This window comes from Paenibacillus catalpae, assembly GCF_900112695.1.
Lineage (GTDB): Bacteria > Bacillota > Bacilli > Paenibacillales > Paenibacillaceae > Pristimantibacillus > Pristimantibacillus catalpae.
Window position 1 is genome coordinate 1,326,442 of sequence record NZ_FOMT01000001.1, and the last position, 115,343, is coordinate 1,441,784.

At 47.5% G+C, this 115,343-nt stretch carries 103 protein-coding genes and 2 pseudogenes (2 of these 105 only partly in view); 23 read left to right on the plus strand and 82 right to left on the minus strand.

Translation table 11 applies throughout. The annotated features are described in order from the left end of the window. On the plus strand, positions 1-1,661 hold the 3' portion of the coding sequence (locus BM200_RS05575) for a glycerophosphodiester phosphodiesterase (RefSeq protein WP_091182253.1). It extends 112 nt beyond the left edge of the window; only the last 1,661 of its 1,773 coding nucleotides appear in the window; its start codon lies off the left edge, out of view; the stop codon is at positions 1,659-1,661. A 66-nt stretch (positions 1,662-1,727) separates the two neighbouring features. Here the strand turns inward: BM200_RS05575 and BM200_RS29890 are convergent, their stop codons facing one another. From BM200_RS29890 to BM200_RS05620, 9 genes are all read right to left on the minus strand, one after another. Further along, the gene (locus BM200_RS29890) at positions 1,728-1,874 is read right to left on the minus strand and encodes a hypothetical protein (protein WP_175532740.1); all 147 of its coding nucleotides are present in this window, start codon (positions 1,872-1,874) and stop codon (positions 1,728-1,730) included. Positions 1,875-1,924: 50 nt separating this feature from the next. After that, entirely contained in the window at positions 1,925-3,016 is a 1,092-nt protein-coding gene (locus tag BM200_RS05585) for a GerAB/ArcD/ProY family transporter (RefSeq protein WP_175532741.1), read from the minus strand. Between the two features lie 10 nt (positions 3,017-3,026). Further along, the gene (locus BM200_RS05590) at positions 3,027-4,085 is read right to left on the minus strand and encodes a Ger(x)C family spore germination protein (RefSeq protein ID WP_175532742.1); all 1,059 of its coding nucleotides are present in this window, start codon (positions 4,083-4,085) and stop codon (positions 3,027-3,029) included. Positions 4,086-4,155: 70 nt separating this feature from the next. Then, positions 4,156-5,565, minus strand: coding sequence for a spore germination protein (locus tag BM200_RS05595; protein ID WP_091182265.1), 1,410 nt, complete (start codon positions 5,563-5,565; stop codon positions 4,156-4,158). Positions 5,566-5,693: 128 nt separating this feature from the next. Further along, positions 5,694-6,452 carry an SDR family oxidoreductase gene (locus BM200_RS05600; RefSeq protein WP_091182267.1) on the minus strand — a complete coding sequence of 253 codons (759 nt, stop codon included), beginning with the start codon at positions 6,450-6,452 and terminating at the stop codon, positions 5,694-5,696. A gap of 43 nt (positions 6,453-6,495) precedes the next feature. Next, the gene (locus tag BM200_RS05605; protein ID WP_091182270.1) at positions 6,496-6,975 is read right to left on the minus strand and encodes a carboxymuconolactone decarboxylase family protein; all 480 of its coding nucleotides are present in this window, start codon (positions 6,973-6,975) and stop codon (positions 6,496-6,498) included. Positions 6,976-7,080: 105 nt separating this feature from the next. Next, entirely contained in the window at positions 7,081-7,827 is a 747-nt protein-coding gene (locus BM200_RS05610; RefSeq protein WP_091182273.1) for an SDR family NAD(P)-dependent oxidoreductase, read from the minus strand. Between the two features lie 96 nt (positions 7,828-7,923). Further along, on the minus strand, positions 7,924-8,439 hold the full coding sequence (locus tag BM200_RS05615) for a MarR family winged helix-turn-helix transcriptional regulator (protein WP_175532743.1): 516 nt from the start codon (positions 8,437-8,439) through the stop codon (positions 7,924-7,926). 75 nt (positions 8,440-8,514) lie between these two features. Then, on the minus strand, positions 8,515-9,252 hold the full coding sequence (locus BM200_RS05620; protein WP_091182278.1) for an SDR family oxidoreductase: 738 nt from the start codon (positions 9,250-9,252) through the stop codon (positions 8,515-8,517). A gap of 165 nt (positions 9,253-9,417) precedes the next feature. On the opposite strand from BM200_RS05620, the gene BM200_RS05625 reads away from it, so the two are divergent. Next, positions 9,418-9,969: a TetR/AcrR family transcriptional regulator gene (locus BM200_RS05625; RefSeq protein WP_245772905.1), complete on the plus strand. Its 552-nt coding sequence runs from the start codon at positions 9,418-9,420 to the stop codon at positions 9,967-9,969. Between the two features lie 76 nt (positions 9,970-10,045). Here the strand turns inward: BM200_RS05625 and BM200_RS05630 are convergent, their stop codons facing one another. The 12 genes from BM200_RS05630 to BM200_RS05685 all read right to left on the minus strand — a co-directional run bounded on the left by BM200_RS05630 (position 10,046) and on the right by BM200_RS05685 (position 23,197). Then, positions 10,046-10,450 (minus strand): cupredoxin domain-containing protein, encoded by a 405-nt coding sequence (locus BM200_RS05630; RefSeq protein WP_091182280.1) that lies wholly within the window; start codon positions 10,448-10,450, stop codon positions 10,046-10,048. A 142-nt stretch (positions 10,451-10,592) separates the two neighbouring features. Next, complete coding sequence (locus BM200_RS05635; protein ID WP_091182282.1) at positions 10,593-11,123, minus strand: hypothetical protein; 531 nt, start codon at positions 11,121-11,123, stop codon at positions 10,593-10,595. Between the two features lie 52 nt (positions 11,124-11,175). Beyond that, entirely contained in the window at positions 11,176-11,616 is a 441-nt protein-coding gene (locus tag BM200_RS05640) for a DUF6376 family protein (protein ID WP_091182284.1), read from the minus strand. 172 nt (positions 11,617-11,788) lie between these two features. Next, positions 11,789-13,729, minus strand: coding sequence for an AraC family transcriptional regulator (locus BM200_RS05645; RefSeq protein ID WP_091182286.1), 1,941 nt, complete (start codon positions 13,727-13,729; stop codon positions 11,789-11,791). 130 nt (positions 13,730-13,859) lie between these two features. After that, the gene (locus BM200_RS05650) at positions 13,860-15,002 is read right to left on the minus strand and encodes an efflux RND transporter periplasmic adaptor subunit (protein ID WP_091182289.1); all 1,143 of its coding nucleotides are present in this window, start codon (positions 15,000-15,002) and stop codon (positions 13,860-13,862) included. A gap of 17 nt (positions 15,003-15,019) precedes the next feature. Beyond that, a complete protein-coding gene (locus BM200_RS05655) occupies positions 15,020-15,898 on the minus strand; it encodes a carbohydrate ABC transporter permease (RefSeq protein WP_091183541.1) in 879 nt (292 codons plus the stop codon). 19 nt (positions 15,899-15,917) lie between these two features. Next, positions 15,918-16,796 (minus strand): carbohydrate ABC transporter permease, encoded by an 879-nt coding sequence (locus tag BM200_RS05660; protein ID WP_245772906.1) that lies wholly within the window; start codon positions 16,794-16,796, stop codon positions 15,918-15,920. After that, positions 16,789-18,201, minus strand: a complete 1,413-nt coding sequence (locus BM200_RS05665) for an ABC transporter substrate-binding protein (RefSeq protein WP_175532744.1) — start codon at positions 18,199-18,201, stop codon at positions 16,789-16,791. The genes BM200_RS05660 and BM200_RS05665 overlap by 8 nt, the downstream gene beginning before the upstream one ends. A gap of 23 nt (positions 18,202-18,224) precedes the next feature. After that, positions 18,225-19,640: an ABC transporter substrate-binding protein gene (locus BM200_RS05670; RefSeq protein ID WP_091182295.1), complete on the minus strand. Its 1,416-nt coding sequence runs from the start codon at positions 19,638-19,640 to the stop codon at positions 18,225-18,227. A gap of 213 nt (positions 19,641-19,853) precedes the next feature. Beyond that, positions 19,854-21,032 carry a Hint domain-containing protein gene (locus tag BM200_RS05675; RefSeq protein WP_091182300.1) on the minus strand — a complete coding sequence of 393 codons (1,179 nt, stop codon included), beginning with the start codon at positions 21,030-21,032 and terminating at the stop codon, positions 19,854-19,856. Continuing rightward, a complete protein-coding gene (locus BM200_RS05680) occupies positions 21,025-22,497 on the minus strand; it encodes a sensor histidine kinase (protein WP_091182302.1) in 1,473 nt (490 codons plus the stop codon). Before BM200_RS05680 ends, BM200_RS05675 begins: the two co-directional genes overlap by 8 nt. A gap of 4 nt (positions 22,498-22,501) precedes the next feature. Further along, on the minus strand, positions 22,502-23,197 hold the full coding sequence (locus BM200_RS05685; RefSeq protein ID WP_091182305.1) for a response regulator transcription factor: 696 nt from the start codon (positions 23,195-23,197) through the stop codon (positions 22,502-22,504). Positions 23,198-23,460: 263 nt separating this feature from the next. Between BM200_RS05685 and BM200_RS05690 the strand changes: the two genes are divergently transcribed. After that, positions 23,461-24,093 (plus strand): sigma factor-like helix-turn-helix DNA-binding protein, encoded by a 633-nt coding sequence (locus tag BM200_RS05690; RefSeq protein ID WP_245772940.1) that lies wholly within the window; start codon positions 23,461-23,463, stop codon positions 24,091-24,093. A 79-nt stretch (positions 24,094-24,172) separates the two neighbouring features. Here the strand turns inward: BM200_RS05690 and BM200_RS05695 are convergent, their stop codons facing one another. Then, positions 24,173-25,384, minus strand: coding sequence for a winged helix-turn-helix domain-containing protein (locus BM200_RS05695; protein ID WP_091182310.1), 1,212 nt, complete (start codon positions 25,382-25,384; stop codon positions 24,173-24,175). An 85-nt stretch (positions 25,385-25,469) separates the two neighbouring features. On the opposite strand from BM200_RS05695, the gene BM200_RS05700 reads away from it, so the two are divergent. Next, on the plus strand, positions 25,470-26,570 hold the full coding sequence (locus BM200_RS05700) for a GerAB/ArcD/ProY family transporter (protein WP_175532745.1): 1,101 nt from the start codon (positions 25,470-25,472) through the stop codon (positions 26,568-26,570). Between the two features lie 3 nt (positions 26,571-26,573). Here the strand turns inward: BM200_RS05700 and BM200_RS05705 are convergent, their stop codons facing one another. The 5 genes from BM200_RS05705 to BM200_RS05725 form a co-directional block, all read right to left on the minus strand. Further along, entirely contained in the window at positions 26,574-26,807 is a 234-nt protein-coding gene (locus tag BM200_RS05705) for a hypothetical protein (protein WP_091182314.1), read from the minus strand. 11 nt (positions 26,808-26,818) lie between these two features. Further along, the gene (locus BM200_RS05710) at positions 26,819-27,979 is read right to left on the minus strand and encodes a Ger(x)C family spore germination protein (protein ID WP_091182316.1); all 1,161 of its coding nucleotides are present in this window, start codon (positions 27,977-27,979) and stop codon (positions 26,819-26,821) included. Further along, positions 27,980-29,509: a spore germination protein gene (locus tag BM200_RS05715; protein WP_091182319.1), complete on the minus strand. Its 1,530-nt coding sequence runs from the start codon at positions 29,507-29,509 to the stop codon at positions 27,980-27,982. It abuts the gene before it with no gap. 130 nt (positions 29,510-29,639) lie between these two features. Beyond that, complete coding sequence (locus tag BM200_RS05720; protein WP_091182453.1) at positions 29,640-30,209, minus strand: TetR/AcrR family transcriptional regulator; 570 nt, start codon at positions 30,207-30,209, stop codon at positions 29,640-29,642. Positions 30,210-30,244: 35 nt separating this feature from the next. Continuing rightward, positions 30,245-31,417: a YbfB/YjiJ family MFS transporter gene (locus tag BM200_RS05725; RefSeq protein WP_175532746.1), complete on the minus strand. Its 1,173-nt coding sequence runs from the start codon at positions 31,415-31,417 to the stop codon at positions 30,245-30,247. 143 nt (positions 31,418-31,560) lie between these two features. Here BM200_RS05725 and BM200_RS05730 point away from each other — a divergent pair, with 143 nt between their 5' ends. Beyond that, positions 31,561-32,436, plus strand: a complete 876-nt coding sequence (locus tag BM200_RS05730) for a LysR family transcriptional regulator (RefSeq protein ID WP_091182462.1) — start codon at positions 31,561-31,563, stop codon at positions 32,434-32,436. Between the two features lie 11 nt (positions 32,437-32,447). On the opposite strand, the gene BM200_RS05735 is transcribed toward BM200_RS05730, so the two are convergent. The 6 genes from BM200_RS05735 to BM200_RS05760 all read right to left on the minus strand — a co-directional run bounded on the left by BM200_RS05735 (position 32,448) and on the right by BM200_RS05760 (position 36,913). Then, positions 32,448-33,524 (minus strand): NAD(P)H-dependent flavin oxidoreductase, encoded by a 1,077-nt coding sequence (locus tag BM200_RS05735; protein WP_091182464.1) that lies wholly within the window; start codon positions 33,522-33,524, stop codon positions 32,448-32,450. A 176-nt stretch (positions 33,525-33,700) separates the two neighbouring features. Next, complete coding sequence (locus BM200_RS05740; RefSeq protein WP_091182466.1) at positions 33,701-34,024, minus strand: NIPSNAP family protein; 324 nt, start codon at positions 34,022-34,024, stop codon at positions 33,701-33,703. Between the two features lie 97 nt (positions 34,025-34,121). After that, a complete protein-coding gene (locus tag BM200_RS05745) occupies positions 34,122-34,865 on the minus strand; it encodes an SDR family NAD(P)-dependent oxidoreductase (RefSeq protein ID WP_091182468.1) in 744 nt (247 codons plus the stop codon). A 60-nt stretch (positions 34,866-34,925) separates the two neighbouring features. Next, positions 34,926-35,465, minus strand: coding sequence for an NAD(P)H-dependent oxidoreductase (locus tag BM200_RS05750; protein ID WP_091182469.1), 540 nt, complete (start codon positions 35,463-35,465; stop codon positions 34,926-34,928). Between the two features lie 22 nt (positions 35,466-35,487). Then, complete coding sequence (locus BM200_RS05755) at positions 35,488-35,817, minus strand: NIPSNAP family protein (protein ID WP_091182472.1); 330 nt, start codon at positions 35,815-35,817, stop codon at positions 35,488-35,490. Between the two features lie 277 nt (positions 35,818-36,094). Then, the gene (locus BM200_RS05760; protein ID WP_091183543.1) at positions 36,095-36,913 is read right to left on the minus strand and encodes an EcsC family protein; all 819 of its coding nucleotides are present in this window, start codon (positions 36,911-36,913) and stop codon (positions 36,095-36,097) included. A gap of 187 nt (positions 36,914-37,100) precedes the next feature. Here BM200_RS05760 and BM200_RS29635 point away from each other — a divergent pair, with 187 nt between their 5' ends. The 4 genes and pseudogenes from BM200_RS29635 to BM200_RS05780 all read left to right on the plus strand — a co-directional run bounded on the left by BM200_RS29635 (position 37,101) and on the right by BM200_RS05780 (position 39,854). Continuing rightward, positions 37,101-37,400 (plus strand): hypothetical protein, encoded by a 300-nt coding sequence (locus tag BM200_RS29635; RefSeq protein WP_139230754.1) that lies wholly within the window; start codon positions 37,101-37,103, stop codon positions 37,398-37,400. After that, positions 37,355-38,277: pseudogene (locus BM200_RS05765) on the plus strand (spore germination protein); the annotation flags it as partial. The gene BM200_RS29635 and the pseudogene BM200_RS05765, both read left to right, overlap by 46 nt. A gap of 251 nt (positions 38,278-38,528) precedes the next feature. After that, complete coding sequence (locus BM200_RS05775) at positions 38,529-39,116, plus strand: Ger(x)C family spore germination protein (RefSeq protein ID WP_483869915.1); 588 nt, start codon at positions 38,529-38,531, stop codon at positions 39,114-39,116. 87 nt (positions 39,117-39,203) lie between these two features. Further along, on the plus strand, positions 39,204-39,854 hold the full coding sequence (locus BM200_RS05780; protein ID WP_091182479.1) for a GerAB/ArcD/ProY family transporter: 651 nt from the start codon (positions 39,204-39,206) through the stop codon (positions 39,852-39,854). A 55-nt stretch (positions 39,855-39,909) separates the two neighbouring features. On the opposite strand, the gene BM200_RS05785 is transcribed toward BM200_RS05780, so the two are convergent. The 4 genes from BM200_RS05785 to BM200_RS05800 form a co-directional block, all read right to left on the minus strand. Next, complete coding sequence (locus BM200_RS05785) at positions 39,910-41,124, minus strand: MFS transporter (protein ID WP_091182482.1); 1,215 nt, start codon at positions 41,122-41,124, stop codon at positions 39,910-39,912. A gap of 240 nt (positions 41,125-41,364) precedes the next feature. Further along, positions 41,365-41,949: a TetR/AcrR family transcriptional regulator gene (locus tag BM200_RS05790; protein ID WP_091182484.1), complete on the minus strand. Its 585-nt coding sequence runs from the start codon at positions 41,947-41,949 to the stop codon at positions 41,365-41,367. 77 nt (positions 41,950-42,026) lie between these two features. Further along, positions 42,027-42,809 (minus strand): SDR family NAD(P)-dependent oxidoreductase, encoded by a 783-nt coding sequence (locus tag BM200_RS05795; protein ID WP_091182487.1) that lies wholly within the window; start codon positions 42,807-42,809, stop codon positions 42,027-42,029. 143 nt (positions 42,810-42,952) lie between these two features. Beyond that, complete coding sequence (locus BM200_RS05800) at positions 42,953-43,333, minus strand: iron chaperone (protein WP_091182489.1); 381 nt, start codon at positions 43,331-43,333, stop codon at positions 42,953-42,955. Between the two features lie 166 nt (positions 43,334-43,499). On the opposite strand from BM200_RS05800, the gene BM200_RS30780 reads away from it, so the two are divergent. The 4 genes and pseudogenes from BM200_RS30780 to BM200_RS05820 all read left to right on the plus strand — a co-directional run bounded on the left by BM200_RS30780 (position 43,500) and on the right by BM200_RS05820 (position 47,215). Further along, a complete protein-coding gene (locus BM200_RS30780) occupies positions 43,500-43,745 on the plus strand; it encodes a spore germination protein (RefSeq protein WP_091182492.1) in 246 nt (81 codons plus the stop codon). A gap of 15 nt (positions 43,746-43,760) precedes the next feature. Further along, positions 43,761-44,945, plus strand: a pseudogene (locus BM200_RS05810) (spore germination protein); the annotation flags it as partial. Continuing rightward, entirely contained in the window at positions 44,942-46,102 is a 1,161-nt protein-coding gene (locus BM200_RS05815) for a Ger(x)C family spore germination protein (RefSeq protein ID WP_091182497.1), read from the plus strand. The pseudogene BM200_RS05810 and the gene BM200_RS05815, both read left to right, overlap by 4 nt. Before the next feature lie 24 nt (positions 46,103-46,126). Beyond that, entirely contained in the window at positions 46,127-47,215 is a 1,089-nt protein-coding gene (locus BM200_RS05820; RefSeq protein WP_091182500.1) for a GerAB/ArcD/ProY family transporter, read from the plus strand. A 48-nt stretch (positions 47,216-47,263) separates the two neighbouring features. Here the strand turns inward: BM200_RS05820 and BM200_RS05825 are convergent, their stop codons facing one another. From BM200_RS05825 to BM200_RS05855, 7 genes are all read right to left on the minus strand, one after another. After that, entirely contained in the window at positions 47,264-49,519 is a 2,256-nt protein-coding gene (locus BM200_RS05825; protein ID WP_091182503.1) for an ATP-binding cassette domain-containing protein, read from the minus strand. A 124-nt stretch (positions 49,520-49,643) separates the two neighbouring features. Continuing rightward, the gene (locus BM200_RS05830) at positions 49,644-50,045 is read right to left on the minus strand and encodes an SRPBCC family protein (protein WP_091182505.1); all 402 of its coding nucleotides are present in this window, start codon (positions 50,043-50,045) and stop codon (positions 49,644-49,646) included. Beyond that, positions 50,042-50,374, minus strand: coding sequence for an ArsR/SmtB family transcription factor (locus BM200_RS05835; RefSeq protein ID WP_091182507.1), 333 nt, complete (start codon positions 50,372-50,374; stop codon positions 50,042-50,044). Before BM200_RS05835 ends, BM200_RS05830 begins: the two co-directional genes overlap by 4 nt. Before the next feature lie 306 nt (positions 50,375-50,680). Then, entirely contained in the window at positions 50,681-51,238 is a 558-nt protein-coding gene (locus BM200_RS05840; RefSeq protein WP_091182509.1) for a hypothetical protein, read from the minus strand. After that, the gene (locus BM200_RS05845; protein ID WP_091182511.1) at positions 51,231-52,997 is read right to left on the minus strand and encodes a sensor histidine kinase; all 1,767 of its coding nucleotides are present in this window, start codon (positions 52,995-52,997) and stop codon (positions 51,231-51,233) included. Before BM200_RS05845 ends, BM200_RS05840 begins: the two co-directional genes overlap by 8 nt. Then, entirely contained in the window at positions 52,994-53,674 is a 681-nt protein-coding gene (locus BM200_RS05850) for a response regulator transcription factor (protein ID WP_091182513.1), read from the minus strand. Before BM200_RS05850 ends, BM200_RS05845 begins: the two co-directional genes overlap by 4 nt. A gap of 254 nt (positions 53,675-53,928) precedes the next feature. After that, on the minus strand, positions 53,929-54,867 hold the full coding sequence (locus BM200_RS05855) for an alpha-L-arabinofuranosidase C-terminal domain-containing protein (protein ID WP_245772907.1): 939 nt from the start codon (positions 54,865-54,867) through the stop codon (positions 53,929-53,931). A 44-nt stretch (positions 54,868-54,911) separates the two neighbouring features. On the opposite strand from BM200_RS05855, the gene BM200_RS05860 reads away from it, so the two are divergent. Further along, positions 54,912-55,427, plus strand: a complete 516-nt coding sequence (locus tag BM200_RS05860) for a helix-turn-helix transcriptional regulator (protein WP_091182516.1) — start codon at positions 54,912-54,914, stop codon at positions 55,425-55,427. On the opposite strand, the gene BM200_RS05865 is transcribed toward BM200_RS05860, so the two are convergent. From BM200_RS05865 to BM200_RS05875, 3 genes are all read right to left on the minus strand, one after another. After that, the gene (locus BM200_RS05865) at positions 55,424-55,810 is read right to left on the minus strand and encodes a reverse transcriptase-like protein (protein ID WP_091182518.1); all 387 of its coding nucleotides are present in this window, start codon (positions 55,808-55,810) and stop codon (positions 55,424-55,426) included. The two genes, BM200_RS05860 and BM200_RS05865, sit on opposite strands and share 4 nt — an antisense overlap. Positions 55,811-55,876: 66 nt before the next feature. Then, entirely contained in the window at positions 55,877-56,347 is a 471-nt protein-coding gene (locus BM200_RS05870; protein WP_091182520.1) for a DinB family protein, read from the minus strand. A 36-nt stretch (positions 56,348-56,383) separates the two neighbouring features. Next, the gene (locus tag BM200_RS05875) at positions 56,384-57,271 is read right to left on the minus strand and encodes a LysR family transcriptional regulator (RefSeq protein WP_091182523.1); all 888 of its coding nucleotides are present in this window, start codon (positions 57,269-57,271) and stop codon (positions 56,384-56,386) included. A gap of 119 nt (positions 57,272-57,390) precedes the next feature. On the opposite strand from BM200_RS05875, the gene BM200_RS05880 reads away from it, so the two are divergent. Next, on the plus strand, positions 57,391-58,782 hold the full coding sequence (locus BM200_RS05880) for an MFS transporter (RefSeq protein WP_091182526.1): 1,392 nt from the start codon (positions 57,391-57,393) through the stop codon (positions 58,780-58,782). A gap of 21 nt (positions 58,783-58,803) precedes the next feature. Here BM200_RS05880 and BM200_RS05885 read toward each other — a convergent pair whose 3' ends face one another. From BM200_RS05885 to BM200_RS30730, 9 genes are all read right to left on the minus strand, one after another. After that, the gene (locus BM200_RS05885) at positions 58,804-60,288 is read right to left on the minus strand and encodes an amidase family protein (protein ID WP_091182528.1); all 1,485 of its coding nucleotides are present in this window, start codon (positions 60,286-60,288) and stop codon (positions 58,804-58,806) included. A 263-nt stretch (positions 60,289-60,551) separates the two neighbouring features. After that, positions 60,552-61,028, minus strand: coding sequence for a GNAT family N-acetyltransferase (locus BM200_RS05890; protein WP_091182531.1), 477 nt, complete (start codon positions 61,026-61,028; stop codon positions 60,552-60,554). A 183-nt stretch (positions 61,029-61,211) separates the two neighbouring features. Next, positions 61,212-61,856: a uridine kinase family protein gene (locus tag BM200_RS05895; RefSeq protein ID WP_091182534.1), complete on the minus strand. Its 645-nt coding sequence runs from the start codon at positions 61,854-61,856 to the stop codon at positions 61,212-61,214. A gap of 151 nt (positions 61,857-62,007) precedes the next feature. Further along, positions 62,008-62,337 carry a hypothetical protein gene (locus BM200_RS05900; RefSeq protein WP_091182536.1) on the minus strand — a complete coding sequence of 110 codons (330 nt, stop codon included), beginning with the start codon at positions 62,335-62,337 and terminating at the stop codon, positions 62,008-62,010. A 2-nt stretch (positions 62,338-62,339) separates the two neighbouring features. Further along, positions 62,340-64,442 (minus strand): PrsW family glutamic-type intramembrane protease, encoded by a 2,103-nt coding sequence (locus BM200_RS05905; RefSeq protein ID WP_091182539.1) that lies wholly within the window; start codon positions 64,440-64,442, stop codon positions 62,340-62,342. Positions 64,443-64,705: 263 nt separating this feature from the next. After that, positions 64,706-67,510 carry a glycoside hydrolase family 2 TIM barrel-domain containing protein gene (locus BM200_RS05910; protein WP_091182542.1) on the minus strand — a complete coding sequence of 935 codons (2,805 nt, stop codon included), beginning with the start codon at positions 67,508-67,510 and terminating at the stop codon, positions 64,706-64,708. 185 nt (positions 67,511-67,695) lie between these two features. Further along, positions 67,696-69,627, minus strand: a complete 1,932-nt coding sequence (locus tag BM200_RS05915) for a PAS domain S-box protein (RefSeq protein WP_245772908.1) — start codon at positions 69,625-69,627, stop codon at positions 67,696-67,698. Positions 69,628-69,770: 143 nt separating this feature from the next. Continuing rightward, positions 69,771-70,652 carry a hypothetical protein gene (locus tag BM200_RS05920; protein ID WP_091182547.1) on the minus strand — a complete coding sequence of 294 codons (882 nt, stop codon included), beginning with the start codon at positions 70,650-70,652 and terminating at the stop codon, positions 69,771-69,773. Between the two features lie 405 nt (positions 70,653-71,057). Continuing rightward, positions 71,058-75,173 carry a fibronectin type III domain-containing protein gene (locus tag BM200_RS30730; protein ID WP_342716263.1) on the minus strand — a complete coding sequence of 1,372 codons (4,116 nt, stop codon included), beginning with the start codon at positions 75,171-75,173 and terminating at the stop codon, positions 71,058-71,060. A 543-nt stretch (positions 75,174-75,716) separates the two neighbouring features. Here BM200_RS30730 and BM200_RS05940 point away from each other — a divergent pair. Then, a complete protein-coding gene (locus BM200_RS05940; protein ID WP_091182550.1) occupies positions 75,717-75,965 on the plus strand; it encodes a hypothetical protein in 249 nt (82 codons plus the stop codon). Between the two features lie 71 nt (positions 75,966-76,036). Here the strand turns inward: BM200_RS05940 and BM200_RS05945 are convergent, their stop codons facing one another. Further along, the gene (locus BM200_RS05945; RefSeq protein ID WP_091182553.1) at positions 76,037-76,831 is read right to left on the minus strand and encodes an SDR family NAD(P)-dependent oxidoreductase; all 795 of its coding nucleotides are present in this window, start codon (positions 76,829-76,831) and stop codon (positions 76,037-76,039) included. A 96-nt stretch (positions 76,832-76,927) separates the two neighbouring features. Continuing rightward, positions 76,928-77,947 (minus strand): AraC family transcriptional regulator, encoded by a 1,020-nt coding sequence (locus BM200_RS05950; protein ID WP_091182557.1) that lies wholly within the window; start codon positions 77,945-77,947, stop codon positions 76,928-76,930. A 318-nt stretch (positions 77,948-78,265) separates the two neighbouring features. Between BM200_RS05950 and BM200_RS05955 the strand changes: the two genes are divergently transcribed. Together BM200_RS05955 and BM200_RS05960 are read left to right on the plus strand one after the other, a co-directional pair. Continuing rightward, complete coding sequence (locus tag BM200_RS05955) at positions 78,266-80,023, plus strand: sensor histidine kinase (protein WP_175532747.1); 1,758 nt, start codon at positions 78,266-78,268, stop codon at positions 80,021-80,023. Continuing rightward, positions 79,995-81,620, plus strand: a complete 1,626-nt coding sequence (locus BM200_RS05960) for a response regulator transcription factor (protein WP_091182562.1) — start codon at positions 79,995-79,997, stop codon at positions 81,618-81,620. Before BM200_RS05955 ends, BM200_RS05960 begins: the two co-directional genes overlap by 29 nt. Positions 81,621-81,663: 43 nt before the next feature. On the opposite strand, the gene BM200_RS05965 is transcribed toward BM200_RS05960, so the two are convergent. From BM200_RS05965 to BM200_RS06025, 13 genes are all read right to left on the minus strand, one after another. Further along, a complete protein-coding gene (locus BM200_RS05965; RefSeq protein ID WP_091182564.1) occupies positions 81,664-83,799 on the minus strand; it encodes a galactose-binding domain-containing protein in 2,136 nt (711 codons plus the stop codon). Positions 83,800-83,947: 148 nt separating this feature from the next. Continuing rightward, the gene (locus BM200_RS05970; RefSeq protein ID WP_091182567.1) at positions 83,948-86,071 is read right to left on the minus strand and encodes a GH92 family glycosyl hydrolase; all 2,124 of its coding nucleotides are present in this window, start codon (positions 86,069-86,071) and stop codon (positions 83,948-83,950) included. Continuing rightward, on the minus strand, positions 86,061-87,119 hold the full coding sequence (locus tag BM200_RS05975; RefSeq protein ID WP_091182568.1) for a glycoside hydrolase family protein: 1,059 nt from the start codon (positions 87,117-87,119) through the stop codon (positions 86,061-86,063). Before BM200_RS05975 ends, BM200_RS05970 begins: the two co-directional genes overlap by 11 nt. A gap of 23 nt (positions 87,120-87,142) precedes the next feature. After that, entirely contained in the window at positions 87,143-88,018 is an 876-nt protein-coding gene (locus BM200_RS05980) for a carbohydrate ABC transporter permease (RefSeq protein ID WP_091182570.1), read from the minus strand. A 17-nt stretch (positions 88,019-88,035) separates the two neighbouring features. Further along, a complete protein-coding gene (locus BM200_RS05985) occupies positions 88,036-88,935 on the minus strand; it encodes an ABC transporter permease (protein ID WP_091182572.1) in 900 nt (299 codons plus the stop codon). A 90-nt stretch (positions 88,936-89,025) separates the two neighbouring features. Further along, positions 89,026-90,732, minus strand: a complete 1,707-nt coding sequence (locus BM200_RS05990) for an extracellular solute-binding protein (protein WP_091182574.1) — start codon at positions 90,730-90,732, stop codon at positions 89,026-89,028. A gap of 118 nt (positions 90,733-90,850) precedes the next feature. Continuing rightward, on the minus strand, positions 90,851-94,585 hold the full coding sequence (locus tag BM200_RS05995) for an S-layer homology domain-containing protein (protein ID WP_091182576.1): 3,735 nt from the start codon (positions 94,583-94,585) through the stop codon (positions 90,851-90,853). Positions 94,586-94,789: 204 nt separating this feature from the next. After that, positions 94,790-95,299: a GNAT family N-acetyltransferase gene (locus BM200_RS06000; protein WP_091182577.1), complete on the minus strand. Its 510-nt coding sequence runs from the start codon at positions 95,297-95,299 to the stop codon at positions 94,790-94,792. Between the two features lie 134 nt (positions 95,300-95,433). Beyond that, the gene (locus tag BM200_RS06005; RefSeq protein ID WP_091182578.1) at positions 95,434-96,630 is read right to left on the minus strand and encodes a GTP-binding protein; all 1,197 of its coding nucleotides are present in this window, start codon (positions 96,628-96,630) and stop codon (positions 95,434-95,436) included. A gap of 90 nt (positions 96,631-96,720) precedes the next feature. After that, the gene (locus BM200_RS06010) at positions 96,721-97,692 is read right to left on the minus strand and encodes a metal ABC transporter substrate-binding protein (RefSeq protein WP_091182580.1); all 972 of its coding nucleotides are present in this window, start codon (positions 97,690-97,692) and stop codon (positions 96,721-96,723) included. 27 nt (positions 97,693-97,719) lie between these two features. Beyond that, positions 97,720-98,628, minus strand: coding sequence for a metal ABC transporter permease (locus BM200_RS06015; RefSeq protein ID WP_091182582.1), 909 nt, complete (start codon positions 98,626-98,628; stop codon positions 97,720-97,722). Beyond that, positions 98,565-99,284 carry a metal ABC transporter ATP-binding protein gene (locus BM200_RS06020; RefSeq protein ID WP_175532792.1) on the minus strand — a complete coding sequence of 240 codons (720 nt, stop codon included), beginning with the start codon at positions 99,282-99,284 and terminating at the stop codon, positions 98,565-98,567. The genes BM200_RS06015 and BM200_RS06020 overlap by 64 nt, the downstream gene beginning before the upstream one ends. Before the next feature lie 170 nt (positions 99,285-99,454). After that, positions 99,455-100,714 (minus strand): NAD(P)/FAD-dependent oxidoreductase, encoded by a 1,260-nt coding sequence (locus tag BM200_RS06025; RefSeq protein WP_091182585.1) that lies wholly within the window; start codon positions 100,712-100,714, stop codon positions 99,455-99,457. 161 nt (positions 100,715-100,875) lie between these two features. Here BM200_RS06025 and BM200_RS06030 point away from each other — a divergent pair, with 161 nt between their 5' ends. After that, the gene (locus tag BM200_RS06030) at positions 100,876-101,514 is read left to right on the plus strand and encodes a cysteine hydrolase family protein (protein ID WP_091182586.1); all 639 of its coding nucleotides are present in this window, start codon (positions 100,876-100,878) and stop codon (positions 101,512-101,514) included. On the opposite strand, the gene BM200_RS06035 is transcribed toward BM200_RS06030, so the two are convergent. The 5 genes from BM200_RS06035 to BM200_RS06050 form a co-directional block, all read right to left on the minus strand. Further along, positions 101,511-102,428 (minus strand): tyrosine-type recombinase/integrase, encoded by a 918-nt coding sequence (locus BM200_RS06035; protein WP_091182588.1) that lies wholly within the window; start codon positions 102,426-102,428, stop codon positions 101,511-101,513. The two genes, BM200_RS06030 and BM200_RS06035, sit on opposite strands and share 4 nt — an antisense overlap. A gap of 154 nt (positions 102,429-102,582) precedes the next feature. Beyond that, positions 102,583-103,005, minus strand: coding sequence for a peptide-methionine (R)-S-oxide reductase MsrB (msrB, locus tag BM200_RS06040; RefSeq protein WP_091182589.1), 423 nt, complete (start codon positions 103,003-103,005; stop codon positions 102,583-102,585). A gap of 21 nt (positions 103,006-103,026) precedes the next feature. Continuing rightward, on the minus strand, positions 103,027-103,164 hold the full coding sequence (locus BM200_RS29895) for a hypothetical protein (protein WP_175532748.1): 138 nt from the start codon (positions 103,162-103,164) through the stop codon (positions 103,027-103,029). Then, entirely contained in the window at positions 103,148-103,345 is a 198-nt protein-coding gene (locus BM200_RS06045) for a hypothetical protein (protein WP_091182591.1), read from the minus strand. The genes BM200_RS29895 and BM200_RS06045 overlap by 17 nt, the downstream gene beginning before the upstream one ends. A gap of 281 nt (positions 103,346-103,626) precedes the next feature. After that, positions 103,627-105,165 carry an MDR family MFS transporter gene (locus BM200_RS06050; RefSeq protein WP_091182593.1) on the minus strand — a complete coding sequence of 513 codons (1,539 nt, stop codon included), beginning with the start codon at positions 105,163-105,165 and terminating at the stop codon, positions 103,627-103,629. Positions 105,166-105,592: 427 nt separating this feature from the next. Between BM200_RS06050 and BM200_RS06055 the strand changes: the two genes are divergently transcribed. Then, positions 105,593-106,684 carry a GerAB/ArcD/ProY family transporter gene (locus tag BM200_RS06055; protein ID WP_175532749.1) on the plus strand — a complete coding sequence of 364 codons (1,092 nt, stop codon included), beginning with the start codon at positions 105,593-105,595 and terminating at the stop codon, positions 106,682-106,684. Here BM200_RS06055 and BM200_RS06060 read toward each other — a convergent pair. The 5 genes from BM200_RS06060 to BM200_RS06080 form a co-directional block, all read right to left on the minus strand. After that, positions 106,681-107,820, minus strand: a complete 1,140-nt coding sequence (locus BM200_RS06060) for a Ger(x)C family spore germination protein (RefSeq protein WP_281248342.1) — start codon at positions 107,818-107,820, stop codon at positions 106,681-106,683. The two genes, BM200_RS06055 and BM200_RS06060, sit on opposite strands and share 4 nt — an antisense overlap. A gap of 23 nt (positions 107,821-107,843) precedes the next feature. After that, positions 107,844-109,277 carry a spore germination protein gene (locus tag BM200_RS06065; protein WP_091182599.1) on the minus strand — a complete coding sequence of 478 codons (1,434 nt, stop codon included), beginning with the start codon at positions 109,275-109,277 and terminating at the stop codon, positions 107,844-107,846. A 161-nt stretch (positions 109,278-109,438) separates the two neighbouring features. Continuing rightward, positions 109,439-109,768 carry an antibiotic biosynthesis monooxygenase family protein gene (locus BM200_RS06070; RefSeq protein WP_091182601.1) on the minus strand — a complete coding sequence of 110 codons (330 nt, stop codon included), beginning with the start codon at positions 109,766-109,768 and terminating at the stop codon, positions 109,439-109,441. 67 nt (positions 109,769-109,835) lie between these two features. Beyond that, positions 109,836-110,717, minus strand: a complete 882-nt coding sequence (locus tag BM200_RS06075) for an oxidoreductase (protein WP_091182602.1) — start codon at positions 110,715-110,717, stop codon at positions 109,836-109,838. Positions 110,718-110,993: 276 nt separating this feature from the next. After that, positions 110,994-111,557, minus strand: a complete 564-nt coding sequence (locus BM200_RS06080; RefSeq protein ID WP_091182604.1) for a TetR/AcrR family transcriptional regulator — start codon at positions 111,555-111,557, stop codon at positions 110,994-110,996. Between the two features lie 132 nt (positions 111,558-111,689). Between BM200_RS06080 and BM200_RS06085 the strand changes: the two genes are divergently transcribed. From BM200_RS06085 to BM200_RS06095, 3 genes are read left to right on the plus strand one after another with little or no spacing between them, the layout of a single operon-like run. Continuing rightward, a complete protein-coding gene (locus BM200_RS06085; RefSeq protein WP_175532751.1) occupies positions 111,690-113,009 on the plus strand; it encodes a spore germination protein in 1,320 nt (439 codons plus the stop codon). Between the two features lies 1 nt (position 113,010). Then, a complete protein-coding gene (locus BM200_RS06090) occupies positions 113,011-114,105 on the plus strand; it encodes a GerAB/ArcD/ProY family transporter (protein WP_091182608.1) in 1,095 nt (364 codons plus the stop codon). Continuing rightward, a complete protein-coding gene (locus tag BM200_RS06095) occupies positions 114,102-115,160 on the plus strand; it encodes a Ger(x)C family spore germination protein (protein WP_091182610.1) in 1,059 nt (352 codons plus the stop codon). The genes BM200_RS06090 and BM200_RS06095 overlap by 4 nt, the downstream gene beginning before the upstream one ends. 34 nt (positions 115,161-115,194) lie before the next feature. On the opposite strand, the gene BM200_RS06100 is transcribed toward BM200_RS06095, so the two are convergent. Beyond that, a protein-coding gene (locus BM200_RS06100; RefSeq protein WP_091182611.1) for a hypothetical protein crosses the window boundary here: on the minus strand, positions 115,195-115,343 show its final stretch. 472 nt of this gene lie beyond the right edge of the window; only the last 149 of its 621 coding nucleotides appear in the window; its start codon lies beyond the right edge, outside the window — the gene reads right to left on this strand; its stop codon occupies positions 115,195-115,197.

Genomic DNA, 115,343 nt, shown 5'->3' on the forward strand with positions numbered 1-115,343 from the left:
TCACTCTTATTTTCAGCCGTGTTATGACGGTAATCGGTTCCGGTTCGCTTATGAATGACGATATTGTTCAGCTAGGGTTAAACTGGCAAAGCATGCTCGGACTTACTGTAATTGCTTTGGTAGCATCGTTTGCGGTGTTCATCGAACTGTGCGTGCTCATCATCCTCGTGCAGCAGCGATATTTCGGCAACCGAATCGCTATCGCGGACGCATTATTGACCGCTCTGCGTCAAGCGCCCAGTTTATTGGGCTTCGGCACCATACAGCTGCTTGTCATGCTGCTCGTACTGATCCCGTTTGTTGACTCGCCAATGTCGGAATCTTTCTACGCCTTGTTTAACGTACCGATTGTTCTAGAGCGCAGCGTCATGCACCTCTCGATCGTCATGTCCGGTGTTTATTTGCTTATATTGGCATCAGCGATCTACTTGGTGCTGCGGTGGATCTTTGTGCTTCATTATATTGTTCTGGAAGGCAAGACCATTGGCTCTGCCATCCGAAGCAGTCTTGCGTTGACACGAGGCAAGTACCTGAAGGTTCTTTTCTCCCTGTTCCTGATTAACGCTTTAGTCATCGGCACGGGTTTTGCGGCCCTCTCGTCATTGTCCTTCTTCCCCTACTGGCTTAATCATAACGTGCTGAAGGCGTTCACCGAGCACTATTCCTTGACGCTATCCACTATTCTTACATACATGCTGACGCTTGCGATCATGCCGCTTAACATCATCGTGCTGACTCGGTTGTTCTATGTGCTGAAACGGGAAAAAGGACAGCAGCTTCAGGATCACTTGCTCCTGCACCGCAGTGCCCTGGGACGTTTGGAAGACAGGTTGTCGGATGTTGTAAAAAGGTTCTCGCATAAACGGGCGTTATTCGCCGCATTAGCGATTGTGTATGTAAGCCTGGCGTTATTCGTCGGTTTAAAAGCGAGCAGCCATCTGGTCTACGCCAAATGGAGCGTGCTCATCTCGGCGCATCGCGGCGATACGGAGAACGCCCCTGAAAATTCGCTGCCATCTATACTGGGGGCAATCGACAAGGGCATCCAATCCGTCGAGATTGATGTTCAATTGACCAAAGACAATGTAGCCATACTGAATCACGATGCTACGCTTAAACGAATGGCCGGCATGAATTCTCCTGTTACTGACTTGACTTATGCTCAAGTAAGCAAGCTTTTGATAGGGCATGACGCAGCCGGAGCACCGATACCCTTCGCGACGCTCGAAGAAGTATTAGCCGAGGCAAAGGGACGGATCAAGCTGCTGATCGATCTGAAGCCGCACGGACCGAGCGGACCGCTCGTACGGGAAGTTGTTCGATTGATCGAATCTTTCGAAATGGAAGATGAAGTGTATATTCAATCGTTTGACAGCAACACGCTGCGGCAAATTCGCGAGTTGTCCCCGGATATCCGAATCGGTCAGATCATGTATTTCGCTGTTGGCAATTTATCATCGCTGGACGTAGACTTCTATACGGTCGAGCAGGTCATGGTGACGAAGCAGCTCGTAGACCGGGCACATGCCTCCGGACGGGAAGTATGGGTGTGGACGGTGAACGGGCGGCACGATTTGAAGGAAATGCTTAAATACCAAGTCGACGGCCTGATTACCGATACTCCGGTTCTGGCGCAATCCATGATTGGACTCGATTTGTAACCTGTTGCAACAACAAAGCCGGCAATGTCTCCGCCTCATGGCATGCGACATTGCCGTCTTTTCTGATTAAAATATGCTCTCAATCATCCAGCTGATTGCTTTGTTCAGATCAAGCGGATGATCGACTTCGATGCTTACCCATAGCACGAAGCCCGTACAAGTGATGATGGCGAAAGTCCAAACCTCTCTCCGGTGCAATCGCAGTTCTCGCATGATTATGAATCCTGCAGCTAAGAAGACAATAAACGCCCCCAAGAGTCCAATCACGTTGTCCTTTCCCCTCTTTCTTTACGAAACCAAGTGAACACAAGCAGCAGAACAGGGAACCCTACCCCGAAAGGCACGTAATAGATAAACAAATTATCATGAATCCACTTCGCATTCTCTGAAATGTTGGAGAAAAGCAGCGAATAAGCCGATATGACCCATATCAAGGGGATAGCTACAACCGCGCGGCTACGAATGGAGAATACCTGACAAATCGCTGTTACGGCAAAATAATAGATGGAGCTTAACTTTACAAACACAACGAGCAGCATGTTTATGGAAATGATGGATTCCAGGTGCTCCATGAAGCTGGAAAACTCCATTTCTCGGAATATCGTATACTCCGGATACAGAAGATGGGAAGATCTGTATACCCCTAGAATTCCAATCGCGAAAAAAACGGACAGCGCAATTTGAAAGCCCGCGAAGGCGGTTCCGCCCAGAACGGCCGTCTTCAGCTTCACTCGTACCAATGGGAAAATCATCATACAAGCAATGGTCTCCAGGAAAGGAAACCCGAGGGCGTATTTCGTCTCGGATACCGCGTGCCAAAAATGAAAATCAGCGGGAATGTTAAAATTCCGCCAATCCCACTCGTTTAGCATAATGGTATACGGAATCCAGAAGGAAATGAAAATATAAGGTACGATAAAGATGCTGACAAGTGATATCGATCGGATCCCTTTCACTGCCGCATATGCGCAAACCACAAGGGTCATTAGGTGAAAAACCGTTGGAGGCGTCCTTGGCATCATCGTAACATGCATATAATCACTTACATTTCTTGTTACCCAGGCGGCAATTTGGAGAAAAAAGATGATATAACAGACAGAAATGAAACCGCCTGCGTATTTGCCGAATACTTTGCTGAATATTTGAACAAGCGAAAGACCGGGATGCTTCCCGGATATGTAAATCCATACCGACCCAATGAGAACTCCGAATACCGCACTCCATAGATGAACAAGCCACCCAAATTGCTTTGCATCTGCGATCGTGGCATTTGGAAGCATGATAAAGGTTGTTCCCACGATAAAACAAGTTATGACACAAAACATTTGGAAGGGGCTTAACGTAGTTTGTTCCAACGTAACTCTCCTATTCATACGGTGTAATCGTGTTTCCTATATGGTTCAGCTTCGAATGAATTTCAAATTTCACACGAATGTCTCTCCATCTGTTCCTGCCTTGCTTCATATCTCCGATGCCAAGCATATCCCAGTTTTTCTGAACAGAGAAGCTTAAGAACTCTTCGCACTTCTCTTTGTAAGTACGGTTAAAGGCCTGTTCCATTTCTCCGATATTCTGTACAGTTAATTTCTGCCTTTGCTCATTGTTGATGATGCCCATATGCGCATCCATTCGAATTCGAAGCACATCTTTAGATTCCCAAGTCCGCTTGATGCGGATGCCGGTTATTTCGATATCAACCGTTTCGCCTTTTACCTTAAACGTTTCTGGTTTGCGGCTTGCATATCCGTTCAAGACATAATAAGTGTTTTTAATCTCATCGTTAACCTTCCCGACCATCTTGGCCTTGATAAATACAGCTCCCCCATTGATTTTCAAGCTCTGCTTTGTAGCATTTATATCTTCCAGCCGGTCCGAAACGGATGCCGATCCACCTCCCGAATATTGAACAATCGGCAATATCGTTGGTCTGCTAAATGGAACTCCCTCTACGATGTCCTTCATTCTAGTCGGTAGTTTGTTTATTCCAAATTTTCTTGCATGCCAATCCATTAATAAACGAATGTTTCTCCCCGGTACCCGATCTAGCAGGGTAAACGTACTTATTACTTCAGAAACGGGATCTTCCGACACGATTGTATATACATTCGTTCGGCGTTCCTTATAGTTCTCCAAATAATTGATCATTCTCAATAAACCTGCTCTTGCTGTGCGCTCTGATATGACATAACACTGCAGATGGGAAGTATACAAATTTCTGGACATGACAGTCCCGGTTTGTTCCATCAAGCGCCCCATGGTCGTGGATTTAACATCAAATGTATATACCGCCGCTTTAGAAGGGCCAGATCTTCGGGCTTCAATGCTGGGCGGATTAAGAATTTGATAATAAGCGTGGAACATCCCGTCATCATCCCGGTCTACGGCTATCATGTCGACGATAGCGAGCTGGTTAATTTCTTTCATGTCCCAACATCCCGAACAAAGCACTAACAACAGTAAAATAATAGTTATTTTTTTGATCATAACGTATCTCCTAACCCTTGCTTCGATTCAATGGCCGGTTAATACGGATAAAGGTATCCCTCCATTTCGAAAGCCTTAACGGTGCGAGCGGAGCAAAATACGGAACGCCCAAGGAGCGAAGCGATACGAGATGAATCAGTAACACAAAAACGCCGCACATCACGCCAAAAAAACCTAATATGCCGGCTAAAAACATAAACCCAAATTGAATAAGCCTCTGGGCGATGCCAAACCCGTAATTAGGAGCAACAAAGTTTGCGATTGCGGTTAACGATACGACAATGACCATTGCGGCCGACACCACGCCTGCTTCTACCGCAGCTTGGCCGAGTACCAATGCCCCTACAATGGATATGGCTTGACCGGATAACCTCGGCATGCGCAGCCCGGCTTCGCGAAGCACCTCAAATATAACCATCATCCCGAAGGCTTCTACTACACCCGGGAAAGGCACTCCCTCCCTCTGCGAGGCAAGGTTAGCAAGCATGGATGAAGGGAGCATTTCCTGATGATAGCTTGCGATGGAAATGTATAAGGAAGGAGTAAACACGGAAATAACGAAAGACAGCATGCGAAGCCAGCGCAGTAACGTAGCAATGTCAGCTCTCTGGTAATAGTCTTCCGAAGTCGAAAATGACTGGAAAAAGGTAATAGGACCAGCCAGTACGATAGGTGTCCCGTCTGTAATGACGGCTGCTTGGCCTTCCAGCAATTTTGCAACGATGGCATCGGGTCTTTCCGAAGACATGAACTGAGGAAAAGGAGTCAGGGTTTTATCCTGGATATATTCTTCAATATAGGCGCTCTCAAGAATGCTGTCCGTTTGAATGGCCTTAAGTCTTTTTTGGAATTCGTTAATCATGCTTGGATCAGCGATTCCGTTCATGTATACCAAGAGTACGGTTGTATGGCTTTCCGAGCCAATTACCATTTCCTCGATTGTCAATTTCTCGCTCTTTAACCGTTTGCGAATGAGCGATAAATTACGCGAGCTATCCTCTACGAAGCCTTCGCGCGGACCCCGGACGACAGATTCTGTTTCAGGCTCGGCTATGCTGCGTTGTTCTTGTTTGCGGACATTAATGGAAACCGCCTTTTGTCCAGACGGGGCAACGATACATTGCCCTTCCAATAGTTCTTTAACGTAGGAATCCACCCCGCTCACTTCTTTGATTTCTGCTTGTTTAAAGGCAGTCATTAACCAATGAACAGGGTCTTGACTGTCCTCCAGCGGAGAATGAGGCGTCAACAGGCCGGATATGATCAATTCATCCACCAGCTTTTGATCCGTTATCGTACACAAATACATGCAGGTTAGTTTGGTTTGCTCTTGCACGTTATATGATTTGATAATAAGATCAGGCGCATGGTTTAATTTCTTCTGAATGACTGCCGACATATCTTGTATTTGCTGATCCATCCGGACCCCCCCTTATTTTCCAGAGGATTCCCTTGCGCTGCTTCTTTCATTCATCAATCCCATCTCCTTCCGATAAAAAGAAAGGAGCACCGCATGTTAGCGGTGCTCCTGTATCAATCCATTTAAAATTATACTTGAACCGCGATTTGTTTGAGCCAATCCTCATAATGTGCCGAGCTGATACGTGCTGAGCTGCCTGCAGGGACAAGAGATGACTGCGTCACATGTACCCCATAGTAAGGAGCCTCTTCATCTGTAATCACCTGACGAGGATCTTGAGTGACTTCCAGATATTGACGAACGAAATCGTCGAGGCCAAATTTATCAGGCCCTGCGATATCTCGAAGACCATTAACAGGCGCCCCTAATGTGAAGTCAACTAAAAGTTCAGCCACGTCTTCCGCAGCGATCGGCTGTACGAAAGCCGATGGCAAGCGCACAGTCTGACCTTCTGTGGAGACATAGGCAATGCCGCTAACGAACTCGAAAAATTGCGTCGCACGAACGATGGTATACGCAACGCCGGAAGCTTTGATCAGATTTTCTTGAGCCATCTTCGCTCGGAAATAACCGCTCCCCAGCAGACCATCCGTACCAACAACCGACAATGCAACGTGGTGTTTCACTCCAGCCGCTTCTTCAGCAGCAAGGAGATTACGGGTAGAATTTTCGAAAAATTCGAGTACAGCCTTATCTTCAAAAGAAGGAGAATTGGTAACGTCGACAACAACCTCGGCGCCGTGTAACGCATCAGCCAATCCTTCACCAGTTACACTGTTGATACCTAATGATGGAGATGCTGCTACTACTTCGTGGCCTAATTGACGAAGGTTGCCCACAAGTTTTTTGCCAATAAGCCCAGTACCGCCAATAACTACAATTTTCATGTATATTCCTCCCTGTTCTTATCCTAATAGTTTATTTATTTATTTAGTTCAAGCCAGCTTTCGACAAACCAAATGCAGCGTCGGCCGAGCCAGGCACCTGTTTGAAGGCCACATTAACTCGGTTCCAAGCATTAATCGCCATAACCGAGAAAGTCAGGTCAGAAATTTCTTTCTCCGTAAAGTATTCGCGAACACGATTATAGACATCGTCCGGCACGCCATGTTCAGGCAGATGAGTCAGAATCTCGGTCCAAGCCAGCGCGGCACGTTCACGCGGTTCAAACAGAGTTGACTCTCTCCAAATCGAAGTGTGATAGAGACGAAGCTCGCTCTCGCCATTAATCTTTGCCTGCTTCACATGCATATCTAAACAGAATCCGCATCCGTTCATTTGCGAAGCTCTAATGTGAACGAGATCAAGGATCTTCTCTTCAATGGCGCTTCCCTTCTCTGCATTGCTGAATTCCATCATTTTCTTGAAAAGCTCGGGGGATTGCTGCATATAATTTAAACGCTGTGTCATTAGGTTTACCTCCTAGTTTTGTTTTACACTATCTAAGACAATTGAGGGTCTGAATCTGTGACACCAAATCAAAAGTATTTTTCAATTCCTTCTCAAGCATGCCTGTTAAGTAATCACAAGCCCGCCATCAACCCCGATAACTTGACCGGTTACCCAGCTCATGTCCGGGTTAGCCAGGTTCACGATCCAAGCCGCTACATCCTTAGGCTCTCCGCGGCGCCCAAGCGGAATGCTCTGGCGTTCATGTTCCTTAACCGCTTCGATTTGCTCCTCAGTCAGTCCCATGCGATCGCGAAGGAATGGAGTCTCAACCGGTCCGGAGGCAATGGCATTCACGCGAATGCCTTTTGGAGCGAGCTCCAGTGCCCAAGCACGGGTCATATACTCCATCGCTGCTTTGCTCGAACCATAAAGAGAAAGGTTAGCCCCTGCTTTGCTGCCAAAAGTGCTCGACATATTGATAATAAGTCCTTTTGTTTTCTCCAGGTGAGGAATGGCAGCTGAAGCAAGCAGTGTGGGTCCAGTGACATTCACGGCAAATACGTCCGAGATGGACTGGGCATTCACCTGCTCAAGCGGCATAATAACGCCGGCGCCGGCATTGTTTACGAGGATATCAAGTCGTCCCCACCGCTTTATTGCCGCCGCTACTGTAAGTGCAGCCGATTCAGGATTACTTGCATCCGCGACGAAGCCCTTAATTTGAGGATGGCTTGCCGTGATTTCTTCCAGCACTTCTTTGCGACGTCCGGTAATGAGCACATGAGCTCCCTTTGCTGCAAACATTTGGGCAGCAGCAAATCCAATACCTGAGCCGCCGCCAGTAATAATAACAACCTTGTTGTTTAACATGAGTGTAGTCTCCCTTTATTTTCATTTAATTATCTAATAATTAATTAATTAACTATAATACAGAATCCGCCCTCTTTCCGGGCGGCCATCGAGCCATTAGAATAATACGTTCAGCAACTGCTTCAACTGTGTCTGAGCTTCCGGAGAAAGTTTCCCTCCAACATGTTCGGCGATCGTCTTTTCATAAACGGGCCATACTTCTGTAATCAGGTCTTCACCTTCAGCGGTTAAACGAACAAGTATTCTTCTCCTGTTGGAGGGATCAAAATCTCTCTGGATCCTTCCAGCCTTCTCTAAAGCATTTAACAAATTGCTTATATTCGCCCTCGTCACGGAGAGATCATCGCTGAGCTCGGACGGAAGCATTGGCCTGCCTCCTGTCTTGAGCGCTACGAGCAGGCACCAACGACCCAGCGTTAAATCGAATGTCCCCAGCTGCTCCTCCAGCTTCTGAACCAAATGATGACTGGTTTTATAAATCGTCAGAAAAACATCAATGGGGAGAATCGGTTGTTCAAACGGATCCCATTTCTCTATAAGCTTAACCTCCCTAATGATTAATTCATTAACTGTTTGCGAATTAACAATAACGCTGACATAAAAGTTTGTCAAGTTTTCCGCCGCTTCTCCGGTTCGGAAAAAAAGGAGAACCCGAAAATAACGGGTTCTCCTTTTTGATTGTATGAATTACAACGCTGTTGGCCTGATCATAATCTCGCTTATTAAAGTGTCGTCCGGTTCATTAATGGCAAATGCGATGGCTCTAGCTATACGGTCTGGTGAAATTCCCAAGTCGCTTATTTGATTAGCAACCGCCTGCACCTCCGGACTGGTAATACTGTCGAATAGCTCAGTCTTCGTCAATCCCGGAGCTATCACAGTAGACTTAATCCCCGAAGTTGAAGACTCCTCCAGGCGCAGACCCTCCGAAATAGCTCGGACGGCGAATTTGGTAGCCGCATATACAGCGGATGTCGGGGATACCTGATAGCCGGAGGTCGATGACAGGTTAATAATATGTCCGGACTTCTGCTCCCTCATGACAGGTAATACCGCTGCGATCCCGTATAAGACACCTTTGATGTTCACATCGATCATCTGCTCCCACTCCTCAACTCGCAGCTCACTCAGCCTGGAATTTGGCATAACCCCTGCGTTATTGATTAGAACATCGATGCGGCCGTACTTACTTAAGGCAAACTTGGCTAAATTCTGCATATCCTCAGCAGATACCACGTCTGCTTTTATAGAAACGGCTTCCCCGCCCAACTGTTTAACATCATTAACAATCGCTTGCAAACGATCCTCTCTTCTGGCAGCCAATACGACTTTTGCGCCATTTTCAGCCAATAATTTCGCCGTTGCTTCACCTATTCCGCTCGATGCACCCGTAATAATGACCACTTTGTTCTTTATATTTTCCATTATAATTCGCTCCTTTAATTTAACGTGTGTTGAATATATAACGGCCGTTGATTAATATTATGGTCAGAAGTCCTGATTACTCAATGGTTGATTGATGCGTTATTGTTTTATATACAACAAAACCGTCAGAATTGTTGATTATCTGAAGGAGAGGAATCATATACAATGGCACCTACTATGAGGACGGACCGCCGTATTCTCCGCACGAAGCAATCCATAAAGAAGTCTTTTCTGGAGCTTTTTACCGAAAAAGACTTTGAACAGATCACCATAAACGAAATAGCAGAGCGTGCGAATGTTAACCGCGGCACGATTTATTTGCATTACGAGGATAAATATGACTTATTGGACAAATGCATTGAGGATCACGTTAACGAATTGATCTCCTTGTGCAAGAAACGAGAGGATCATACCGTCAGCTCCAATGGGGTCAAACCGGTGTTTGATTATCTACATGACCATTTCCCGTTTTTCTCTGCGATGTTCTCGAATCAAAGAGTTTTTCTGTTCCGGGACCGATTGTTAAATTTCTTCGCCGTTAATCTTATGGGGAAGATGGAAAGTGCAGATCACAAGATCGATAACGAGTTAAAAGCCCAGTTTATGGCCTCTGCATTTATTGGCATTGTGGAATGGTGGATCCGTCTACAAATGCCGCATTCTACGTCATTTATGGCGGATCAGGTTAGAGATTTATTTGAAAAGAATTTGCAATAAACAAGACCATCCGAATTCGGAGAAAATATCGCCGAAATGCAGATGGTCTCATTTATTATTCATTATAAGCATAGATTCACGCTTTTACAGTAATTGTCCCATGATACATGAGCATGTCGCAGTCAAATTGATACGTACCCGGTTTTAAATTTCCTAACGTGATGAAATTATCCCCTTTTTTCAAATAAGTATCAATTCCAAGATCCTTCGAGAGTACGCTTCGGATGCAGGTAATGCCGGTGTTTTTATTAAAGTTCAGCTTTACTGGAACCCCTGCCTGCACTTCAATATTCGCAGGGTAAAAGCCGTCCTGCTTGACCTGAATCGTTGCAACCTGAAAACCGTCCTGCCGCGTAATGACGGGTTCTTCTGCTGATGACTGATTAGGAGACGAGGAAAAAAATGCGAGAAACACAACGCAAACAATAATGATCAAAGCAATAAGCCACATGGTTGTAGATTTGAATATACTTATCTTCATAGGTTATACCCCTTGCTGTGTTAATAATACTGTATATAAATAACCTACACCAATATGTGCTGAAATATTGATTATACTTGTGGCTGTTCATTGAAGGATTAGTGAATATTTAATAACAAGTAAAAAAGAACAGCTGATTCAGTCAGCTGTTCTCCTCGACATCCCATCGATGTCTATACTTTGTGAGATTCGGGTGCGCGTCCGGCGGCGGTTCGCTAATAATCAGACGAATCTTTCCAATCCACTCTTCGAATGAGCTGAACGATGCAAATGCATTTGCCGTTTCCGGTGTAACATAGAGGAACATCGGCTGCGGATACACGTCTGCCAAATGACGGAGCGCCGCCTCGATGGGCGTATACTTCTTCCTCTTCCCTTCCCAGTTCTCCACGGTTATCGCGCCGTCATCCTCACTCTCCCGACGCCAATCAAACAAACGGTTCTCCCGCACGTAGTAAGGCTCAATCGGGCGCTTCCACATGCGCCGTGCCGTTTCCTCGTGCAAAGGGTAGAGTACGAGCTTTTTAAACGATCGTGTCTTCGCAAGTTCCGCCGCGTGTCTCAGCTGCTGGTCCGTTACGTCCTGGAACGTATCGTAATAGACAAGCGTTCCTTTAAGGGTATCCGTCTCTTCAACGTGACCAAACGGTACTTTGCGGATGCCTCGATTCAAAACATCCCTCCCTGTCTATATTCGCATCGTAGTATACCCTATCCTACACCGGTTACAATCCTAAATTCTGAATTCGATTCATTAAGCTCGATATATCGCTGATCGTAGAAATAATAGGTGAGTTTTGAAGTTGATCCAGCGCCAGATTCCCATTAACCAGCACTTTGTTGATCTCTTGCAGCAATACTTGATTTTTCTCTATTAATTGTTGGTGGAGATCCTTTGCAAGCGAAGGAGCGTCGATCAGATTAAATTGCTCGATTTCCTTCTTTAAGGAGACTAACTGGTCTTCCAGCTGTTGCTTGGTTTCCGGATTAGTTGCCGCGTCCTTAATCATTTGTGGTGCTTGTTCTGCAAAATCAGTTAATTTGTTTATATGCTGAGTCGCTTGATCAACATATTGCAAGGAATTATTGGCTTGTTCAAACAAAGAACAGGCACCTAACAACAACGAAGTTGAAAGAATTACGATTAGGATCAACCATTTCCTCATACGGCTATCTCTTCCTTCCTGCTAGCTTGAATTTTTTTACTTTTTACGTAACTCGAGAAAAAGGGTTTCATACACCTGCTAATCTGGTCTGGTATTTCCGACCTTGGCAATGCTCTCCAGTGTACATCAAAAAAGAGCTGCCTATACGGCAACTCCCCATTTGTTAACTGCATTATTTCACTGCGTTCTCCAATACATCGTCTATCATTTGACCATTTGCAATCGCACCGGTATACAACCAGCTGCCACTTTTGTCGAATTCATAGACTTGTCCGGCTTTTACTGCAGGAACGCTTGCCCAAATCGGATCCTTGAGCAGCTCTTCCTTCGATACGCCCTTTGCGTTCACGATAAAGAGATAGTCAGCATCAAGCTCTGCCAGCTTCTCCATCGAGAGAGTACTCCAGTTCGCCTCTGATGAAGCGGAGATTTCCTGAACAACTGCCGGTACCGTAAAGCCGAGGTCGTTATACAAGACATCACCGCTGGAGAGTTTCTGATTCACAACGTAGATGCTCTTGGCAGTTACCCATAGAGCTGCTGCAGATTTCGTGCCAATCGCTTGTTGCAGCTTCTCTTTTGCATCCTTCGCTTTCTGTTCATAAGCCGCCAGCGCCTTCTCGGCTTCTGCGCGCTTGTTCAGAATGTCGCCGACGGTCAGCAATTCCTGCCGCCAGTCATTATTTTTTCCGTTACCGACGGTAAAAGTTGGTGCAATCGCGGAATATTTATCGTACTTATCGCCTTCAACCATCTCGGCATTGTCTATAATAATGAGATCCGGATCAAAGCTCATGACCGTTTCGAACGGAAGCTCCGATGGAATAGCTGGAATATCCTTAAGCTTCTCTTGCAAATACTGCTGTACGCTCCCTTCGCCTACCGACCATTGGGCGACCGGCATAACGCCAAGCGTGACCAGATGATCTTCGAGGTACGAGGCAAGAACCCTCTGCGGATTAGCCGGCACCTTCACTTCGTGGCCTAATCCGTCTGTCAGCACTCGCTCCGTCGCCTGCTCCTGTTGAGCGGTGTTGTTTGCTGCTGCGGCATTTCCGCTTCCCGTATTGGAATTGTTTACGCCGCCGCATGCGGACATAAGCAACGTCAGGCTAAGCAGTAGAATAAGTGCAGTTGCATGTTTTGTCCCTTTTCTCATTTGATATCCTCCCATACGTTGATAATGATTATTATCGTCATTACCAGTATGTCCACCGCGGCGTCTCGCGGCAATGGGATATCGGGACTTCCCTAATGGATTATTCGGACGCAGCATCTCTTCTTCTTTGTACTTAATAGGAGATTGGCCTGTGATTTTCTTAAACATGCGGCTGAAAAAGTATACGTCCGGATAGCCCACACTAGCTGCTATTTGCTGCAAGGATGCATCGGTGCTGGTCAGCAGCCCCTTCGCCTTCTCCATTCGATAACGGACCAGATAGTCGATCGGACTGAAGCCGGTCTGCTGCTTGAACAGACGGGTCAGGTGCCGCTGACTGAAGGCCAGCAAGCCAGCCAGATGCTCCAGATTAATTGGCTCTGCATAATGCACATGCATATAGCGAAGAACCTTCCCGGCGAGATCTCCGCCGGTTAGCGGCACGTTCTGCTCTTGCAGCTGCTTTAACGCTTCCGTCACGAAGGCGAAGAAAGTTGCTTTCGTCTGAATTCTGGCAAGCAGGTCCGATTCATGCCATTGCTTGCCCAGAAGCTCCGCTTTTGCCAATAAGGAAAGCGGATCCCCCGGTTCAAAACCAAACGTCTGTCCGAACACGCTTCCGCTCGTCACTGACTTCTTCTCTTTCTGCTCCGGCAGCGTTAACGCTGCTTTGTACAGGATTAAATAATAAACGAACAAGTCTTCTGCGGCAGCAACGTCGAGTGTACTGCCCTTAACGCCATGAAGCAGACGGAATGACTTCGTGATAAACGGCTGGCCGTCAAGCTCCACGAGCGCGCTGCCTCGGTAAGCAAACAGAAAGCTGTTAGCCGGCAGACGGTAGTTTTGCAGCTGCTCCCGGGGCTTCAAACACACATGTCGGACATCCAATATGGTAAAAGCTGCGCTATACCACGCACTTAATAGTTCTTCTACTTGTTGTTGTTGATCCATTGCCCTCTCCTCTTGCCTATCTTTCTAAAAAATATACGAATATATGTAATTCGATAACGTACTGCACGATCCTTCCCTGAACGTGTAAAAAAACGACAACCCACACATGCTGGCTGCCGTTTCAATACGTTTATCTTCTCACACGCGTCCCATCGATCAGGAAGCCAGTGCTATTTACGATTACTTCCTGCTGTTCGAACAACCCTTCGGCAACGGACGTAACGTATTCGTTGGATTCAGCAATTCTGATCTGCGTCTCTATGGCATAATAGGCATTTCCTAGCGGGCCTTCCTTGCTCTCCAGCGTAAATACATATGCACCATGATCCGTATGATGAACGGCTTCATTTGGCACCGTCACCATCTGTTCATCGCTGGACTTCGCGATCTTCACCTGCACACGCTCGCCACCTTTCAGCCTATCGTCCTTGAGCGAGACGGTCACGCTGCTTGGCTGGCCAGCAGAATCATTCGTGCCAGAAGATTCGCCTGCCGGCGCAAGCAACTCTCCGCCAAGCACCTCATCGTCAATAGTCGTAATTGTACCCGAAAGCTGGAGATTTTCCTTGTCGGCAACCGTGATTTGATCCAGCGTGTCACCTATCTTAAGCACGCCGGCGACATCTCCCGGAATTAACAACCGGATTTCATAACCTTTAGCGGAGTTTGCTAATACAATATCCGGCGATCCTCCCGGCAGGGCGCCGGCTATTGCATTTACCTGGATCACGACACCGGAGAACGGCGCCAGGACCGATTGACTTTGGGCAATATTCTTCTGGATACTCTTAATGTGCTGCTCCTGTGACGCAATATCGAGCTTGGCCGATTCCATTGCCAGCTTCGCATCGGCTAGTGTACTTTCATCGCCGTTCGTTACCGCTGCAATGTAATCCGTCTGCAGCTGAGTCATAGACAACTGCTGCTTCTTCAGATTCGTCTTCATGTCTTCAAGCTGCAGCAACGCCTCGCTGACATCGTATTCGATCAGCTTCTGGCCGCTAGATACCTTGTCGCCCTGTTTGACAAGCACCTTTTTCACCTTCCAGCCTGCCGGATTTGTGATATCCTGCGTTTGACCCGGCTGCACGGTCGCATTCCCCTCGTACTCGTGCGTTACCGATCCTTTTGCTGCAAGCTGCGTATAGACTTTCGGCAGCGACAAGCTCCGAAGCGTATTTCCCGCCAATGTGCATATTGCGAGCACAGCCAGGAACAGAACAGCCAAGAGGCGTAACTTCCGTTTGCTGAACCCGGGTTTCCGTTCTTCCATTACAATCACTCCTGAGTTTATCCCTTAATGCCCGAGTGCTGGATACCTTCCACGAAATAGGACTCCGCGTATAGGAATAACAGCACCATAGGGGTCATATACAACGTGGAAGCGGCAAAGCCGACACCTCGTGCCGATTGATTAATTTGCGCCAAATAGAGCGATAGCGGTTGTTTGACCGCATCCTGCAGGAAAATAAGCGGCTGCTCGATCATATTCCAGTAATCGACAAACAGCAGTACAGCCAGTGCTGCAAGTCCCGGCTTGGCCAGCGGAAGAATAACCCGCATGAATATCGTAAACTGCCCGGCACCGTCGATTTTGGCAGCCTCTGTCAGCGCATATGGAATATGAGCCATGAACTGTCGCATCATGAAAACACCGAAGGCACCGAAAATGCCAGGCAACACAATCGCCGATGAGCGGTTCATAAGGCCCAGCATATCGATGACAAGATAGTTTGGGACAAGCGTGACCTGAAACGGCATGAGCATCGTCATTAGATAAACGAAGAACAGCTTGTCCCGTCCGGGAAACCGCAGCTTGGCGAATGCATAAGCCGCCAGTGAACCGACAAGCGTCTGACCGATAACAATCGGTAAGACAAGGCCGGCCGAATTCCAGAACATGCTCAAAAATTTCGGGCTTAGGATCAGTACTTGCGCATATTGCTCGAACGTCAGCCAGTCCGGCAGCAGCTTCAGGTTAAGGAACGCATCCTTGCCGCCGTTTGCGGTGTCCACCATTTTTCCGATCAGGTCGTAATTCTGGCTAATTTCCGCTTCCGACATCATGGAGCTTACAAGTGTGAGGCCGATCGGAAACAACATGACGGCTGCAAACACGCTGAACGTTACCGACAGCGCAAGGCCGGACAAGCGTTGATAATTGTTCATCATCATTCCCCTCCTTTCTTCACTCCGTATATTCCCTGAACTTACGTTCAGCGCGGAGCAATCCGGAGGTCATTACCACGATGCAGACTACCATTAGTGTCGCAGCGGCCGTTAACTTCTGGACATCCAGCTCGAAGAACATATTGTTCATGTAATGCTGGAGCATGTAAAGCCGGTCATACGGATAATCTCCGGCCAGCAAGTACGTTTCCCGAAATACCTTGAACGAGTTGATAATGGAGATAAGCAATACGAAGAACATGGTTGGCGTCAAATAAACAAGCGTAATATGTCTGAATTGATGAAAGCGGCCAGCTCCTTCGAGTGAAGCCGTCTCGTAATAATCCTTCGGAATCGACTGAAGGCCGGCCAATAACAGAATCATGTCGTATCCTATGTTTTTCCAAATGTACATCACAACGACGATCGTCATGGACCAATTCGACTGCATCCAATCCACGCGGGCCAACCCCAGCTCGTTCAGCCATGCGTTCAAAGTCCCGTTCCAATCGAAAAAAATTTGCCATACCGTTACTACGGAAGCGACAGGTACGACAAGTGGCAGCATGAACGACGTCCGCAGCCAGCTGCGAAGAAAGAGCGGCCGATTCAGCAGGACGGCAAGCGTCAGCGACAGCCCGATAAGCAGCGGTACACCGATTGCCGTAAACAGCATCGTATTGCCCGCAGCCTTACGGAACGAGGCGCTGTGGAGCAGATCCGTATAATTATTTATACCGACAAACCGTCCCCCGAGTGCGCCGTCAGTGAACGACTCATAGAAGCCAAGTACAAATGGAATGAGATAAAACAAGGAAAATCCGATCAGGCTTGGCCCAAGGAACAGCCAGACCGCCATACCGTCTCCCCGCAGCCGCCGTAACCACCAGCTACTCATTTAGGACGGTCATTGCTTTGTTCTGAATCAACCTCGCAACGTCCTCCGCAGATTTCTGACCGGTGAAGAAGGCATCCGTATTGGCGGCTACAATGTCGAGCACCTTCCCGGATTCGTTCCTCTTGCGGGCGGCGGCGTCCGCAAAGCCTTCGAGCTGGTCAAGCTGAGCACCGTCCACATTGAATGGCTTACTATGCTGCGAATCAATGGATGGAGGTGTGATCGTACCCTGCTCCTTTAACAGTTGAATAGCGTCATGGAAGCGTTCCTTGTTGATTGGAAGACCTATTGACGTGTGATCCATCAAGTATTTCAAGAAATCCCAAGCTGCGTCCTTCACTTTTGAATTGGCATTTATCCCGATGTCTGCTCGCGTTTCGAAGGAAGTGCCGGCAGCCTCTTCATCCGCATGCGGCTTCACGTAAAAGGCGGTCTCATCGCCAAAAGCGTGCAAGCTGGTCAAATAGTCCTCCGGGGATAAGATCGAAACATTGATAAAATAACCGCGTCCGTTAGAACCCGCAACGCCATCGTTGTACATACTCTTGATTTGCTTCAGCAAGCCGGCGAAGGCAGGTGAATCAAAGCTCGCCTTTCGGCTTGTTTCATCCACGAATCTGCCATAATTGTCCGCGACGATGCTGCGCACAAAATAATCCGTACCGCCTACTTGATATCCTTCACCGCTAACGACAGCCGCATCGTATTTACCCTTTGCCGCGACAAGCTCCCTTCCTGTTGTCATGAAGTCATCCCATGTCCATGCCCGGTCATCAAACTTCACGCCGGTCGCGGCGATAGCAGCTTTGTCGCCAACCATACCACTTAGGCTAAAGGATAATGGAAGGCTGAATTGGCCTGTTTCCGAGTTCCCTCCGTCCAGCACGTTCGCGAAGTAGTTCATCTTATTAAACGTTTTGTCTCCGGCCATTCTTGATTGCAGATCCTCCAGCAAATGATGTCTTTCATAATCGTCTGCGGCCAAATATCGAAGGTCTAGCAGGTCTGGCCCTTTGCCCGCCAGCATGGCCGCGTTTGTGGAAGCAGTAAACTTCTCAATGTCCGAATCCGTCTGCTTCCCTCCCCCATCATCGCTATATTCTTCGCTCAGCCCATATTGAAGCTTGATCGAGATATCCGGGTGAGCCGCCTCGTAAGCTTTAGCGGCCTGCTCGTATTGCTCGTTCGGCCAGAACGAAGAGAAGATAATTGTCTTCTTTCCGCTGGAAGACGTTGCTTCTTCTTCACCGGGATTTGCGCCTGTTGTTGTTCCGGGTTGACCATTCACCAACCCTGTTTCCTCAGCCGTGTCGCCGCTCCCGGAGGTGCTTCTATTATTACTGCAAGCTGCCAACGTCAGCACGATAAGGGCAACGGAAAGTAGAATAAGTCCCATTTTATTCATCTCAATCATTCCTATACTTTTTATTATTCGTTAAGGTAAGTCATCGCTTTATTCTGAACCAGGCTAGCAACCGCTTCAGCTGACTTCTGCCCGGCGAAATAGGCTTTAGATTCTGTTACGATCAACTCCCGCATCTTATCGGAATCATCATCCTGTGAAGGGTGTACGGCACCGTTGACATAGGCATCGAGTCCGCTTAGCATCGTGCCGTCCGCTTCAATCATCGCGCCATGAAGAGGCCCTTCTTGGGCCGACTTGAATGACCCTTGCTTCTTCAGTTCCTCGATCTGCTTGGCATACGCTGCCTTATTAATTGGAAAGCCCGTTGTCGTTGACGGGGACTGTATGGCTTCAGACATCATAAATTTCACGAATTCCCACGCTTCCGGCTTTACTTTTGATTTAGCATTGACTGCGACATTCCGATAGGTCTTGAAGTACCCGCCTGCTGACGTGTCCTGCGCGTGCGGCTTCGCATACAACTTCATGTGATCACCGCCCTCCTTATCAAACATCTTCTGCCCGAGACCGGAGACCTTCATCGTTTCCAAATAATCCTTCGGCGAATTGATCTGAACACTTCGGAAGTAAGCGTTCGCCCCGCGGCCAATCTTGGAGACGAGACCTTCGTCAAACATCGCCTTTACCTGCTTCATAAGGCCTGTAAAGGATGCCGAATCAAAATGCGCTTTGCGTTCGTCTGGATTAACGAACAAAGAGTAATTGTCGCTGACCATCTCGCCTAGCAAATACTCAGGTCCTTCGTAGGACAAAGCGGATGGTAGTCCGCCGCTTGCCGTCATTGACTTTGCCGTCTTCGTGAACTCGCTCCACGACCAAGAATGGTCATCAAATTTGACACCTGTCTTGGCAATGGCACCTTCGTCCCCGGCAAAGCCCATGAGGAAGAAGGAGAGCGGCATTGCGTACAGCGAATCGCCCATCCGCACGTTGTCAAGAACGTTTGTGAAATAATCGCTCTGCTTGAATTGATGATCTTGCGCCATCATCGGACCCAGATCGGCCAATAGACCATGCTTGACGTAGTTGTCCGATGGCAGAATATCCATTGCAAGCAAATCAGGTCCCTTACCAGCCAGCATAGCCGCGTTCATGGTCGATACGTACTTTTCCATGTCCGATTCCAGCGTTGCGTCTGTATAATCGACATTTTCCAGCTTAATATCGACATCCGGATGGAGCGACTCGTACTCCTTAATTGCCGTCTCGTATTTGGCATCATGCCAAAAGCTTGAGAAAACGATCGTCTTCTTGCCGCCGCCATGCGATGCCCCTCCATCGTTAACAGCGGTGGTAGACGATCCTGCAGCATTATTCTCTGGGTTTTCAACCGCATTGCTTCCTCCGCCTCCATTACAAGCAGTCAATGTTAGGGCGAGCAGGCAGCTCGCCACGATACCGGATCCGTATTTTTTCATGGCCTTATTCTCCTTTTGTTATCGCATTCTATCCTTCTGCCCGCCTCACCGGGCTCTTGTCACATTATAAAAAAGAGATATCTCCAAACCTTCATCGTCATGTGAACAAAATGTCTCCAAAATTCAAATAAAAAACAGCAGGATAGACGATAATTCGTCCAACCTGCTGTTATGAGGGATATCTTGCTATTTCTTAACGCCATCACACAGCTATTATTGAAACTGGATGACAAATGTCCGCAATCGTTCCTGGTCCGCCGCTGGTGCCGGAGCAATCTCCTGTGCCGTAGCGGCTTGTGATTTACTCCCGTCGACCAGAAGAGCCCCATCGCTAAGACTCCACATCATTTGATACGGGACAATGCCCTGGTAAACAGCCGTTTGGTACAGCACGTTGTTGCCCTGCAGCTTCCCGGCATACACCGCCTCTTCATTATTTCGTGTATATGCGATCAACTTCCGGTCTGGTGACACGCTGAAGCTGCCAACCTTCTCCAGCAGAACGGACAGCTCGCCGTTACGGTGATCGTACTGGAACAACGTACCGTCCGCGCCAAGAAACATGAAGCGGTCATCGTCTATCCATGTACTTCCGCCATTACCCGACGGATGGTCATAATGGACGACAAAGCTCCCGTCTCCGTTCCGCTTTGCCATTGCAACCAGGTTCCCGTCTTCTATGAGAACGCTGCTTCCATCGTTTGACAGCATGACAGAGGTGCTGCGATCAGCAAGGGAAAAGCCAAGCAGAGGGTATTGTTTTGCCGCCCCCTCCACCACATCGTAAACGACAACGTTCAGTTGTCCCCGGCTATTTCCTGTCACAAGGTAAGAGATGAACCGGCTGTTGTTCGACCAGTGCAGGATACGCGAATGCAGCGACCTCTGTTTATCAATAGACGAATCAGGGATCGGCTTAATCTGACTGCCATCCAAGTTCACGAGGGTCAAAGAAGTGCCTTTCCCGGAATCCGATAGCCCGGCAATCATCTTCCCGTCTGGTGACAGGCCGAGTATCTTCATATCGTTGTTCGTTGTACTTGCAAGCTGCTTGGACTGTTCATACGGAGGAACGAACAGCTGCAGGCCGTTAGAGGCAGCGACTGAAGGGACATTATCCGCTAAGTAGCCGATGACGGCTTCCCCGCTAGTCCAGCCGAGCAGTTGCAGTTCGGATGCTGAGGATACAGGCAGCGGATAAATCGTATTTACCTGAAACTCTTTTCCGAGGCTTGCTTCATTTGCCGGCTTCTCGCTTTCTGTCTCCGGAATAACGATCGTCTCGGAACGGGGATTACCCATGCAGCCGGTTGTCATTAGAAGCAGCAGGACAGCCATGAGCGAAACAGCAATAGCTCGGAGCCGCTTCCACTTCTTAATCTTATTACGCATCGTTAATCCCCCCCTTCTTTCCGGCAGCGGGAAGCTCAACGCAAACGGTCGTACACCCTTCGTTGCTTTCTAAACGTATCATCCCGCCGTGATCGTCAACAATGGATTTTACAATACTGAGACCAAGGCCAACGCTCCCTTCTTCCTTAAACGTCCTGTCGCCGGAATGGAAGGGCTCGAACACGCTCGCGATCTGTTCAGGCGACAACGTCTCGCTCGGATTACGGAATGTGAACCGGATAGTTTCCGCTTTCGTGGTTCTATCTCCAATAACCAAGATTTCCGCCATTTGTGAGCTGTACTTGATTGCGTTGTCGAGCAGATTGATGAACAACTGACGCAGCCTATCGGCTTGGCCGAATACAACCAGTCCATTCTCCAATTCTAGGACGATACGTTTCTTGTAGCGCTTGGCGCGAATTTCCATCGAATCACAGACGTCGCGAAGGAGCGTCCCTGTATCGACAAGCGCGGCTTCATCCATAACGGCATTGCGGTGCGACACTTCAAGCAAGTTCAGTACCATGCCATGCAGCCGCCGACTTTCATCCACGATATGTGTCATTCCTTTGTCGAAGAAAACGCGGTCCGATTCTCCGTTCTCCCGGATAATCTCAGCATACCCAAGAATGGACGTGAGCGGCGTCTTCAGCTCGTGCGTGACGTTATCGAAAAATCGTTTTTCCTGCTCGTTAAGTGCCTTCAACCTGTCGCGGTCACGAGCAATCATTGCAATCTGACTGTCGATCCGCCCAATCATGTCATTAAAGTTTTCCGCCAACCGCCCAATTTCGTCCTTACGCCTAAACTTTAAGCGGATGTTCAGATTGCCCCTTATAACCTCCGTGGAAGCGTCAGTCATCTTGACGAGAGGAATCGTAATATGCCGGGACAGCATGTACGAGAACAGGAATGCGGTTAGGAAAATCGCTAGCGCGAGATAAAAGAGGATGTTGAGAATTCGTTCCGTCTGCTCATAGAGAGATGAGAAGTCTTTAGCAAATCTCAGAATACCTACCTTTACCCCGTCGATGACGACAGGATAAGAATAGAGAACGGAGCCGGTGCTGCCTTCATACGTAATCGTATAAGCTGTCTTTCCGCCCAGTGCCAGCTGGAGGTCTTCGTTCGAACGTCCGGCAAACATTGTCTCGTCAGTCGAATTCAGTAAAATGCCATCGACCGTGTAGGCGCTGACGTCACTTGAAGTGGCGCGGTGAAGGTCCCCAACCATCTCCTCGGCCATTTGACCGAAATAGAGGTCGTTGTTCGTGAAGTGATTAATGAGAAAAGCTTGCAGGACATAAACGTTGCTGTTATTTTTCAGCTCGACAAGGTCTGAGGTAATCATGTCCCGGTTGCTGGATCGTATATATTCTTTCAGCGTGACGTTCAGAACAAGGAACGACAGGCAAAAGATCAGGAAAAAGCCTATGACGAATTTTGCCCGTAGTGTGCGCAGCATACTGTCAGTCCGTCCTTTTCTCGAACTTGTAGCCGATGCCAAACACGGTTGTAATCAGATCCGCTGCATCCAGCTTCTTGCGCAGCCGCTGAATGTGGGTGTCAACCGTCCGCATGTCTCCCGGGAAATCATAGCCCCAGATGAATTGAAGCAGTTCCGCCCGCGTGAAAATTTTCCCCCGGGCTCCAAGCAGCGCCATAAGCAGATCGAACTCTTTCGGCGTGAGGTCAACCGTCTCGCCATGCTTGGTCACAAGCCGCTCGGCTGGCGAAATGATGATGTCCCTGAAGCCGATCACCGAAGGCGAAGCCTCCTCCACAGCCTGTTGGGCTTGTGCCAGCCGGCGGAGTATCGTACGGATACGAGCCACGACCTCCCGCAGATCAAACGGCTTCGTAATATAATCATCTGCTCCTACTTCAAGGCCGAGGATTTTGTCCGTAATATCCGATCTCGCCGTAAGCATGAGTATAGGAATATTATATTGGGCAGTTACCTGCCTGCAGATATCGAGGCCGCTTCGGTCCGGCAGCATCCAATCCAGTACCAGCAGATCAGGCTCGAATTGCTGCAGTTCCCGAAGCCCGTCTGTGCCGCTTCCCGCTATACGGGTCTCGAAGCCTTCGCGTCCGAGGCCGTAGGCCAGCAGATCAGCGATTGCCTCTTCGTCCTCGATGATGAGTATTTTCGTTCTATTCATTATGAGGCTCCAATCTGTACACGTCCAAATCGCGCTTGCGTGAATGAGTCGATAATACCATAACTCGTCTATTGAAATAAAACTTCTCTACTAACCTAAAGTGTAACGTTCAATTGTTGCGAGAATGTCTGGAAGTTGTGTTCAACTTGTCTAGAAGATGTCAACAAAATGTGTCCAAGCAGCATCCGCATTAATATATGGGGGGATGGCTGACGACAATCGTCTCCAGGGTTTGTCGGCGGGAAGAGCTGACTTTGGTGAATATGCCGGAGCCGGTGAATAATGAGCAGGACGGCAGCGATCCGGAACACGAGATGTTGTTAGCTGATTCCGTTAGGCTCGCCATGCTAATGGTTCTTGGAAACTTAAATCCCGCCGAACGTATTGCATTCGTATTGCACGATATTTTTGCCTTGTCTTATTCGGAAATTGCACCGATTATCGGACGTAATGAGATGGCTGCAAGACAGCTCGCGAGCCGTGCGTGCCGCCGTGTTCAGGGGGCCAAAGCGACTGCGGATTCCGAGGAGTTCAGGCGACAACAGGAGCTTGTAGATGCTTTTTTGTCTGCCTCGCGCACGGGGGATTTTGAGAAGCTTCTCACGGTATTAGACCCGGATGTCGTATTACGACAGGATCCTGCATTTCCTCCAGTTGCAGCATGGCCGATTGTTCGTGGTGCAGAAACTGTGGCAAAAGGCTTCGCAGGTCGAGCTCAGGGTGCACGTCCTGTACTAATAAACGGTTCCGTCGGCGCAGTTGTAGCTCCCCGCGGTCGTTTGCTTTTTGTGCTTGAAATCAAAATGGCAGCGGGCAAAATCACCGAGATTGAGATGATTGCCGAACAATCGCGGATTCGTCAGCTCGACTTAGCGGAAATGAAGGATGAAAATTGAAGGATGGAATAATATACAAAAAGCCGCGTTGCCTGTATCAACGCGGTTTTTTGTATGTTATTTTGCGAGATTAACGGCATTAATTATATTGTACGTTATCCGCTCCATTCGCCTTTGCAAACGATTTAATTGCCTTCTTTATTTTTTTGCGCAGCTGAGCGGAGACCTTAACCTCAGGTTCAAAATGCAGCAGTTCTACCTTAAGCAGATTTTCTTTCCGGTCCAATCGCGGGTCCATTCTGCCGATCAGTTTGTCTCCGGCTAGAATGGGCATCGCGTAATAGCCGTACTTTCTTTTGTTCGCTGGCGTATAGATCTCCCAACGGTATTCGAAATGGAATAAATCTTCGAGCCGTTTACGGCTCCAAAGCATATTATCCAGCGGTGGCAAAAAAGTAATCTCCTCAGCATCCGCTTCCATAAGGTTGTCCTCTCTCTCAGCAGCTGCATCCTGGTGTGCCAGTACCTTCTCCACATCGGAAGATAGAACGTAATAGGAATGCTTAAGATCTTCTACCTCAACCTCCGTGACGATGCCGGATTGAATGAACTGTTGGATGGCATCACGGCGCCGTGCGGCACTCATCCTCAGCCACCCGAATCGAGCATCGGACGGTTCGAACACGCGGTACGCGCGGAAATATTTAAGCAGCATCATCCGCTCCGCTTCTTCCGCGTCCAATTGCTCAGCGGCCATGAGCAGCTCGCCAGGAACGCTGCGGCTTACCAGATCAAATAATCTCTGATTGCCTTCCCTGCCGACAATGCGGATTTGTGCTGAATCGGTCAATAAATTTATCGCATGCGATGTAGCTTTAGTTTTTGCTTTCGCATTTGTATTCTCCCAATATCCGTGTACCCGCAGCTCCGATTCAAATGCTCTGGCAGGCAACGGACCCTCATGCTGCAGCTTGTCCATTACCTGCTCCGGCACTGGCTGCAAAGCTTCAATAGCAGATAACATATGCTCGCGGATTCGTGTCCGGGTAGGCTGGAAGATAGGATAATGCTCCATTGGGATGATACATGCCGCATTTGCAAAGTACTCAAACACCTTATGATCCCTGAGCAGATCATTCAGCAAGCTTGGTTCATAATTTGCCATCCGGGCTGACAATACCAGATGCTGATTAGCCCGAACAGCAGCCACCGGATCGATTTGCACACACTCGAGCAGGCGTATCATCTCCAGCACCTGCTCCCTGCCCGCCACTTCGATCTTGCGCGGTTGCAGCAGATGTTGTTTATCCAATAGAAAACGTCTGAGAGTACGTTTTGACGTTTGGATCATAAACCGTTTTCCCCCTTAAATCCGTATGATAGATCTTAACTTGGGAATACTTGGTGATAGTAATTTGCATAGAAGGAGACCAAGAATGGAGTCCGCAGAAAAAATTTCGGGAAGACAATTTAGTTTATTGATTTTTTCCTTTATAGCTCCCACCGTCATTCTAGTCATTCCAGGTTTGATGTCAAACATATCCAAGCAGGACGCGTGGATGACCATTTTTCCTTCCGTCTTGATCGGAGCCTTAAATATCTGGATCATGATTAAATTGTCGAAACGCTATCCGGGAATGACTATCGTACAGTACAGCTCTGAAATCTTAGGCAAGTGGCTTGGAAAAGTTCTAGGATGTTATCTTATTTATGTCTGGATTAATTTCGATTTTATCATCCTTAATCAACACATTCAGTTTATTAATACGGTATTCCTTATGAGAACTCCTTCTGTCATTATCAGTTTAACGCTGGCAATCTTGTGCGGAATAGCTGTCTATATGGGAATTGAAGCTATCGCAAGATGTAATGAGTATCTTGCTTTGCTTAATTTTGTGTTCCTTATCCCGCTCCTGCTCCTCATGCTCGCAGAATCGGATCCGGAGAGGCTCCGACCGGTGCTGGGAAATGGAATATTCCCTGTTCTTCAGGCGAGCGTGTTCCCTATCGCTTATATTAGTCAATTTTTTATTTTGGGATGGCTGCTTCCATTTTTGAATCAACCAAAGAAAGCATCTAAAGTCTCGTTTATTTCCTTGTTTATTATTTCCGGTCTACTATGTATTACGCTATTGCCTCTCATCATGGTCTTTGGACCATTAACGGAGAAGCTGGTTTTCCCGGTGTTAAGTGTTATCCAATATATTGGTATAGAAGGAAGCTTCGAAAGATTGGAAGCTTTAGCGGTAGCCATATGGGTAATGGGCTGTTTTATCAAAATATCTACAACGCTCTTTATTATTTGTCTAAGTATTGGCCAAATTTTTAACATCAGGAATTACAAGGACCTTGTCATTCCGATTACGATTTTGTCGGTCATTGGATCGGTTACAGTGTTTAGAAATTATTCTACCGATTTGGGTAATTATCTTAATTCTACTTATCCAAGCTATGCCTTTTTTACGCACTTCGTTCTCCCTCTTACCCTTCTAATCATTGATTCGGTTAAGAGGAGCTGGAGAAAGTCCGTGCATTAACGATTATTGTTGTAAGATCATTTCCCCGAAGGGCTCAAAAATAATTCTCAACGGAGTTGTTGTGCTTGGCAGTGGAACATGCGCAATGAGGAGAGAGCCAGAGATTGCGCATATTCCCATCAAGCAGCTATACAACACAGCTGCATTCGGCTGGTTTAGAGACCGAAATTTCTGAACGCGGATAATAGACCAGCCCAGCATCACCATTACAAAAGCCGAAATTTCAATTACGATCATGATTAGATCTCCTATTCTTGTTTTTCGAGGATCGAATGAACCATTCCAGCTCCATTGATGGTCAGGTTGACATCAACGGATATACTTGCCTCCTGGAACTGCGTATCCCATTGATTTCTCAGCTGCCTCCACTTCCCCGGATTGTTCTTATAAATTTCTTGGCCAAACCCCACGCTATCCACCTTGTATTTCTTCTGGAATTTAAACAATAGTTGTTGAACACGGTCTTCAACCGTTTCCTCCAACGCTTTTTTAATGATTTTCAATTGTTCCGGATCGTCGATATCGAGGGTGGAGTTATTTTCTTCTATAACCCCGGTACCCTCCAGAAGGATCTTGAATTTTATAGAATTACGCTCAATCTTAGTTTTTATTTTACTGTCCGTATGGTTCAACATCATTCCAACTTCCCCATTATCCTTGGGTAGTTTTGTCGTAATCCGACCAAACTTCAGCTTGTCTGTTACCCACATCATCGCTAGCGTTTCATTTTCATCCAGTATGCCGGCTAATTTGAGATCTTTTAATACACCGGTTCCCGCAAATTTGAATATTTGCTCATTCGGATCTTTGAGATGGTCTCCCAATTCAACTGCGCCTAAAACAGGCTGGATGCCTTCACTTTGATTCATAATAAAAAAGTCCCTCAAGGTTACGGCTAAATCGTCTCCAGAAATTTGCATTTCATTAACTGCCTCTATCGGTACTTGCTTTAATGGGTATTTCAATTCAAGAATATTCCGCGCTTCGCCACCCTTAACCAACACAAGATAAGTCTTTAGGCGGTTTCTCGGGTCATGAGTAAAGACATCGAGCAGTGCATCATGAATACCCTGCTTGGCCAAACGCTCACTTATAAGCACAACACTGCGATGAGAGAAAAATAGTCGACGAGAGCTTTTTTTCTGAAGCGATCGATGAATTTCCGTTCCGTTTTTCCCCGTTGCCGTTATGACATAAAAATTGCCCATGTGACCGCTCCCTCCACTGCTGCCTCCTCCTTCTTTTGGTCCAGGTATGGCGATTTGCAGAGTACAGAGAAGCTTGCCATCCTCCGTCAGGTCTAAGGCAGTACCGGTCACAAAGGCAAGATCATTAATTTCCATGCGATCCCAACATCCGCTCACGATGAACATAACAAGGAAGAGAAAAGTACATTTCAGCGTTCTCAATTAATCTCCCTCCTCATGTTCAGGTGTTATCTTATAGCGAGACTTCATGCGAATGGGCAGCCTGATAAGAACATCCTTAAAGGCAGACATCTTAAGCGGAGTGACCGGAGAAAAGTAAAGAGCTCCGAAGGAACGCAGCGAAGTCACATGCAGCATAATTCCTAGAAAACCTAAAACAATGCCATAAAGGCCTAATGTACCCGCCAATATTAACACGGGAAAACGAAGCAGCCGGATCCCGTTTCTTAAACTGTATCGCGGAGTCGTAAACGTTGAAATCCCGGTGATAGACACGATTATGACGACCGGAGCAGATATTAAACCGGCCTGAACAGCTGCCTGTCCGATGACGAGACCCCCAACGATCCCAATCGTAGGACCGATCTGTTTAGGCATGCGGAGTCCGGCTTCCACCAGGGCCTCAAACATGATTTCCATTAATAGCGCTTCGATCATCGCTGGAAATGGAACGGCTTCCCTTGAGGCGGCAATACTCAGGACCAGATTAGTGGGAATCATCTCTTGATGAAAGGTCGTTATGGCTACATACAGCGCAGGAGCAAATATGGCAAAATGGATAAACAGGAACCGAACCCATCGGACAAAAGTAGCGATTGGCCAACGAATATAGTAATCTTCACTGGACTGAAGTCCCGTCCAGAACGTCATTGGAACAATAAGCACGTAAGGACTCGTATCAACAAGAATAGCTACTTTTCCTTCGAGTAATTCAGCGGCCACCACATCCGGACGTTCCGTACTATGGACTTGGGGAAATGGTGAATACGGCTGATCCTCAATAAACTCCTCGATATAGCCGGAATCGAGTACTCCTTCTACTTGAATGGAGTTCAATCTCGCTCTCACTTGTTCAACGACCGATTCCTGGGCGATTCCTTTGAGGTAGGTCATGACGAGACAGGTCTGAGAATAATCTCCCAACGTAATACTCTCCGTCTTTAACTTTGGAGTTTTGATTCTGGCGCGGATCAGCCCCAGGTTTGTTGAGAGATGTTCAATGAAACCCTCTTTAGGGCCGCGAATGACCGGCTCGGAGGAAGGCTCTTCAATACTTCTTTTGGCTAATCCCGGAATACAGACGGTTACCACTTTGCTGCTTCCTGCCGTCAGTATCGCCGCGTGACCTTGAAAAAGCTTCGAAACGGTTTCGGATATATGATCAGAGACGCTCGTAGTTCCAACAGAGATGAGTTCACTTGTAAGCTCTTCTGCATTTACATGGCATTCATCCTGCGCTGAACTCGTCACCAGCGGCTTTAATACATGCTCTTCAAGCAATTGGTTATCGATCAAGCTATCTATGTAAATAATAAGCCATTTACGGTTATGGTTGACGTCGATCCTGCGGTATTCGATATCAAAACAATCCTCGAACATTTCTTTGATACAGCTTTCGTTCTGCTCAATATCCGAAGTAAACGTTTTATCCATATCTTCCTGCAGGATGGAGCTTTTGTTTTTGAGAATTTGTTTGTATCTGGTGGTTGTTCCTCTTTTAAACCTCCTCATGAAAGCTCCTCCCCGTTGGCCAGATCACCCATTTATAATCCATTCCCATAGTATGGATAGGGAATCTCAAATTATTCAGATTGGAAGTGCTGCGATCAGGTTATAAAACAAAAAATCCGCCTTACCCTTCTCAGGATAAAGCGGATATTAAATCCTCGGCAATTCTATTAAACCTGCTTGCGTCCCGGAAGCTTCTTGCAAGCAATTGCCCACCTTGCAGGGTGGCAAGGAATTGATGGGCTCGCACATCTGCGGTACCTTTGAACTGTAGATGACCTTCACTCCGCCCTTGCTCTAATACCTGTTCCAGCCATGATAAATTAGCGGTGAAGAACTGGGCTAACGCTTCACGAACTTTCTCCGGTAAGGTGGACAGGTCGCTAGACAGCATGACACTGAGACAGGTGCAGTAATCTTGTACAGGCGCTTGATAAATCAGAATGTATTTGCGCAATTTGTCCAAATAATTCGGAGTCTCCGAATCGATCTGGGCAGCGGTAGCGTGAAACTGCTTGAGATACCGTACAATGAGCGCTTCTCCCAAATCCTCCTTATTGGGAAAATGGTAATGAATACTTGCCGTACGTATCCCTACTTTTTCTGCGATATGCGCATAGCTGAAACCGTTAAACCCGAATTCCTGTACATACGACTGAGCCGTATCCAGAATAACTTCTGAAGTATTTTTTGATTTCGTCATATGGTTATTCTACCTTTTAGTAGATTGTTTTTCGATTATTCCGCAAGGGTGAGCAGCTTCCGCTCGGCACTGCCGATACCCAGAGGCAGACTCAATGCCCCCAATAAGACGATAAATGCCGCCCCGATTAAAGCCATGAGATAGCTGCCATTACCCGAGATCAAATGACCTGCAATGAGCGGTCCGATGATTTGCCCCAAGCCGAAGAAAGTGGTTAATAACCCTATCGTTTTTCGATTGTTCTCTGGATATAGATCCTTGGCAAAAGCGACAAACAACATCGTGATGCCCATAAAGGTTGCTCCAAACAAGAGAGCGCCAATGAGTATGGAGGCTTTAGAAGGCAATAGCACCGGAATGGCAATACCGATGGATTGCATGAGCATCGCGACCGTCAAAGTCCATTTCTTCCCCCATCGGGAGGCAAGCATCGACCATAGGATGCAAGAAGGCGCTGCAGCGAGACCAACCAGCATCCAGCTAAGCGACGCCATATTCGGTATGCTCGAAACGGTCTTTGCGTACGCTACGAGATAGGTGCCCGTTACAATGTAGCCCAAGCCTTCCAGGCCATAAGCAATCATCAGACAGATCAATATCCGTCGAACAGCGGAAGATGGATATTGCGGAGGATAGGTCACCGTCTTTGTACCGGAATGTCTACCTCCTAACGAATACCAGGCTGCCAGACCCAAGATCAGACTGATCAAACCTAGGCCTTTCCATACGTCGATCCAATCGCCATTTCCATTTCCGGAAAGCAGCGGGACCGAAAATCCGGTCAGTAGGATGCCTGCCCCTACCCCTCCGTAAAATATGCCGGCTTGTATCCCGGATAAACGATCCATGACTATGCTGGAGGCGATGACAAATACAGCCGCGCTTGCAAGACCAGATAAAAACCGAAGCCATAACCAAGCATCCAGACTGTTGAATTCCCCCATTCCCCAGGTAGTCGCAATACTGATCATTAACCCGGCGAACAACAGTATGGAACGGTTTTTAACTTGGACAAGCGTCAAAACAAATGCGCCGATTAAATATCCCAAATAATTGCTGGAAGCCAGATAGCCCGCACCGGCCGCAGAGAACAGATGATGCTCCATCATAATCGGAAGAATCGGAGTGAAAGCGAACCTTCCGATTCCCATAGCGACCATCATGGCTGCTATGCCTCCGAGGAGAACCATCCATGTGTGACTTCTCATATGCATTCCTCCTTTCTTTTCGATTCGATGGACAAGCCTATTCAAGTTACTGCGAGTTTGTTATCATATATAATTAAATAATAATGAATTTCATATCTCATTTTTTGATACCTAGGACATTCATTACTACATAGGAGGCTATTATGGACATTCAGTTGCTCAAAGTATTTTCCACCACCGCCAAGGAAGGGAGTATCTCAAAGGCGGCTCAAAAATTAAACTTTGCCCAATCCAACGTCACTCATAAGATTCAGCAGTTGGAGGCCGATTTACAAACCCTGTTATTTTACCGCCACAATCGAGGGATCACGCTAACCCCTTCCGGGCAAATCCTGGTTTCCTACGCGGAGAAGATCCTGCATGTCATTCAAGAAGCCAGATCGGCTGTTGGAGACTCTTCCGTTCCAACGGGCCCGCTCTATATCGGGTCATTGGAAACCACTGCCGCCGTTCGGCTACCCGTTCTGCTCACCAAATATCATGCCGATTATCCGGCCGTCGATTTCAATCTCATTACCGGTCCTACGGAGCGGCACCTTCATGCCGTTCTTCGTTATGAGCTGAATGGAGCATTCGTGGCCGGCCCGGTAGAGCATCCTGAATTGGTTCAGGAGAATGTGGTTGATGAGGAACTGGTGCTTGTCACTTCAGCCTCCCACCCTCCCGTTCAGACCGTTCATGATGTGCAGTCACGAACGCTGCTCGTATTTCCAAGCGGATGTTCCTACCGGGCAAAATTAAATCAAATGCTACACGACGAAGGTATATTGCCCGTTAAGCTGATGGAATTCGGATCGCTTGAAACCATCCTCGGTTGTGTTGGGGCCGGCCTTGGCATTTCTCTGCTGCCGCATTCCATCGTATCCGAGCAGGAACAGCAAGGCCAAATCCGCTGCCATAAGATCGCGGGCATGCATGCCATCGTCACAACCGTCTTTATCAGACGCAAAGACGCTTTAATAACACCTGCCTTGTCCACCTTCCTGTCGGAGATGCGAGCCCATTTCAATAAGGATTGACGGCTGGTGCATTAATGGATTATAGCTGCCGCCTGATTCATAATGTCGTCAACGATTTGTTTGGCTGTTAGATCAGCCGTCAGCATCCTCGTTCCCTGCCCCGCCCATAAGGACAAATACTCCGCCTGCTGCTTCTTGCCTGCCGCATTACGGATATCGCGTGTGACGGTATTTTGTGTAGGAAAGGCAAGAGGAGCGATGCCGCTTGCTTCCCATTGCTGAATAAAGGCATTTTTGATTCCGCGGGCCGGTCTTCCCGAGAATGCTTTGGTGAGCACCGTACTTTCTTCGTCACTCTCAAGCAAAGCCTTTCGATATGCCTCATTCGTTCCGGCTTCAACGGCCGTCAGGAAGCGGGTTCCCATCTGCACCCCTTGAGCACCAAGTACCAAAGCGGCCGCGACACCTCGACCGTCCATAATACCGCCTGCCGCGATTACGGGAATCGTCACGCGGTCTACAATCTGAGGGACAAGAGCCATCGTTCCGATATTCGCTCCCATGGGATGTACATCAATGGCAAACGTACCGCGATGGCCGCCTGCCTCGCTGCCTTGAGCAACGATGGCATCACAGCCATTCTCCTGCGCAAGCAGTGCTTCCCGTACGGTCGTGACCATGGACACGACCTTCAGTCCAGACGATTTGGCCGCCTGCATGAGTGGAGCAGGCAATACACCGAACGCCGTGCTGATTACCGGCACCCTCTCTTCCAGCAGCACTTCAAACTGCTCCTCGAACCAATTAGGAGTATGCACGTCATTTACCGCTGAGATTGGAATATCCAGTTGATTACGAAATTTGTTCAGCTCGCTCTGAACCTCTTGCATTCGCGAATGGTCATCACCGGGTCGAGTGACAAACAAATTGACTCCAAAAGGTGCCGCGGTTAACTCCCTAATGCGGCGGATAGCCGTTCGGATATCTTCCGGCTCCATGTAGGCCGCCCCCAGAGTGCCAAGTCCGCCCGCCTCTGATACGGCTGCCGTCAGTTCAGGTGTAGAAGGACCGCCTGCCATACCGGCAAGAAAGAGTGGATATCTGATTCCAAATTGTTCGCACAGAGCGGTCTGCAGCGAGATGTGCATAAGGGTTCACTCCTTTATCATCGAATCCGCATCCTGTTGCCGTGTATCTTCCTACAAGAAGTATACCTCCAAACTGCAATCGTGAATAATATAGAAACATGCTATCTGATATCCCAAATTGAGATATCAGATAGCATGCTAATCATTCGATAAGGGTAAGCGAAATTCCTACAGCCTTATACGGTTTGGAAAAATGGAGCCTTATTCATATAGATAACTTCAATTTTTTCATACAGAGGACCGTTTGCCTCCGTTTTCTCCACAAGGGCCAACCATTCGGGATCACCCAAAAAGGCCTGGAAATTTCGTTCGCGCGAAGCCATGTCCGGATGCTCAAGAATGTAATACAAACGGTTTTTCGAATCGTCCGCGTCCACCCAAAACTCCGTTACTTTCATATCGTGCTCCGTAAAAAGTCTTATCGTATTGTACTGGAATCGATCCAGTAACGTCTGCATTTGACCCGGTACCACGTCATAGATCCGAAGCTCATACAGCATGATTCCTCATCTCCTCTTCTCCATTTTGGTTACCCGAATAAGTTTCACCTGTTTGATGCAGGTTAAACCTGTCCGGCGCTTGTGATCTGCTTCACTCTTACCATTGACCGGCGTTTTGACCGCCATCAACATGAATAACCGCTCCTGTTACGAATTGGGCCGATTCCAGGTAAACGATAGCGTCAACAATTTCCTGAGCTTCGCCCATTCGTCCCATTGGGTGTAATTTTGACAAGAAGTCATGGGTTTCTACCGCATGCATTGGCGTCTTGATTACACCTGGTGCTACTGCATTTACGCGAATACCCTTGTCCGCATATTCAATTGCCAGCGACTTCGTTGCTGTCGTCAAGCCCCCTTTGGTCAATGCGGCTAGTACCGATGGAACGGATTTAATCGGCTGTTCCGAGGCTCCGCTTGCTGTGATATTGACGATGTGTCCGGAACCCGATTTCAGCATCTCCGTTACCGCACGCTGTGTAATATGGAAGAACCCGGCCACATTGGTGGACAATACGGATTCAAACTCTGCTTCCGTGTAGTCGTGGAATGGTTTCGCCAGAAAAATGCCCGCATTGTTCACCAATGTGTCGATACGGCCAAAACGCGAAAGTCCTTCGTCGATTAAACGTTGCGCGATTTGGGGATTTGAGATGTCGCCGGCAACATAGGCAACGTGTACGCCTGTAGGATTGATTTCCTTGGCAGCATCAACCAGTGCCTGCTCGCGACGGCCATTAAGGACAACATTAGCTCCTTGCTTTACCAGTTCGACGGCTACAGCTTTACCAATCCCGCTGCTCGCACCTGTAATGACGGCTACTTTACCTTGAAATGTCATATTTTTCATTCTCCTTTTTTAATACCTATTAATAGGTAGGTAATTAACTGAAGTCTTCCCTTAAGCGTACACGACCGGCTTAACTGTTTTTAAATAATGAACATAGTCGATTCTGCTCTGTGCCAAACGTTCATCAGAAAGGTTAGATACATCGTTCAGCGTAAAGTGAGGCAGATAAGAAGCACTGATAAAATGAGCGGTAGCTTCAATTGGACGCAATATTTCTTGTACGGTAAAACGATTAAACCCGGCCCGTTGATACGATTCTTCGGAGCCATATGTCGAGACCGCTACGCCAATTTCTTTGCCTTTTGTTTTATCGCCATCCGGTCCAAATGCCCAGCCATATTGCAAGACGGAATCAAACCATTTTTTGAGCAAGGCAGGCGTGCTGTACCAGAACAACGGGAATTGGAAAATAATCCGGTCATGCGCTTCCACCAGCTGCTGCTCTTTTGCTACATCGATATTTTCATCCGGGTAAGCTTTATATAGTTCGTGAACGGTAACGTCACCTTGATTTTTCAGTTCTTCTACCCAAGCTTTATTTACGCGGGATGCTTCCATATTCGGGTGAGTTACGATTACGAGTGTTTTCATTGTTAGTTGCTCCTTTTGATTGTTATTTGTTTTTGTTTTCGAAAAAAGATACATCTTTCATATAAATACTCTCTTGCTTGGCCACCAAGGGTCCGTCAAGCTCTGTCACCCGTCTCAATTCGATCCATTCAGGATCATTGCGGAAACGGTCATAATTCAAATTGCGCAATTCCATATTGGCGTGCTCGACAATATAATAGAGACGATTATATGTCTCATCGAAATCTTCCCAGAACAGTGTCACCTTCATGCCATGCTTCATAAATAAGTCAATAACATGATTCTTGAACCTGTCTTGAATGACCTGCATCTTGCCCGGATGTATATGATAGATGCGCAACTCGTACAGCATCGCTTCACCTCCTTCTGATTTTATACCTATCAATAGGTAGATAAATGAGATCGTATAGCTTGTTTTGATGGGATCATCTTGCCCGCTCCTTTATATTACTGCATCCGACGTATCGTGCATAATACAGAATAGAGATGATGCCCATCTGAAAACTTAATACCTGAAAGGAGGAATGAACATTCAGCCGCGAATAAAGCCGCTTACAGGTTTGGATTAGACCTATTTAGCGGCTTTATTTCAAGTTGCAGAAGACGAGAAGTACAGTCCCTCCTCTTCCCTATTCGTTTTCTTCAGCAGCTTTCATTTTCTCGAGAATTCTGCGTTTCCGGTACATGATTTTGCCCGTTTCAGTGACATCCTGCAGGGTTGAACGGTTCAGATAGGCACCGAACAGGATACCCGCAATCGGAATCATCTGAAACATCTTCTTCCATCCAAAGTTATCCCGGTAAGATAGCATGACCTCACGCCAGCCCTGCAGCTGTGACAATACCTGCCCGCTTTGCTCACCAGAATGGAAAGCAGCCAGATCATCAAGAATGGCTTTCTTCCCGACGATATCGGAGGAGGAAAACTGCAGGCACTTTACAATAAAGATCCGTTCGGATTTCTCGGTCGGGTCATAGCCGTAGCTGATGGCGATCTCCTGCAGTGCTTTAATGGAGATGCCGAGCAGAAGAGGAATATCGATGGCGAGCGTGAAGATACCTCCGATTCCGGTAGATGCCCCCTGCAAAGTAGCTGTATGGCTGCTTGTTTTGCTAATTCTCTCGGCCATCTCATCCATTCTGCTTAATGGCAGCTGTCCAATGCGGTCCAAAGCCGTTGATGTATCCTGTTCTTCATTCGGGAAAAACTTGCGTGCCATCTGCTCCTTGCTGATCAAATAACGTCCGCCGCTCTGAACATAGCTTCCGAGCTCATCCAGAGCTGTTCCTATTTTCTCCTGGATGAACTTCGGAGTTAGCCGGTCCAGGATGGCAAAAGGCAGTCTGCCGATTTTTTCCCAAAAAAACAGATCCTTCTGCTCCTTCTCCCATTGTTCAATTCGTTTTAATTCCAATTTCAAATATTGTATGTCTTCTGTACTTATCATCATGTAATGGACCCCTCGCTCATAATTTTCCTTTTGCCTTACATACTGTAGAAAGCGCTGGGACGTTTCATAAAATTACGGCTAGCCCCGTCCTGCCTAGTTCCATTTGTTAAATTAAGGGTATAACTTCAATGGCAGCACCTCATAATAAGACAAGTTATTTTCTTATAGACAGGTGGTGCGCCTAATGACTCAAAACTTGCATAAAGCCTTAAGTGAGATCTCCAAATCGGTGGATTATATGCAAACAACCATAAAAGTTAACGATGCATGCATTCACTTCTCTTACTTTAGTTCACTTATCAGCCATGAGCAATTTCACCATGATTTGCTCTCTTTTATTCAAATATCAGAATGTGAAATCAAGAGCTTACATGATTTAGAAGCCCTGATCCCCATGGAAACCATCAAAACTTCCACTAACTTTGAGGAAATATCGCAAAGTTTGGCTCGGGCTCCGTTTTTATTCAGCTGGAACCCCATCTAAACGAAGGACTTATCGTGGTTATCGCGGAATTAAAACTCGGTCTTCGGGGGTATAACGATACCGAGAATGAGTTCTCGGTTATCGGACCAAAAGTTGGTTTTGTTGAAAATTTAGGGACAAATTTGACTTTACTCCGAAGAGGGCTTGTTACCGATAAACTCATATATTCAGCCTTATCATTTCTCCTGAAGATTACTATTTACCATGGATCTTGGGTTCGTTTTTTCGGCTTATTCGTTATTTTGGGCTTGTATTCTCAACGCTGGCTACTTCTTACTATGTAGCCATTCTTTCTTTTCATTACACCATTATCCCCAGAGATCTTTTAGGCCCAATTATTGAATCTAGGGTAAACGTTCCCTTCCCTCCTTTGCTGGAAGTTCTGTTTTTGGAAATCGTAGTTGAGTTACTCCGTGAAGCAGGGTCTAGACTGCCTTCAAAAGTCAGTCAGACATTAGGTATTGTAGGAGGTATCATACTTGGGCAAGCGGCCGTGCAAGCCGGTTTAACAAGCAATATTTTGCTCATTATTGTTTCTCTATCAGCTTTGGCTTCCTTTACCACACCTACATTTAAAATGTCCAATACGATACGGTTTTTGCGTTTTCCATTAATCGTTTTAGCATCCTTATGAGGTGGGTTAGGGATAATGATAGGGATTATGTTTATTCTAGGGCATTTACTGCGTTTGAAATCGTTAGGTGCACCGTATCTCGTTCCTTTGTTCCCTTTCCGTTACAAAAGTTTCAGCGACAGCTTTATCCGCTCTTCCTTTTCATTTAGTTCGGACAGAGCTTTATTTAAGCGTCCGCTCTCAAAGAAGAGATACTCTTTACAAAAAAATAAGGATATTGAAGATGATTATAATAACGAATAATGTTGCGCAGATTGGAGAAAGAAATTCATGAAAAGGTACATACTCGCTCTTTTCTGTTGTCTCTTATTATGCGGATGCTCACAAGAACGAATTGTCGACCGGATTAATATTATTCAGAGCATGGGCGTCGATATCGAAGGGGAAACCTATAAGATAAGCGCTTCTTTTCCTGCCTATATTAAAGCTACCCGGGAACAATCCATGTCGCCCATGACCGCTGAGTCGAAAGTTACTTACGGGATTTTATTGCTCTGACTTCCGAGTCGTCTCAACCTATCGAGAGCGGTCAAATGCGTACGCTCGTCATAAGCGAAAAATTCGCAAGTGAATCTATTGCTGAGCTTGCTAACATCATTAATCGAGAATCGATCAAAAGCAGCAATGCTCATATTGTTATAACCAAACAAAAGGCCAGCCAAATCATCTCCGAAACTTTAAAGTCACCGCCATTTTACTTATCGGAGCTAATCGAAAACAACATGTATCACGGGAATACCCCCGTTGCCAATTATCATTCCTTCGTTAATCAATATTATGGAGGAGGCCAGGACGTTTATTTGCCCGTTATCAATATGGATCATGGCAAATTGCATATGGATGGTGTCGCCGTCTATAAAGGGAACGAATTAAAGCTATGGTTAACGAACCAAGAAGGATTGTATTTAAAATTTCTTAGGGACAAATCACTGACCGGCGAATATGATTTCAAAACAAGTTCAGAGGATATGTATTCCTTTCTTATTCTGCATGGCAAGAAAAAATTGAGTATCGCTCAAAACGGAAAAACATCGATAAATTTAAAATTATATTTGCTCTTAGAGAAATTCCAGCGAAAATAAACATTCAGAACGCTCAAGATTTACATGAATTAAAAAAGCTCATTGGAGAAAAATTATCCGCGGAAATGAAAGCAGTGCTTATCCGGTATGATTACTATTCCTTTATTTTTTCTGTTTTACATCCCGTTTCAACAGGGCGATATTCATCATTTAATGCCTGTGATTAACCATACTTTTCTGGATTTGCTTCGAGGGGCTGGATCTTCCAGTTTCATTTTTTTCGGACTTGAGTCTTTGCTTATTTACTTTCCTTTCTTAACATTACCTGAAAAAACCAGAAAATGGGCACATATCGCCTTACTCTACACCACCTTGAAATATGCGGTAATCATCATTGTAACCCTCATGTATTTCAGCCAGGGTTTACTGAAGCATACCCTGTGGCCATCCTTGGCCATGACGAAATTCCTTGAGTTATCCTTTATTGCCAGGTTTGAGTTTCTATATATTTTCATGTGGATTCTGGTTATCATCCCCACGGTTTGCATCCCTATTTGGTGTTGTACGAGAATTATAAAAAGAGTAACGACACTCAAGCCTCGACTGTCCTTGCCTGTTGTTTTAACAGCCCTTTTCATCATTGCCCTTACGTTTAAAGAACGAACAGAGATTGACTCATTAGAGAAATTCGTGAATGTCAAGGGATTGTTATTCATCTTTGCCTATATCCCGTTACTATTTATAATTACTATCGTTTTTTTAAGGTCTAAGTCCACTCAGCAAAAAGATTCACCTTAAACTACTTGCTTCAACAAAGGGATGCCCAAATTGGACATCCCTTTGTCATTCTCTATTAGACTTTAGCAGGTTTTGCTGGAATGGCTTCCGCTTCGCTGGTTTTTCTTATGGTAAACAACAGCGTACCAAGAGCAAGGATGCCAATGATCACGGCCATTAGCCAGATCGCGGGGCTGAAGCCTAGCGTGCTGGAAGCAACTCCTCCCCCATAAGCGCTGGAGCCTTGAAATAAATAGGCGGCGACTAATACGGCTGACAAAAACTGAACGCGATTCTGGACTGGTGAGTTGATTGCGGCAAGCCCGATTGCTCCAGATGCTGAGAAACCATACGCAAGTCCGCCCAGTATAGACGAGCTCATAAATAGCAGGAAAGAATGGGACGCTGCCGCAGAAATGAGCAGAACCATTGCCACTGCAATGGAAGCCATGCCTATACGAATGGAGGTTACAGGCTTTAATCGTCCGGCAATGATTGCACTTACCGAAGCCAGCAAATAGGAAATGGACAATACCGTTCCGATAACAAGTATGTCCTGCGTACCAATGACATCACGGGCAATCTGTGCTCCAAGCGATAATAATACAGCTCCGTTTGCAAACCCCGTACCAATGGCTAAGGCAGCCAGTAGATATACTCTCCAAAGTCCCTTCGGTACTTTTACACCCTGCAGTTTGAATGCAGGTTTTCCGGTTGATTGTGCTGCTGTTTTCTTAGGTAGAAACAAGCAAAGAACGATGCTTACAAGAACAAGTACAGCTAGTACCCAGTAGCTGAAATATAGCGGCGAAGGCGCATATTTAATGAGCGTCGCTCCGACAATTGTAGCAAGGAACAGCCCCACTGCCTGCGTAATGGTGTTTATGGATCCAGGCAGCTTTTTGTTGGAGTAAGGATTATACTCCACAAGCGCTGCTGCTCCCGATCCAGCCGTTAATCCTACCCCAAAGCCTTGTAACACTCGGCCTACAAACAGCCATATTACGTTTTGAGCTGTTGCGAAGACCACTGCCCCGATTAGAAGAAAAATAAGTCCGGTAATTAATGTATTCCTGCGCCCAATGTAGTCGGAAATATTCCCCAATAAGAACAGGACCAAGATGAGGACGATCGGGTAGATCGAGAATATGCCGGTCGTTACAGCTTTGGAAAGATGCCACTGTAAAGCATAGACCGGAAACTCAATAGAAGGTGCTGTACTGGACCACAAGCTGATGGTAAGTACCCATGCGACAATCCAAAAGGATGTTCTTGAAGATATTGTTGTCATGATAGAGCCTCTCTCTCCGTTATCTTTATTTTGACCAAAACTTTAGATGTTATTAAAGAATGAACATTCTTTAAATATTCAAAAAAAAGCTCATTGGCGTCTCGACAACATCATACAAAAACAGCCAATGAACGATATAATTTAAAGAATGTTCGTTCTTAAAATCATTTAAAGACATGATTTCCACATGTCTAAGTATATGAATTTAAGAACGATTAGTCAACTATAATTTTATTCGTATTAGACAAGGATTGACATCGCCACTTTAGCAGCATCCTCCAGTACTTTGCGGTCCGTAGCGATTTTCGCAAGCACATAAAGCCCGTTTCTTGTGTTTAAAAGAAATCTGGCCGCCTCTTGTACGGTGTGTTTTGTTTTCAATTCCCCTCGCTGCTTGGCACGCATCAGAAATTTGTGAAAGTTCATTTCCATATCCAGGGTATACGCCTCAATTCGGAAAGAAACAACGGGATCTACTTTCCCCATCTCCATAGCCGTGTTTGCAATCAGACAGCCTCTTCGTCCGTTGTCATCGCTCATCGCGATATCGATTAATCTTTCAAAGTAGCGCCCCAATACATCTTTTGCAGGTCCATCCTCTTCCAAGATGGTATGCGCACGGTTCTTGGTTGTATCCCGGAACCTGTCCAGGCAAGTCAGAAACAGCTGATTCTTATCACCAAACGTATCGTACAAGCTGCCTCTGTGAACGCCGGTATGTTCGACCAAGTCTTGTATCGAGGTACGTTCATAGCCTTTCTGCCAGAATAGTTCCATTGCCTTCTGCAGGACAGCATCTTGATCAAATTCTCTTGGTCTGGCCATTTCGAATACCTCCTTTTCTCCATCATATCCGTTTAAGAACGATCAGTAAATAATTATTGTGTTCCATTTCTTTCCTGCTAAAGAACGGCCGCCTTACCGCCGTCAATATTAACCGATGTACCGGTTACGTAGGAAGCTGCTTCGGATACGAGGAATGCGATAACATTAGCCGCTTCCTCCGTACGACCGATCCGCCTGAGCGGAATATCATGGCGTGGATCCGCCGCGAATTCGTCCCAAGTCAATTGCGGCGCGGTTGCCTGCCACATCCGCTCGATCTGATCGCTTCTGATCAAACCGATGCAAACCGCGTTTACGCGGATGCCATCAGCGGCTAAGTCCTTACTCATCGCTTTTGTCAGAGCAAGCCCGGCTGCCCGGCTAACAGAAGTAGGAAGCGACGAGCCGGATGGTGTTTTGCCGCCGATAGCAGTGACGTTAACGACTGCACCTCCGCCGTCCTGACGCAAATAAGGCAGTGCTGACCGGGTGAAATGGATTGCACCAAACAGCTTTAAATCCAGATCTGCCGACCAGGCTGCAGCATCCACCGCTTCAAAAGGCTTTGCCGCTGAAGTGCCCGCATTATTGACCAGAATATCAATCCCCCCAAAGCGCTCGGCAGCTGCTGCTACTGCACGCTCTACATCTGCTTCAACAGATACATCGGCCGAGATAATGAATGGCTCTGTACCCGTCTTAGCCGCGATTTTTTCTGCGGCTTCTTTCAGAGAGTTCTCGCTGCGTGCGACAATAGCTACCTGTGCGCCTTCGGATGCCAGCAGCAGAGCCGTTGCAAAGCCGATTCCTTTGCTGCCTCCCGTTATGATGGCTCGTTTTCCTTTAAGTCCTAGCTCCATCCTATATCAAACTCCTTCGTCATGATTTTGTAGTTACACGAACAACCATCTGCCAATCAAGATATTCTTATAATTCCACTTGGGTTTTTTACTTTCCTGCACATCCGACGAAATGATCCTTGCTGGTGACAGAAAACACAACATTAATTATTCGATTTTCGCCAAAAAGTTGTGCAGTCCGCCTTGTCCATCCTGTTAAACTCAATCATCTTCTCGAGCAAGTCGTAATCCACCTGCTTATCCCACCGGATACGAAGCAATAAGTTGGTCTGATCATAACCAGCCTTCTTGATGTCTTCCTCGAACCGAATCATCCCCGCTCTCTCCGGAGCAATCGCCAAATGCTGTTTGGCAACGCTAAAACCGATAATATAGGTGTCATGATCGGTAAACATAGGCTGATTCCAGCCGATTTTCGGAACTAGCTGAGGAAACTTATTGGCTACCCACGTCAACACTTCTTCGGTTCGTTCCCGATGATCCGGATGATCAATACCCGCTAAAAACTCCGTAAAAACTTCCATCATGGTCCCCCTAAACTAGTATTCTATATATTTGTCACTCTGAAGTGGTATCTATTCGTGATGAGGTGACGTTTTTCCTCTCAAATCCTTCGCCTGCATAGGTATTTTGCGAATTGGTTATAATACCCATTTGAATCGGCTGTGAATACAATCGAGGTGATTTTCTATGAATCTGAGTACTAATATTGAGCAGAATGAGGCCTTTTTAAGAGAACAATTTCATCATTGCTCGGACTTCATGATCCGCTCCTTTAAGCTAAAGGATGACACCTTGCTGTTTATCGCTTATTTAGACGGTATGATCCGGGTACAGAGCGTTGAGGAGAATATTCTAAAGCCTCTTATTCTTGGCGAACCGCCGTTAGGCATGGATCGGTTACAATCCCTCACGGAAATGATCAGGAGCAATTAGCTTCCCTTAACGAACGTTCAAACGGATGACAGCACGGAGAAGCTTGTGCAGCATATCCTGCAAGGCAGCCTGGCCGTGCTGGTAGAGGGCGAAGCATCTGCGTTAATTGCCCAGGTTCAGGACTTTGAAACCCGAAGCATACAAGAGCCAAAGAAGGAAGCGGCACTTCGCGGTTCCAAGGAGGGCTTTGTCGAGAGTCTGCGAACGAATACGACGATGATCAGGCGCCGGATTATTCACAAGGATTTAAAGCTTGAATCGTTTACGACAGGCAAATACACACAAACGGACGTTGCACTTGTCTATGTGCAAGGCCTTGCGGATGAGAAAGTACTGGACCAGGTTAGAGAAAAGCTGAGTGGCATTGAGACAGATAGTGTTATCGACTCCGCCTATATCGAGGAATGGATTGAAGGCAACTCCTTCTCCCTATTTTCACAGATTCAAAATACGGAACGTCCGGACATCGTAACGGCCAGTTTATTGGAAGGAAAAGTCGCGATTATAACAAACGGATCACCGTTTGCTCTAATTCTTCCCATCACGTTCTGGTCGGGGCTTCAATCCGTGGATGACTATTTCGAGAGGTTTATCTTTGTGCTTCTTACTCGTACGATCCGTTACATCATGACCTTCATTTCATTCGCTTTGCCCGCCATATACGTTGCGCTATCGACCTTTCATCCGGAGATGGTGCCGAGTTATCTGATGATTGGGATCTCAACGGCAAGGGAAAGCTCTCCGTTCCCGACCGTTATCGAGGTATTCCTTATGCTGTTTGTGTTTGATGCCCTGCAGGAAGCCGGCGTTCATCTTCCCAATCAGTTGGGTCCTGTTGTAAGCATTCTTGGAGCGCTGGTTATCGGACAAGCTGCTGTAGAAGCCGGCATCATTTCAACGCCAATCATTATCGTGGTTTCTTTAACAGGTGTTGCGGCGTATTCGATTCCGAGATACAGTGCCAGTCTCCCCTTTCGCATCATTCGTTATCTGTTTCTGTTCATTACCGGTCTGCTTGGGTTTGTTGGCTTTGCATTCGGCATTATCTTCTTGATGATTCATATGGTGATGCTCGAATCTTTCGGAAGACCATACTTGTATCCGATCGCTCCTTTTGACGGCAAAAGGATCAAAGACATCGTTATCCGCTATCCCATCTGGACTCGGAACGGCCGCAACAAGAAAGGACGGCAGAAATGAGACGTTTTTTTCAAATGGCTTGTCTATCGTTTATTCTGCTCTCCACCTCTGCCGGCTGTACGGATTTTGTAGAACCGAATCAATTAGCTTTTGTTATCGGTACCGGAATTGATGATGCTGGGAAGGACATGCTTGAGATTAGCCATCAGATCGCTCTTCCTTCCCAATTAAGCGGTTCCTCCAAGGGGGGGAGCTCGGGTGATTCGGAGAGCTTTATCGTCATATCTGCCAAGGGTAAGAATGTGTTTGAGGCAAATGAACGAGTCCAAAGAAAGCTGTCCCGCAGACTGATGACAAGCCATCGTACGCTAATCGCAATCAGCCAAGAGTATATTGAGCATAATAATACCAACAAGCTATTTGATAAGCTGAACAGAGACCCTGCAAACAATCAAAGGGATAATATTGTTCTCGTGAAAGGCAGCGCCAAGGATTTCATGAAGATCAAGCATCCCTTGGAGCAGCTCTCCAGCATTGCCTCAAATAAAGAGCTGCAAATCAACGGAATGAACAATTACTCCATAAGACAATTTATCATTGAACATGCTTCAGAAGGAGCAAGAGTTCTTGTCCCCCTCCTGCAGATCGAGAATAATGACGGAAAAGGTAATGAAAAGGGTAATTTAGTCCAATTTGCCGGTCATGCGGTTCTAAATAACGAACTTAAGATAAAAGGAATTCTAGATGATAATGATGGCTTGGAAGCGATTTGGATGCTTGGAAAAGGAACGTTTCAAGGCTTAACGATTCCGTGGAAGAATGGCAACGGCACTCTTTCCTTTCGATTAACTCATCTCGAGCGCCGAATTCATTCGGTTAACGGTAATGATCCCAAGCAAATTCTATTAACCGTTAAAGCCCAAGCCTATCTTCTTGATAATACAACTCCGCTTGATATGTCTGATGTAGACAATATGATTGAACTCAAGAAGTACCTTGATGAGAAAATTCAAACAGACCTGCAGGACACACTGAACAAAGTCCAGCAGTGGGGGCCGGATATCTTTGGTATCGGCGAGTATCTGCATCGCAAGCATCCCTACTGGTGGAAATCGCAAAGAGACGATTGGGATGAGAATTTCAAAAAAATCAATGTTTCTGTCAAGGCAGACATTCAATTAAGATCAACCGGCACAAGTGCCGGCCAGGTGGAGTGATTAACGAATGGGAGGAAACAAAGCATGAAGGTCAGCAGCTACCAATTGTATTGGCTCGTTACGATATCCTCCATCGTTACGACTTCCTACCTTCCCATCCATTTAGCCGTGGAGCAGGCACGCCAGGATAGCTGGATATCCATGCTGCTTGGAGGACTAACTATGCTCTTCGTCACCTGGGTCATTCTTCGGGTGTGCAAACAGCATGAGGATAAAACCCTGGTTACGTTTACGAAGGAGCTCTTGGGCACTGTACTTGGAAAAATACTTGTTCTCGTGTACTTCCTGTTATGGTTCAGGCAGATGACCATGATTGCAAAAGGTACGGTCGACTTTCAAAATTTGGTTATGCTTCACAATACACCGATGGTTTTCATCTTGCTCTGTATGTTAGCTCTAGTCGTATATGCCGTCTACAAAGGGGGGATAACGGCCGTAAGCCGCTGTGCGGAGATTATCGGCCCTATTCTTGTTCTTATGTTCTTTGTTCAGCTATTCCTTAATCCTGAGGATATGAATGTGAAGAGAATTCTGCCTGTCTACGCGGATACCGGTTGGCTGGCCATCCTGACAGGTGCGTTTAACTCTTACAGTTACCTCACAGATCCCACTATTGCGCTTATGCTGTTCTTTTTTGCTGAGAATAAACGAACAGCTTCGCGGGCGGTCATTTGGGGAACTATGACGACGATTGTTTGGGGTGTGCTGGCTACGATAGTTTTGATGTTTGTTACCGGACCTCAAATTGCCTCTCAATTAGTTGTCCCGGTCTATTCGCTGACAAAATATATCTCCATTCTTAACTTTATTCAGAATATCGATGCTTTTTATATTCCTTTATGGCTGCTTGCCGCGTTCATTAAATTATCCCTTTGCTTGTTTATCTTGAGTTACGGATTATCCGAATGGACCGGCTTCCGGAATTGGAAGCTGATCGCTTGGATAGTTACAAGTGTCTGGTTCGTATTTTACATCTACAGTAACCACAATATTCGCCTTTCCTTCACCCTAAAGAGCATGTACCTCAACGGTGTGCTCTACCCTTTTGTTTACCTTGTGATCCCCCTGATTTTATGGATGATCGGAACCATAAAGCAACGGAGTAAAGCATAAGAGGCAGCCGATCAAATGATCGGCCGCCCCCTTCACAACTTCTTTGGCTTACTTCAAGAATCTTCCGGTAATAGACTGCTCTACGTTAGTGATTTGCAGCGGTGTGCCCTCGAACACAACTTGGCCGCCCCTGCTGCCTCCATCCGGACCCATATCGATGATCCAATCCGCTTGGCTGATCACTTCGAGGTTATGCTCGATAACGATGACCGTATTGCCTGCATCAACAAGGCGGTTCATGATCCCCAGCAGGTGGCCGATATCCGACATATGCAGACCGGTTGTCGGCTCGTCCATCACGTAGATGCTGCCTTTCTTATGCAGCTCGCTCGCCAACTTGATACGCTGGCATTCCCCGCCGGATAGCGTGCTGAGCGGCTGGCCAAGCGTAATGTAGTTCAGCCCCACATCACTCATCGCCTGGAGCTTGCGTACCACTTCTTTCAGCTCGAAAAATTCCAGTGCCTGCTCCACAGTCATCTCCAGCACTTCGGCAATGTTTTTGCCATTCAGCTTATATTCGAGAACCTCTTCCTTAAACCGTTTGCCCTCGCATACTTCGCATGGGAGTTTTACGCTGTCGAAGAATGACAGGTCCGTGTATACAACACCAAGCCCTTGACAGTTCTCGCAGGCTCCTTTGGAGTTGAAGCTGAACAAACCTTGATTTACCTTGTTCGCGGAAGCAAAGGCTTTCCGCACATCATCCATAATCCCCGTATAGGTTGCGGGATTCGAGCGGGTTGACACGCCTACCGCCGATTGGTCAATGACGACCGCATCCGAATGCTGGCTTAGGAATACATCGTTAATCAGCGAGCTTTTTCCCGACCCGGCAACTCCCGTAACTACGTTCAGCACACCGGTTGGAATATCTACGCTTACGTTCTGCAGGTTATGAAGGTTGGCCCCTTCGATCGACAGCTTGCCGGAAGGCTTCCTGCAATCTTTCTTCAGCTCAAGCGGCCGCTTCATATGGTTTCCGGTCAGTGTACCCGACTCCAACAGGCCATTATAGCTTCCTTCAAATACAATATTGCCGCCGCGGCTGCCGGCGTGAGGCCCAACGTCAACGATATGATCCGCTACCTTGATGACATCGGGATCATGCTCGACCACGATGACCGTGTTGCCCTTGTCGCGGAGCTTCACAAGCAGATCATTTAACCGGTGTACATCACGGGGATGCAAGCCAACGCTAGGCTCATCGAAGATATAGGTGACATCAACGAGACTGCCGCTCAAGTGCTTGACCATCTTGACACGCTGCGACTCGCCGCCGGACAGGGTATCCGTCTCACGGTCGAGCGTCAAATAGTCAAGTCCGATATCCACCAGATGCTGTAGGCGCTCTGACAACGATTTGATGATTGGCGCAGCTTTGGCGTCGTCAATTTCCTGAATGACGCGAATGAGATGTCCCACTTCCATGGAGGACAGCTCTGCAATGTTTCTCCCATTAATTCGGCAGTTCAGAGCAGCCTGACTCAATCTGGACCCGCGGCAGCTGGAGCATTGACCTTCGGTGATGAATGGCATTACCGATTTTTGCGTGCGTTCGGACTTCAGCTTCACGTCTTGTTTGATATATTTGTTGGTGAATTTCTCAATGACGCCTTCTACCGTAATATTCGTTGCTTTTCCGGCGAAATCCATTTGAACCTTTCTTGCCTTGGCATGCAGCAGCTGATCCAGCTCCTCAGCCGAGTAATCTTTCAGCTTCTTGTCCAGATCGAAGTCGCCAGATTGTACAATCATATTAAATTCCCATCCGCCGACTGAGTAGTCAGGCAGCATGATTGCGCCTTCATTTAACGACTTGGACATGTCCAGCGCCCTACTCATATCCACGCCAAGCTTACGGCCAATGCCGTTGCACTCAGGACACATCCCTTGCGGATCGTTAAAGGAGAACATGTTAGCCGATCCAACATGCGGCTGCCCCACTCGGGAGAAAAGAACTCGGAGAATAGGAGAAATATCGGTAATCGTGCCCATTGTGGAATGGGAGCCGCCGCCCAGCCTCTTCTGGTCTACCACAACGGCCATGCTGAGGTTCTCGATTCCGTCCGTATCCGGCTGTGGAAAGCTGGGCAAAAATGTACGAACGAACGTGCTGAAGTTCTCGTTCAGCAAACGGGTGGATTCTGCTGCAATCGTATCGAAAACGATTGATGACTTGCCGGATCCGGACACTCCTGTGAAAATCGTGATCTTACGTTTGGGGATGCGTAGGGATACGTTCTTGAGATTGTTCTCTCTCGCACCGGAGATTACGATATACTCCTGATTAACTTCGCTCATGCCTGTCATCCTTCCGATCGTGTTTATTTCAAATCCTAGTATTGTACGAACCATGCATAAACCGGTTGCAACGAAATGCAACCGGTTTATGTGGATTCGAGTCATCTTCGGCTCAATTATGCGATTATTGTGCCAGCATTTTCGCCAGCTCGCCATGCCAGTTCGTCCAGCCGTATCTAGCGCCTTCAAGAGCCGGCACATTCGAGAAGCCGGTTTGCTCGAGATGAAGGTTAACCTTGCCTTCCCCTAATTCCTGCACCGTCCAGGTGACGGTGTGCTTCTCTTCTCCAACCGCCCATGAGTAAGACAACAAGCGGCTTGCTTCGTCTACAACGAGCACTTCACCGTTAATAACTCCATCCCAGTACTGATTCGGCTCAGCGCGGAATTGAAAACGGTGCCCCACCTCCGGCTTGAAATCATTGGGCAAAACCCACTTTGCCAGCATATTGGAATCGGTTAATGCGGACCATGCCTTTACAATTGAAGTGTTATACTGGAAATCCAGCTCTAATTTCAAACTCATTCCTCTTCTTCCTCCTCTAAAAGTTGTTGTAAGCGAAACATATTTGTCATCCAGAATTTTCTGTAGTAAGAAACCCAATCCTGGATTTCTTTAAGCGGATTGGCATTCAGCCTGAAACGCGTTTCTCTGCCGACCTTCCTGTCGGTTACCAATCCGGCTTCTTTAAGGATGGTCAGATGCTTGGATACAGCTGTACGGCCCATATCGAATTGTACCGTTAACTCATGAAGCGGAACTTCGTCTACTTCAGATAATAGCTGAATCAGCCGGCGTCTTGTCGGATCCGCAATCGCGTCAAAGACATCCCGTGACGGATTATTATCGCTCACAGCACCCCCTCCTAAAAATCTTCTTCACAAAGTTATTCGAATACATAGGTTGCAACTGCTCCATTCCATTCATTACAATAGAAAGCAGGGTAATGAAGTTTCACGCTTGGATTCATGTATGCGACACCATTTGGTGTCTGTTTAAATTATAAGACACTAGAAGGTGTCGTGTCAATAAGGGATTTCCGTATTGGGGCCGTTTTCCAACGCAACTTCCGTATCGTTTCCGTTCTGAAGATCAGATATACCCTCATCATATACAGGAAAATAAAAAGCCGCGAAGAGTCTTCGCGGCTTTTCCATTGCTTACTTCAATGTGATTGTTTTCTCCCAGCTAATCTCTTTTCCTTGATCATTAGCGAACGTAATTTTAACGTCACCCTTCTCGCCTTTCAATTCATCCGGATAGAAGAAGCCCATGAACTGTCCATCCCCGCTGATGTAGAATCCATCTCCACCGCTTCCGCCGTGCTCCATCGCTTCCTGTAAAGTGTTAGTAATATGGTTTTTATCGGAGATCCATTCCATTTTAGACAGCATGTAGCCTTCCGGACGCTTGTTGACAACAAAATCAAAGCTGTTTCCCTCGATTGGTTTTTGCGTCTGGTCGATGATAATCAGAAGTTCCTCATTTGAGGGATCTGCTGATGCTGACGAATCCGGCGCTTCAGATTGCTCGGCAGGATCGGCGGGCGGGCTGTTTTCCGGAGTATTGGACGCTCCCGTATTTCCTGAAGGCTGCTCCGCAGCAGTTCCTTCATTTGCCGCGTTTGTGTTTCCTCCGTCTGCCTTATTTCCACATGCGCTGATGACAACCAAAACGAGTAACGATGCGACAAACAATCCAAAATATTTTTTATTCATTATTATTCTCTCCTCTGTTTTCTTGTAATGTGAATGAAAAGGCAACACCATGTTTCGTATTCGCCGCTTCATAATGACTCCCGTGCAGCTCCAAAATATGCTTGACGATAGCAAGCCCAAGCCCGGTTCCTCCGGACTTGCGATCCCTGGAACGCTCTGCCCGGTAGAACTGCTCCCATATCCGGTTCAGATCTTCCTCCGCGATTGGAGGTCCGGTATTCTCGATGATGGTCCTGATGGCCGTGCCTTTGGTCCGCACCATGTCTATCGTAACGACACTGTCCTCTTCCGCATGACGAATGGCATTGCTGAACAGATTCAGAAGGACCTGCTCAATCCGCCTGCGATCCGCTTGGACGTATAACTCCTGCTCTCCGTCCTGTCGAACTCTCAAGCGAAGGTTCTTGCTTTCCAGCTGCTGCATGAACGAATTGGCTACTTCCCGAACAAGGTCGGTCAGGGAGAAGCGGTCTATTTGCAGCCGGACTGCCTTTACCTCGTATTTGGACAGCTCCAGCATATCCATAATGAGAGCGTTCATCCGGTCTGTTTCGTTCACGATTAAGCCGAGGTAACGTTCTCTCTTATCAGCTGCTACCCCGTCCTGCAGCCCTTCCGCAAATCCTTTTACGATGCCGAGCGGGGTTTTGAGCTCGTGAGAGATGTTTGCCACAAGTTCTTTGCGAAGCTGCTCGGAGCGCTGCTTCTCCCTCACTTCTTCCTGCAATTGCTCATTTGCCACCGTTAGTTTCTGCAACGCAGAATCCAGATTCCGCGATAACAGGTTCATATTCCGGGAGAGCTCTCCAAATTCATCCTTTGACCGAATCTCGGGATGATTGGTGAAATCCAGCTTGGCAAGCCGTGCCGCTGAGCGGTTAAGGGTGAGCAGCGGACGTGAGATTATTCTCGAATAGATCAGCGACAGAGCGAGAACCAGCGCAAGGATAACAGGTGCCAAATAAATAACATATTTCTTCAACGTTTCTACGGCTTCACCAACCGGTTGGAGCGAAGACATAACGAACATGTAATTTTTAATGCCTTCCGATGAACCTTGAAGTGATTTTACCAATATGGCATATTCAACACCGCTCCAAGGATCCTTCCATGCGCTCCTTATGGTCTCCCCTTCATGCAAGCGGGACAGGTGTGACTCCACTCCGTTCGTCCATTCCCGAAGTGCTTCATCAAGAAGTGCGTCTTGATAAAGAGGGTTGAACGACCGCTGCTCCGGCAGCATGTACTCCGTAACTTTACCCTCTACCCGTACTAAACCGTCTTCAAGAGGAGCGGTATCGTCTGGCCAAAAAGCAATCGGATGAAGGACGGTATCCTTCTCATCCATGAATATACCGTCTATGATTATACTGTCTCCCTGTGAAATGCCTCGCGGGATTGAGTTGACTGTCGCGCCTGCGGTCGGAATGGGCACTGTGATGACTTTATTGGCCGATTGCAGTCTCACATAGTAAGGATTGATATTGGCACGAACGAAGCTTTTATCTAACACCGCGATGCTCGTATCGTTCCGATTCATGAATGTCCCAAGCAGTCTTGAAAGCTCCCTTTCGTTCCCAGATACTTCGTTGTACTGCTCGGTGAACCGGCTCATGGCCGATTCCAGTTCATCAATCTGGGACATCCGGTAAAACCGTTCAAAGAACAGCCCTTCTGCAAGCATCACCAGGCTAAATATAAACAAAATCAAGGCGGACGTGATGATGAACAGCTTAAGAACGACGCCATGCCTTCTCATGCTTCTGACTCGAATCTATAGCCGGAACGGATGACGGTTGCGATATACTTGCCGGCGTCTCCCAGCTTGGCTCTTAATTTCTTGACGTGTGTATCCACCGTGCGCAGGTCTCCCAAGTAATCGTATCCCCAAACCGCATTCAAAATATATTCACGGGCCAGCACTTTGCCCTCATGCTTGATCATGAACAACAGCAAATCGTATTCCTTTGGTGTCAGATTAACCAGTTGTCCTGCCACAGTTACTGTATGAGCTTCCCTGTTCACCGACAAGTCTCCATATTGCAGCATCTCCGCTTCCCGCCCGACTGTTCTCTCTGTCCTCTTCATCAAGGCGGTTGCCCTAGCAACCAGCACTCTAGGGCTAAGCGGCTTCGTTACGTATTCGTCAGCACCAAGCTCAAAGCCCATTAACTGATCATCATCTTCGGCTCTTGCCGTAATCATGATAATTGGAACATCCGATTTTTCCCGGATACGTCTGCACACCGACCAACCATCCATCTCCGGCATCATAATGTCCAGGACGACCAGATCAACAGTGAATCGCTCGAACAGCTCAAGCGCAACCCTTCCGTTCTCTGCCTCGTGTACGTCCCACTGCTCTTTTTTGAAATAATCCGTTATAAATTCCCGCATCAGCATATCGTCATCAACTAATAAGATACTTCGTTTCATCCGGCACACTCCGCCTCTTTCCGGGTATACACCGGAATCGTATTCGTATTAACCCCTATGCTAACACAGGATTACCCGAAATAAGGTATTCTTATCATGCTCTTGCACCTCCATTTGTTCTACACATCGAAGTATAGGAGGTTCTTGTGTCCAACGTGTGTATTCTAAATGGATATCATGAGAAACATAAGGACTAATCAACGAGAAAATAAAAAGAACCTCCGGAATAACCAGAGATTCGGAAATATTGCATGCTAGTTTGATTTTCGCACCTCAACGACACATACCGAGTGCGGCTTCATCGCCAGCACAGGTTTTCGACTGCCGAATTCCAGCTTGCTTTCAACAGCTGTTACAGCCTCCGGCTTGAAGACATCGTTAATTGTCTCATAAGTTTCACCTGCAAGCTCCCATACCTTCGCTATACCTGCATCCGCGAACGAACCAATGGACAGTTCTGCCTCAACCGGCGAGAGGCCGCGGTTAACGACAAACAGCGTCAGCACGCTGCCGGATTCATCCAGCGCCGCCGCCACATCAAGTACTGGCAGCGGTCCTGGAGCAAGATCAAAGCGCTTCGAGCCGGACGGCCATTCAAAGGTTGCACAATCCGTTTGAGTCGGCAATATCCGGGAAATGTCGCGATTCGCATAAGCCTGCATGATATGGAAAGTTGGCGAACCGTACACGACGCTGTTGCGTCCGCTCCATCCCGTCTCTTTGCCGCGGTATTGATCGGCGTAGCAGTCGCCGATGCGGATGCAGCCGCCAAGCCAGCCGTTAACAAGGTCGGAGAAGCTGCCGATCTCGATCAGATGGGACTGCCGGATGAATTCGTTCAAGTTAGCCGCATTAGCGATTGCCGCCTCCAGCGTGTGCTCCATCGGACGTCCTTCTCGGATCGTGTTCAGATAATACATCGTGTTGTACTCCGTTATCGCCAGCTTCACATGTGAGTATGCCGGATTTCCCGTGATAACCTCTTCCGTCATGCGAATGGCGGCTCGACTCACCTCAGGGAACGACATAACCGCCGGATACCGCTCCTCCTTCGGCGTATTAGGCGTGATGCCAACCGTACCGAAGCCATGATAAATATGCAAGGTGAGCATATCCATCTTCTCCGCCGAAATACCAAGCACCGTGCGGTTCCATTCGGGATCGCAGTCGCCGCAGGCGAGCAAGTAATCCATGGTCCTATTACTGGTACAATCTGCATGGCAACAGCCTGCCGTTTATGGAAACCTTCCATCTGCTGCATACCTCGTATATACCAAACGCGGGCATTGGTCATTTGTTTCTAAAAGGCCTCGAGGCGGTAAAGCATCGAAGCGACGGCGTGGACATGCAGACGATGTCTATTCTAACCTGCGCGGAGATTATGATGGCCCTTCAGCATTCAGTGAAGCAGGCTGCTGACTATTACTCCCCCGTCATGAGCCGAATGAAGCTCTATCTGGATCAGCTTGTCGGGGAGACTTTCCGTTCGGAAGATTTCGCCGGGCATATGGGTCTCTCATTCAAGCAATTAAACCGTATTTTCAAGCAGCATACGGCGATTACCATTTATCAGTATGTGTTGAACAGAAAGCTGGATATCGCCAAAATGATGCTGCAGGATACCGAAATGCCTGTCGGCGATATCGCCGCCCATCTTGGTTACGACGACCCGCAGTATTTCTCGAATCTCTTCAAGCAAAAGGCGGGTATGTCCCCAACATTGTACCGGCAACGCGCCAAGGGAATGATTTAGTTCCTTCGAATCGCAGCACGGGACAACTCATCCGCTGTTTTGTTATCAGAGCTTGGAATCCACTTCATAAAAAACAAATCGAATTGCTTCGTAAGTTTGAGCGCTTCTTGCAGCAGCGGAGTATATTTTTTGTTTTTCACAAATTCGATCTCTACTGCCCGATTGACAACCTGCGAATCCGTTCGAAAGGATACGGTTTTGTATGCCTTGTCAACGCATATCTCTAATGCAAGGATAAAAGTACGAAACTCAGCTTCATGGTTGTCCATTTCACCTAATGGCACGGAGTAACGTTCTACTTCCCCATTATTTTTAATAAAGATACCCGCGCCGCTAAGCCCTGGATTGCCAGCGCTTGCAGCATCAATATAAACCTCAATCATTGCAAATGCCTCCTGGACGCAAGCCAATCTTTATGACCTTTATGAACTTCGTGATTTGATTTATGGTTAGAACAATCCTCTGCGAATCAGATTAGCGGTTACCGGGGCTTTGCCTGCTTCCCTCGACCAAACGGACAATTGACCAACATGGTGAATTTCATGGGCAATGACATGCCGCATAATCTCTCCATGTTTGAAGGTGACCGGCTCCCCCTTTGGTGAAATATCTGTTAAGACCTTCATTTCCATCTCATCGGTCCACGACATGACAAAAGATCGAACCTCCTCGTGAAACCTCTCGGATAGTTCCATTACTTGCTGCAGGCTGGCATAGGCTTCGAACGGTTCTGTGAATTCCGGCTTCCCTTGCAGGACGCAAAGCCAGCTGTATTCCACATCCACAATATGAAATAAAGTATGTAAAATGCCACCGATTCCGCCTGTCCGCTTCTTCATCAGCTCTTCCTGCGATACCTCCTGGCACCAATTGAACCAATCTTGTCGGACTTGCCAGTTATATTCGAACAATTTCAACATTTATTTAACCTCCTTAAATATCGTTCATTAATGTCGTTAAGTATTTTGTTTAGATAGCGTCTCAAAGTAATCGACTACAACCTCGCGAAAGGCCATAGCTGCCCGTGACATGTACCTGCTCTTATGCCATAACAAAGCGATCTCCCGAACCAGCTCCATATTGTCAACCTGGAGATAAACTACCTGTTCACGCGAGTGCCTTGCCGTTCCAGGTATAAAGGCTATGCCGATTTCAGCTTCCACAAGCGAAAGGATTCTTGCGGGCTCATCCCCTTCGTACACAAACTTCGGTTCAAAGCCGGCTGATTTACATATCGAGTCTACCAGATCACGGGTACCGTAGCCTTTCTTCACTCCAACAAACCATTCACCCTTCAGCTCGGTTAAGGATACACAGCTTCGTTCTGCCAGACGATGCCCTTTTGGTACGGCTACAAGGATGGGATCGATGTACATGATCTGACACGCAATGTCTCCCCCTTCAATCGGGGGTGAGGACAAACAGAAATCAATCTCTCCTCGATGGAGATGCGCAATCATCTCTTCCGTGGTCAACATTTGTACATGAAATTGAATATTCGGTTTCTTCTTTCGAAACTCGCGAAGAATATTGGGCAACATGCTTGCGGTATTCACCGCCATTTCGATTGTGCCATACTCCGGGCTGGATTCATCACTCAGCTCTTGCTTGCCCTGTTCCAGCTCGAACAAAGCCCGCTCAGCGCGGAGAAGGAATCTGCTGCCGGAATCATTCAAACGCAGCTTTCTCCCTACCCGGTCAAATAAAGGGACACCTAAATCCTCCTCCAGACGTTGAATCGTCTTGCTTAGCGAAGATTGCGTCACATGTAAGCTGCGCGCCGCTTCGGTCACATGCTCTAAGCGGGCTACTGTCAGAAAATATTGCAATTGAAGAAGCTCCATATTCCTGCACCATCCGTTTCATTCCTTCAAGTCAATGAAATTATAACATGAAATGCGTTGGAATAAATGACGGACTTCCCGTACGATGGGTTCAAGATTTATATAGGGAGTGACCAATAATGAGTGCTCGTAACAGATGGCTGATGATTGCCGTTGGACTCGGGATCCTGCTGAACCCGTTAAATTCTTCCATGATTTCTGTAGCTTTGGCAAAGCTGCAAACGGAATACCAGCTTGACTACACAGGTGTATCCTGGATTATTTTTTCCTTCTACATAGCGAGCGCAATTGCTCAACCTGTCATGGGAAGAGCCAGTGACTTGTTTGGCCGAAGAAAAATATTTCTATCCGGGCTGGTTGTCGCATTTATTGCTTCCTTATTAGCCCCACTGTCACCAAGCTTTGGATGGCTGATTGTGTTCCGCATTGTACAATCGATTGGAACAAGCATGATGGTTGCGGTAGGCATGGCCATTGTCCGGATTTATATTACTGACAAACAGGCAGCCGCCTTGTCCATGTTGTCCATCTTTCTATCCGGTGCTGCTGCCATTGGCCCTTTTATCGGAGGCGTGCTCATACACTGGTGGGATTGGCCGGCAATTTTCTTCGTCAACATTCCGTTTGCAGTGGCAAGCTTTCTATTGGCTTGGAAAACCATTCCCAAGGAGCAGCCGCATCCTTCCCATACAAGCAGCCTTTCCATTCGTAATTGGCTTAACCTAATTGATGCATCAGGAATTATGCTCTTTACAGTGGGTCTGGTTGCCTTGCTTGTTGGGTTAATGTCGTTGGATTCATCCGGACAGATCTCAATAAGCTATTGTATGGTCGGAATCGTCGGCCTTGTTGTGCTTGGTGCTTTCGTAAGACATGAGCTAAAAGCAGATTCACCTTTTATCCCCTTGCGAACCTTTGCCCAATATCCTGCGATGACCTGGGTTAATATTCAATTCCTCCTCGTTAATATCCTGTTTTATTCGCTCTTCTTCGGATTGCCGTCCTACTTGCAAATCGTTCGGCATGTCAGCGAGTTCCATACCGGCATTCTTATGCTCAGCTTAGGCTTATGCTCGCTGGTTGCTTCGCCCGTAGCAGGAAGATGGATTGATAAATCGGGACCTCGGCCAGCCTTGTTCTTATCCGCCATTCTGATGGTGCTAGGCTCCGTATGGATCGTGACCTTAAATGAATCTTCACCCGTCATCAGCGTGAGTCTTGCGTTAACTGCTTTTGGAATTAGCAACGGGCTAAACAGCGTAGGCATGCAAACGGCTTTGTTCAACAGCTCTCCCAAAGAAATGATAGGCGTCGCATCCGGCTTATTTAATACATCAAGATACCTCGGCACGATCATCTCATCTTTACTAACAGGTGTCATAATGGGAGGAGAATTCAGCTTCGCAGGATTTCGGCTGCTGGGCATTATCCTGACGGTCATCGCCTTAACGCTGGTCTTCATGAGCTGGCGGAGGGTACAGTCCGTCCAATTACAGGAGTCGAAGGTTTAAAGGGTTACTATTCGAACAACATTAGACCGGATCAGCCGGTGCATATCGGCATTTGCTCGCTTGTTCAAAGGCATAGGCTATCCGGAAAAGAGTAGGCTCGCTGTAGGCGGTACCCACGAAAGTAATCCCTTGCGGACCTTTTGTCGTATAGCCTCCTTCAGCGATGATGCCTGTCTCTGCATAACCTCCCGGTACGGTAATGGCAGGATATCCTGCACGAGCGGAAATATCCATCCCTTCCTCGTTGCCTAAGAAGAGCAAGGCGTCCAGCTTATATTCGCGGACGGCATAGTCAATCCCTTGATTCCGGGCTATCTCACGGTTAGACCGCAGACTCTCGAGATACTCCTGTTCCGTTAAAGCACCGCTTGTTTCATTCGACCAGATTAGCGTGCCCTGTCCATATTGCAGCGCAACATCTCGATTCGCTTCGTTATAAGCGATAAGTTCATCTAACGTCCGGACAGATGCACCGGTGCCAGCTTTGGCCAAATAATCGTTAAGCCCTTTTTTGAACTCGAACCGCATGACGTCCCAGTCCCACTTGGCATTCTCGCAAGGGAGCGACACCGGATCTACGATAATGGCGCCTCGCTCAGCGCATAAGCTGATCGCCCGCTTGATAATATCGGCCCTGGCTTCATCGAGTGCTTGATAATAATGCCGCGGAATGCCTATTCTCGCACCTTTTAAACCGTTTATTTCCAAGAAGGCAGTGTAATCCGTATAGGCTGCTCTCCCTTCCCCATCCATAGCCGCGTCAGCGCGATCAACCGCCGTCATGGCACCAAGCAATATTGCCGCGTCCCTCACCGTTCTTGTCATGGGACCGGCGGAATCTTGGGCTTGCGAGATAGGAATAATCCCTGAACGACTAACTAATCCTATCGTCGGCTTAATGCCAACGATGTTGTTTTGGGACGACGGACTGATGATGGAGCCTGATGTTTCGGTCCCGATAGCAGCAGCACATAAATTCGCGGCAACCGCTGCGCCTGAGCCTGAACTCGAGCCGCCCACGAACAACTCGCCCGGACCATATGGATTAAGGGTCAATCCACCTCTGGAGCTATACCCCGCCAACATCGTATTTGACATAAAGTTCGCCCATTCCGTCATATTTGCCTTGCCTAGGAAAATAGCTCCACCAGCTCTTAATTGCTCTGCTACGGCCGAATCCGAAGGAGCAAAATGCTCTGCCAAAGCGACAGAACCGGCGCTGGTATGCATGTTGTCTCCAGTATCGATATTGTCCTTAAGCAAAATCGGAATGCCGTGCAGCGGCCCGCGAGCTCCGCGTTCCCGCCGCTCCTCGTCAAGTGCCTTCGCAATTGCGATTGCATCAGGGTTAACTTCGAGTACCGCTTTCACAATTGGATTGATTCGGTCGATCCGCTCCAAATACCAGCAGACACATTCCTCCGAAGTCAGCTGTCGCGCTTCCATCGCAGCTTGCAAGTAAGCAATGTCTGCTTCTAATAATCGTTCTTTAATTGTTTGGTCCATAGCTAACAGCCTCCTATTATTGCTTTATCCCTATCATCCGTTCAATTTGCATACTCTCATTAAGTTTACCATTTAACACCAGTTCATAGCTGATAAAAAACATATTTAGTTATCTTAGCTAGAGGTAAATAAATAAAAAGCTGCCGAATCTGCCGACAGCTTTTCTCCCTTGCTCAAATATGATAAAAAAACCATTCGATTGCTCAAAGCTTTCTCCACAATCTTCGTGTAATCCATGTTTGCCTCCTGCCTATCCTTGCACATTAGAGCCGCAATACGGTTATTTGCTCGTCATGGACGATTTCACCGCAGTCACGGAAGCCAAAGCTCTCATACAGCTTGCTGGCGACTATATTATCGTCCTTATAAGGAATCCAGCAATATTGCGCAGGTCCTGCAGGGAAGGAGCGGATAAATTCCAGGATTTTCGCCATAGCTTCCCGGCCATATCCTCTGTTCTGGTATTGCGAGGCAATCATCAAACGCAAGATGCAGTAGGCGTCATCCGCCATAGTCGGGAGATCATAGCTAGTAAGTTTATAGGTGATCATCACAAAACCAACCGGCTGCTCATCCGCATAAATGGCAAAAGGAAAAGGATGTCCCCCATTAGTGGCAAGGACATAACAAGAAGCTACACTAGACAGGTTGGATGCAACAAACTGCCTTTGATCTTCAGAAACCTCCAGGTTAAAAATGGCGCGTCGGTTATCCAGCGTAATCTTTCGAAGCGTAATCATTCAGGACTACTCCCTTCCGTTTGTGTTGCGGCCGCTTATTCACAATACAATTAATGCCAAAAAAGGTATAGACTTATGTTGAAATTTTTTGTAGAGTATTATGTATCCATGGCATTTTTAAGCAATATGAACAACAGCAGCTCGTCTTCTGACAGCTGCTGTTGTTCTGCTATTCTGTACATTTTATTTAATTGTGCCCTTTTCTAGAATAGAACCTTCCTGGGAGGTTCTAATGACGAAATCGAAATTACAATGATAAGGGTGCATGAACAAATCATACTGAGCTCTCCGCTGCTTGTGAGATTTCCTTAATGCATCTATGTCTGTTCCTCTTTCCGTTACATCACGAACGCTTCTCCTCAATAGTTCGGTTTCCCCATCCGTATATAAATAAATTTTAAGATCATACAAATCGGGATCCGTAAAAGCAACGGTCATGCCTTCCACGATCGTTATATGTTTCTTCGAAGAAACCAAGACGCTTTTTGAAAATCCCGTGTCTATGGTATAGAAATCCAGACCCTCTCTCAGCATATGTAAGTCTCTCTCTAAAGCGGCAGCATGATGAGCAACGGGATGACATGCAGTCATCTTCTCCTGATGCTGTTCATTGTTATATTCATAGTTGATCAAGGTGTATTTTCTGAGCGCAGAACCAATTATATAGGGATCTGTATTTATACAATTTACAGAGTCATGTCCCGCAAGTTTAATAAGATGACGCGCAAAAGTAGTCTTCCCGGAAGCGCCATGACCCGAAATTCCAATGATGAATCTATTATCCACTCTGCTGATTAGATCGGCCATTTCACGTATCAGCTTGTCCATGTGTACCTCCTCGTTTAAAGAATTCATTCTTCCAGCCTGAAGCGCAGACTTCTATTTTTACCATAGTTACTTATTTGCGTCCAGCTATACTATGTTCAACAACAACAAGAGCTGATCGATGATCAGCTCTTGTTGTTGTTAAGCTTCTTATTTACCCGATATAAACAACCGCTCCACCGCGCTTAAACGCACCCGGCAGCTCGGTCTCCAGCAGATTCAATCTGCGCAGCATATGTTCCGCAGCATCACCGCTCATCTTGGATGTCACCCATTCCTTCAGCTTGGAGATTTCTTCGAGAATGACGGGAACATCCTCTCTCTCCACATCCGTGCCCCCTTGGAACAAGGCTGCCCATTCCAGCCCCAGCTCTTCGACTGCCGGCTCCCAATACTGTTTGTAAAATGCCTCCGTTGCAACCGGCAGATTAAACGAACGTTCGAATTCATCCTCAGGATCAATGATAAAGGCGCTAATCGACATGTTTATTTCACTCCAAATCTAATCGTAAATGTGTAATCCGGGAATTCCTGGCGCAGGCGGTTCAGACTGTTCTCCGCTGCGGCACGCAGTTCAGGCGAATCACCGTCAAGCTGGAACTGGAAATTGCGGATGCTCTTGATATCTTCCAGGTTTGGAATTTCGGAAGTTCCATCAGGCGTTGTCCGCGTTCCAACCGCTTTTTCCATCAGATTGTTAATCCTGGTCCTTGTTTTCTGGTAGAGCTGTTTATCTGTAAACTGCTGCGGAGTCTGCTGCGGCTTGCCGGTTTTGGGGTGAATGCGATTCAGACCTTCGGCGGATTTGGCTTCATAGAATATGCCGTTCTCAACGTCGATGCCGTCGAACTCTCCCAACGGGCCATTACGGCTGTCATACAGCTCAACTCCTTTATATTTCGCTTTACTCCAGTGCACATAATCATCCGAGTCCTTCGGAGGTACTTGCTCCTCGGGTTCATCGGCATCGGTTTTTTCTTTTGGTCCATCTTCATCTGGCTTGCGAGGCACTTCCGGTTCAGGCTTATGCGGGATATCCGGTTCAGGCTTGTTACGGCGTTTGAGCAGCTTTTCCATCCAATCCTTAAGACGCTCTCCGCCTTTCTTGGCCAGACGGCCAAACGGTACACGGCTGAGTGCAAGGGCCAGCAAAGTTGCGGCAGCATTCTCAGGTGTGAGCAGCCGCTTCGGATCCCGGATATTTTTCGCGATTTCGTGGCCGCTGCCAGGGATGCTTACCGCGGTCAAGGCGAAGCCAAGCGCCGGCCAGAAGCCAACGAACATAAAAGCGAGAGCGAAAGCGCCAAGCAAGATGGCTCCCTTTTCCCTGTAGCTGAGGCGGTCCCACCAGTTTTGCAGCGAGTCGAACATGCAGGAGAAGCAGGCTGAAGCATCAAGCTGCACATGCCCCTGCCAATAGACGGCGAACCCTGCAAGCAGGCTGGCTCCGATCAACAGTATCGCAAGACCTGCCGCCATCCGGTAATGCTGCTGCATCCGGCTGCGCAAACCTTCTTGAAGGGCTACGGCCTCTGTATTCCCGTACAGCAACGAAAATCCCATTTCCCGGCGTTCTCTCGTCCAGGCCAAGACACTTGCGAAGCTCTCCCTTCTCTGGAAGAATGCCCCCCACATCTGAATGAGCTCACTAAGCGGGTCTACGAACCGTTCACTGCTCATCATCGGAAGCTGGCTCCTTACCCGATTTAGCGCTATGTAATCCATAACGATTCCCAGGAGCAGCATCAGCAGGAAAACGTCTTTCGTATGATAGCCGCTGCCGGTCCACTCGTTGATTTTCATTACCCAATCCGGCAAGGAATTTTGTCCGTTGTATGCCGCATGATCAAGGATGGACCAAGCGAGCAGCAGCACGGGCAGAGCAAAGATCCAGTTCGTCAGCCGTTTACGGAATCGCACAGCCATCCCGACTCCAAGAGCTACCATCGCCGTATGCACAGGGTGGCTGACCGTCATAAGTGTCGGGAAAAAGCTTTCCTCGAATCGGCCAGGAAACAGCGTCCAGAAATCCCAGTGAATCGTCTCTCCCCCGAGCATCGTCGTACTATACCCATATGTTCGGCCTATAATCCCAGAGTTGAGCCATCTGCGGCTCAGCTCCTCCATCAGCTGGAATCCAACCCCCGCAGCCGCTCCCGCAAGGGTATAATCGCTCAAACTCATCGATGACGCCCGGCGCGAGAATAATAGATACAGGCCGAGAGGAAGCAGCTTCCATGCCTCTTCCACGATGGGAGTGACGACAGCTATCGACCAGGTGTCCGATGTCCGGCCGCCTATCAAGCCGTGTGCCCCCATCAGTGTCCACGCCGTAACCGGGATGACAAGGACAATACCAAGCAGCATGAACATGGCTGTTTGCTTCCACGTAAAGGTCTTGCTCCGGCATAACAGCCAGAACTGCAGCATGACATAGAATGACCATAGGTACTGTACCAGCATCGTACGCGAATCGCGATACATGAACAAGCCTGCTATGAATAACAGCAACGATATCCAGCACCAGATCGCATAGATGGTTGTCAGCCAAGGATAACGCTTCGGTATTTCCCTTACGAATTGGTACATCCCTTCCGCATAGTCTCTTATTACACCTCGGATCCGCCATATCGTATCCGTATCGATCCCTCCTTACCCAGCTTTCCGCAAGAAAGCCGGCAGATCCTCTCTCCAAATCATACTCGATAATCTGGTCCAAGAATCATAAATAAGGAGAGTTTCATAAAAACTGGACTTTATTCCCAATCCAAATGAACCATGATCATCCCGGAGAAAACAACAAGACGCCTGCATCGGATTAACCGAGCAGACGTTTTGCTTTTACTAATCCTTTATCGCAGCAGCTCTTGCAGTCTGGATAGCTCAAGGCTTGCTTGCGGTCTGAAATCTTCCGATCTCACATAATGGAACAAGCTGTGCAGGAATTGCCGTCCTTCCAATGTTTCTCCGGCTAGTTCAGCATCCACGGCACAGACAAGCAGGCTGCCGGCTCCAACGCGGCATTCGAACACCATCCCCAGCTTGTGGTTGCGCTCGAAATTATCGATAGTCTGCACGATTGGCTGTAGAGCCCGTTCGGTTCCGTCAAGAATAACGGAGCGCGAGTTCTCCACAATCTGCCGCCATGGCTCGGTGGAGTACATCTCGGATGGGAACAGCTTAAACAACGGATGCTCCTGTTCGATCAAGAGTCCCATTGTGCCTACAGGTACCGGCTTGTTCATGCTCTCCGAGATCGACCGGAACATCGGATAACACCAAAAATCGACGCAGTACGTCCCTTCAATCGCGTTCGCGAGCCGGTCGGGTTTAGGCATTAGCACGACGCGCTCGCCTTTCTTAAGCAGCGCGGCTGCCTCGCCGGTCAGCTCCTCGAACAGGAATACACCACTCTTGTCGATGGCAACCTGGTTCGGGTAAATCCATAAATCATACGATTTCCGAATATCCGTTCCGGCGATACGCAAATGCAGAGTTGTCTTCGTCATTGCTTGTACGGCAGGCAAGGTGAACGTAATCTGGCCAATCTCGACAAAATCACCCGGCCCGTCAGCCGATGCGACAGCTTCCCCGCTAACAAGCCATTCATCTCCGGCAGTCAATTCCCACTGCAGCGTGAATCCGCTCAGCGGCTCCGGCCTCAAATAACGGAGCTGGATAGCGGCTTCGAAGCATTCTTCCGCTTTGTAATTGTACTTCGGAAACCTTGCCAGAAGCACCGCGTCCGAACAGAAAGTCCGCCATTCCTCAGGCGAGATAAGCCCTTTTGATTCCATAAAAGCGTCAAGAACGCCAACGAGTGCCGTCCCCTGCCCGCTGAAATCCTGGAGATCAAGCAGCTGGAATCCGGCCAGCCGCTTCGAACGGAATGCGGCTTCAAGCTCTTCCTTATAGCTTTCGACGGCCAGATGACCGGAGCTGACATGATATTTTTCTGCCAGATGGTCAAGCCCGTTCTCTTCAAGCCGCTGCTTAAACAACTCAAAGTTGCGTGCCTTAAGAGGGCCCGTATATTTAGCAATCTCGTTAAAGTCAGGATAAGTCTGGAACTGTCCAATCTCATGTGAGATAACGGGAATATGAGGAACCAGCTCCCCTTCAGCTGCATCTGCCTTCACGGTCTTTGCTTCCGTGCCGTATTGGATCTGAATCGTACCGCCTTGTTCCAGACCATCATTCGACGTTTCCCCGTTAGCCGGCGGTACAATCGCATCATCATAATCTATTAAAGTCCCTTGCGGGCCAAGCTGCACATGGCCCTGTGGAGCATCGCACATGGCATACGAGCCCCGAATCAAGCGGTCACGCGAGAACCGGACGCCGCAATAGAAATCCTCATGCTCCAGAATGACGGGAACAAATTGAAAGTTATTGGAGCCCTGGGTATACAAGGGACGATTATCGAATGCTTTATAATCTCTCAAAATATCATCTATACGTTCCTTGCTGCCCCACAGCTCATTTCCGAGCGACATCATGACAAAGGACGGATGGTTGCCGAAGGCCTTCAGAATCCGATAGCCTTCTTCAATCAAATATTGCTGCTCTTCCGCATGATGATTGTCATATGTCTCGTCTGTTACCGTGCCCCAGAACGGCAGCTCCGGCTCCATGTAAATGCCAAGCCGATCAGCGGCTTCAAAGGCCGCATCGGGCGGACAGCAGGTGTGAAACCGATAATGGTTAATCCCATAAGACTTTGCCGTTTCGAGCACTTGAAGCCACTCTTCTACAGTTGTTGGAGCAAAACCCGTCAGCGGGAAAATCAGGCCGTCATGCTTGCCCCGCAGAAAAGTCTTAGCACCGTTAATGGTGAAGTGACCCTCCTCCGCTTTAAAATTCCGCAGGCCAAACGTCGATTCGTGCACATCCATTGTGCCATCTTTCTGATTCAACGCGAGCTGCAGGGTATATAAGTTAGGCTCCCATTCGCTCCAGAGCAGCGCATCTTCTCCAAGCGAATAATGCAGCTCCAACTCGCCTCCGGAGACCTGGTACGAATTTGTTGCTGCTACATGCCGGATTGTGCCATTCACGCTTGCAGCCGAAACGTTAAGCGTTCCTTCCCATGCACCAACCAGCTTTGCCTTAATGTTAACCGATCGGTCTGTGAAGTTCGGTATAGTTCGCACGTCTTCCAAATAGGCCGCACCAAAAAATTGCAGCTCCATCCGGCCTGTGATGCCATTCCAGTTCGTCTGCGTGTCACGCGACGTCATATGTCCGCCTTTGGTCGGATAATTCGTATTATCCACGCGGATCGTAATCGTATGGTTACCTGTCGTCAATCGGTCCGTTACGTTGTAGAGATGCGGCGCGCAAAGACTGTTTTGCGTACCCAGCTCAATTCCGTCAATCCAGACAGTCGTTACCCTTGTCCGCTCAAGATACAACATGATAGTTGATCCTGCGTGCTCTGCCGGGATATCGACTGTGCGGGAATACCAAGCCCAGCCTTCGAATGCATACTCATCGGTGAGAGAATCAGCGAGAGCGGCTTGGTTGCGCTTTCCTTTTCTTGCATACGAAGTCGTGCCGGGTAATGCAATTGTATCGTTCAACTGCTCTTTCAAGCCTCTTTTATCCTCATCTAATTGGAACTGCCAAGTGCCTTCCAGGCTTATCTTTGCGATCATGGTATCACGTCCTCTATAGGATTTCAGTTCGAATGCGACAACTATAGCATAACCGGGCAGCCCAAAGTACCGCTAAAATTAGTAACGTTTTCATACGATATTTGCATCGCTCAAAATAAACTTCAAATATGAAAAAACCGCGCAGCAGCGCGGTCCATTCAAAGTGATAATTTTTGCAGCACAACTTATCTTGGTGTCTTTTCCTTCATGTCCTTGTTTTCGAGACATTTCTGTATGACCGCCAAGACCGCGGAGCTCTGCAACGGCTTGCTTATATATTCATTCATCCCATCTTTCATATACCGTTCCCGGTCACCAATCAGTGCGTTCGCCGTTACGGCAACGATGTATGGAAGATCATCGGGATCAAGGGTCTGACGCATTAGTCTCGTCGCTTCAAGACCGTTCATAACAGGCATTTGAATATCCATAAACACGATATCGTATTTTTTGTTACGAACTTCCTCAAGCACTTCAACGCCGTTACCAACGGCATCGGGACGATAGCCAAGCTTCTCCATCATTCGAATCAGCACCAGCCGGTTGATATCATTGTCCTCAGCGATAAGGATGGACAGCGAATCATCCGGTTCGGGCATCTTCTCCATATTCGTTTCGGGTAATGAGATTGACGACATCGATTCTGCACGAATAAGCACATGGAAATGAAAGATTGTTCCGCCTCCAGGATTTGGCTCGCAATAAATCTCGCCATCCATCAACTGAACGAGCTTTCGCGTTATAGCGAGGCCAAGACCGGTACCTCCGGCTTGTCTCACCATAAAGTGATCCGCTTGATAGAACGGTTCAAACAAATAAGGCAGCTTATCTTCCGAAATTCCGATCCCCGTGTCCTTCACAGCGACGTGTAAACGCAATCGATCGCCTTCATAAGTAGCTCTATCGACCAAAACGGCAATAGAGCCTTTCGGCGTGAATTTGATCGCGTTACCGATCAGGTTCATCATAATTTGGCGGATCTTGAGCGGGTCACCGATGACGTTTTGCGGAATGCCGGACTTGAACGACAAGTTCAGCGAGAGGTTCTTTTCCATCGCCTTTGGCATCAGGGTATCAAACGTCTCCATGATCGCCTCGTTCAGATTGAACGGTTCTTCCGACAATTCCGCATTACCCGACTCCACCTTGGAGAAATCGAGAATATCATTAATGATACCAAGCAGCGTTTCACCGCTCTTGCGGATAATGGAGACGTATTCTCTCTGCTCCTCATTAAGAGGCGTATCCAGCAGTAAATCTGTCATCCCTATTACTCCGTTCATCGGGGTGCGGATTTCATGGCTCATCATAGCCATAAATTCGCTTTTTACTTCGTTTGTTCTCTCCGCCGTTTCCTTCTCAATCAGCAGCTTCTTCTGCTCGGTAATATCCTTGATCAACAGATAAAAGCCGATACTTCTATTATTAATAATAATGGGGGCAATCGTAACCAGTACCTCTACTTGGCTGCCGTCACTATGAAGGACATGATTGATTGAGCCTTCAATCTCGGTATAGGGTTCGTTATCGGCCAAGATGCGCGCCAGCTTGTCTTCCCCGATGACGGCTGCAATGCTTGTACCAATCAAGTCTGACACCTGCTGTCCGGTCAGCTTCTCTGCCATGATGTTGCCGCCTATGATCTTGCCTTGAAGATCAAAGGAGATGATTGTGTCATGGTTATACTTTTTGAGCGAAGTGTATCTCTCTACCGATTCCTGAAGCTTCTGCTCCGTCATCTTGGTCGACGTAATATCGACAATCTGAGCGATATAGTACATAGGCTTGCCATTTGCAACATCCCTCACGAGCGAAATATGCAAGGATGTCCATACTATGTCGGTTTTCTTATGTGCATACTTTTTTTCCAGTTTAAACGCCGAGATTTCTCCTGCGAGCAATTGTTTGAACTTAACGCTGAGCTTAATGTCCTTGGAGGAGAAAATCAGATCTTTCGGATTACGTTTGATAAGCTCGTCCCGCTCATATCCGAGAATTTGGCATGCGGCCGGATTTACGTCGATCCATGCATGATCTAGTGAGATAAGTGCAATTCCGATCGGAGCAAAATTAAATACATGAGCAAACATGTTTTGTTGGTTCACTTCATCCATCATTAGCAGCCTCCTTAGTCCGACAGTTGTGATGACTACACAAAAGACCCGCAAGCTGCGGGTCCAGTCTATTTTCTATTCAGCCTCAGAAACGAGGATTGCGCTATTAAGGAATATAATGTGCCACCAGTATAACATTATTTATCTCATCCGTGTAGCCCGGTATTACGTCCTCCCGGCTTCCGGTCAAGAACAGCCTTGCGCAAAGTCAGCGCTCCAGCCGCCAGTGAGATCAGGAAACAGAAAACGGCAGTAATGGGAAGAATGGACCATTCCATAATGGTGTTACCGTTAAACGTCTGCCAGCCGGTCGCGATAAGACCAAGCAGATACGCAAGGCCTGTGATATGAATCAGCTTGTTCCGCACGGACATTTTCGCGTAGGTCCGCTCCGCAAGTAAAGCGACAACAGGCACCGCCTGAAGAGCATGAAAGCCAAGTCCGTGCAGCCAGATGATATTTCCGTCAGCTCCTGTATACCTGCCTTGGTTAGCGGAAATCCATATGCCTGCTGCAAAAGAAATGATAACGGCAATCATGGCATAACGAACACTCAGCGCGATAGCCGGGCGGATCTTGTAGGCTTTTGCCCTGAAAAATTGCACTCCCAGGTATACATAAAACAGCACTAGAAATAAGGCGACAAAGGTAAATATATTTCCTACCGTCTGATCAAAGATTGAGTCGCTTTCTACAAATCTCGGATTGACGCCCCTGAAATTTTGAATCGTCTCTGCTCCGTAGGAGTAAAGGGCGAGGCCGATGTAGACTCTCCGGAAAATAACCCGGCTTCTCGCTCCCAATCCCGAGAACGGTGCAATTGCTGCGGTCGACAGCAGAAAAATCCCCAGTGCTGCGTTAAAGGAGAATGCCTTGGAGACATCTCCCCCAGGAGCAACCTCACCGCCATTGATTAACGTCCAGATTCCGCAGAAAGCAGCAAGTATAAATCCGAGCAGACCAGTCAGGACGAGTCCTCGCTCTCCCTCGAACAATCTTTGTTGTCGTACAACTCCTTGATTAAGCATAGCCACGCTTCCCTTCCATTTGTTTGTATCTTCACTTTACTGGAAAGGACTGTAAGTCCGAATCGGTCCCGTGACTATACTTCTGCTTGACTTTAGGAGGTTAATCCGCTCCATCGGAGGTCTTATCGGCATCCGCCTTACGAAGGAGTTACATTCCAAATCGAACGCCATTTTTGACGTATAAATCCAAGGCCATAGAGCAGAACCGGAACAATTAGCAAATAGAAGAATTCCCCCACACCTTTTGGATGATCTCGCCTACCTCCCATATACATGACCGAGATGCATGCCAAGCGTAATAAATCAGACCGCAGCTTAAGCCATATGCAAATTTTTCTAATATTGGTTAGATTAAGAACAACAAAAAAAGCGGCCCCGTATGGGACCGCTTTACTTTCTACCGTATTAGTTGCTTGTCAACGAATAATCGTCGAAGAAGAATGTACCGCGCATGTCTTTGAAATACGTATAAATGCGGACTTTAGCCGTATTGGCTGGAGCCGTATACGTACCATGTACATTCTCAAACCCGGAGGTCGTGCCGCTGTAGGTAGTAATCGTATTGTCGGTCAGAATGCTTCCGGATGCATCGAGGAACTGCATCTTGAACTGAAGCGTGCTGCCATTGTTAGACGTGATATTCACGTAACCGTCGAAGGTATAGGATGTGCCGGCCGTAGCGTTTACGTCCTGATACCAACCGAACCACGGGCCGGAATCGCCGTTGATCCGAATCGATGCAGAGCCCGATCGATAAGTCGAAGTGCTGCGTGAAACGTAATAATCCTGTTCATAGGTCCAGGAGGCGGGGCGATTGCTGCCGTTATCCGTCTCGAAGCCGGCGTTTGTCAGAAGATTACCGCCGCCTGAAGCCGCATCCGTCGTTACGTTAAGTGCAGAGCTTGCCGCAGAGACGTTGCCTGCCGCATCCTTCGCTTTGACGGTAAAGCTGTAAGCAGTAGAAGCCGTTAGACCTGTAGCTTGGTAGGTTGTTGCTCCTGTTGTAGAACCGATCAATGTCGTACCCCGGAAGATATCATAGCCGGTTACCCCCACATTGTCTGTCGATGCCGTCCAGGACAGGTTGACTGTAGTAGCTGTTTTCGACGGTGAAGTTAAGCCTGTTGGGGCTGAAGGTGCTGTGGTGTCCGCTGCTGCATTTGTTGTCACGCTTAGCGCGTTGCTGGCTGCGGATACATTGCCTGCGGCATCCTTCGCTTTAACCGTGAAGCTGTAAGCGGTGTTTGCCGTCAGACCTGTTGCCTGGTACGTTGTTGCTCCCGTTGTGGAGCCGATCAGTGTTGTGCCCCGGTAGACGTCATAGCCGGTTACCCCTACATTGTCTGTCGATGCTGTCCAGGACAGATTCACCGTAGTTGTTGTTTTTGATTGTGACGTTAATCCGGTTGGCGCTGAAGGTGCCGTGGTGTCCGCGGCAGCATTCGTCGTCACGCTAAGCGCGCTGCTGGCTGCGGATACATTGCCTGCGGCATCCTTCGCTTTAACCGTGAAGCTGTAAGCGGTGTTTGCCGTAAGGCCTGTTGCCTGATACATTGTTGCCCCTGTTGTCGAACCAATCAGCGTTGTACCCTGGTAGATATCATAGCCAGTAACCCCTACATTATCTGTCGATGCCGTCCACGACAGGTTAACCGTAGTGGCTGTTTTCGATGGCGAAGCAAGGCCAGTTGGTGCGGTTGGCGCTGATGTGTCTACCGTACCGCCGCTTCCGTCAGTCAGCGAGAAATCATCGAAGTACAGCGAGCCGCGCAGATCCTTCATGTAGACGTATACGCGGGCTTTGGCGGTGTTCGCCGGCGCTGTCCGGGAACCGTTCACATTTGCAAACCCGCTATTTGTACCCGTATGCGTATACAGCAGGTTATCTTGCAAGATGTTGTTCGAAGCATCCAGGAACCGCAGTTTGAATTCGATAGTCGTACCGTTATTGGCTGCAGCGTTATAGTAACCGTCGAAGGTATAGGATGTGCCGGCCGCAGCGTTCACGTCCTGATAGAATGCGAGCCACGGTCCCGTATCCCCTGACATCTTCATTGAAGCTGTGCCGCTGCGTTTAACAGCCGTGTCACGATAGCAGAAGTAATCGTTCTCGCAAGTCCAGGCATCTGGTTTATTGTTGCTGTTGCTCGTATCGAAGCCCGGGTTCTGCAGTTTGTTGACCGGAATCGGTGCGAGAGTGGTTACGCTAATCGTATTGCTCGCCGCCGATGTGTTGTTGCGCGCATCCCTTGCTTTTACATAATACGAATAGGATGTCAGAGCCGTCAGTCCGGTATCGGTATAAGTCGTCGATGTGCCGCTGACCGTTCCCGCCAGATTGCCGTTCCGGTAAATATCATAAGCCGTTACACCAACATTGTCAGTTGAAGCTGTCCAAGCAAGATTCACCGAGATGTCCAGCTTGGAAGGCGAGTTTAATCCCGAAGGCGCCGTAGGAGCAACCGTATCCAGCGGATTGGTTGTCACGCTTAACGCGCTGCTTGCTGCAGATTGGTTGCCCGCATTGTCCTTCGCTCTTACTGTAAAGCTGTAAGCCGTGTTTGCTGTCAAGCCAGTTGCTGTATAGGTAGTAGCCCCGCCTGTTGAACCGATCTTCGTTGTGCCGCGATAGACATCGTAATCCGTAACGCGTACATTATCTGTCGACGGTGACCAGGAAAGATTCACCGTTGTATCCGTCTTGGATGGCGAAGTCAGGTTTGTTGGTGCTGTTGGAGCTGTTGTATCCGGCGCATTGCAGCCTTCGCATTCGATTTTCACCGCAATGTCGCGGCTGAACGATGGCACATTGCTCAGTACCAGATTACCGCCAGTTGCCTGAACGCTGCTTGTTGAGCCATAAGTGCCCGTATACGTGTTGTAGTAGGAAACGTTGTAATAGTTGTTCGGCATTGGAATCGTAAAGCTCATGCCGCTAACCGTTCTCGGATTCGTTACCGTATGATTGGCTTGCGTATCATTAATCCAGAGGTACGCACGGGAGTTATCCTTGTATCCGCCAATCTTCGTGCTATTCGACTGCAGGCCATAGTCGACGAACGGCATATTGATCAGATGATCTTCTTCGGGCTGAATGAAGTTTGCAAGCCGCGTATAGATGCCTTTGAAGCTCGAAGGCAGCGCGAAACCGCTTTCAAATATCCACCACAAGCTGCCGCCTGCCGCCCCTGCCCGGAATATTGGTCCCCATAATGAATTATGCATGTATTCATCGATGGTCGGATCCGTTGTCTGATCGGTGTGCTCTTTCCCCACTTCCCCGATAAAAGCCGGTTTGCCCGGCGCGAGTGTATGAAGGTTGTCGATCTGCTGTTCCCACACATCTACAACATTTGCGCTGGTATCATAGCGGTGAACGTTCGTAGCGCTAAGCGTTGTCAGCGTCTCCCATGTTTGCTGTCCCGAGCCGGCATGGTCTTTCCATGCATAGCTTGTTGTTGTCGGGTGATGATAGAAGTCCAGACTCTTCCAGTAATTGTCCATAGCCGCATGCCAGCTGGCGCGGTTCGCGGCTGTAGTATCTACGCGGTTGTCGGACTCGTTCCAGTATTCCAGCATGCCGAGTGCTCTGCTGTAGCCGAAGCGGGCAAACATATAGCGGAGCAATTTTTTCTGGTACGAAATCGCCGTTGGATTGGTCCAGAAGTCGGTGTTGTTCTCGGAATAAGTGGATGGTCCGCCGTTAGCCTGGTTATAGGCATTGACATTCCATTGGTAATACATATCGCCGAAGCTGTTCATCGTCAGCATGATATACACACCGTTGGCGGATGCGGTATCGAGCATCTGGTCCATACGGGCCTGATTATCCAGCTGGTACTTGCCAATACCGGCATAATTGATGCTCAGACCGGCTTCATTAGCCGTGATTGGACCCCATTCTGGCGCGAAGCTGCTCCACCAGCAGGAGTACCAGACGCGGAGGAAGTTCATTTTGGCCGGCAACAAATTTGGAATCTCTGTTGTGACCGCGGTTGAGTCCGTTGTATTATTCCATGCAAAGTTTGTGCCGAGCAGTGTCAGCTGGGAGCCGTAGCTGTCCACAAACCGGTCGCCCTGCGCTGTCATGAAGCCGCGGTTGCTGCCTGCTCCGCCTGCCGTGAAAGCATACGACGACGACGTTCCTGTCCCGCTAGCATCGGTTACGCTAAGCACAACGCTATGTACGCCTGCCTGCCGAGGAGAATAACGGACAGCCCATTTGGGCGAAGAGTCGGACCTGTAGAAGCCCGGTACGGACTCAACAGCTCCAGAGGGCGTTGTAAAGGTTGCGGTCACGTTGACCTCGTCAGGATTAAACGGATTCGTATACGTGGAACTTAAATTAAAGGTCATCTCGAATTTGTCGTACATGGCTGGCGTCGTAGTGTTCATCGATACATTGCTGAACGACGTCGCGGCCGAAACCGAACGGTTCGCCAGCGGCATGCTGCCAATTGCCAGCAAGAAGCTCATGAAGAGGATAAATAGCGGCTTGCTCATCTTTCCCGTAGCGCGCATGAATGTTCACTTCTCCTTCTCGATTGGGTGCGTGATTGAAGTGGGATTCTGGGATGTCTGATTAAGCATTTTTTATTGCCGACCTAAGCGATTACAATTAACCTCCCTTCTTGGCTTGTGGTTCCCATTCTCATCGATCCGGCAAGGAATGACAACCTAATAAAGCAAAGATTTTCACCCCTTGAATTAGTGATGCGAGGCTCCCTAATCCAATTCATAGGATTACATACCGAATTAGGAAACAAGAAGCGCGGCTGCCTGACTGCAGCGACGCATCGCATTTCCTTATCCTGTAAAATGGATATCCGACACTCGCAATTCATACATAAAGAGGAAATAGATAATGGGCTTAATGGTAGGTTTATATCCTCTCTCCCTCCCTGTCTCCATCAAGCAAGCGTCGATTTACAGCATCCTATCGCAGGGAGAGTGAAAAGATAAGTTTGATTTATTTAGTGCTTTCATTGACTTATGGTATGATCTGTATTAGTATGGGCATCCTAGTAACTCTGTTGCTGCAATACAATTATGGAGGTTTAAGATATGAATGAGACACTCTCGCACGGAAGAGAGTTAAAAACGGATACGGAAATCCGTCAAGCGATGAATGCGAAAGAACCTATTTTGGTTTTCCAGGATCGAATGCGTTTAAGACCAGCTTTGCCCATCATTGGATACAATGATGATATCGTCAAAATCGCTGATGGCACCACTTTTCTCCGGACAGCAACCAGCTTCTTTACTCTAAGCGACGAAGAGAAGGTTACTTATAACGTGAGTTCATCAAAATAAAAGCCATCTATTAAAAGAGGCAGCCCAGGGCATTAACTCCCCCGGGCTGCCTCTTTTTTTGTGCAAGTTGGTTAGAAAATCGTTGGCACCATACCGCCGTCCATACGGATGGGCGAGCCTCTGAACGCGGAAGCATCCGGGCTGCATACAAACGCAGCTAATCTGCCGATCTCGCTTGGCCGGATAAACCGCTGGAGCTCGGATTGAGGCAGGTTTGTCGCCATGAATCTCTTCTCTTTTTCCTCAAAAGGCATGTCCTCATCCGCATAAAGATGATCGATGATCTGATAGACGTTCTCGGAGAGCGTGGGTCCCGGCATAATCGAATTGACAGTCGCATTTGATCCTGCCGTTAATTTAGATAAGCTCTTGGATAAGGATAACAGCATCGATTTGGTCATGGCATATTGCGGCATTTGACCGGATGGCATGAGCGCTTCCTCACTCGCAATGAAAAGGATTCGACCAAAACCATTCTCCAGCATCTTCGGGAGATAAAATTTACTTAATGCGTTCGCAGCCAGTACATTCGTTTGGAAATATCTCTCCCACACTTCATCAGTGATATCTTCATAAGGCATGATTTCGTATATCCCGGTATTGTTCACCAAAATATCTACATGGGGGAATTTCTTCAATAAGGCTTCCCTCTGCTTCTTATCTGCGATATCGGCTGCCGCATTCTGAGGAGTGGTAGCCGGGAATAAAGCCTTGATCTCCTGCACGGTTTGTTCTGCCTCTTCCGAATTCCGCCCATTTATGAATACATGAACGCCTTCTCGGGCTAGTTCGACGGCGATGGCCTTGCCAATCCCTCTCGTTGATCCTGTCACAAGTGCCGTTTTGTCAGCTAATCTCATATCCATATCCTCTATCTCCTTTGTCGCGTGCTTCTTGGGATAGAGAATATACTACCTTGTCCGGATCGATTGGTAACTAGCCCTTAGCGCCATTCTTCTAACTTAACGCGCCAGCCCGCGATGTTGGGATCTCCAAGCCGATGGCGTAGTCCCTTCCCATAAACGGAAAGCACGATAGAACGAATTCTGATCCTCATATCCAATAAGAAAAGCGACTTCTTTTATATCAAGCATGGAATCTGCCAAGTACGAAAGTGCCTGTTCATGTCTGACTTGCGTCAACAATTGTTTAAAACTCGTCTTTTCCTCCGTTAATCGCCGCTGCAAGGTTCGTTCGCTCATCCCCAGATCCCTGGCGACGGAGAGCATGTCGGAACGACCGCCTGCCAGGCTGCGCTTCAAGATCCATTTTACCGTCTGAATGATGGACTTATTGCCTTGGTGCTCATCCAATGCGCGATCAAGCGCAGGAGTCAGAATCTCAAGCAATTCTTCATTATACGTGACAAATGGGAGATCCAGATCCCTACGATACAGCGTCATCCTGTTGCATTCCGCACCAACGCGGATCCGGCAGCCAAAGTATGCCTCAAGCGATTCTACATCTCCCATTGGGTGTGAAAATTCAACCAGCTTTGCATGTATAGGTTGTCCTGTACCCCGGCGTCCGAGCTCCAAAAGGGTAGCCAAGGTGATTCCGACGAGCATCGCCGGGCCGGATTGCTTGACGGAATCCCAGTTCAGTTCAATTTGGCAGCTTTCTCCCTCTTCGGTTATTTGCAGATTCTCGGGAGGACACAGCTGCTTGTACATCGCCATCCGGTTTAGAGCATCGCGATAGTCCCGGGCATGATAAGTTGCAAGTACAGAAGGCGGATAATGGGCGGTGTCAAAGGCAGTTGAGAGCTTTATGATGCCTTGGGAGACATCGCCTATAAGATCCGAGTACGCCTGCCAGATCGCGAAATATTGGGCAGTCGTGACTCCAGCAGGCTCTTCTATCGTGCTAAGCGGCAGTTGCGCTTGACGAGCAATATCTTGAGCGGTAAAGCCTAACTCGCGTAAACCAGACCAGAGCCCTTGAGGAATCTTGATTAGGTCAGAAACATGAGACGTCATCATCATTTACCCCCTTTCAGTATCTAGCCGTATATAGAGGTATTTCATTATATCATCTTCCCCCATGCCAAGCTTTCATATTGGAAAATTATGTGACTCGCTATTTATGCTTTAGTGAATTTCAAATTAGTTTACATAATATATATACTGTTAACTAAATTTCGTTTCCAACTTTACTCGCGCGTTTTCCAATTATTATCCAGTCATCATCCGTTCTCTACTTCTTATCTGCTATTCTCAACTTTCTGCCGGATATGCATTGAAAGAATGCGCTTACAAGTTATACTTAAGAGTAACTCTGCTACAGAAGAAGGTGCCCCGGTGAACATCCTGCGTCGGCTGACTCTTTATCCCAAGCTCGTTTTGACCTTTCTGGTCATCATTATTCCGTTCGTTACGATCAGCCTCCTCATGAATATTCGCAGCGAACGCCTCGTAAGGAATGAAATTACCGGTTCCATGCAAGCGAAGGTTAATTATTATATGAACGCGCTCGAGGACGACTTTGGTCCGCTCGTGACGCTTCAGCAGCAATATACGCTTGATGATGACATCTTTAACCTCTCCTACTCTTCGATTATCATGTCTGACGAACAATACACGCGGTCGATCATGAATACTCAGAAAAAGCTGCTCATTCTTAAAAACATGAGTCCTTACGTGGAGGACGCATTCGTGAACATCCCTGCTCTTGATCGCAAAATATCAGCTTCATCCTTTAATGAGCTGAATGCGGAAGAAGCAGCTGCCCTGAACAAAATGGCGAACACGTTCGAATCGCCTTTTCTTATCTACCGGGATCACTTATGGATGAGTCTCCCTTATCCGAACAGCCCTCCAATCGGCAAAGGATTCACCCTCGCGCTTGAAATTTCAAGCCTCGCGATCAGAAATTCGCTATCCGGCTTCCTTATTGAGGGGAACGGCGGCGCGATGCTAATGAGTGACGATTTCACCTGGAACACAACAAGCGGCAACGTCCCTTCGAATAGGGAGAACGTCAAGACTGTCATTCGAGATCAATTAGCGGCCGGGCACAAGAGCGGGTATAAAGTGATTAAAGAGGAGAATGCAACCTATTACGGCTTCTATGAAAAGTCCGCAAAATTAGGTCTTACACTTGCGATATTCGTTGATGAGAGCAGCTTCATTGGTCCATTAAAGCAATATTCTTACTGGTTATGGGGCATTTGCGTTGCTGCTCCGCTGTTGATTCTGCTGTTCTCCTATCAGCTCTACCAGGTTATCCATACGCCTCTCAAACGGCTGGTTGGAGCGTTCAAAGGCCTTGAGAAAGGGGATTTGTCCGTCCGGCTGAACTACCGTTCCAGAGATGAATTCAATTATTTATATCTTCAGTACAATCGGACGGTGTCAAGACTGCAGGAGCTGATTAATGAAGCTTACGTACATCAATATCAAATCAAGGTTGCGGAGCTTAAACAGCTGCAATCGCAAATTAATCCTCATTTTTTGTACAACAGCTTCTTCAACTTGTACCGGCTTGCCAAGCTGCATGAGAATGACAAAGTAATCGCCTTCTCCAAGCATCTGGGTGAATACTTCAAATACGTGACCAAAAATGCGGATTTTGTTCCACTGGAACAAGAAATCAAGTTCTGCCGCTCCTATACCGCAATCCAAGGCATCCGGTTCGATGATCATGTCCGAGTCGAATTTGGAGAAGTTCCCGAGCGGGTAAGTCTATTAAAGGTGCCAAAGCTCTTTCTTCAACCTTTAGTCGAGAACGCCTACCAGCATGGTCTGGAAGATCAGATTGCAGAAGGACTTGTTGTCATAACATTCGAGGATTGCGGCGATCGCGCCGAGATCTCCGTCGAAGATAACGGAACGTTAACCGAAGAGGAACTAAACCATATCGTTTCCTTGCTGAACGAGCCTGCCTATAAATCGGATAGCGAGGGCTTGCGAAACGTTCAAATGCGCATACGGCTCAATTTCGGCGAAGACGCCGGTTTGCGGGCAGAACGCGGAAGAATCGGGGGCTTACGAATGACCATTATAATACCATTCAAGGAGGGGCTTACCGATGCATCGACTAATGATCGTAGACAATGAGCCTATTATCGTCAGAGGCTTGCAGCAGCTTTTAACGGATGAAGCGCCATTCGAGCTGGACGTTTACGGCGTGCATACTGCCGAAGAAGCACTCAGGCTGCTCGGCATGATTAGAATCGATATTGCCCTGCTGGATATTCGCATGCCAGGCATGAACGGGCTTGAGCTGCAAGCGCGAATAACGGAGCAATGGCCGCATTGCAAGGTTGTCTTTCTCTCCGGCTACGACGATTTCAACTACATCCAAACGGCATTCCGTAATGGCGGAGTGGATTACGTGCTGAAGATGGACGGAGATGAAGCGATTCTCGATGCCATCCAGAAGGCGATTGACGAGCTGTCGCGATCCGGCGAGATGAACCGGCTGATCGATCAAGCCAAAGACAAGCTTCAGCAATCACTGGCTCCATTGCAGCGGGAATACGTTACGCAAGTCATTCATGGCCTTGCCGCCGTTAAGCAAGAGAGGCTGAATGAACTTCAAATCAAACTGGACGCCTCCTCCCCTTCTCTTCTGCTGCTCTCCCGGGTCGATAGTTGGAGTCCCTCGCATTCTGATTCCGACAAAGCACTGATGTATTACGCGCTTCAGAATATCGCCGGCGAGCTTTGGTCTGGCTGTCAGTCTTTTAGCGTAATGCTTGATTCAAGTGCTATGGTCACCTTTATTCAACCTATTCCAGACGATCGTTGGCATCGCGGAAGTCCACAATGGATCCGGTTCGCGGTTGGTCAGCTGGAGACGATTCAAGCCGCGTGCAGACAATATTTGAAGCTGCCCGTGTCGCTAGTCGCAAGTGCCGAACCGGTAGATTGGCCTATCGTTCACTTGAAGTATTCCGAACTGAAGCAAATGATGTTTTACGGTTTTGGCCAGCGTACGGAAATGCTGCTCACGGATGTCGTCAACCGCAACTTTACTAATGGCAGCCATCTGGCAAGCGAAACGATTATTAAAGCTCAAAGCCGCCTAAAGCAGCTCCTGTCTGCCGAGATGAGCATGGAGAACCGGTTGCTTCATGATTTCGATGAGCTCGCCACACTCTCGCGCAAGCTTACAGGTGATCACCCCTTCCTGTATGAAATGTATAACGGCGTTGCTTATATGCTGCTGTCGGCCCTTAATCAGCATTCGCGGAAGGAAGAATTTCCGGATGATTGGCCAAAAAAACTCATCTCCCTGGAGGCACACTCTTCCTGGGAAGATGCGCTCGATTACTTGAGGACCATCGTCAGCCGCTTGCTTCAAATTCGCAATGAACAAAGCGAAGCTGGAGCGCATTTGCTGGTTGCCAAGCTTAAGGCATTTATCGAGATGCATTTGGATGAGGACTTGTCGCTTGTCCGGCTCGCCGAAACCGTCTATCTGAATCCCACGTATCTATCCCGTCTATTCAAGCAGCAAACCGGCCAAGGCATCTCCGAATACATTGCCGAGCTTCGGCTCTCGAAATCCTGTGATCTGCTCAAATATTCGAGGCTCAAAATTCAAGAGATCGCATTGAAGGTCGGATTCGACTCAGCCACCTCCTTCGGCAGATTTTTCAAAAGAGAAATGAACGCGACCCCTCAGGAGTATCGGGATTCCGCTTCATGAGAGATAGAAAGCCGCCTGCGAAATGCCGGCGGCTTTTTTGTGCCTATTGGAACACCCTGACGTAATCGACAAACATATCGACTTGATTGTTGTACCTTGACAGATCGATCGGCCAGCCGCCGCCAAGCGCCAGATTAAGCATGAAGTACATCGGTGTTTTCGCCTGCTCGAATGTGGAATGCCGCCACACTTCAACGTTATCAATGTAGTAAATCGTATCGGTTGGCGTAATCTTCGTGCCATAGATATGCCAGATTGACGCATTGTCGCCGAAAGCAAAATTAGAAGAGGAACAATGCGTATCGTGCATCTCCGGATTGCCCGACCACCAGTGCTTCGCTTGACAAGCGCCGCTTGGATCCTGCCCGTATGCTTCCACGGTATCGATCTCTGCTGTCGACGGAACGCCTTGCGAGATGCTGTTCTGCGACATCAGCCAGAAGGCAGGCCAAGTGCCTTTCCCCGCCGGCATCAGAATCCGCGCTTCGAAGTAGCCATAAGTGGCGGCAACTCCGGTACCATCTGTACGTACGGATGACAGCAAGCCGCCGGTATACGTACGGTTCCAGCCCATTGGGTCTACGGTGCCGGCAGGCGCTTTGCTTGCCCGTATGCGCAAATATTGATTGCCCAGTATAGCAAACGGATTGTTCGCGCTGCCATAATCGGCGAATATGGCCTCGCCGAATTCCGTACCGTTAGGGGCATCCGGTTTAGCTGTTGCGTAAGTAGCACCTGCGCCGGTTCGGGATGCAGAGAGCGGCCCCGTGAAGTCATCCTGGAACAACACGCTCATGCCGGATGCTTGTGATGGTGCGGAAGGAATTCCTTGCTTCCAGGTGACTCCTCCCTCGTTGTACAGCTGCAAATAACAATTGTCGGAACGGGTATAGTTTGGGTTGCCCTCAGGTGAATCCCAAGAACTCAATACGACCGTGACTGGCCCATGAGGAAATTGATTGGCTGGAAACGTCACTTCCCCATATCCATCTGCATCCGGAGTCACCCTTGCAAACCAAGAATCATAGCCGTTTGGATTCGGATTCGCGGTATCCGGCTGATGCCATGACCTTGCCCATACGTTCTGCATGCCAGGCGCATAAAACTTGATGGTCACAGTTCCATTAATTGATGCCCCATAAGAAGGGGAAACTACGCTAAGCTGGTACTCCGGATAATTACCCGGCGGCGTGGTCGTGTCTGTGCTGCCGTAATATTTGATCTCCGTCACTCCGGACGAAGCACCAGCCTGTGGCGTGAACACAATTCGGAGCTTGGAAGTCGTAACCGGCGTGAAGGTTACGGTATTCATCTGGCTGCCTGTCGGTGCAGCCGGCGACTTGGATTGGTTACTCGCGTTTGTCCAAGAGGACCCGTTCCAATATTGCACATTATACGAGGATGGAGCCTTTACCCCGCCGCCATCATCATACAGATAGATCTCCGCTTTGGAGACGGACGCGCTCGCATTCAGGTCCGTCTGCAGCCAATCGGTAGCGTTTGGCGATTGGTAGCTGGTCCAGCGGTTGCGTGGTGAGTCATTATAGGAAATAATTCCGTCATTTGCTTGAGCTGCACTATCGGAAGCAAACGTGTAAGATGCAGAAGCCGTTCCCGCTAACGCTGACGCAGGAGGATCCGTAGGCGGAACGGAGGAATCCGATCCATAGCTGATTTCCGTTACACCTGATTTCGACCCGCTTTGATGTGTAAAGACAACTCTGAACTTGGAGGCGGAGACGGGGGTAAAAGTTACCTTGTTCAGTTGGTTGCCGGCCGGAGCAGCTGGTGTTTTCGATTGTCCGGCGGCATTGGTCCATGCTGTGCCGTTCCAATATTGCACGTTATAACTGCTTGGTACCTTGACGCCTCCCCCATCGTCGTACAAATAAATGTCGGTACTGCTTCTTGTCATCATTGAACCAAAATCCGTCTGTACCCAATCTGTCGCGTTCGGCGACTCGTAGGCCGTCCATCGGTTATGCGGTGTATCGTCGTATGACAATACACCATCGTTGACATCATCCGCCTGATCCATAAAGTACGTGTAGGACGCTGTGACGGTTGCCGTCGTGTCAAACGCATAAATCGGATAGCCCGAAAAAAGAATAGCTGTGAATACGCTTACAATTACGGCTGGCAATAACATTTTTTTAGCCCAAAAGCCCTTGCTTCTCATTAATCCTCCCTGCCTTTCTATCGTATAGTTGCAAGGTTATTATATCTAAGACACGCACCGTCGCCATCATCCATTCGCTACTTTCTCTCTACCGAAATCAACTTCTTGCTTCTAACAGACAAAAAAAAAAGCTGAAGCGAGACGGATTTTAACCCGCCGCACCCCAGCTTTTATTAGGTCTTGGTCCCATCTGCAGGACAAGCGTGCCACCACTTGTAATGGCTTCGTGATCAAGCCACGGGCGGTGATACGGATGATCGTTCAGCTCGGCACTTTGGATATATTTGTTGACTTCCGATACGTTAACCGCTTGAATCGTGAAGGTCTGCCCATTCGGTTGCCGGATTCGAATCTCGTTAAAGATCGGGCTGCCAATCTCGTAAACCGGCTTGCCGGGGCATACCGGATAGAACCCCATTGCCGAGAAAACGTACCAGGCGGACATCGCACCGTTATCCTCATCCCCGCAAATTCCGAGAGGCCCGTCGCCAAACCACAGCTTCATGATTTCCCGCACTTTGCGCTGCGTTTTCCAAGGTGTGCCGGCATGATTGTACAGGTAGGGAATGTGGAACGCCGGTTCATTGCCCATACAGTATTGTCCGATTAAACCTGTCGAGTCGGGAAATTGATTCAGGAATTCGTACTTTAATCCGCTATACTGCTCGACGAACAAATCATCCAGCTTCTTCTCGAATTTGCCGCATCCACCAAATAAGCGGATCAGGCCCTCCACATCATGCTGGACATGGAACGTATAGATCCAGGCGTTGCATTCCGCGAAGAAGTCACGCCCTCCTTGCCCTCCTCCGCGCTTTGGATCGTAGCCAGCCACCCACTCTCCATCCGCTGACTTTGGAGCCATGAATCCGATACGCTCATCGAACAGGTTCCTGTAATTAGCCGCTCTTTTCATGAAAAACGAATAGTCCTCTTCCTTGTTGAGGGCTTTGGCGAGCTGCCCGGCACACCAATCATCATAAGCGTGTTCCAATGTAACGGATACGGCCTGCCGTCTCTCAAATCCGTGTACCTCCGGCACCGATTCGATCTCGTCTTTCGCTAAAGCAGGAAAAAAGCCTTTGTCCGCATAAATTTGGTCCAGCTCTGTCATTGGGGCGTTGTCTGTCCAAGGCAGCATCGTCGCCTTTGTCGCATTATGACGGATCGCTTCGTAGGCTTTTTCCAGATCGAAATTCCTTTCGCCCTTGAGATAGGTATCCGCGAAGAAGGCAGCTGCGTGATTACCCGTCATATAGGGCCGGTCCCCATGAAGACCCGGGAATTGCGGCAGCCATCCGCTCTGCTCGAACATTCGAATATAGGAGGCAATCATGTCAGATTGTCTGCTTGGTTCAACTATCAACTGCAGCGGATGCAGGCAGCGGTAGCTATCCCAGAGGTTGTCCATGGTATAGAAATCGTGGTCACCAGCCTCTTGCTCGGAGCGATTGAAGCCACTGAAATATCGACCATCTTCGGTAATATTCATCATTGGAAGCAAAGATCGGTAAAATGCCGTATAAAAAATCGTCCGCTGCGATTCCGATCCGCCATCCACCTCGATTCGTCCGAGAGCCTCGTTCCAAATTGCACGGGCTTCGCCTTTCGCTTCCTCGAATGCTTTATCTCCTATCTCCCGCTTCATGTTCGCAAGTGCCTGATCATATCCAAGATGAGAGATACCAACCTTAAGCTCGATTACGGTTTCATCCGCGAGCTTCCCAAAGCTTATCGCCAATCCGGAATCTGTCACTTTCGACCAGGAGCTACCCGCAGAAAACGGATTTGATATTTCGATATAAACAAAATGAGGAACGCCATCTATTATCGTCTGACCGATGACCGTCTGTTCGTTTTGCGCCGTGATCTCCGATTCCTCCGGCAATCGAACGAGAAGCCGGGAATCCGTATGTTCCGGATACACGATTCGGAAATACGCGCTATGGTGTAATGCCGTATATGCCGTCGAAATCTCGGAATCTTCCAGCAATACCGAGTAAAAGCAAGGTGCAGCTGACTCCAGGTCATGGTCATATGCCGAACTATAGCTGCTCTCTTCACTATCGCTGTATGGCATCAAGCTGGCACATCCGATTCGAAAGCCGTGAATCCGGTCTGCTAAATAACGATCCGCTGCTCCGGGATTTGTCACGGGAACGACTTGCGCCATCCCGTGCGGCAGGGATACAACCGGTGATGTCGAGGTCAGCAAATGACCGATCGAACCGATATAAGGATTCACGTAATCAACGGGATCTTTATGGGGCATGGTATCCGCTCCTTTTATCAAGAGGTGCGCTGGTCGCAAGTGCGATGCAGCGGAATTCACCGTTTCCACTCTCTATAGATGCCGGATCACCTGATCGTGAAGGCCGGCAAGCGCAATAGAAATGGTAGAAACGATCCTTCCAATAGATAACGGAGGATTTATGCGCATGAGTCGCATCGAGCTGTCCCGGCTCTCCGTTCCGAATCCATGGTTCTGGATCTATCATCCATTCGGTTAGATTATGCGACACCGCCAATAATCCTTGTGCATTTTCCCCGTCATAGCCAAAGGCGAAGTTCACCCAGAAGCCCGTACGGCTATCAAACCGGATATAGGGATCACTAACATACTGCCTGTAAAAAGTATTCTCTTGAGTCATCAACACAGGTTTATCGGATAATCGGTTCCAGTTCCGCATATCGTCTGATACTGCGATACCTGTTTCTTCCTTCCATAGCCATTCCGGATTGTCTTTGGCATTGTAGAACATCCAGTAACGCCCTGCGGATTCAAGGAAGCAGCATTTGTATAACCCGGCTTTCTCCCACTCTCCGCCATTCTCATAGGAGAAGATGGGTTCATCCAGTCGATGCCATTCGAGCAGACTCTCGTCCTCGCACCATGCGAGCCCCATCTTGGCCCCCCCTGCCTCGTAGCCATATTCGGGATAGGAATGATAGATCATCCAGTATTTGTTGTCTATTTTCTTCAACCGTGGCAGCTCATAGAGATCGTTGCTTTCCAGCAGAATCCATGAGCCGGCCGCACCAACATGATCCCATCGCAAAGCATCCTTGCCCCGGTCCAGAATCACTGCCTCGCGCTTCCATTCAACCAGATCATCGCTTGTAGCCAATGCCGTTCTATATCCTAAGCCGTCGAAGCCGATGTGCATCATGTAAAACTTATCCTTATGGTAAAATACGAACGGACAATCAACCGCCCAGGCATCATACGCTCCTGCCTCGCCTGATCCGGCAAGAACGGGGATCTCCCGCTTATAATCGGTACGCAGATGCTCATAAAAGTCCCTATTAATCGTTGCCATCTTCTCTTTTCCCTCCCGGGTGCTTACTCCTTGACGCTGCCTACGACGACCCCTTTAATAAAGAAGCGCTGCAAGAATGGATATACGCAGATGATCGGCAAGGCAGCCAGGAAGATCTGTGCGCTCTTCAGCGTCCGGTCGGATATATCTCCGAGCGAATTAGCGTCTGCCATCGACACAAGACTTAAATCCCTATTAATAACGACCGTTTGCATATAACTCTGCAGTGGATACTTCTCCGGTGAGTTCATAAGAATGAGGCCGTCAAACCAGGAATTCCAATGTCCAACCATCGAGAACAGAATTAGCGTTGCGATTGCCGGCATTGACAGAGGAACGTAGATACTCCATAAAATTTTCCAGTGCCCCGCCCCGTCTACGAAAGCAGCCTCTTCGATCTCCCGTGGCAATCCCCGGTAGAAGTTCAAGAGCAGCACAGCATTAAATACATTCACCGCTCCGGGCAGGATGAGAGCCCAGATCGTACCCAGCAAATGAAGCTTCTGAATGACGATATACCAAGGAATAAGGCCGCCGCTCACTAACATCGTCAACACGAAAAACCAAACGTAAAACAACCTTCCCGAGAATGAAGCCGACTCCTTCGACAACGGGTAGGCAAGTGTAATTGTTAGAATCATATTAAGCATTGTGCCTAATAATACCCTTTCTACACTGATTCCGAGCGATCTCAAAAACTCCGGCTTTTGGATGACGAAATCATAGGATTCCCACGTGAAATCGACCGGCCATAACGAAACTTCTCCTGCGCTTGCTGCCGTGCTAGAGCTTAGAGATACGGCAAGAATGTTAATGAGGGGAAACAAGCATAGAAAAGCCAGCAAGATAAGAATGACAGTATTGCTGATATTAAAAATCCGACCGGACAATGTCTTCATATTTTCCCCGCTCCCTGCTAGAAGATTCTGTAGTTGGCTGCGCGATACGCCAAATAATAGGATCCGGAGATCAAGACGATCGAGACCACCGATTTAATAAGTCCAACGGCCGTCGCAAGACTATACTGTGCCTGCTCTAGTCCCAGCCTGTATACGAGTGTGTCAATGATGTCCCCGCTTTCGTAGACAACCGGACTATACAAGTTAAAAATTTGATCAAACCCGGCATTCAGAACATTACCTAAGCTCAAGGTTACGAGAAGGATAATAATCGGAATCATGCCTGGAAGAGTAATATGCAGCGTCTGCTTCCAACGGTTCGCTCCATCTATCACAGCTGCTTCATAGAGAGCCGGATTGATTCCAGCCAGCGCAGCCAGATAAACAATGGTGCTGAACCCGAATTCCTTCCACACATCCGAGATGACAACAACAACAGGGAACCAATGCGCGTTTCCAAGGAAGAAGATCGGTTCGATACCGAATAAACCGAGAAATTGGTTCACGATACCCGATGTCGGCGACAAAATATCAATTAAGACTCCACCCAAAATTATCCATGACAGAAAATGCGGAAGGTAAATCATCGTTTGTATCCATCGTTTGAACGCTTGCTTACGGACCTCATTAAGCAGGAGCGCTACAAGGATCGGAACCACTAATCCGGCTGCAATCTTCATTATCGAGATCCCTACCGTATTGCGAATGACTTGCCAGATCTCCGGCAGCTTAAACATGTAGTCGAAATTATCCCAGCCAACAAACGGCGAGCCAAACATGCCTTTGACTATCGAAAATTTCTGGAAGGCAATCATAAGTCCAACGATCGGACCGTAGCTGAAGATTAGGACAAGAATAAATGAGGGGGCTACCATCAGATGCAATGGCAGCTGGCGACGTATTTTCGGTTTGATCATCTACGGACACCACCTTTCTATCGAAAAAGTCAGGAAGGCCGGAAGCAAGTCCCGGCCTTCCGAATACATTTATGAATCATGCCAACAAGATTAAGATTTCTTGGCGTACCAATCATTGACTTCCTGGGTGACCTTCTCGCCGCCCAGTTTATTCCAGTCGCTGACGAATTTATCGAAATCCGAGATTGGAGCACCCAAAATAATTTTGGTAAAGGTCTCCAGAACCAACTTATCCAGAATCGCTTGTTTTGCCGTCATTTCCGGTGTAGGGGCACCAAAGAATTCACTCTTCATCAAGAGGTTCTGATCTACGTAATTCGCTCCGATAACCGCCCACGAACCGCCTTCTCCGAATACTTTGTTCGTTCCCCAGTTCGTTCTGTCTCCGCCTTTGAACAATTGAATCTTGTCAAAATAGCTCTTCTCTTCCGGATTCAGCTTAGAGCCATCCTCTCCTGCCTGCAGCGCGGCTACAACGTTCTTATGCACGCTGAGCAGGCCTTGCGGTGTGCCAAATCCGCCTTGCATAAGCGCATACTTGAAGAACTCGATACCGTCCGCGCTGTGGAACCTGGCCGGTTCGGCTTTTTCACTAATAATTTTCTCATTATAGAGGTTGAACAGCTTTACGATCGCTTCCGGATGTGCGGCACCCTTCTTGACTACCCAGAAGGCGTTAAAGTCAGCTTTGGATTGTGCCTTAGCAGGCGTGCTGTCTACGGAAGGGATCGGGTATACTTCCCATTCGGCGTTAGGATCCTTGGTTACGCCATCTTGCAGCGGCCATAGCGGGTTCCACATGGCGCCAAAGCTCATCCCTACTTTCCCTGCGGTTTGCAGCTCAGCCGCTTTGCCGCCATCCTTAACTCCGAATTCCTTATCGATAACCCCTGCTTTATAAAGCTCTTGCAGTTTGGCCAGCGCGTTCTTCATTTCCGGCTGGATGCTGCCGTTGACGAGCTTGCCTGAGGCGTCTTTGATCCAGATATTCGCGTACGCGTGGAAGCCATTCATCAGACCAGAAAAGTCAGGATACCCGCCAAACAGATCCTTTGACGCGGCTAAGCCATACGTATCGTTCTTCCCGTTGCCGTCTGGATCTTGCGTCGTGAACGCTTCAGCAATCTTAATGAAATCGTCCATCGTCTTCGGCTCGGGCAGGTTCAGCTTCTGAAGCCAATCTGTTCGGACAAAGAGCAGCGGCGCTCCGCCAAGGTAGTCTTCTGCCGGCGGAATAGCAAGCAGCTTTCCGTCGTAAGTCGCAGCGGACTTGGCGTTCGTTCCGCGGTCGATCATCTCTTTCGTAAGATCAGAACCGTAGTCCTGCACCACCTGGGTGAGATCCTCGAGCTGTCCCGCCTCTGCCAATTGACGGAATTGCAAGGAGTCGACCTGGAAAATATCCGGTAAGGAATCCGATGTAATCGTCAGGTTCATCTTCTGCCCATACTGGTCTCCGTTCACTATCCAGTTGTACTTAATCTTGATGCCGAGCTCTTCTTCATAAGCTCTCGTCCATACGTTGTTCTCGATCGTGTCGCCATCCTTGAACTTGTAAGTGGGATCCGTGTAACGAACGGATGTAACCTCGATTGGCGGATCGTACTTGGCGTTTGGATCAATGCTTGGAGCAGCCGATTCGGCCGGCGACGCGGATGCTGTCTCTGTTGCAGGCGTCGAGGATGATTCCGCATTATTGCCGTTATTCCCGTTATTATTGTTGCCGCATGCGGTTGTAACCGCTAGCAAAATAGCGAATGATGCTGCTAAACTTCTGTTCCGTAACTTCTTGTTCATACTTTGCCTCCCCCGATTCTGTTTGTTTGGTAATAAGGCTTCGTTCCTTATGAGCTTAATGATATAGCAGGATAATCCCGAAGCCTATCGTCCGTTGTTTACATCGGATCGACTGATTTCAACTTTTTCCAAGCAGTTGGTAGAGTAGCAACGCCGTCTCTGCTCTCGTAGGCATCGGAGAGAACTGGCCCAGCTGACTGGCATCCATCGAAGGCAAGCTGATCTTCGCCGCAGCTAATGCTCTCTGCGTCATAACGATCATTTCTTCTCTCGTGATCGCTTCGCCCGGCAGAAATAGATTTTTTCCGTTTCCTTTGACCACGCCCAGCGTTCTCGCTTTGTATAAAGCTTCACTGTAATAGGAAGTGTCTGGTACATCTGAGAACGCTTTGCCTGGTTGTGCCTGCCATTCAAAGACCCGCGATAATAACAGGACGAAATCCGCCCGGCTGATTTTTTTGAACGGGCTGAATTGCTGCTGCGAAGTCCCCTTAACAATGCCTTTAGACGCAAGTACTTCAATTGCTTTCTTCGCTGCAGACCCTAAAGAGCTGATATCATCAAACGTCTTATACACATACGCAGCCGCATACGTGCTGAAATGAGTGGCCTTAAAGACGACGGATTGCATGTCGGGATCATAATGACCATTCGGAACGGCAATGATGTTGCCCTCTCCGTCGATATACCACACGACGATATGCTCAGGATTGAACAATTCTTCTGCTGTTGGCTTATAGGGGATATGAATGGTCACCGGTGCATTCGGATTGTTCCAGGAGATGCTTTGTCCTCCTGCAAATGCCGTTATCTCTATGACGGGATGATGGCCAACCTGAAGCTGCAGCTCCTTGCTCAGGGTATCAGTGTCTTTGCTGCTGATTTGAATCGAAATCACGTCTAAAGATAGCGATTGGTCCGCAAACCTATCATTAGACAGCACAACCGATGCAAGCGGCGTTCTTACTTCAATAGACAAATCTGACGTACCGTTAAGAGCCGCAACAGGCAGATTCACCATAACAGAAGATATATCCTTAGTAGCCGGAGGCGTCTCCAGAATGATTTTATGAACATGATTTAATGCCGCAAAAGCTTGAACTTGCTTCCAAGCCGCAGCACTTAATGTTAAGGTGTTGATTCCCTTAATGGAATCGACTGACGACTCTGGTAGTGCTGCGATGACCGCGTCACCTTCAAGCTTAAGCTCCTGTTTGGTCGGCACCGGACTTGGATTTGGATTTGGAGTTGGCGTTGATGTTGTGGCGTCCGGCTCGAACACTCTTACATAATCGACATACATATCGATTTGATCCCCGTATTTCGCCAGATCGATCGGCCAGCCTCCGCCAAGCGCAAGGTTAAGCATGAAGTACATCGGCGTGTTGGCCTGCTCAAAGGACACATGTCTCCAGACCTCAACGTTATCAATGTAATAGATAACTTCGGTTGGAGTGATTTTTGTACCGTACGTGTGCCATGTTGAAGCATTATCCCCGTAAGCAAAATTACTGGAGGAACAATTCGTTTGATGCGATTCCGGACTTCCCGCCCACCAGTGCTTGGCTTGGCATGCACCGCTAGGATCATGGCCGTAAGCTTCGACAGTATCGAGCTCGGCTGTAGAGGCCAAATGGTTGGCGCCGGTGCTGTTTTGAGACATTAACCAGAATGCAGGCCATGCGCCTTTGCCTGCGGGCATCTGAATTCTCGCCTCGAAATAGCCATTCGTCGCGGCGATGCCCGTCCCGTCAAGCCGGACGGAAGACAACAAGCCTCCGATATACTTGCGGTTCCATCCTTGTGGATCCACATATCCTTCCGGTGCTTTGCTTACCCGGATTCTCAGATGGTCGTCTCCTAGTATGGAGAACGGATTAACGGAATCCGTCGGATCTGCAAAGATCGCTTCTCCGAATTCGGCGCCGTTAGGCCAATCCGGCTTTAGTGAGGCATACCTTGTGCCTGCTCCTGTCTTGGATATGGATAACGGACCGGAGAAATCGTCCTCAAACAGCACATGCATGCCTTCCGTTTGTAGAGGTGCTGCTGCAGGAATTCCGCTGTTCCACTCCACTCCGCCATTGTTATACAGCTGCAAATAACTGGTCGTCGATTCCGTGAAGTTCGGGTCACCTTCCGCAGAGTTCCATGCGTTCAAGATAACGGTGAGCGGACCATGCGGCAACTGTTCCGCATCAATCGTTACTGATCCATAACCTTCCTCATCCGGTGCAACATTTTGGAGCCAGGCGTCATAACCATTCGGATCGGGATTGGCATCATCCGGTTGATGCCATGCTCTCGCCCACACATTTTTCATGCCTGGCGCTTTGAAATCAATCTTTACTGAACCCGATACGGATGAACCGATTGCGGGAGATAAAATCTCAATAGCAGGCTCTATTTCTACCACTGGCGGTTCGACGGGAACCGGCTCTTTGTTCGAATCGACGTAAATGATCTCGGACACTCCCGACCTGGCATCTCCCTTATGCGTAAATACAATTCGATAGCGTTCGGAGATTACCGTATCGAAGGAGACTACATTCATTTCTCCGCCTGCCGGTGCAGCTGGCGTTCTGACCTGATTCGGAGCGCTAGCCCAATCACTACCGCTCCAGTACTGAACATCGTACGCAGATGGAGCCTGAACACCTCCACCATCGTCAAAGAGATAGATACCCACCATGTTCTTGGATACGGCGTGATCATATTCGGCCTGGACCCAATCCGTCGCGTTCGGGGATCCATAGGACGTCCAACGGTTTCTCGGAAAATCATTATAAGAAATGATCCCGTCGGCGACATAATCAGGTGAATCGCCATTGTTGGAATAAGAGGCACTCGCAACAGCCGTTGAAGACTCCGTCGGCAGCGATTGCGTATCGGAATCGACGTATTGGATCTCCGTAACGCCGGTCTTCGCGTCGCTATGCGTGAACAGAACACGGAATTTCTGGGCGAAAACCGAATCAAACCGGACTAAGTTCAGCGCGTTGCCGGTTGGAGCTTCAGGTGATTTGACCTGATTGTCCGCGCTCACCCATTCATTGTCCGCATTCAAATATTGAACATCATACGAGGCAGGGGCTTTTATGCCTCCCCCATCGGCATAGAGATAAATGCCAACCGCGTCCTTGCGTTTCGCTTCTCCAAAGTTCGTCTGCACCCAGTCGGTTGCATTTGGCGACTCGTAAGAAGTCCACCGGTTTGCGGGCGTACTCGTGTAAGACACAATGCCGTCATTCACTTGGCTAACCTGATCCAGGCGGAACGTAAAAGATGCCGATGCGGTACCAAGAGGAGGTACTGCTGCACCTGGTACGGGCTCGGTGTTCGAATCGGCAATTACGATCTCCGAGACACCGCTCTTTGATCCGGAATGCGTGAACAGAACGCGGAATTTTGTTGAAGCTACGGAATCAAATGTTACGAGATTTAATTCATTGCCTACTGGTTCTGAAGGGGATTTCACCTGATTTGGCACATTCACCCATTCGGTTTCATTCCAATACTGTATGTCATAAGAGCTTGGAGCCTTTATCCCTCCGCCGTCGTCAAATAAATAGACGCCCGCTGTATTTTTCGAGCTGGCGCTGGCGTATTCGAACTGTACCCAATCTTGTGCATGTGGAGATTCGTAAGATGTCCAGCGGTTCTTTGGCGTATCGTCGTAAGAGACAATTCCGTCATTCACCTGTTCCAAGCGATCCCCGTGGTAGGTATAGGATGCGGTTAGTGTGACGAGCTGCTCCTCCGCGGCGACCGCCGCCTGGATAGGAAAGCAGGTTACGAGAAGCCCCAGGGTCAGTATTAGTGATAAACATTTGTGCAAGGAATGCCTTTTCATAGCTGTTAGACCACTCCATTCTCATTGGTATGTATCGACGACTCTGTGATCGGAATGCCGATAACCTTACAATAAGGGAGCGCCGCATCAGGTGAAATCATCCTTTGCCAACTTCGCATCTACAATTATTTACTTCTTGCCGTTTTCAGGCCTATTTCTAAAAGAAAAAAAGACATCCCTATGGATGTCTTGTATAACCTCACTTCATGTCTGAGCCGTAATTTCCTTCTCCATAATAAAGTCATCCATGACATATCCGTTCCCGATGTCCGCGACTTGTTCCCGTACGTTAAGGAAACCTTTCTTCTCATATACCGCGATACTGGATTCGTTATCCCGATTGACCGTCAGCCAAATATGGCTTAGGCCGCGGTCTTTGCACAGATGTTCGATGAAAGCCATAGCCTCGCTGGCATAGCCGTGCCCGCGGTGCTCCTTGGCCACATAGAACTTGCTAAGGAAGAGCTTCCCGTTGTCTTCTCTAACCGATAGATAGCCTACTGCCGTTCCATCATGCCGGAGCAAGTAATATTCATAGCCCTGATGCTCAATCTGATCCGTAATCGCTGCGATCGATTGGAATTTATCAACCATATAATCTATCTGCTCGATTGTTATAATCGAAACATAATACTCGCGCCAAATTTGCCCCGCTAAGCGTGCCGCTTCTTCTATTTCATCTGCTGTATTTACAAGCGTGATCGTTACCTTCATTTGAGTACCTGCCTTTTCTGATGAATAATATCCTGACTATTAATAAAAATCATTAACTAATTCGTCAGTTAAAGTTAGGATCCTTCCCTATTCTATAAAAAAGCAGCCGTTCACCAAATAACGGCTGCCTTCCCCTACTGATGCAATTCTTCAATCACATTTGGCAATGTATCTTTAAAGCGCGTCCAGTCTTCCTTCATCTCCGTTTCTGTCAGAAGACAGCTGTCGAGTGTAGCATGAATGGCGTCACGGTCCATCCCGATTCCGATAAACACAACTTTATTGATCCGGTCACCATACAGGGGAGACCAATTAGCTTGCAATTCCGGATATTCGTTCAGGTACATGTCTTGTTCTTCGCGCGGTAATGCTGCAATCCAGTACCCGGAAGGGCCAAATTGAATGGATGGACCAGCCTGACTAATATTTTGGCCGATATTGTTCCGTGAAGCCACCCACATAACCCCTTTAGCCCGAACAACCTCTTCCGGCCAATTTCTCAGCCATTTCTTAAGTCTACCCGGATGAAACGGCTTAACCCGCTCATAAACAAAGGAAGAAATTCCATACTCCTCGGTTTCAGGCGTATGCTCCGGCTTCTCCATCTCCCTCACCCAACCTGCAGACTGACTGGCCTCATCGAAATCGAACAACCCTGTATTTAATATTTCTGAAGGATCTACGTTCCCGTTTACCGTTCTGATCAGCTTGGCGCGCGGCTGAAGTTTCTTAAGCATAACTTCCAATTGAACAAGCTCGGCTTCTTCGATCATGTCGCATTTGTTAAGCAGCAGAACGTCGCAAAATTCAATCTGATCGATGAGCAGATCAACAACCTCCCGGTTGTCATCTTCTCCAACAGCCTGGCTTCTTGCCAGCAGGGATTCCCCTGAGGAAAAGTCATGCCAGAAGCGGTTGGCATCAACGACCGTTACCATGCAATCGAGCCGGCAAAACCGGGAAAGATCGATTCCCTGCTCTTCATCAATGTAAGTAAAGGTTTGTGCCACGGGGACGGGCTCTCCGACGCCTGTCGATTCAATCAGTATGTAATCAAATCGTCCGTCCAAGGCTAGCCGTTCAACTTCGCGGAGCAAATCCTCCCGGAGCGTGCAGCAGATACAGCCATTGGACATTTCTACAAGCTTCTCATCCGTACGCGACAACCCTCCTCCCTCTTTAATTAGTGCCGCATCGATATTAACCTCGCTTAGGTCGTTCACGATGACGGCGACTTTCATGCCTTGCCGGTTGTTTAACACATGGTTTAGGACCGTCGTTTTGCCGGCTCCTAAATATCCGCTTAGGACGGTAACGGGTATTTTGTTCATTTTCTAGCCTCCATATTTGTAATTATTACGATTAGTAATGAAAGAAAAAGCCGGGACATTCCCGGACATATCTGCCAATGCTATATCGACTTATTCGTTCAGCGCTTTCTTTAAAGCTTCAAGATTATTTCTCATGATGCCGATGTAGTCCAAGTCATTTTTTATTTCATTATCTGTAAGCCCTTCGAGCGGGTTAAGCACTGCGGTTGCTGCGCCAATCTCGTCTGCTACAACCTGTGCGACCTTTGGTTCTACCAGTGTCTCGAAGAAAATGGTCTTTACCTGATGCCCCTTCGCGAATTCAACAACCTCTGCCATCTCATCGGGTGACGGCTCTTGTTCAGGAGATAGTCCTGATATTGGAACCTGTGTAAGTCCGTATTGCTTTGCCAAATAACCAAATGCTGCGTGCTGAGTCACGAACTCTTTATGTTTGGTATTACTCAAGCCTTCCTTGAAAGCAAGATCCAATTCCTTTAATTTTGCGATATAGCTGTCCGCATTGTTCTGATAGTCCTCTTTGCTTGCGGGATCCGCTTTCTCGAACGCTGCTTGAATCGCCCTTACCTCTTGCTCGGCCAGGACAGGATCAAGCCACACATGAGGATCCATATGAATTTCTTCCTCATGAGCGTGCTCCTCTTCTTCGCCATCATGCTCCTCCTCCCCATGCTCGTGATCGTGTTCTTCCCCTTCCATTAAGGAAATACTCTTACTAGCCTCCACGACAACACGCTTTTCATTTGCTGCGCTGGATAACGCACGATCAACCCAACCTTCAACGATCCCGTTATAGACGAACACATCAGCGTCTTTAATGGTGGCCATATCTTTCGCGCTAGGCTCCCAATCATGCGGCTCTGCGCCTGAAGGAATAAGGGCAATTACATCTGCATGATCGCCCGCGACTTGCTTGCTGAATTCATACATCGGATAAAAGGTTGTAACAACCTTCAGCTTTACGTTTGGACTTACAGCTTCTTTTGCTTGATTGCCGCAGCCGGACAAGATTAAGGATAGTCCTGCACCTAGCACAATCGATTTTTTTAACCAGAATTTCATAATAATGACTACCTCCGTAATTGATTTCTATCTCTGCCTAATCTTTTGGAGATTAGAGCTAAGACCATTCTTCGAGATCCTTGACTCTTTGACGGCAATTTCCGGCCGCATTTTCTTGCTGGTGCTCTTAGATGCCAGCAGGATTATTTTTCTCACGCATAAACCTGACACCAGAAATAGTAAAAGAATGAATGCAATCGTACCTCCCGGTGGCGTGCTCAGCTCGTAGGAAGCTGTTAAGCCGGTAAACGTCCCGGTCAATCCGATTCCCATCGATACTAATATCGCTGACGTAAAGCTCGGAGCAATCCGAACGGACAAGGCAGCGGGTAAAATAATGAGTGAAGAAACAAGCAGGACGCCAACAATCGGCATTGCCGCCGCTACGATCATTCCTGTGATAATGCTGAAACCAACGGAGATCCATTGCACAGGAATGCCGCTTGTTCTCGCCGACTCCTCATCAAACGAGATAATATAGAGCGGCTTCCGCAATAAGAAGAAGAACAAAGCGCCAATGAGAGCAGCAGCAAGCATCATTGTTAGCTCCAGCTGATTAACAGCAACTACCGAACCAAATAAGTAAGAGGAGAAGCTTTTATTAATTGTCTTGTTCATGGTCATGAGAATGATAGACACAGACAGTCCCCCAACCATGATAATGGCTACTGAAAGCTCGCTATAGGTTTTATAAGCTTTGCGGACATATTCAACAGCAATAGCACCTATAATCGCTACAATAAAACCGGTTATGGATGGATTAATCCTTAAATATGCACCAGCAGCAACACCAGCCAGCGATACATGGGACAGCATATCGGCCATTAAGGCCTGCCTTCTCAATAACAAATAGACACCTAGCGCTGAAGCGATTAATGCAATGATTCCGCCGGCGCAAAATGCCCGCTGCATAAAGTCGTAGTGCAGCATTTCCAGCCTCCCTCCTCTCTTCGCTCAAGCGTAATCATTCGATCCAGCATGTCATTCATCTCAGACAAATTATGCGTTACGATTAGAACCGTCTTGCCATGCCTGTCGATTTGTTCCCGCATGAGAGTATAAAAGCTTTTTCGGCTTTCTTTATCCATGCCGGTAGTTGGTTCATCAAGAATGAACAGATCAGGCGACATGGCAAGAGCCCTGGCTATGCAAATCCTTTGTTTCTGCCCTCCGGAAAGCTCCCCTATCCGGCGATTGCGCAATTCCCATACTCCCATGCTTTGCATCGCTTCATCTGCTGCTTGCTTGGCTTGAGGAGTTAACCTTCTGAGCCAATTGCTGCTTTGGGTATGTAGGCCAGAGCGTACGAATTCGGTTACTTGGCTGGGAAATCCGCTGTTAAAAGCCGCAATCTGTTGCGGTACATAGGCTACAACCAGCTTGTTGCCAGCTGTATTAGTCGGAGATAATGTCACCTTCCCTTCCCATGGATGAAGTAATTGCATGGCCAGCTTCAGTAAAGTGGATTTGGAAGCACCATTCGGACCGGTGACGGCAATCAATTCTCCCGAGTGAACCTCGATGTTCGCCTTTTCCAGACAAGGAACATCACCGTAACCAAACGTCACGTCTTGCAGGGAGGCAAGCAACAAACGAATCATCCTTTCTGTTCTAGTTCTATAGGAAATCAGTTCTAAACTATTTGACATTGCGTAATTATTACGATTAATGACCAAATAAAAAGTCCAACACTTTCGTGTTGAACGTAATTATTACGTATAAGTAACAATAACAGAACTTTTCTTAATCGTCAAGATTACGATTAAGAAAAGTTCTGTTTGTCATATACTTGGCTTCTCAAGCGTTTTAAATATGGCCGATCCTGCAAATATAATTCCAGATCAGGGCTATGCCCATCCACAATCTCCTGAGCAATGATTTTGGACAGAAGCTGGCTGTATACCGTGCCATTATCGCCGTAAGCAAGCAAGAAGTAGCTGCTGGGAACATCATCATATTTCCCAATAATAGGAAGACCATCCACCATCCCGCCGTAAAATGCTGCACAGGAATAAGCAGATTCTACCTGGATATCGGGGAATCTTCGGTTAAATTCCTCTATCAGAAGCTCCGATTTATGAATCAGCTTCCTGTCCCGATCGTCCGGATACGTCGTGTTGTCATCGAGACCACCGATAATTACGCGGTTATCCGCCGTTGAGCGGATGTAGATATAAGGCCGTGCCGTTTCCCACAATAAAGTCCGGTTGTGCCAGGTAGAGAAATCCGTTACCGGCTGTGTCGTAACCGTATAGGTGCTGACGAAGGAAGCCTGCTTTTCTTTTCGAATATCCATATTGTCGTAACCGGCTGCAAAGATAACATAACGAGCGCTGACTTGGTATCCTTTTTTAGTGGAAATAATCATGCGCTGCTGCTCTTTGTCATAATGATGCCCATTCATCTCCGAGTGCTCATACACCAGGACTCCCTGTTTAGCTGCATACTGGAATAGCGCGTGTGTGAATTTGTAAGGATTCAGTTCTCCATCATGATAGGAATATATGGCCGCATCCCGACTGAAAGGATATTTCGCTTCAATATCTTCCTTCTTCCAGAAATCCACTTGGACGCCATGTCGTTTGATAAATTCGTATTCGTTTCTTAGACTTGCGACATCTTCTGGACAGCTTGCGGAATAAAGCGTATCACGACGGCAAAATTCACAATCCATTTCAACACGCCGGGAGGCAGCCTCGATGTCGTCGATCGCCTCTTTTAACAGCTTGAGATGCCTTGCGATATACTCCTCGCCGAAGGTGTTAGTGAGAGAGGTGAACATCTTCTCACCCGAATATTGAATAATAGCCGTGTTTGTACTCGTGCTTCCCCCACCGACTGTTCCTTTTTCCAACACTACCGTCTTTAATCCCTGGTCAGCCAGATAGTAAGCGCACTGCGCCGCGGAGCTCCCTCCCCCAATTATCGCAACATCGCATTCTACATTGTCTTGTAAAGCAGGGTAACTTGGGGCGACAGGCAAGGTTGATGGCCAGTAATATGTACCCGATTGTAAATTCATGGATTTCCCCCTGTATGAAATAGGCTGGAAATTATTATGCCCCGTTATTTCGTTCTTAAAAGGCAAAGAACCGCAAATTGCGGCTCTTTGCTTTAGGGATAAGAATGATTTGTCCTTGGAAAAATAATATATCCTAATAAAATGACAAGTAGGTGTATGCATTGGATAAATTAAAACAGAATCTCGAGCAGAAAAATACAGCTGTAATCGTTGTTGATGTCCAAAATGATTACTGCCATCCAGACGGTGCGATCGCTAAAACCGGAATTGACGTCAGTGCGGTTAGTCGGATGATGCCCAACCTGCAAGCCCTGTTAGATTCCGCACGGGAGCAAGGGATCCCTGTCATTTTTCTTCAGACGAATCACGAAAAAGCTACCGACTCTGAAGCGTGGCTCTCCCGTTTCAAGGATGGTATAAATCCGATTTGCCATACCGGCAGCTGGGGAGCCGAATTTTACGTCATCTCCCCAAAGGAAACAGATATTGTTGTAAAGAAACATCGATACAGCGGCTTTATTCATACCAGGCTTGAGTCCGTACTACAGACCTTAAAGATCGAAACCCTTGTTATGACGGGTGTAAGTACTAATCTTTGCGTAGAATCCACCGCGAGAGACGGCTTTATGATGGATTATCGGATTGTGCTGATGAAGGATGCCTGTGCTGCCTTCTCTCAAGAAGAGCATGATATGACGGTCAAGACGGTTGATACTTACTTTGGAATGGCTTCTGATACGGAAGCTGTAATCAACTTCTGGCAGCACCAGGACAAACGCACGCCTCAGCTTCAAAACTAAACACGCACGGGAAGCCGAATGGTGGCCATCGCTTCCTTCTTCTGTTCATCGTTAACGTGAGTGTAGATCATTGTTGTTTCAATGGAGGCATGTCCAAGCAGCTCCTTCACAACGCGAATATCTACACCGTTCTTTAGCAATATCGTGGCGAAAGTATGACGCAGTTTATGGCAGGAGAGCTTTTTATTCGCCGCACCGGGATTTATGCTTTTGAAGGCATCGAAGGTCTGGGTAGCGATTTTCTGAATCTGCCGGATCGACAGCCTTCTTCCCTTCTGCGATACGAAAAAAGCATCCTCCTGCTCCTTGTATGGTGTAATACGGTCCAGCGACACTTCCGTAAGCACGGCAGCCAGCTCTTCTGGTACGGGAATTTCGTTCCACTTCCGCCCTTTCCCGAATACCTCGATCGTACCTCTTACCGGGTTGAAGTCACTTCGGTTCAATCGGTGGACTTCGCCAACGCGTAAGCCGCAATAACTCATCAGCAGGAAAATGGCAATATTACGGGCGCGGTAGCGCCCTTCTATACACGAAAGGCTAGCAGCCAGCTCATCCTCTTCCAGGTACACCGGTTTCTTGTTCTTCTCTGTCTTGGATTTCTTGACTTCCATCGCGGGATTGCGAGCAGTCATCTCGAAATCGATCAACGCGGTATAAAAGGATCGGATAGCCGATAAGGTCCGGTTCCTCGCACGGTCGCCTGCTCCACGCTGCTTGGATACGAGGAATGAAATCACATGCATTTTCCCCGCCTGTTCAGCAGAAGCTCCTTCGAGTGATTCCAAATAGCCGTAGGCTTCTCTCATATATTCCTTCTGGGTGGTATCCGTATATCCGGCCTGCTTCATCCAAATGCGAAAAGCCTGAGTCAGCTTGCCGTATTGGTCCTCCAGTTCATGCTGTCTCTTCAATACTTGTGTCCCACCTTATGTATAAAAAGTCGCTCTCAAAGGAAAGTGCGCAAAACTCTGATTTTGCGCACTTAATTATAGCATATAATCTGACGTTTTTTGGGGTGAAAATAGGAAAAAGCAGCCCTAAGGACTGCTTTTTTATGGATTTATCTTATTTATCTTCAAATAGCGCCGCATATACGCCATATCCTTGTTTTTCAAGCTCCGCTTTCGGAATAAATACCATGGCAGCTGAATTCATACAAAATCTCATTCCGGTTGACGCCGGGCCATCGTTAAACACGTCACCCAGGAAGGAATCGGCTTGCTTGCTTCTTACTTCGGTACCGAATAATCCTTTACGTTTAAAAACGAAGTTCTCCGGATCCAAAGGTTTTGAAAAACTTGGCCAGCCTGTACAAGCATCGAATTTATCCTTCGAACTAAACAGAGGTTCACCTGAAACGATATCTACGTAAATTCCTTCTTCTTCGTTATTCCAGTATTCATTAGCAAAAGGCTGTTCGTCCACCCCATGCTGCGTTACGTTATATTGCAGTTTAGTCAGCGTTTTTAGCTTTTCTTTTTTGTTCATCTCGTGATCACTCCTCTACCCTTATTCGTATAAAGAATTTTCGAAGATGAGTTCACCAATCGTCTGTTCTTGAGGGGCTTTCTCACTTACAGGCTTATTCATTTTTGCTGTCCATTTCTCCAGGATATAATCACGGAGTTCTTTAAATTTCGTTATCATACTTTTCACCCTCCCAACTCGCTGGATTCGTGCCGTAAGCAAAATAGAAATCGTAGCTTCTCGGAAGCATATTAGGATGATCTGAAAGTCCAAGTACATTATCAACCGTGTGTTTATTGAACTCTTGTATCAGTTGCTTAAGATGCTCGATAAATAAACGGAACACGTATTCCACTTTCATTTCATACACCTCCTCCGTGGAAACAGTATAACAAGAATGAATCTCCTGCAAATCTGCGAGAAGTCATGAACGACAACAGAAAAGGACATGCCATTTGATCATGAATCATGATCATTTTCATGCTTCTATGCCAAAAGTCATGTCCTCGTTTTTTTCTGGGGCTTCATTCTCTCAATTACATAACATAATATATATTATGTTAACTATATATTTGAAGTCCCAATATTTAACAAAAAGAAGGCAATCGCATGAAATGCGACTGCCTTCTCTCCATTTTATAATTAATGTCCGCTGAAGCCCTGTTCTTCCATCTCTGTAGTTGGATCAAGCTTGCTTCTGCCCATGAAGAACGAAACCAATAATGCGAGAACGGCCGGAATGATGGCCCAGGCAAATGTACCAACAATTGAATCAGCCAACGAATGAACAATTTTGTCCAAAACATCTGGCGGAATTTGCTCACGAGCTTCCGGTGCGAGAATTTCGCGCGGATCCTTAAATTCCATGCCGCCTGCGGGAGCGGATCCCCCGCCTGTCGCAAAGGCATCGGTCATTTTGCTTGTGAACAGATTGCTTTGCACAATACCGTAGATCGTAATACCAATTGTCATCCCAAGCGAACGGATGAAGTTAAGCGTCGAGCTTGCCGTACCGCGTTGACGTGCAGGCAGACCATGGATGGCGGTATTCCCCAATACGGAGAAGGATGCGCCAATTCCAAGACCAATCAGAATCATATAGATCGTAACAATAAATCTCGAGGAGTCCGCCGTAAGCGTTGTCGTCAAGATCGATCCTACAACCAGGATAATGAATGTGCCCACCATAATATTGCGGTAAGGTACCTTCGTCATAAGGAAGCCGCCGGATGTAGCTGTAACTACTGTGCCAAGCATCATCGGCAGCAGCACGAGACCGGAATTGGTCGCAGAACCGCCTAATACACCTTGAATGAAGATTGGAATGAATACCGAAGCGACAATAAACGCAGCACCGCTGAACAATGCACTAAGAATGCTGGTGGAATACAGCCGGTTCTTAAATAACGCATACGAGATAATCGGTTCCTTCACTTTCGTCTCTACAAACAGGAATGTAATAAGCAGAACGACGAAGCCTGCAAACATGCCAAGAATTTGAACCGAGTCCCATGCGTAAGTCTTGCCCCCAAGCTCAAGTGCGAACATGAGGCAGACAATTGCCCCAATCAGCGTGGCCGCTCCGTACCAGTCGATCGGCTGCTTCGAATGTTCCATCGATTCCTTGTAGAAGAAACCAATCATACATAGTGCGATAATGCCAAGCGGGAGATTAATGTAGAATACCCACTCCCATGCAAAATTGTCCGTAATGTAAGCCCCAAGCAGCGGCCCGAAGATGGAGGACATTCCGAACACGGCACCGAACATGCCGCCCATTTTACCCCGGCTCTCCAGTGGAACCGCGTCAAACATAATAGTGAAAGCGACCGGCATCATAGCCCCTGCCCCGATACCTTGAACCGCGCGGAACAGTGCCAGCTCCGTAATCGATCCGGCAGTTCCGCATAATACTGAGCCCGCCATAAATACGATGATACCGAAGAGGAAAAACCGCTTTCTGCCGTACATATCGGACAGCTTGCCGAAGATCGGCATCCCTGCCATTTCCGCCACCATATAAGCGGATGTAACCCAGACAAATTTGTCCATGCCGCCTAGTTCGGCGACGATATTGCCCATCGCGGTCGCGACGATCGTGTTATCCATCGACGCCATCAGAATACTAAGCAACAGACCGGCAATGACAAGTCCTACGTTGCTTTTCTTGTTTACAGTCACTTTCCACGCAACCTTTCTTCCTTAACATTTGTCAGTGTTGTCTGGCTATTCGAAACAATGTTTCGCGATAATAGCCGGCTATGTACGAAGCACCTCTGCATCCAGCGAAGCAAAAGTGAAATATAGCCCAAAATCCCCTGCTTTATCCCGCTTGCAGCTTCTTCTCTCTTCATACATATTCTTTCGTATGTCATCGTAACATAACAATGTTTCGTTGCATAGTCCAGAATTTAATCAACCTGTATCTTCCTGTGCAATTGGAAAAATACACATTTAAATCATATAGAACACACGTTCTTGTGTCAACCATTTATTACAAGAATTGATGATTCAATCGGATACCATTTATCTAGACTTGCTTGTTTATTATGGTTGAATATGGCAAACACTTGATGATAGCGCTCGAGCAATGAAATGGGGATCAATCATGCGAATAACAACCTTGCAATTTTTTTGGATTTTAGCCGTTATTGAACTTACCATGACGATATGGTTGACCATCTCTCCTACAATAACCAGCGTACAGCAGGATGCTTGGATCTCTATTTTTATAGGCGGACTTATCGGCCTGACTACCACGTATGTATATGCCAAATTGTGTGCGCTGCATGACAGCCGTTCGCTTGTTGGCATTTGCCGGAAAGTTCTTGGCAAATGGCTCGGGACGCTTGTAACCGTCTATATCCTGCTGGGATGGTTCAGCGTTACGGTAGTCATTCTGCGTGCCATGACGGATTTCATTCAATTAGTACTATTTAACAAGACAAGCAACTGGGTGATCAGCATCATTATGATCGCCAACATGGCCTATATCTCGTATAGAGGGGGCATAACAGCAATAGGCCGGTTCAGCCAGATTACTGGACCGCTTTTTTTTACGGTCGTCCTGCTAACCTTTGCCCTAAACGCAACTAACCTTGACTTCAAGCAGATCATGCCAGCTTTTCATGATCATAATCTGATTGATCTATTTGACGCTTCACTTGTTCACGGTTCTTTTTTGTCAGAATCCATATTAATCATGATGTTGATCCCTCTGATCACACAGCCTGGAAAAGCGGCAAAAACGGCTTTATGGGCCGTTAGCATCTCTTCATTTCTCGTCCTTCTGACAACCGCCAGCGTCATCATGACTTTTGGGCCTGAGTTATCGGGACAATTCATTTACCCTTTCTTCAATATGGTCCGTTTCATTTCGGTATTGGAATTCATTCAGAATATGGACGTATGGGTTATATTTGTCTGGCTGTTTGGCGTATTCGTCAAGTTGTCCGTCTATTTGACGTTGACAAGCCACGGAATAGCGGAACTTACCAACCGAGACATAAGGAAGAAAACCGTGTTGTTTCTGATTGCTGCTTATCTGCTTTGCACGCTTCCGCCTCTAAATATTACTATCGTTTTGACGAGCTATCTTTATAAAATATGGCTGCCTCTCATCTTTTGGCCAAGCATGATCGTTATCCCTTGTCTCTTGCTTATTATTAGCTTAATCAGGCGCAAGCAACTATCTAGCTAGGTTGGACTCCCTTGTGCGCCAACCCTAAGAATATGCAAATGAACCTCTACTACAATCTTTGCATGACGGAACGTTTGCTCCCAATTGCCCTTTAACTTTTGCCATTCGCTGGGATGCTGCCGATGGATAGCTTCTCCAAAGCCATAAATGTCCGTTCCATAGCTCAACTGAACCTTATGAATAGAATCCAGGACTTTTTTAGCCAACTGTTCATTTAACTCCGTTTGCACAATTTCCAGGGCTTTGGGATCCATCAAATCAAGCTTAGTCCTGTTCTCCTTTAAGGTCCCGGTACCCGTTAATTTTATATGTACAGTGACTTGCCCTCCTTCTATGTTTGTTTTCATTCGAGTATCCTGGTTCGACTCGAATACGGTCACATATCCTCCTCCTCCGGATATATATTCTGTGACAATGTTCTGATTCAGCCTGCCCAGAACTCTTAACGTCATCATGCTGTCTTTAGGCTCGAGGATACCAGCCAGTCTGGTTTGTTTATTAAAGATAGCCAGACGATTAATTTCGAACACTTGCCCGGCTTTCTTATTCTCTATGTCAGCGGTATCGAGAACGGATAGAACCGGACAAGTCGTCTCATTTTTCATCGCGACGATAAAGTCCCGAAAGCTCTTGTCCCCATTTTTACTGTATTTCTCAACATCAACTGCAGCGCTTGAGGATAGAGGCTCAAAAGGGCTCTTCATTTCTAATACTTTCTCCGGTTTCTCGCCAATCACGATGAACGCACTTGTGCGGAAGGAGGTCTCCAGGTTACGGGTATACATATCCATCAAATCCCGTATCCCTGCTTCAGCCAAGTTTCGTCCGATAAATACGGCTCTGCGGTGCCCGATAAACAATCGGCGTGGAAGCTTGTCCTGAATAAGCTGACAGCTTGCAAGCAAGGTAGGAGCGCTGGCACTGAGCACGATACTGCCCTGCTCCTCACCCGATCCACCGGAGCCGCTGGAGAAGCCAATCTGAGAAGGGATCGCAATCTGAGCACTTACCTTCACTTCATCCTCTTTGGATCTGTCAATAAAGGTACCCATCCAGAAGGCATAATGATTAATTTCCGTTCTATCCCAGCAGCCGGTCAATAACAAGGCACATAGAGCCAAACATATGCTTATCAAACGATTTCTGGTTCGAATTGGAATCAGCCTTTCTTGGGCGCGCGGTACAGGGTATCCTGAGCGCTGAATTTTTTACTGGAGGCCAGTGGAGCCAGATAAGACACCCCAAATGATTCCAGAATACAAAGATGAATCAGAATCGCCGTGGTGCCGGCAGCTATTCCGTAAAAGCCCAGTGAACCGGCTAAAGCAAGAAGCATGAATCGAAGAAGCCGGAATGGCAAGCTCAAGTTATAGCGCGGTATAGCGAAAGAAGCGATTCCTGTGCTTGCGACAATGATGACGATCGGCGCGGAAATTAAGCCTGCTTGAACCGCCGATTCCCCAATGACTAAAGCACCAACGATGCTTACGGCTGATCCGACAGCTCTTGGCAAGCGAAGCCCGGCTTCTCGAAGTCCCTCGAACATAATCTCCATAATAAAAGTCTCAATCACGGTCGGGAACGGTACGCCTTCTCGAGCTGCTGCAATGCTGATTAATAACGTGTTTGGAATCATCTGAGGATGATAGGTTGTTAAGGCGACATAGAAGGAAGGCAATAGCAAGGACAGCACAAATAGAACGATGCGGATGATTCTTACAGCGGATACGTATAGAAAGCGCTCATAATGATCATCAGCTGCCTGGAACCCGGACCAAAACGTCATTGGCGCCAATAAAACGTTAGGCGATCCATCAACAAAAATACCGATCTTGCCTTCAATCAGGCTGGCTGCCACCGTATCGGGCCTCTCTGTATTCTGAATTTGAGGAAACAGAGAAAACGAAGATCCTTCAATGCTCTCTTCTATATAATTGGCGTCCAGAATGGCCTTGGAGCGGATGCTTGTTAATTTATTTTTGACGTTTGCAAGTAACTCGTCACTGACTTCATTCGATAAATAAGCAATCATTACGCGAGTACGGGTCAATTCTCCAATCTGCAATTCTTCCATCTTTAGATCAGGTGTATTAATCTTTCTCCGCAGCATGCTTAGATTCGTTTGCAAAACTTCGGTAAAAGCTTCTCTGGGTCCCCGAATGGAGGATTCGAGCTGGGGCTCATTGACCGATCTGTGTTCAAAAGAGATCACTTGAATCATAACGGCACTGGTAAGTCCTTCGGCAAAAACAGCGGTTTGCCCATACAAGATCCGTTTCACAATCTCATGTAAATCCGTGACTTCGTCTTCCGTTCCATACTCGCCTTCTAACCTTTCCCTTATATGTTGACTATCGGAGTCATCCGAACGGGTTAAAAGTTTGATCACTCTCCTGTCCAGCTCTTTTGTATCTGTGAGGCCGTCCACATAGACGATCAGAATCGTGCCAAAGCGGCTGGTAAAAGATCGGAAGACGATATCCGCACAATTCTCGAAAATCCGCTTCAGATGCGCTTCATTTTCTTTCACATTCTGGCTGACTATAGTTAGATCATGCTTATCGCCCGCGTTTATGGTTTGTATTTCGTTCATTTGAGGTTTATCTTCCCCTGGTTTTGTCAGAATTTGTACATAGTATCCAGAGGTAAGCGCTGATTTATACTCGGGAATCCTCCCGGACCGGTTGAAGTGTTGAAGTTAAAAAAAAACCAAGGAGAATGTTCTCCTTGGGTTTTCCACTTCATTATCAGCGTTTATTCTTTGACAGGTTCAAAGGTTTTGACGACTTTATACATTCCGGGTTCGAATGTCGCAATCGTTAAAGCTTCTTGAAAATATGGAAGCGGCTTGGGATCATCCCGCATTGCCTGGTAATCTTCAAGACTCCTCCACTGTGCATACATGGTGACTTTAGTGCCATCTGTGCTGCGATGAAGACTGGAAGAGATAAATCCGGTAGCATACCGAACCGAAACATTCGTTGCGCTGGTCAAGAGCTCGACCAAACGTTCCTGGTTCTCGGGTTTAACGGTAAACACATTGATAAAGGTTAGAACAGAAGAATCTGCAGATATCTGCGTCATAGAATAAACTCCTTTTTAAGTTAATATGGTAAGCCCCCACTAATCTCATCCAACGCAACTTCGAGCATTACTGTTCTTCAAATTCGTCAAACATGCGTGTTACAGACGGGTCCAGCTCCCTCGCTTCGAAGTCAGTTGAGATGCTGAGCTTCTCCCAACGTTTTGTCTCGGCTAATTTACCGGTGTCTACAGCATTCGCAATCGCAACGGCATCGCTGCCAAGCAGCAGACGAAGCGGCGGGTTTTCTTCATTGACAAGGTCAAGAATGGCTTGTGCGGCTTTATCAGGATCTCCATTTTCCTTGCCGCTTACGTCTCGCAGATGGTTTAGTAAGCCGCCAACGGTATTTTTGTACTCTTCGCGCGGCTCGATATGCCGCATCGACGAGCCTGCCCAGTCCGTACGGAATCCGCCCGGTTCAATCAATGTAACCTTAATGCCAAGCGGGGATACTTCTTTGGATAACACTTCGGAGAAGCCTTCCACTGCCCATTTCGACATTTGATAAGGGCCAAGGCCAGGTGCACCCGTACGTCCTCCGATGGAAGAGAATTGAATGATATGACCATGACCCTGCTCTCGGAGCAACGGAAGTGCGGCTTTCGTTACGTTAACGACACCCCAAAGGTTTGTTTCCACCTGAGCCCGGAAATCGTTCAATGGCGTTTCTTCAATGGAAGATACGTTGCCGTAGCCGGCATTATTAACAAGTACATCCAGCCGTCCGAATGTGTCGAATGCGGCTTTAACAGCTGCCTCAGCCTGTTCATAGCTGTTCACATCAAGCTGGACAAGATGTACCTGACTTCCATAGTGTTCCGCAAGATCGGCAATCTGTTCCGGTTTGCGGGCCGTTGCAACCAATTGATCTCCATTAGCCAATACCGCTTCAGCAAGACTGCGGCCAAACCCCCGGGAACTTCCTGTAATTAACCATACGTTAGACATATAAGTGCCTCCTTGAGGAATTTATGATTTGGAATGTTTGTTCCATGGGCCAAGTATAGTCCTCCTCTATCCTTTAAGTCAACAATTTTCGGAATGTTTGTTCCAATTTAAAAATTATTCAAGGATCTGTTCGAGTTATTAATGATGGATTTTCGATTAATTTCTGAAGAAAATTTTCTTTTAACAGAACATCTTGCAGTATTTATAGAATATTTATTCCGATTCCAACAAACAAAAAAACAGCCCATTTAAGACAAACTGTCCAATAGGCTGTTTCTACACTAATATGGCTTTCCAGGAGGCTTCCAGAATTTGTTGAATCTGCGTTTCGTTCAAAGGGTACTTCTGAATGTAATATCCTTTCAGGATGGAAGAGATTATGCCGTGAATAAGCTGATGACACAGATGCGAATCCATCTCTTTAATGATCCCCTGCTTCTGGCCTTCCATAATTAAGGATTGAATGACTTCCCCGGAATTGTGAGTATCACTCATGTTACGGAGCTCAGGAGATATATACGGCGAGAAAGAAAAACTGTCGATAAACAAGAATTCCTTCGGGAATTGAAGGCCGAATTTCAGTCTATTCAACTGAAGGCATTTGAAACGTTCATACAGGCCGGCTTCGGGGTCATAATTTTGCAGCAGATGTTCCCCCATCAGAATCCGCGCTTCTTTATACACAGCATTTACGAGCTCTTCTTTATTTGCAAAATAGTTGTATATGGTGCCTGATCCGACGTTTGCACGCTTGAATAGCTTAGCGAAGGTTACCGACTGCAGCCCTTCTTCATGAATCAATTCGAGCGTCGCAGCCATAATGTCCTGCTTCTTACTCATTCATTCCACCTCTTGACTATAACATTAGTACTTGCCCGTGGAGGATGTCAAGTATCCGGCTAGGTTAAGATTAACAATGATAATTTAGGACATAATATAGTTGAATTTATACCTGCGAGGAGAATGGCAATTATGGCAGCAATGGATGAAGTTAGAACACACTTTTCTTCCTACCCGGATTATGTCAATCAGCAAGTACAGATCGCTACCGAGACTTTTACCATTACCGGTTTAAAGTCTTTGATTAATTTCCCGCAAACGATCTATATGGTCAGAGATTCGTTGCTTACTGCGTCCATAAACAAACTTGAGCTTGTTGAAGTTTTTGCAGGGCTTGGCCAAACCGTACCCGCTGAAACAACTGGCCTAATCTCTGAAATTCTGGATGGCATGCTTATCGCCATGCATAACGCATCAGGCATATGTGTAAGTATTTACCCTGTCCCTCAACCGAATAGCCGCCCAATTTCTATGCCCATTATGGAAAATAATGTGGGCGGAGGTAATAGTGCATTTAATGAAAACCTGGAGGCCAATATAATACTCCTGCGTTCTCATTTAAATACTTCTGACCTCCAAATGAAGAATTATGTTATGGGTAATCTGGTTAAATCAAACGTGGTTGTATGTTATATGGAATCCCTTATTGATAAACAAATGCTCGGTAATCTGACACATAAACTCGAATCTAAACAGTCGACAGATATTTCAAACATAAAGGAGCTTTCGTCCGTCTTAGAGTTCTCGAATTTTTCGCTGGTTACCCATTACATGACCTACGAGCTGCCTCAAAATGCAGCCAAAGCTTTAAAAGACGGCAAAGCAGTTTTATTTCAGGAAAGGCTTCCGTTTGCCATTGTATTACCAAGCCTGATATCGGATCTATTCGTAACGGAAGATGATACCAACCATCCGCCGATCTATACCTGGCTGCTCCGATCCTTGCGCTTAATCGGACTGTTAACGACGTTAATCGTACCAGGGTTATACGTAGCGCTTGTCTCGGTCAACCCCGATGTATTACGGTTTGAGCTGGCTCATTCCATTGCGAGAAGCCGCCTAGATGTTCCCTATCCGGCCATCGTTGAAGCCCTTCTTCTCTTAATCATAATGGAATTGATCATGGAGGCTATTATCAGACTCCCTTCCAGCATCGGACCAACGGTTACGATGGTTGGAGGCATCGTACTCGGACAGGCTGTAGTAGATGCCAAGCTGGTAAGCAATCTGCTTATCATCATAGTTGCCGCTGCAACCATAGCAAATGCCGCTGTGGTAGGCTTTCGGAATTCCTATGCACTCCGTTTACTTAAATATCTGTTGCTCTTCCTAGCTGCTTTCCTCGGGGTGCTTGGCCTGTTGACAGGGCTTGTTATTATATGTGCTTATGTGGCTGGCATTCGCACACTAGGCGTTCCATATTTGCAATTAATAAAGCCAAAAGGGGAATGAAATGTCAAAAAACCTGGAAGTTTCCGCTACCTATGTCATGACCCATCTGGGTTTAATCTTTTTCTTGTATCCGTTAGATATAATCGAGAGTACGAACGAATCCCATTGGATTCCTGTGATCGCTGGTTTTTTGTTTCACCTGCTGATCATTTCCATGTATCTCAAAGGATTAAGTTATTTTAAAGGCCAGAATATCGTGGATATTCTCTTGAAGAAAAATAAGGTACTTGCTTGGGTCGTCCTATTTCCAGCGCTTCTTTATTTGGCTTGGATTATCGTACTCGCGGTTCGGGCATTCGCAGAGGTTCTTTCGATCGTTTTTCTGTCGAATACTCCTCTATGGGTTCTTATGCTGCTCCTGCTTATTGTCCCTGGCTTTATGACTTTTCACGGAAAAATTGGAGGCTTGCTCCGATTATCGGTATTGTTAAGCTTCTTATTTATCATCCCGGTCGTTTTTGTCATGGTTACTTCCTTCCAGAACATTGACTGGCATTATTTATTCCCGCTTTGGCCGGGCCATGGTGCTTTTACCTTTCTAACCCTTCCTCCTTTCTATAAGAGCTTGTTTGCCTATACAGGAGGTTTTTTGTTGCTGGGATTCCTTCCATCCTATGCGAATTTCAAGCCAAAAGCTATATTTTTGGGGTGTCTCGTGCTGCTTCCCACCTATCTGATTTCCGTATATATCCCGGTTCTGACACTAGGGGAAGAAACCGCGCGGCGGCTCCAATTCCCTTATCTCTTAGTCGTGGATACGATCGAAATCAATTGGCTGATGTTTGACCGGATCAATATATTCTTATTGCTCAGCCTGGTTGCTTTTACGATGTTTTTCATCGCGGTTACCCTATGGCAGATTCTTATTATTATTCGACTTGGTGTGATAGACATCAGCCCTAACTTCCTGATCCCGATTATCCTTCTTTGCACCTTCATCGCGTGCCTGTTTATCCCAGACTGGAAGACTGCTGACCTCCTCTTCCAATGGAATATACCTCTGCGAATGTATGTTTCGATTGTAACGCCTATCTTCGTATTGACTATGGGGTGGTTACATGCAAGAAAAACAAAGTTAGGGTTGAATAACTCATGATCCTGCGCATATTAACTGCAGTTCTAATGATGACCTTGCTTAGCGGCTGCTGGGATAACAAAGACATAAATCATCGGGCGCTGCCAATCGCAATGGGGATCTCCTATCAGGAGGGCAATTATGAAGTATTCCTGGATATTCCAAAGGTAACGGAGAAAAACGAAGGCATTCAGGTAATCAGCGCCAAAGGGGATACGATTAGTTCGGCCATCGATCATATTAGCATGAATTTGGAAGATCAGGTCGATCTGCTGCATTTGAAGGTTATTATCGTGGATAAAGCCTTTGCAACGCGTGGACTCGATGAAATTACAGCTAGCATCATCCGATCCCGTCAAGTCTCGCCGAAAACGATGTTTGTCATTTGCGATGAACCGCTAAACCGATTTTTCGAGCGAATTAACAATCCGTCTAACGGCGATGGCAATGAGATCTATGATTTCTTCCAGAAGAATGCCGGATGGAATCCGGAGATCGCCTACACGCCTGTATGGAAATTGTTCAGAGGCATACATTCCTATACCAATGATGTAGTCCTCCCCATTATTCAATCCGGTCATTCAACAGCTATCCAAAGCGTCGGGGCCGGCATCCTGAAGAACGGTAAAATGGTAGAACGCTTAACGAATGAACAAACCTTGCTGTACAACGTATTTGACGGGAACAGCATGCAAGGAAAAATAGAAGTAATGGGAAAAGCTACCGTGCAAATTGTGAACAGCCGTATCCGTAATCAAAGTAGATTTGTCAGTCAGAAGCCTGAATTAAATAGTAAGCTTTATTTGAAAGTCATTGTGATGGACGCAATTGGAAATCCGTCAATGGAAGAAATTAAGACCGAGCTGCAAGGCCTCCTTCAGCGTGTGTTGAACGAGATTTTCAATAAAATACAACGGGTTCAAGCAGATATCTTCGGTATAGGACAGCATTTCCGTGATAATCTTTCCCGAGACGAGCTGGCACAATGGCGAACCGAATATCTGCCTCAAGTGAAAATAAAACTGGAGGTTCATACCATAATTCGAAATACGGGAAATTTAAAGCTTCCTGAATAGCCGTGCAAGTATTATACTTGCGCGGCTGTCCACTTTATCTTGGTATTCCAACATGAGAATGGAGTACCTTTATCGTCTCTGAGATGGAAAATTGGATATACTTTTGGATGCTTTCCAGACTATAGATCTCAAGAGGTTCCGACATGGCGGATTGCTCGACATTGAAATCGTCATTCAGCTGTT

What these genes read in the sequence shown, in the direction of transcription:
- BM200_RS06070 (WP_091182601.1), bottom strand. Translation starts at nt 109,768, where the DNA reads ATGACGCAGATATCTGCAGATTCTTCTGTTCTAACCTTTATCAATGTG.
- BM200_RS05995 (WP_091182576.1), bottom strand. Translation starts at nt 94,585, where the DNA reads ATGAAAAGGCATTCCTTGCACAAATGTTTATCACTAATACTGACCCTG.
- BM200_RS05595 (WP_091182265.1), bottom strand. Translation starts at nt 5,565, where the DNA reads ATGGATCAGCAAATACAAGATATGTCGGCAGTCATTCAGAAGAAATTA.
- BM200_RS05670 (WP_091182295.1), bottom strand. Translation starts at nt 19,640, where the DNA reads ATGAAAAAATACGGATCCGGTATCGTGGCGAGCTGCCTGCTCGCCCTA.
- BM200_RS05725 (WP_175532746.1), bottom strand. Translation starts at nt 31,417, where the DNA reads ATGAGAAGTCACACATGGATGGTTCTCCTCGGAGGCATAGCAGCCATG.
- BM200_RS05750 (WP_091182469.1), bottom strand. Translation starts at nt 35,465, where the DNA reads ATGAAAACACTCGTAATCGTAACTCACCCGAATATGGAAGCATCCCGC.
- BM200_RS06065 (WP_091182599.1), bottom strand. Translation starts at nt 109,277, where the DNA reads ATGAACGAAATACAAACCATAAACGCGGGCGATAAGCATGATCTAACT.
- BM200_RS05870 (WP_091182520.1), bottom strand. Translation starts at nt 56,347, where the DNA reads ATGTTGAAATTGTTCGAATATAACTGGCAAGTCCGACAAGATTGGTTC.
- BM200_RS05960 (WP_091182562.1), top strand. Translation starts at nt 79,995, where the DNA reads ATGCATCGACTAATGATCGTAGACAATGAGCCTATTATCGTCAGAGGC.
- BM200_RS05695 (WP_091182310.1), bottom strand. Translation starts at nt 25,384, where the DNA reads ATGATCCAAACGTCAAAACGTACTCTCAGACGTTTTCTATTGGATAAA.
- BM200_RS05735 (WP_091182464.1), bottom strand. Translation starts at nt 33,524, where the DNA reads ATGCACATCTCGCTGCAGACCGCTCTGTGCGAACAATTTGGAATCAGA.
- BM200_RS05890 (WP_091182531.1), bottom strand. Translation starts at nt 61,028, where the DNA reads ATGATTACGCTTCGAAAGATTACGCTGGATAACCGACGCGCCATTTTT.
- BM200_RS05860 (WP_091182516.1), top strand. Translation starts at nt 54,912, where the DNA reads ATGGAAACCTTCCATCTGCTGCATACCTCGTATATACCAAACGCGGGC.
- BM200_RS05755 (WP_091182472.1), bottom strand. Translation starts at nt 35,817, where the DNA reads ATGCTGTACGAGTTGCGCATCTATCATATACATCCGGGCAAGATGCAG.
- BM200_RS05840 (WP_091182509.1), bottom strand. Translation starts at nt 51,238, where the DNA reads ATGAATAAAAAATATTTTGGATTGTTTGTCGCATCGTTACTCGTTTTG.
- BM200_RS05940 (WP_091182550.1), top strand. Translation starts at nt 75,717, where the DNA reads ATGAATGAGACACTCTCGCACGGAAGAGAGTTAAAAACGGATACGGAA.
- BM200_RS06085 (WP_175532751.1), top strand. Translation starts at nt 111,690, where the DNA reads ATGGCAGCAATGGATGAAGTTAGAACACACTTTTCTTCCTACCCGGAT.
- BM200_RS05915 (WP_245772908.1), bottom strand. Translation starts at nt 69,627, where the DNA reads ATGATGGATGAAGTGAACCAACAAAACATGTTTGCTCATGTATTTAAT.
- BM200_RS05605 (WP_091182270.1), bottom strand. Translation starts at nt 6,975, where the DNA reads ATGACACAGCGTTTAAATTATATGCAGCAATCCCCCGAGCTTTTCAAG.
- BM200_RS05815 (WP_091182497.1), top strand. Translation starts at nt 44,942, where the DNA reads ATGAGACGTTTTTTTCAAATGGCTTGTCTATCGTTTATTCTGCTCTCC.
- BM200_RS05660 (WP_245772906.1), bottom strand. Translation starts at nt 16,796, where the DNA reads ATGAGTAGCTGGTGGTTACGGCGGCTGCGGGGAGACGGTATGGCGGTC.
- BM200_RS05690 (WP_245772940.1), top strand. Translation starts at nt 23,461, where the DNA reads ATGCCGGAGCCGGTGAATAATGAGCAGGACGGCAGCGATCCGGAACAC.
- BM200_RS05965 (WP_091182564.1), bottom strand. Translation starts at nt 83,799, where the DNA reads ATGAGAAGCAAGGGCTTTTGGGCTAAAAAAATGTTATTGCCAGCCGTA.
- BM200_RS05610 (WP_091182273.1), bottom strand. Translation starts at nt 7,827, where the DNA reads ATGTTAAACAACAAGGTTGTTATTATTACTGGCGGCGGCTCAGGTATT.
- BM200_RS05885 (WP_091182528.1), bottom strand. Translation starts at nt 60,288, where the DNA reads ATGGACCAAACAATTAAAGAACGATTATTAGAAGCAGACATTGCTTAC.
- BM200_RS05950 (WP_091182557.1), bottom strand. Translation starts at nt 77,947, where the DNA reads ATGATGACGTCTCATGTTTCTGACCTAATCAAGATTCCTCAAGGGCTC.
- BM200_RS05715 (WP_091182319.1), bottom strand. Translation starts at nt 29,509, where the DNA reads ATGAGGAGGTTTAAAAGAGGAACAACCACCAGATACAAACAAATTCTC.
- BM200_RS05685 (WP_091182305.1), bottom strand. Translation starts at nt 23,197, where the DNA reads ATGAATAGAACGAAAATACTCATCATCGAGGACGAAGAGGCAATCGCT.
- BM200_RS05625 (WP_245772905.1), top strand. Translation starts at nt 9,418, where the DNA reads ATGGCACCTACTATGAGGACGGACCGCCGTATTCTCCGCACGAAGCAA.
- BM200_RS05640 (WP_091182284.1), bottom strand. Translation starts at nt 11,616, where the DNA reads ATGAGGAAATGGTTGATCCTAATCGTAATTCTTTCAACTTCGTTGTTG.
- BM200_RS05785 (WP_091182482.1), bottom strand. Translation starts at nt 41,124, where the DNA reads ATGACAACAATATCTTCAAGAACATCCTTTTGGATTGTCGCATGGGTA.
- BM200_RS05910 (WP_091182542.1), bottom strand. Translation starts at nt 67,510, where the DNA reads ATGATCGCAAAGATAAGCCTGGAAGGCACTTGGCAGTTCCAATTAGAT.
- BM200_RS05650 (WP_091182289.1), bottom strand. Translation starts at nt 15,002, where the DNA reads ATGGAAGAACGGAAACCCGGGTTCAGCAAACGGAAGTTACGCCTCTTG.
- BM200_RS05645 (WP_091182286.1), bottom strand. Translation starts at nt 13,729, where the DNA reads ATGGATCAACAACAACAAGTAGAAGAACTATTAAGTGCGTGGTATAGC.
- BM200_RS05600 (WP_091182267.1), bottom strand. Translation starts at nt 6,452, where the DNA reads ATGAAAATTGTAGTTATTGGCGGTACTGGGCTTATTGGCAAAAAACTT.
- BM200_RS05795 (WP_091182487.1), bottom strand. Translation starts at nt 42,809, where the DNA reads ATGGAGCTAGGACTTAAAGGAAAACGAGCCATCATAACGGGAGGCAGC.
- BM200_RS05900 (WP_091182536.1), bottom strand. Translation starts at nt 62,337, where the DNA reads ATGTCGATTAGCGCCTTTATCATTGATCCTGAGGATGAATTCGAACGT.
- BM200_RS05760 (WP_091183543.1), bottom strand. Translation starts at nt 36,913, where the DNA reads ATGATAAGTACAGAAGACATACAATATTTGAAATTGGAATTAAAACGA.
- BM200_RS06080 (WP_091182604.1), bottom strand. Translation starts at nt 111,557, where the DNA reads ATGAGTAAGAAGCAGGACATTATGGCTGCGACGCTCGAATTGATTCAT.
- BM200_RS05620 (WP_091182278.1), bottom strand. Translation starts at nt 9,252, where the DNA reads ATGGAAAATATAAAGAACAAAGTGGTCATTATTACGGGTGCATCGAGC.
- BM200_RS05990 (WP_091182574.1), bottom strand. Translation starts at nt 90,732, where the DNA reads ATGAACAAGAAGTTACGGAACAGAAGTTTAGCAGCATCATTCGCTATT.
- BM200_RS29890 (WP_175532740.1), bottom strand. Translation starts at nt 1,874, where the DNA reads ATGCGAGAACTGCGATTGCACCGGAGAGAGGTTTGGACTTTCGCCATC.
- BM200_RS05895 (WP_091182534.1), bottom strand. Translation starts at nt 61,856, where the DNA reads ATGGACAAGCTGATACGTGAAATGGCCGATCTAATCAGCAGAGTGGAT.
- BM200_RS05680 (WP_091182302.1), bottom strand. Translation starts at nt 22,497, where the DNA reads ATGCTGCGCACACTACGGGCAAAATTCGTCATAGGCTTTTTCCTGATC.
- BM200_RS05630 (WP_091182280.1), bottom strand. Translation starts at nt 10,450, where the DNA reads ATGAAGATAAGTATATTCAAATCTACAACCATGTGGCTTATTGCTTTG.
- BM200_RS05675 (WP_091182300.1), bottom strand. Translation starts at nt 21,032, where the DNA reads ATGCGTAATAAGATTAAGAAGTGGAAGCGGCTCCGAGCTATTGCTGTT.
- BM200_RS05980 (WP_091182570.1), bottom strand. Translation starts at nt 88,018, where the DNA reads ATGAAGACATTGTCCGGTCGGATTTTTAATATCAGCAATACTGTCATT.
- BM200_RS05975 (WP_091182568.1), bottom strand. Translation starts at nt 87,119, where the DNA reads ATGGCAACGATTAATAGGGACTTTTATGAGCATCTGCGTACCGATTAT.
- BM200_RS05590 (WP_175532742.1), bottom strand. Translation starts at nt 4,085, where the DNA reads ATGAAAGAAATTAACCAGCTCGCTATCGTCGACATGATAGCCGTAGAC.
- msrB (WP_091182589.1), bottom strand. Translation starts at nt 103,005, where the DNA reads ATGAACAAAAAAGAAAAGCTAAAAACGCTGACTAAACTGCAATATAAC.
- BM200_RS05905 (WP_091182539.1), bottom strand. Translation starts at nt 64,442, where the DNA reads ATGTACCAATTCGTAAGGGAAATACCGAAGCGTTATCCTTGGCTGACA.
- BM200_RS05655 (WP_091183541.1), bottom strand. Translation starts at nt 15,898, where the DNA reads ATGAACAATTATCAACGCTTGTCCGGCCTTGCGCTGTCGGTAACGTTC.
- BM200_RS05875 (WP_091182523.1), bottom strand. Translation starts at nt 57,271, where the DNA reads ATGGAGCTTCTTCAATTGCAATATTTTCTGACAGTAGCCCGCTTAGAG.
- BM200_RS05780 (WP_091182479.1), top strand. Translation starts at nt 39,204, where the DNA reads ATGATTACTATTCCTTTATTTTTTCTGTTTTACATCCCGTTTCAACAG.
- BM200_RS06075 (WP_091182602.1), bottom strand. Translation starts at nt 110,717, where the DNA reads ATGTCTAACGTATGGTTAATTACAGGAAGTTCCCGGGGGTTTGGCCGC.
- BM200_RS06055 (WP_175532749.1), top strand. Translation starts at nt 105,593, where the DNA reads ATGCGAATAACAACCTTGCAATTTTTTTGGATTTTAGCCGTTATTGAA.
- BM200_RS06025 (WP_091182585.1), bottom strand. Translation starts at nt 100,714, where the DNA reads ATGAATTTACAATCGGGTACATATTACTGGCCATCAACCTTGCCTGTC.
- BM200_RS06095 (WP_091182610.1), top strand. Translation starts at nt 114,102, where the DNA reads ATGATCCTGCGCATATTAACTGCAGTTCTAATGATGACCTTGCTTAGC.
- BM200_RS05945 (WP_091182553.1), bottom strand. Translation starts at nt 76,831, where the DNA reads ATGGATATGAGATTAGCTGACAAAACGGCACTTGTGACAGGATCAACG.
- BM200_RS05825 (WP_091182503.1), bottom strand. Translation starts at nt 49,519, where the DNA reads ATGAGCGAAGTTAATCAGGAGTATATCGTAATCTCCGGTGCGAGAGAG.
- BM200_RS05730 (WP_091182462.1), top strand. Translation starts at nt 31,561, where the DNA reads ATGGACATTCAGTTGCTCAAAGTATTTTCCACCACCGCCAAGGAAGGG.
- BM200_RS05830 (WP_091182505.1), bottom strand. Translation starts at nt 50,045, where the DNA reads ATGAGTTTGAAATTAGAGCTGGATTTCCAGTATAACACTTCAATTGTA.
- BM200_RS05700 (WP_175532745.1), top strand. Translation starts at nt 25,470, where the DNA reads ATGGAGTCCGCAGAAAAAATTTCGGGAAGACAATTTAGTTTATTGATT.
- BM200_RS05720 (WP_091182453.1), bottom strand. Translation starts at nt 30,209, where the DNA reads ATGACGAAATCAAAAAATACTTCAGAAGTTATTCTGGATACGGCTCAG.
- BM200_RS06045 (WP_091182591.1), bottom strand. Translation starts at nt 103,345, where the DNA reads ATGAAAGTGGAATACGTGTTCCGTTTATTTATCGAGCATCTTAAGCAA.
- BM200_RS05845 (WP_091182511.1), bottom strand. Translation starts at nt 52,997, where the DNA reads ATGAGAAGGCATGGCGTCGTTCTTAAGCTGTTCATCATCACGTCCGCC.
- BM200_RS05880 (WP_091182526.1), top strand. Translation starts at nt 57,391, where the DNA reads ATGAGTGCTCGTAACAGATGGCTGATGATTGCCGTTGGACTCGGGATC.
- BM200_RS05790 (WP_091182484.1), bottom strand. Translation starts at nt 41,949, where the DNA reads ATGGCCAGACCAAGAGAATTTGATCAAGATGCTGTCCTGCAGAAGGCA.
- BM200_RS05855 (WP_245772907.1), bottom strand. Translation starts at nt 54,867, where the DNA reads ATGGATTACTTGCTCGCCTGCGGCGACTGCGATCCCGAATGGAACCGC.
- BM200_RS05970 (WP_091182567.1), bottom strand. Translation starts at nt 86,071, where the DNA reads ATGCCCCATAAAGATCCCGTTGATTACGTGAATCCTTATATCGGTTCG.
- BM200_RS30730 (WP_342716263.1), bottom strand. Translation starts at nt 75,173, where the DNA reads ATGCGCGCTACGGGAAAGATGAGCAAGCCGCTATTTATCCTCTTCATG.
- BM200_RS30780 (WP_091182492.1), top strand. Translation starts at nt 43,500, where the DNA reads ATGAATCTGAGTACTAATATTGAGCAGAATGAGGCCTTTTTAAGAGAA.
- BM200_RS05705 (WP_091182314.1), bottom strand. Translation starts at nt 26,807, where the DNA reads ATGATCGTAATTGAAATTTCGGCTTTTGTAATGGTGATGCTGGGCTGG.
- BM200_RS05800 (WP_091182489.1), bottom strand. Translation starts at nt 43,333, where the DNA reads ATGGAAGTTTTTACGGAGTTTTTAGCGGGTATTGATCATCCGGATCAT.
- BM200_RS06000 (WP_091182577.1), bottom strand. Translation starts at nt 95,299, where the DNA reads ATGAAGGTAACGATCACGCTTGTAAATACAGCAGATGAAATAGAAGAA.
- BM200_RS29635 (WP_139230754.1), top strand. Translation starts at nt 37,101, where the DNA reads ATGACTCAAAACTTGCATAAAGCCTTAAGTGAGATCTCCAAATCGGTG.
- BM200_RS05920 (WP_091182547.1), bottom strand. Translation starts at nt 70,652, where the DNA reads ATGCTTAATCAAGGAGTTGTACGACAACAAAGATTGTTCGAGGGAGAG.
- BM200_RS06010 (WP_091182580.1), bottom strand. Translation starts at nt 97,692, where the DNA reads ATGAAATTCTGGTTAAAAAAATCGATTGTGCTAGGTGCAGGACTATCC.
- BM200_RS05745 (WP_091182468.1), bottom strand. Translation starts at nt 34,865, where the DNA reads ATGACATTTCAAGGTAAAGTAGCCGTCATTACAGGTGCGAGCAGCGGG.
- BM200_RS06090 (WP_091182608.1), top strand. Translation starts at nt 113,011, where the DNA reads ATGTCAAAAAACCTGGAAGTTTCCGCTACCTATGTCATGACCCATCTG.
- BM200_RS05740 (WP_091182466.1), bottom strand. Translation starts at nt 34,024, where the DNA reads ATGCTGTATGAGCTTCGGATCTATGACGTGGTACCGGGTCAAATGCAG.
- BM200_RS06005 (WP_091182578.1), bottom strand. Translation starts at nt 96,630, where the DNA reads ATGAACAAAATACCCGTTACCGTCCTAAGCGGATATTTAGGAGCCGGC.
- BM200_RS29895 (WP_175532748.1), bottom strand. Translation starts at nt 103,164, where the DNA reads ATGATAACGAAATTTAAAGAACTCCGTGATTATATCCTGGAGAAATGG.
- BM200_RS05865 (WP_091182518.1), bottom strand. Translation starts at nt 55,810, where the DNA reads ATGATTGAGGTTTATATTGATGCTGCAAGCGCTGGCAATCCAGGGCTT.
- BM200_RS05850 (WP_091182513.1), bottom strand. Translation starts at nt 53,674, where the DNA reads ATGAAACGAAGTATCTTATTAGTTGATGACGATATGCTGATGCGGGAA.
- BM200_RS05665 (WP_175532744.1), bottom strand. Translation starts at nt 18,201, where the DNA reads ATGAATAAAATGGGACTTATTCTACTTTCCGTTGCCCTTATCGTGCTG.
- BM200_RS05985 (WP_091182572.1), bottom strand. Translation starts at nt 88,935, where the DNA reads ATGATCAAACCGAAAATACGTCGCCAGCTGCCATTGCATCTGATGGTA.
- BM200_RS05820 (WP_091182500.1), top strand. Translation starts at nt 46,127, where the DNA reads ATGAAGGTCAGCAGCTACCAATTGTATTGGCTCGTTACGATATCCTCC.